This is a genomic window from Agarivorans sp. QJM3NY_33, from assembly GCF_050870865.2.
In the GTDB taxonomy this organism is placed as follows: domain Bacteria; phylum Pseudomonadota; class Gammaproteobacteria; order Enterobacterales; family Celerinatantimonadaceae; genus Agarivorans.
On sequence record NZ_CP194039.2, the window covers coordinates 4,699,017 to 4,814,359 of the forward strand.

Genomic DNA, 115,343 nt, shown 5'->3' on the forward strand with positions numbered 1-115,343 from the left:
GCAAACCGGAAAACTTGATAAAGACATCTACAATTTACTCCAGCAAAATGCTGAATTCTATTTTCAACTCTCGCAAAACAACCACCATGAGTCATTCAGTGAAATAAAAGCTAAGCACTTTTCTGCTTAAATATCACACACAGATAACAGCACCAACCCAGTAACTCTCATCCAGAATCTTTAAGGAGAAAATCATGCATGAAACCGCATATGAGACGAAGCAGGCTTGGAGTGAGGTTTTGGGAAAAAATCGACAAAACCGACAACAAACAATATTTATTCTAACGACAAAAACAATTCGTTTTCATATTCAACGAATACTCTCTACCTTGCCGCCAAGCTAACCGCAACCGCCGATTAGTCTTTTTCGCATCACCAGGAGTCGTTGCAATGAATACTGAGTTTCGCTTTGGAAAAAAACGTTTCTACGATGACCAAAAATTTAAACGTGGTTTTAGTAAATCAGGCAATTTCACTTTATTAGAAGCGGAGTTATTGAGCCTTTATGGCGAAACCATGAAAGCGATAAATAATGGCGAATTACTTCCCGAAAACAATCAAGAGCAGCGCTTTCTTTTAGTTTGTAGCCAACAACTCGAAGCCAGCACTAAACTAGAAAAAGTTTGGCTTAAATATAAGACTTTAACTAATGCTCGACGCCGTTTCCATACGCTCCATAGCAGCCACGGCAACACATTAAATCCGAGTGAAGATGAAATCTTCATTCATGACGAGTAGCCCAATAAAGCAAGCTCTCAGCACTTTTATTCTAGGAACATGACAATGCGTATAGCCATTTTATCTCGTGGAGAAAACCTCTACTCTACTCGTCGCTTAAAAGAAGCAGGTGAGGCTCACGGTCACGAGGTTGATATTATCGATACCCTGCACTGCTACATGGATATTACCAGCAGTAATCCAACCGTGCGTTACATGGGTAAAGTATTACCCAGTTATGATGCGGTTATCCCTCGGATCGGCTCCTCAATTACTTTTTATGGTACGGCGGTCGTGCGTCAATTTGAAATGATGGGCACCTTTTGTGTCAACGAGTCGGTCGCGATTAGTCGTTCACGCGATAAACTGCGTTCGCTACAACTATTATCGCGGAAAGGCATTGGCTTGCCACGTACAGGGTTTGCCAACAAACCGGATAAAATTCAAGATGTGATTAAAAACGTCGGTGGCGCACCTTTAGTCATTAAGTTATTAGAGGGGACACAAGGTATTGGGGTGGTTTTGGCCGAAACCAATAAGGCAGCAGAAAGCGTCATTGAAGCTTTTATGGGCTTAAAAGCGAACATTTTAGTACAGGAGTTCATCAAGGAAGCGGGGGGGGCCGATATCCGTTGTTTAGTGGTAGGCGGTAAAGTGGTCGCGGCAATGAAACGTCAGGCTGCGGAAGGTGAGTTTCGCTCTAATTTGCATCGCGGAGGGGCCGCACAGTTAGTACGTTTAACCAAGGAAGAGCGCGCGACCGCCGTCAATGCAGCTAAAATCATGGGGCTGAATTTGTGTGGCGTTGATATTCTACAATCACATAATGGCCCTGTTGTAATGGAAGTCAATTCTTCCCCGGGTCTAGAAGGCATCGAAAATGCCACGGGTAAAGATGTGGCTGGCATGGTGTTCGAATTCATCGAAAAAAATGCCAAACCCTTTGCAACCAAAACCCGTGGTAAAGGCTAAGTCCGAGTACAAGAACCAAGCAAAGGCGAACCATGAAGATAGGTGGAATAGAAATTAAAGCTGGCGAACAAAAGCAAATAAAAATACCGGTAGCAAAATTATACACCGATACTGAGATTTCGATCCCGGTGCATATCACTCGAGCCCGCAAGGCTGGGCCAACAGTATTCATTAGCGCTGCGGTACATGGTGATGAGTTAAATGGTATTGAAATAATTCGCCGAGTAACACGTTCACCAAGCTTTAAGCTCACTAAGGGCTGTTTAATTGCAGTGCCAATGGTAAACATTTATGGGGTACTCAACCAAAGCCGTTATATGCCAGATCGACGCGACTTAAATCGTTGCTTCCCCGGCTCCCCTAAAGGCTCGCTTGCCGGAAGACTGGCCTACACCTTTTTGAATCAAATTGTAGAACATTGCGATTATGGTATCGATTTACATACTGGAGCAATTCATCGCTCCAACCTACCGCAAATTAGAGCAAACTTAGAGGATCCTGAGACCAAACTCTTAGCCGAGGCCTTTGCGGTTCCGGTTCTCATCAATGCGAACCTACGAGATGGTTCATTACGCGAAGCTGCGGTGAATAAAGGGACCAAAATTTTGCTTTATGAAGCAGGTGAAGCGCTACGCTTTGATGAGCTTTCAATCCAGACCGGGGTACGCGGAATCCTCAAGGTACTGTCGCATTTAGGGATGATCAAGAAACGTCGTAGTAAGAAAAAATTTGAACCTTATGTTGCCTATAGCAGTGCTTGGCTACGGGCTTCGGCCAGCGGGATTGTGAATGAATATACAAGGTTAGGCGATCACGTAGAAGCGGGGGATTTATTGGCGGATATTAATAGTCCGTTTGGTGAGTTAATTAATCAAGTGAAGGCGCAACGCTCTGGTATCGTGATCGGTAAACAAAATATTCCCTTGGTTCAAGAGGGAGATGCGATGTATCACCTGGCGCATTTTGGTGCTGAACAAGAAGAAGTTGCGGAAAACATTGGGGCGATGCAAGAGTCGATAAAACTTATCGAACCTGCTGCAAACATTGCGGAGAATAGCCAAGGATGAAGTCCTCTTCGAGCATAAATTTATTGACGAGTGAGCGAAGCCTATGAGCAAAATGATTATTGGTAACTTGGAAACTTGCCATTTGCCAGATTTAGGGATCCATGATTTACCGATCCGAGTGGATACAGGTGCACAAACCTCTTCCTTGCATGTGGATAATGTCGAGCGAATTAAGGTGAATGGGAAACCCCACATCAGTTTCGACTTACACCCAGACATCTATAACCTAAAACAAGTATGCCGCTGTACCGCGCCAATATTCGATACTCGACGGATCAAATCATCCAATGGCGTGGTGGAACAGCGCTATGTTATCCAAACCAATTTTCAACTGGGTGACTTAACTTGGCCAATAGAAATCACCCTTACCAACCGTCAAGACATGAGTTATTTGATGTTATTTGGCCGCCAAGGAATGGCAGATAAGGTCTTAGTCGACCCTTCACAAAGTTTTTTGGTCAACTCCATTAGTTAAACCTAAGCGAGCGAAGCAATATGCTAAGCTCGCTGTTCACTGATAGCTAAATACGCAGCAGATAGCGCAATAAGTTCAAGTAAATCTAATGAATTAAATTGAAATCAATAGAGTATTCGACGCGCTAAATATTGACCCTAAAATTTAAAAGGAAAGTCATATGACATCTGAGCCAATATTAAGCTCCAACCAGCAAGTTTTTGATGGTCATCATGACGAAGTACTAAGCGCAGTATTGCTGGCCATTGCCGAAAATGCTGAACAGGCCGATTTAAGTTTTGTTAGCCAATATGATAATGCGGTACTTGCCAATCTCATCGAATCCTTACCCGATGCTTACCGCCAGCAAATATGGCCCCTGGTCGACAACGAGCGCTACTGGGACATCTTACATCTACTACAATATGAAACCGTTAAACATCTTTTCGGCTATTTCTCAGCCGAGCATTTAGCCGAGTTACAGCGCCATATTAGCGAAACAGACATTGTTGAATGGGCCGATATTCTGCCAGAGCAGATGGTCGATGCCTATTTAGATCAACAAGATGAACTGACCACCAGCCAAATCCAGCATGCCCTGAGTTACGAAGAAGAGCAAATAGGGCGCTACCTCACACCGCATATCCTGCGAGCGAGGCCTAGCGCTACCGTTCAACGAATTAAGCAACGACTCAACACCAAAAGCGAGAAGCAAGTAGCCATCTATTTAGTTGATGCCAACGGGCAATTTCAGGGTGCCTGCAGTATGACCGACATCATCAACGCCGATGACACGACTCGGCTCAGTGAATTCGCTCAGGCTATCGAAGTATTTGACCACCAGCAGCTACTCGCCGATATTGCGCTTTCATTTAATGTCGTGGCTGGACATGCTTGGCACCCGATCCAAAAAGACGGCAAAATTATTGGTGCGATCCCACTGGCGGTGATCATCGAGTGGTTACAAGAGAAGAGCCTTGAGGTGGTCATCAACGATGCCCCCTCTGATGAAGAAGACTTATTCACCCCAGTGCCCACAGCGGCAAAAATGCGGGCAATTTGGCTAACCACTAACTTAGCCACCGCATTTTTAGCCTCTTGGGTCATCGGTTTATTTGAGGGTGCCTTACAACAGTTGGTCGCCTTAGCGATCTTAATGCCAGTGGTCGCCAGTATGGGCGGTATTGCTGGCAGCCAAACCTTAGCGGTGGCGCTACGCGGTATTGCTCTAAATCACTTACAGCAGAGTAACCTTAAGTTACTACTCAACAAGGAGCTCAAGATCGCAGTCTTTAACGGACTGATGCTCGGCTTAGTAATCGCAGCGGTTGTGAGTTATTGGTTTAATTCTTGGTCCTTGGGTTTAGTGATCTGCATTGCCATAGTATTAAATAGCCTCGCTGCCGCTGCCTCGGCAACCATGATCCCATTTATGCTCAAGAAAATGAAAATCGACCCGGCGGTTGCAGGTTCAGTGATCTTAACCACCGTGACTGATATCGTCGGTTTTGTCGCATTTTTGGGCCTCGCCTCGCTATTCTTAATCAACTAGTCATAGACTTGCCAAAGGAATACTCAATGATTAGAACCTGGTTATCAAACAAACAACTCAGCGCACATCCTGGCGATGAGAGCCAAATAACCTGCTGGTCGGCTGATCCCGACAGCTATATTTGGATCGATATTGACCTTGCCCACAGCAAACAAGTCGAAGCAGCCATGTTACTGGAGCAGTTTCAATGTCACCCCTTAACTATTGTGGATGCATTTCGCGAGCGACACCCACCTAAAATAGAAGTCTTCGATGATCAGATATTTATGATTTACCGCGGGATTGAACAGATCCTTGGTGAGCTCAAATTTGCTCATATGCAACTGGTCATATTAGTAGGTAAAAACTATTTGATTACCCTACACAAAGGACGCTCCCAAGGCATCGAATCATTACTAAAGGATAGCTTTAGCAAGGACTTACTGGCACCACTGAACTTAGCCTGTCGGATCATGCATACCGCCTCTGGCTTATACCTCAACCAATTACTCGAATTCGAGACCCAACTCAGCGAAGTAGAAGAACAGATTAGCGTTCACGGTGATGACCAACTACTTGCCGATATCACCCGCAAAAAAGCCAATATTGTGCGCCTCAGCAGAGTGTTCAATTACCATCTCAGCCTCAGCAGTAAATTACTACATCTTTGCCAACAAAATGCATTTCAGCAAATTGCCGTCGATCCACCGGTGATCCAAGACTTACAGGACCGTTTTGAACGCTTGCACAGCTTAAATCAAATGTACTACAACATTTGCGGCGATCTGGTCGATGGCTACCTATCCATTAGCTCGCACAAACTCAACAATACCATGCGCATGCTCACTTTAATTACCGCGATATTTGTGCCCTTAAGTTTTTTAGCTGGGATCTACGGAATGAATTTTGAATTCATTCCGGAATTGCATTATCGCAATGCTTATTTCATCTTACTTGGCACGATGTTAAGCATCGCTTTGTCCTTAATCGCTATATTTAAATGGAAGAAGTGGTTCTAAAAACAAAAAGCAGAGTCCTTTCACTCTGCTTTTTTATCGATTGACTTTGTTTCTCATACGCTCAAGTTTGGCTCAACTCAGCTCGATGAACACTTTTTCTAACAGCGACATAGCCAAATTATTATCATAATAAGCGGCTTCGTTAATAAACGCGGGATAAACCGTGGTGTCGCCTTGATAGAAAATATCTTCACCATCGAAACTACGGAAGATCGGATCTCCAGGCTTGATTGGTTTGAAATCTTGATCCTGAACATGGCTGTGCACCATGGCGACTCGCTCACCTTGTTCATTCAAGGGTAAACTAATGGTATCCAAATATTGGAAGGCTTCCACTTGCTGAGGTAGCACTGGCAAGCACTGTTGATTATACAACTCGACAAAGTCCAAAATATGCCCAGTCATGCTTTCCATTTGTTCCAATACATCTTGTCGTAGTACTGATTGCGGCTGTGGCCCAACCTCGATCAATACACCATACTTTCCGCAGCTTGCCAAAAACATGTGCTCGGCCATATCTTCCTCAACTTCATCGAGAAAAATCACCGCCTCAGGCATTTTCATTTTTACGTAAGCCGCTAAGTGATTATAGAAAGCGTTCTGCTCCAAGAGGATCAGACAAGGCCCCATATTGGAAGTGGTATTGTGTAAATCAATCACTAAGTCAGTTTTTGGTGCCGACTTTGGACCCAGCTGTTGGTGTAATACTTTGGCTCGAGACTGCTCATAATTACTCAGCTGAAAATCGGCTAAGTCTTTACAGGCAAACTGACGGTTAAGATCGACGTCAATATAACGTTGGTTTTCTGCATGGGCCTTCGGATTGGCAAACACGGTGCTCACCTCGAGGCTAGGGCGAGCCACCAACTGTGGCTGTTGCTGCCACTTGTTCAGCAGATAAATACCGCTAAATTCATTTCCGTGAGTACCACCAACAATGGCGACTTTAGTGAGCTTTGACAACTGCATTCTCCTTAAGCGCAAACTAATATAAGCAGCTGCGAGCTTAAAAGGAAAGTAACTCAAACTCAAGCTTGGCGACAGTTGACCTTCTGCCGCTTCACTGTCGTTTAGCGCGAATGATATTGATCGTTAATCCGCGATATCTTGTTTGCTCAAGCGGTAAGCCTTTGGCGTTAATTCTAAATCCTTTTTAAATACCGCATACATGTATTGCAGCGAAGGATAACCGCACAATTCGGCAATATCGCTGGTCGAAAGCTCAGTATTTCTCAGTAAACTCATCGCTTGACCTAACTTAGCATGATGGATTTCTTGATGAACCGAATGGCCAATATCATCTTTAAAACGGGTTTCTAAATTCGAACGAGATACCTTCACGTAATCCAAAACTTGATCCACCTTGATGCCCTTACAAGCGTTATGCCGAATAAAGTGCATCGCCTGGATCACAAAGGGGTCTTTTAAGGCTTTAAAATCCGTTGATTGCCGTTCGACTACCTGTTCTGGCCCCACCAACTGGCGTGTATGACTCAACTCTTGTCCTTGGAGTTGGCGATGTAACAACTTGGCAGCCTGAAAACCCATTTTGCGACAGCCCTGGGCCACCGAACTCAAAGATACGCGGCTCAAATAGCGAGTTAAATCTTCATCATCGATGCCAATCACCGACACCTTATCCGGTACAATAATCCCCAAATGATCACATACCTGCAACAAATGGCGGGCTCGTGCATCTGAAACCGCTAAGATCCCCACCGGTTTAGGAACCGACTGCAACCAATCGGCCAAACGATTCATGGCATATTGCCAAGACTCTGGTTGGGTATGTAAACCGCGATATAAAGCGCACTCATAACCATCGGCAGCCACTAATTGCTGAAATATCTGCTCCCGCTCGCTGGCCCAACGATTACTCGGGTCGGGCGGCATGCCATAGCAAGCAAAGTATTCCAAACCTTTAGCTTTTAAGTGTTCGTAGGCAGCGCTAACCAAGGCACGATTATCAGTGGCCACGTAAGGACACGCTGGGTACTGTTGCGGGTTATCATAAGAACTCCCCACCGCCACCACTGGCACCTGAATACCGCTTAAAGCTTGTTCGATTTGCGGGTCATCAAAATCCGCAATGATGCCATCCCCAACCCAATGTTGAAGTTTATCGATTCGGCAACGAAAGTCTTCCTCAAGGAAGATATCCCAGTCGCATTGCGAAGCCTGCAAATAGTCCCCAATGCCCTTAATAATTTGTCGGTCATATACCTTATTCGCGTTAAACAATAGAGTAATTTTGAAGCGCTTATCAAACATTCCGGTTCCCATAGAGCAATCGCAAATACATTAAATTTACTATCTAAAAAAAGCGGCCTAAACGCCACCACTATAAATTGTAATGTGACTGCGATCATCCATGGCACCAAGCAAACTGTGAACTTAAGCACGCAGCAGAAAAACGCTACCCAGCAAGCAGTTTTCGTAATTGAGGCCCGCTTAAAAATAACGGCAGGATCGAGAAGATGATTTACCCAAATACCAAGGTCAATTGAACTTGGCTAGTTATTTTTACAAGCGCGAGTTGTTTATTAAAATGAGTCAGACCCAATGCAGTGACGTCATCGACATCAATCATCAGACAACAAACAATAAATCAACCAGCGTTAAGACCCGCAGCGTCGACTCAAAGGTGTTACGCCTGCAGCTTTATCTTAAGATTCAGGCGTATCGGCTTCGCGAACCAAACGGCAGACTGCTGACTGTAATTAAAAAGCGATTATTTTGAATAAACCGACCGTCAACGTTCCATCAGTTTTATTTAGCGGCAAAACGCATAAGGAAAAGCCATGTATATCGGAATTGATTTAGGTACCTCGGGAGTAAAGGTTGTTTTGCTTGGAGAACAAGGTGAGCTGTTAAGCCAAGCCAGCGCCAGTTTAGAAGTATCACGACCGCAAGCGCTTTGGTCTGAACAAGCCCCGCAAGACTGGTGGCAAGCGTGTCAGCAGGCTCTGGACAACTTAAGCCAGCAACACGATCTCGCAACCGTCAAAGCGATAGGCCTGAGTGGTCAAATGCATGGTGCCACCCTACTCGATAAAAACGCACAAGTATTACGACCAGCGATCCTATGGAACGATGGCCGTAGCGCTCGCCAATGTACTGCCATCGAACACAGCGTGGAAAATTCGCGAAGCATCGTTGGCAATCTAATGATGCCCGGCTTTACCGCACCTAAACTGCTTTGGGTGCGCCAACATGAACCGGAAATTTTTGCCCAAATCGATAAAGTTCTGCTACCCAAAGACTACCTCCGTTATTTACTCTCGGGCAACTTTGCCTCTGATATGTCCGATGCCGCAGGTACGATGTGGTTAGACGTGGCAAAACGAGATTGGAGTGATGTCATGCTGGCTGCAACTGGCTTAAACCGTAGCCAAATGCCAAAACTATTTGAAGGCTGTGAAATCACCGGCCAGTTAAAAGCTGAGTTGGCAGAACGCTGGGGCATGGGATCGGTCCCCTTAGTGGCTGGCGGGGGCGACAATGCCGCGGGAGCCATCGGAGTCGGGATCACTAAACCCGGCCAGGCCATGTTGTCGTTGGGCACCTCTGGAGTCTATTTCGCGGTGAGTGATGGTTATCTCAGTAATCCTGAGTCGGCGCTACATAGTTTCTGTCATGCTCTGCCCAATACTTGGCATAATATGTCGGTCATTTTAAGTGCCGCTTCCTGCCTTGATTGGGTTGTTAAACTCACCGGGCAAAGCGATGTCGCTAGTATGCTCGCCGCTGTAGAGGCAGCGCCACCCGTAGACAATAAGCTTATCTTCTTACCCTATCTCAGCGGCGAACGCACGCCTCACAACAACCCCGAGGCAAGCGGCGTATTCTTTGGGCTCACTCATAGTAGTGGCCCACTCGATCTTTGCCGCGCAGTCTTGGAAGGCGTAGCATTTGCCTTCGCCGACGGCTTAGACGCCCTGCATGCGACCGGATTAAAAGCCAATGACATCACCCTCATTGGTGGTGGTGCTCGCAGCCCTTATTGGCGGCAAATGCTGGCCGATATCCTCGGACAAAAACTTAGCTATCGCTTAGGGGGAGAGGTGGGGCCCGCCTTGGGTGCCGCTCGCTTGGCGCAATTGGGGGTGAGTCACAAGGCAGATTTAGATGTTATCTGCCCGGTTCCGGAATTAGTCGAAGTGCATCATGTAGATGCCAAACGACAAGCCTACTACGCCCAGCGACGCGAAACCTTTAAGGCCCTATACCAGCAGCTAAAACCCATATTTTAAAAGCTTGTAAATAACTGAGCACAAAATCTAAACCGAATGGCGAAAAACCATTTATCTGGCCCTTATTCGCCACGTGAACTAGCAACGATGATCGAATAGCTATGTACGACATGAAGCCATCGCCTGGTGATGGCTTCAGTTCCTGGTCATGCTAACCAGACCGAAAATAGCCAATAAAACTTGATATTGTCTTCGCTGCTTTAGCTATCGACCTTGAGAACAACATATAAGGTAAGCATAGATGGACATTTTCGCTGTTGTTTTCACTCCACGCGCTAAGCATATTTATTTCTTTAACAAATCGGCGCACCATGCTTAAGGAGTGTTTACCAAGACTTGATAGCCGACTTTTGTAGCAAAAAAAAATTCTGCAAATGTGAGCTGGGTCGAGGCAATGAAAATTCAGCATTTCTACGCGAAAAACAGTAATTGCACTCAACTGCCGATATGGCATTTTAATAAGGACAAAAGCTTCGCTTTGGTCTTCGAGCCTCAAGCAATCATGAGGAATCAAGGCCATTCTCAACTTAAGCTTGAATGACAAGGGTATATGCATCTTATGAGTTCTCTACTAAGCCAATTAAAACAATACACTACCGTTGTCGCCGATACCGGCGATTTAGAAACCATGCGTAAATTCTCCCCTGAAGACGCGACGACTAATCCTTCGCTGATTGTTAAAGCGCTTGGTTTAACAGAGTATTCGAGTTTACTAAAAGACGTTGCCACATGGGCAAAGACCCAAAGTGAACAGCTCAATGAGCAGGTCAATCTGGCTGCAGATAAATTAGTCGTCACCATTGGTTGCAAAGTTCTAGAATTAGTTCCTGGCCGCATTTCTACAGAGGTTGATGCACGTTTATCTTTTGACACCGAAGCGACGATTAACAAGGCTCGTCGACTCATCGAATTGTATCAAGCCGCCGGCATCGATAAGCAACGAGTACTGATCAAAGTCGCCGCCACTTGGCAAGGGATCCGCGCAGCCGAAGTATTAGAAAAAGAAGGCATCAACTGTAATTTAACCTTGTTGTTTTCCTTTGCCCAGGCCCGAGCTTGTGCCGAAGCGGGAGTATTTTTAATCTCTCCCTTTGTCGGCCGTATCTTGGACTGGTACAAAGCCAAACAACCGGAAGCGGACTTCAGCGGCGCAAGCGATCCTGGAGTGATCTCGGTCACCGAGATCTACAACTACTACAAACAGCACGGCTATTCGACCGTGGTGATGGGTGCCAGTTTTCGCAATACCAGTGAAATCCTTGAACTCGCGGGTTGTGACCGACTTACCATTGGCCCAGCCTTATTGGAAGAGTTGGCCCAGAGTGAAGCCAATCTCAGCCCTCGCTTAGTCGATAAAGGCGTCAGCGCCGTTCGCCCAGAGCCACTAAACGAAGCCGCGTTTTACTGGGGACATAACCAAGATGCAATGGCCACCGAGAAGCTTGCCGAAGGGATCCGTACCTTCGCTCTTGATCAAGAAAAACTCGACAAGATGCTGATTGAAGCGCTTCAGGCTTAAGCCTTTGCAAGCAAATTAAAACCACAGGGCAATCAAACTTAGTAAGTTTTATTGCCCTGCCTCTGTTCAATAAAAGCGAAGCATCGCGTCCTATTTACAGAAAACAGAATAAAAACACTCACATTCTGTCTCCAAAGCCCATTCCAAATATTGACTCACGGTCTATACTCGTAGGCATAACCATCTAAAAAGGAATGCTAAGTGAGAGATATTTGGAAGCTGATATTCTGGCTAAGCATCAGCAGTCTGAATAGTGTTCAAGCGCATGAGCTGCGCCTAATTTACCCCGACTTCCCTCCTTTTACTTATGCCAAGAGTGGAGAGCCAGCCGCGGGAAATTTTTTGCTCGATCAAATCATGAAAAAGCTCAAGCAACCTTATCAAAGTCGTCAAGTACCTAACTATAAACGAGCACTTAACGATATTGAGAGAAACTTAGCCGACGGTTTTTTCTTTGCTTCGCAAAACCAAAAACGCGATCAAGTTGCCCAATTCTCCAAACCGCTATTAGTCAATAACTGGAGTTGGTTTTTCCGCCAAGAAAATTTTCTAGACCCACACTCTAAAGACTTTAAAGCGAAGGCCAAAATAGCTTCCCTTGAAGGAACCAATACCTTAACCTGGCTAAAAAACAACCACTACAAAGTGGTCGGCAAACAAAACGATGTAGTCAAGTTAGCCCAGTTACTCTTTGATTTAAAAAGAATTGATGCGGCTTTCTTGTCTGCAGAGGTATTTAAATATAATGCCATTCACAGTAACATGCGCAATGGCCAGTACATCGAGGTCGTGCAGCGTTCCGCCCCCTTTGGGATCTATATTTCCAAAGCCTACATAGAGGAACACCCTCAATTTATGCCAATGCTCAATCAAGCGATTGACCAAGTACAAAAACAATATTTGCCCAAAACCCACACCCTGTCAGAACTAAAACGCTAAAACGATCGCCAACAAACACACCACATCACTCGCTTGGTGCTACCGTATTACGCCAAACTCGATTACAATCGAAGCAAGCTTTAAGCTTGCTAAAGCTACATACTCATGACAGTAAGCACTTATTCTAACTACAATTTATGCTCACTATTACTGACATAGCTCAGCAAGTATATTCAAATGGTAATAATAATTGATATCATGTGAGCAACACTGTCCAATCAAACCCCGTCGCGCTCACAACAAGGAGTTAAGTCGTTGAAAACCATCTCCGATATTGCGGAAATAGCCGGCGTATCGAAATCTACCGTTTCCCGGGTATTAAACAAACGACCAGGCGTTAATGCTGTGGTGAGGGCCAAAGTACAAGCTTTAATCGACGAAACCAATTTCACCGCCAATATCGCCGCCAAAAACTTAAAGGCCCGCAACTCTGATACGATTGGCGTGATCGTCCCCTTGCTTACCTCTAAGTCAGTCGCCGCGATGGTACAAGGTTTGAGCGAGGTGATTGAAACAGAAGGTATGCAAACCCTGTTAATGAATGCGGGCATGCAGATAGAGAAAACCAATAACCATATCAAAACCCTGAATTCAAAGGGGGTCGACGGTATTATTGTATTCATGGCTGGCTACAATCAGGAGTTACTCTCTACCCTAAAACAATCTGCAGCGCCGGTGGTGATCGTTGGCCAGGATCTTTCTTTACATGGTCTCACCAGTGTCTTTTTCGATGATTATCGCAGCGGATTTATTGCTGGCAGTCAATTACTCAAACTAGGCTGTAAACAGTTAATGTTTGTTGGCGTGCCTCAGAGTGATGTGGCGGTGGGTCGACAGCGTTTGCGAGGATTTGTCGATGCGCTCGATCTTGCAGATGTTGATTGCCGCTATCAAACCGATTGTGATTTTAACCTGGAGTCTGGTTACCAACAGGCCAAACTGGCACTCAGCACTGGATATCGACCCGATGGTGTGTTTGCAGTTACCGACCGCCTCGCTGCAGGTAGTATTAGAGCCTTACGCGAACAGGGCTTACTCATCGGTCAAGATGTGGCAGTAATTGGTGTCGGCGATGACGAGCTATGTACCGTCTTAGAGCCACCCTTGGCATCCCTGCATTATGACTACCAGCTGGTGGGCCAAGAAGCGGCCTCGGTATTAATCAAGCAATTGCGAGAGAAGCCCTTAACTGATGTAGCTTTTTCCTACCAGGGGCTTTTTACTGAAAGAGAATCCTACGCATTAAAAAAGCAGCCAAAGAAGCAGGCTGCTAAAAGCGAGTAAAACTTGAGGTAACGGCAACTCATCGCCGCTACCCTTACTATTCTGATACCAAGATCATTCAATAAAAACCAATGCCCTTGGTCTCCGATAACCTCACTGCTCACCCCAAGGTAGGGAATTATTTACCGGAACAGTGGCGCTCAATGAGGGGGCACACAGGAAATATAACCAAACTGATGGCGGCATGACCGCCATCTTCAATTAGGCATCGGCTTTTTCGGTGGTACTAAAGTAAGCACCCGCAAAGGCCACACCAAAGGCTAAGGCAAAGCCAATCATATAGTGAACCACAGAGCCCGTCTGAACAATTGCAATTCCTGGAATACCAGTTAAACCAACCGCAGTCATACCCACTTTAGCAAATACCACATAAGCACCACCCACCGCACCACCGGCTAAGCCAGCGAAAAATGGGGTCATGTAGCGTAAGTTAATCCCAAAGATTGCCGCTTCGGTTATCCCAAACAAAGCCGATACACCCGATGGCATCGCCAAAGCCTTGGTTTTAATATTTTTAAATTTCAGGCCAATTGCTAAACAAGCTGCGCCTTGGGCAACATTCGCCATCGACCAGATAGGGAGTAAGAAGTTAACCCCAATCTTAGGATCACCCAGTAAACCCGCTTCAATGGCATGGAAACTGTGGTGAATACCGGTAATCACAATGGCTGAATAAGTACCACCAAATAGTAAACCAGCTAAAATACCCACATTTTCATACAAGTAGAGTAGTAGAGTTGAGATCCCATCACCCAGCATCCGTCCGCCAGGGCCAATCGCGACCAAAGAAACAAAGCCAGTGACCACTAAGATGATAAACGGACTCAAAATCACATCTAAGGAGTTAGGCACCCATTGGCGAACCCGTTTTTCTACTTTACACATGAACCAAGTCGCAATCAGCATCGGGAAAACCGTTCCCTGATAGCCAACTAAACCCACTTCCATGCCGAATAGTTCGGTCGATTGAAAACCGCTGGCAACTGTCCATGCATTAGTTAAAGCTGGGTGGGTTAATACGCCACCAAGCGTCGCCCCCAGAATCGGCGTTCCGCCAAAAGTTTTGGCCGCAACAAAACCAATCAAAATCGGCAGAATAATGAATGCTGAACTGGATACCATGTCTAAGATTAAGTACCAGATACTGTCGGTGGCAATCATTTCATTGGTACGTAAGAAGCCAAGTAGCCCCATGCATAAACCACTGGCCACAATCGCCGGAATGATCGGTACGAATACATTGGATAAAGTACGCGCTAAAGCTTGGAAAGGGTTCTGCTTAGCACCCTGCGCGGCAACTTCAGCAGTTGACGCTTCACTAATGCCTGCCAATTCAGCCAAGGCACTAAAGACTCGGTTTACGATACCAGAGCCAATAATAATTTGGTATTGGCCACTGTTGGTGAACACACCTTTGACCAGATCGAGCTCTTTGATTGCAGCGGTATCTGCAAGCTCGGTATCATTGAGAACTAATCGTAGGCGAGTTGCACAATGCGCCGCACTTGCGATATTTGATTTGCCGCCAATCAGCTCTAAAATCTTCTTGGCTGTATCTTGTTCAGACATTTTGGATCCCTCTATTCCACTTCGTCATAAAACGGTTCCTCGCATTCAACGTAGCGCATGGAACCGTTTGCAGTTTAGTTCAAATTAAAACAAGTATTTAAAGCGTACTCGGCCACCGAAGTTATTATCATCTTCAGTTGTTTTCGGATTATCGAGTTTACTTATATAAGCGCCAAGATAAATCGAGAACTCTGGGACAACTACGTTATCAAACTGATACGAGCTATAGATAGTGCTAACTTTTTTCTTATAAGCGGTAACGCCTGAATTGTCAGTATCTTTAAGAGTAACGTTTGACACATCGTTGATACCATGGATATAACCTAGACCGAACTTATGCCAAAGCACATTCGCACCATAGGTGGTATCTGTTTCATCTAAGGCATCCATTCTGGCAACATTTAAGTTCACCGCCAGACCATCTTGATTATAGCCAGCGGTTAAGCCATAACCGGTACGCTCGGATACATCGTTACCATTGGCATCTAGAGTTGAGTCGCTAACCAAGTTGGTTTCCAGAGCTGCGGCCACTTTAAAGGCGCCCTGCTGGTAGGCCACCACTGGACGAACGATAAAGACATTTTTATTGTTCTTCTTCGTTAACTCAACGCCATGGTATTTATTACTCTCGAAGAAACCACTGTTATCACCAAAGAGAGTCGAAACTTCTACATAAACGTTACCAAATGTCTGGTTGTACATCGCTTGGCCAGCACTGCCAGAACGACCGCGAGCTTCTAACATCCGGTAAATATATACGCCATCATCTTTAAATTGACCGTCAGCAGTATCACCCGAGTGATTCACAAATACATCTTGACCCAGAGGGTTCATGTCATAAGCTTCATAACGACCGAGACGTAGGGTCCAACTGTCATTCTTAGCAACTTCAAACCAAACATCATCGGTGCTCACGCCACCATCAGTGCCGTAGGTTGGTTGTGCTAAGGCGCGGATCATATAATCGCCTTGCTGACGCTCGCCCAAAAATGAAATCAAGAAACGACCGTCCTGATCCCAAGATTTATCATCAGAGGTAGTATTCACATCATTGTCGACATAGTTGACGTTGAATTCGACGTCACCACCGATAGTCAGCTTGCCTTGCTCACCTTCGATAGTCACCGCAGCCTGTGCTTGGCTGGCGGCTGCGAGTGCAGTTGTAATAGTAAGTGCAGCGAATTTATTCATGGTTATTCCTTCCATTTTTATATTCCGTAGTTGAACCATTATATTTTTCGGAGTTAAACCAAACTGAAATCGGTTCCATCTGGTTCGAAATAAGAATAGATGCAAAACCGATACATACAAGTAACAATCTCGCTATATGTGAGCAAAATCTAACAAAAGTAGAGATTAATGGCCTATTTACGTGATTTCGATCACGTATAAAGCATAACAAACATGGAACCGTTTGCGGTTTTGCACTCTTCATTCATAGAATGAATATTATCGAGTCAGCATTATCAAATTACTTGGAGTAAGCATGCCAAAATCATGTGGATGGACGACGAAACAATTTACCGCAGATCCTTGGCGTCCTTACTACCATATCGCCGCCAAAACGGGCTTGATTAACGATCCCAATGGCTTTAGCTTCCATCAAGGACGCTTTCAACTGTTTTACCAATGGAACCCCTTTGGCTGCGAACATAAAAACAAACACTGGGGCCACTTCAGCAGCAGCGACCTGATACATTGGCAAGCACATCCAGCCGCTTTAGCCCCTACGGATTGGTTCGACAAAAATGGCTGCTATTCCGGTACAGCAGTGAGTGAGGGCGAGATCCTTAACCTTTATTACACTGGCAATGTCCGCCAAGGTGAGCAGCGCCTCAGTTACCAATGTAAAGCGGTGCTGCATCCTGATGGGCATGTTGAAAAACTGGGGCCGATGAATATCGAAGCACTCAGCAATTACACTGGCCACGTCCGCGACCCGAAGTATTTATCTTGGCAAGATCAATCTTGGCTCATTCTGGGAGCTCAAACGCTGGATCAACGGGGTGGAATCTGTCTACTACAACAGCAACAAGAGCAATGGCTTGAACGTCGCTTCATCAGCCAAGAAATTAATCTCGGTCGCCCACAGCAAGCCTATATGTGGGAATGTCCTGATCTATTTGAGCTCGACCAACAATGGTTATTATTGGCCTGCCCGCAGGGCATCGAACTTGATCAAGCCGAATACACCACCACCAACCTGAGTGGTTACTTCACCGTTGACATGAGCGCTGGCCCGGCAGAACTGACCATCAACAGTGAATTTAATTTACTCGATCATGGTTTCGAATTTTATGCGCCGCAAACCCTGCAACATCAAGGCACCACCCTGTTAATCGGTTGGCTTGGGCTACCCGATGATGGTGAGCACCCAAGCGTTCGCCACAATTGGACACAAATGCTCGGCTTACCTCGTAGCCTAAGTTGGGAAAACGGCTGCTTACGGCAGCGCCCCATCCCAGCGTTCAAGGCGCTCGCCCAAGCTCAACAAGGCGACTCTTATCGCAGTGGAGAGCATCAACTTAAGGGTTTCAGCAGAAGCTGTATGCTAGACATTGAATTCACCGAGTGCAGCGCTTTTCAACTCAGTCTACCCAGTGCGGACGATAGTTTCAGCCTCCATTGGAGCGAAGGAACACTCGTGGTTGAGCGAGGCGAACTCGGTCCGCTCAACAGTGATACCAAGCGAATTTATCAAAGTCGTAATGGCAACTTAAGGCAGCTACAATTATTTATCGACAGCTCCAGCTTTGAACTATTTGTCAATGATGGCGAAGCCGTGTTATCGGGCCGACTATTTCCTCAGCAAGCCTGGCACAAAGGGCAATTCAAGTTGGAAAGTGGGCAAGCCAAGCTTCAGCTGACTCAGCTGAGCAATAGCTGGATCGAGGAGGATCTAGATGCATAAAGTACAAGTATGGAATTTGGGCGATGCCGTTATCGACCTGCTCCCAGAAGACAATGGTCTACTCAAAATGTGCCCCGGTGGTGCGCCTGCCAATGTCGCTGTCGCCTTGGCACGCCTCGGCATCAATAGTGGTTTCATTGGCCGAGTGGGTAACGACCCCATGGGTAAGATGGTCAGCGCCACTCTGGCAGACGAAGGCGTTGATATCAGCAGTTTAAGCTTCGATCAACAGCAGCGAACCTCTACCGTATTAGTCTCTTTAGATGCCAGTGGAGAGCGTGAATTTACCTTTCTGGTACAACCCAGTGCCGATCAGTTTTTAAGCACTGAGCAGCTCCCCGCCTTCCAAGCCGAACAATGGTTGCAATTAAGTTCCATCGCCCTTGCCGCACCGCGCTGTCGCGAAACCGCCATCGAAGCGGCTAAACGCTGCCGCACTGCTGGTGGTTGGGTATTCTTCGACCTCAATTTACGAGCTATGTTATGGTCTAGCCCCGAGCAAATGCGTCAGCAGATTGAAGCATTTTTACCCTTGTGCGATTTAGTTAAATTTTCCGAAGAAGAAGCATTATGGCTTAGCAATTGTGAACAAATTGAGCAAGCGGTCGAGTATTTACAAGAGCAACTTCAGGTTCCTTTTATCTTATCGCTAGGCGAATTAGGGAGTGAATTAGTCTATGCGGGGAAAATCCAGCGAGTCGTTGCCGAGCCCGTAGCCAAGGTGGTGGATACCACCGGCGCTGGTGATGCCTTTGTAGGAGGGGTCTTGGCTTACTTGAGCCAGTTTAGCCAATGGCAAGACCAAGCCTTATTACTCGAGGCCTTGGCCCGTGGTAATAAAAGTGGCGGTTTGGCGGTTGGCGAAAAAGGGGCGATGTCGGCCCTACCCTATATACATCGTTAATCACAACGCAACCCAGAGCGCGCCGAGAGCTCTGGGTTGTGGATTTCTAAATTATCCAAAGCCTTGAGCCAAGCTTGGCCGAATGTTTCCCTCCACTTTTTATCTCACTTTACTCACATCAGCGTCTCAGCGTGGTCTTGAATGCCCAAGGAAATGGCAAACCGCTGTTATGAAATTTCTTATTGCTAGCCACTTATCGACTATTTTGTTAAAAAACCTAAAAAATACCTTTTTAAAACGAGATTTAGCGCACGAAAAGCAAATTGCTGAAAATCGTCCGCATTTTTCGTAATTGAGTCATCCCAGAAGCAGACTAACAATGAACTTAGGATCGGAAGATTGGCACTGTGACGCTTTGGCAATGCAACCCATTGACTCGCTCAAGCCCAACGGACACTAATTCTTCGATAAATATGCTTTCTTAAGGAGTAATGCCATGGCTCAGTATTTTGATCAAATTGAAAAAATCACTTTCCAAGGACCGGAATCTAATGACCCTTTAGCCTTTCGTCACTATGACGCCAATCAGCTGATCTTAGGTAAGACCATGGCAGAACATCTGCGCTTTGGTGCCTGCTATTGGCACAATCTCTGCTGGGATGGCTCTGACATATTTGGTTCAGGTACCTTTGATCGCCCTTGGCAGCAAGCAGGCAACGCCTTAGAAATGGCCAAAGTGAAAGCCGACGTCGCCTTCGAACTATTTACAAAATTAACCATTCCTTACTATTCCTTCCATGACATCGACGTTGCGCCGCAAGGCAACTCGCTCAAAGAATATAGCGAGAATATGAAGGTGATGATGGACGTGCTTGCCGAGAAGCAACAACAAACGGGGATGAAGTTACTCTGGGGTACCGCCAACGTATTCTCTCATCCACGTTTCATGTCAGGCGCAGCTTCAAATCCCAATCCCGAAGTATTTGCCTATGCGGCGACCCAAGTATTTAGCGCGATGAACGCCACCAAAATGCTGGGCGGTGAAAACTATGTATTGTGGGGAGGTCGAGAAGGTTACGAAACCTTACTCAATACCGATTTACGCCAAGAGCGTGAGCAATTGGGTCGTTTCTTCCAAATGGTGGTAGAACATAAACACAAAATCGGCTTTAACGGCACCTTATTGATCGAGCCTAAACCTGCTGAACCCACCAAACATCAGTACGACTACGACACCGCCACTGTCTATGGCTTTCTCAAGCAATTTGACTTAGAAAATGAAGTCAAAGTAAATATTGAAGTAAATCACGCAACTTTGGCGGGGCACTCCTTCCATCACGAAATCGCCACCGCGATCTCACTGGGCTTATTTGGTTCGATTGATGCGAACCGCGGTGACCCGCAACTGGGTTGGGATACCGACCAATTCCCCAATAGTGTGGAAGAATGGACACCGGTGATGCACGATATCTTAAAATCAGGAGGGTTCTCTACCGGAGGTTTGATGTTTGATACCAAATTGCGTCGTCAAAGCATCGCCAAGGCGGATTACTTCCACGGTCACATTGGAGCCATGGATACTTGCGCCCTCGCCCTGAAAAAAGCCGCCAGTTTACTGGAAAGCCAAGAACTCAACAAAATAGTGGCCGAACGTTACGCGGGTTGGAGTGGTGATCTTGGCAAAGCGATTATGACCGGAGACTACAGTCTTGAGTCCTTAGCCAAACAAGCGCTGAGTGACAACATCCAGCCAACTCATGTCTCGGGTCGCCAAGAACAATTGGAAAACATCATCAATAAACACATCTTCAGCAGATAAGGATAAAGTTTCAGCAAGCCATAAAACCGACGCTTGAGCGTCGGTTTTTGTAACTCAAACAGCCGTCGTGGATAACACCGTCAACCCAGACTCGCTATCATGATTTGCATCTGATTAAGACTCCAGCGATAGCGCTGCCCCATTCACAACTTGATATTCCATCGTCAAAGGATCAAGCCCCTCCAAACAACCAGCGTTTACCCGAGTCAATTCAGGCGCGCTTCGCGGACGATGGAAGGTATAAATACCACAATGTTTACAAAAATAATGCTTGGCCACATGACTGTTCCACTGATACAAGGTCAACGCATCCTGGCCAGTGAGTAGCTCAAAGCTATCATCTTCGGCGGTGACCATCATAATTCCCTTGCGCTGGCATAGGCTACAATTACAGCGCACCGCCGGCACTAGGCTGGACTTTAATGAAAATGTTACCGCGCCACAATGACAACTTCCCTGATGAACTTGACTCATTTGCACTCTCCTTGACGATTGATTCGACCTTGGGCCGATTTGCACTATCATTAATAATATTTATATCATTAATGGTGATTTATGAATGCCTCATTTAATAAGACCTTAAGCCTAAGTCTACTGTTATTCAATAGTGTTGAGCATGAGGTCTACGCCGCCCCGCCGCCGCCTTTGGTATTAGCCAGCGAATACCAGCAAGGCTTGCAACTCGAACGCTACTGGGTTTGTGAAAAATATGACGGCGTTCGGGCCTATTGGAACGGACAGCAATTACTGAGCCGCAGTGGCCGAACCATTTCCATCCCTCACGAGTTACAACAGCAACTCCCGGCCTTTGCACTAGATGGCGAACTATGGCTCGGTCGGGGCAAGTTTAGCGAATTGGTGGGCTTAATACATCGACAGCAGAGCAAGTTCGAGCAATGGCAAAAGGTACAGTTTATGGTCTTTGACCTTCCCCATCATCCGGGTAACTATCGAAGCCGCTATCAACAACTACAAGGCTTAGCCAAGCAGGCTAATTTTATTCGAATACCTGAATATCATAACTATCCCGGCCGAACTCAATTAGCGCAAGAGCTACAAAAAATCAGCGCCGAAGGCGGCGAAGGCTTAATGTTACGCGATCCAAACTCGTTTTATCTGGCGACCCGTAGTCACGCCTTAATCAAATATAAAGCTTACCAAGACGGAGAAGCCGAAGTTGTGGCTTATAGCGCTGGAAAAGGTAAGTATCAAGGTATGCTGGGTGCCTTAGTGGTACAAGATCGACAAGGACAACGATTCAAAATAGGCAGCGGCTTAACAGATCAGCTCCGAGTTTCACCACCGCCGCTTGGTAGTCTGATTGAATACCGCTACAACGGTTTGAGCAGTCATGGTAAGCCGCGTTTCGCACGCTTTATACGGCTTCATCAAACGCTCTAACAGCTAAGTATTGGTATCACTAAGCTGACTGCGGGATCCCGAGCTCAAACCTGAGCAGTAAGGGCAAACGGCTCTAGTATCCCAACTTAAGCTCTAGCCAAAGAGTTTAAGGCAGCTGTTTATTTCGCTCAACATCCACCAGATAATCACCTTCCAGCCAATCCCTGCCGATCAGCAACTTATAGTCCATTTTGCTGCGATCGCGTAAGTTAACATCAACTGTTTTCTGTTGGCCCTGCCATTCAATGGCCAGCGCCACTTTATAACGGATCTCTAAGCCTTGAGAATTACGTACCGCCACCACATCGCTGATCCGTGCCTTGCCCTGATGCTGCTCACCCTGCTCATTAATGGTGGTGAATTCCAGATACTTACCAATGTTGGCACGCATTTTAGGTTTCACCAGCGATTTTTGCTCGGCTTCTGAGTAATCCGCTGGCAGAATATTATTACCATCGATAACCCGTATATGGTCGGCATGCAATGAGGTGCTGGCCGCGCCGGTATCAATCCGGGTTAAATAACGAAGATCAGCTTCCACGACACGAATATATTCTAAGGCTCCCACCGTTGCTTTCTCGGCCCAACAGCTGCTGGCGGAAGCCAGCGTAAACACCATCGCGAACAATATCTTCTTCAACACCTAACTTTCTCCAACTTGGTCGCAGGGGAGCTCTACCATCAGCCTTGTCTGATCACGACAGACTCAGCTTCCCCATAAATTTACTGTAGTTTAGCTGATGCTCGCTCAGGTCGAAACCTGCTGCCATTCGATAATCCTCAAATTCGTTTAACCGAGCACCCGATCCCAATCCTTCCATACCACTTGATAACCAGCTTTTTGCACCGCTGCGGCAACTACTTCAGGTCGGCGCTCATCGCTAATTTCAAACTGCTCCAGCGCGGTCTGACTAGTTTTAGCATAACCGCCCGGCTGGGTGCTGGAAAAGGCACTCATGGTGGTGATCCCCAGGGGAATCGCATGATTACGAAAATGTTCTGACTCACGAGTTGATAACGACAACTCCACATCGGGATTAAACAAACGATAGGCGCAAATCAACTGAACTAACTGCTTGTCCGTCATCACCGATACCGGCTGAAAACCGCCTTCACAGGGCCGCAAGCGCGGAAAGGAAATAGAAAACTTACTCTGCCAATAGCGACGCTCTAAATACTGCAAATGCGCAGCCGCGTAAAAACAATCGTTACGCCATTGATCCAGACCAATTAAAGCCCCTATACCAATCTTACGAACCCCGGCGGCACCGAGACGTTCAGGGGTAGCTAAACGATAATCAAAATCACGCTTCCGTCCCTTGGGATGCACCTCGGCATAACGCTGCCGATTATAAGTTTCTTGATAAACCATCACCGCATCTAAACCGAGTGGAATCAGCTCTCGGTAGTCCGCTTCATCCAAGGGTTGAACTTCCATCGACACATGTGAGAACCGCGCCTTAATTAAGGGCATCACTTGACGAAAGTAGGCCATGCCGACCTTGCGTTCCGACTCACCAGTCACTAACAAGATGTGGTCAAAACCAAGGGCTTTAATGGCATCTAATTCTGCATCGATTTGTGCCATATCTAAGGTGAGGCGACGGATCTTATTACCCATCGAGAAACCGCAATATTGACAAACATTACTGCACATATTGCTCAGATATAAAGGTATGTAAAACTGCTGTGTCTTACCAAAACGCTGCTGAGTTAAACGCATGCTGCGCTGGGCCATCGGTTCCAAATAGGCTTCGGCTGCGGGCGAAATGAGCGCCTGAAAATCGTCCAAGTCTAACTTATCTTTGGCCAGTGCTCGCTCGACATCAACAGCGGTTTTACTGTAAATCGACAAATGTACTGCTGCGTGATCATAAGTCGCTAAGTGCTCGGCAAAACTCATTCGCTTGCCCTCCTATAAATTATCTAAAAACGCCGTTAAAGGACTCGATGCTTCCGCATGGCGTAATTCGCGACCTAAACCAGCAAGATAAGCATTGCGCCCCGCTTCAACGGCCATCGCAAAAGCTTGGGCCATCGCCACCGGATCTCTGGCCACGGCCATCGCAGTGTTGACCAATACCGCATCGGCGCCCAACTCCATCGCCAACGCCGCATCGGAGGGGGCTCCAATGCCCGCATCCACCACCACCGGCACGCTGGCTTGCTCAATAATAATTTCTAAGAAATCGCGACTGCGCAGGCCTTTATTAGTACCAATGGGAGCGCCCAGCGGCATCACCGCAGCACAACCCACATCTTCCAATCGTTTACACAACACCGGATCGGCATGCACATAAGGCAGCACCACAAAACCTTGTTGCACCAGGGTTTCGGCGGCGGCAAGCGTTTCGATAGGATCCGGCATGAGATATTTCGGATCGGGATGAATTTCCAGCTTCAACCAATTGGTTGCCAACGCCTCACGCGCCAGATGAGCAGCAAAAACTGCCTCCTCAGCGTTGCGCGCCCCAGAGGTATTGGGCAGCAGCTGCACCCCCGCTTTGAGTAAGGGGGCTAAAATATCATCCTGTTGATCGCTGGCATCAATCCGTTTCATCGCCATGGTCACCAGCTGACTAGCACTGGCTTGAATACTGGCAGTCATTAACTCCGCACTGGCAAATTTGCCGGTCCCGGTAAATAAACGACTGGTAAAACTCTTATCTGCAATCTGTAACACAGGAACTCCTTAATTTATCCACCGGCAATCGCCCGAAAAATTCGCACCTTCGTGCCATTCACCAGCTGGGTTACCGGCCAATGAGTTCGCGGCACAATCCGACCATCGACGACCACCGCAACCCCATTCAACGATTGCTGCTGTTGCTCTAGTAACTGAGTAATGTTCAAGGGCTCAACTAGCGCGGTACTCAAGCCATTCAACTCAATTGTTATGTACATTATTTTTCACCCTTCAGCGCATACCGGACAGGCCGGATCGGCCTGTATGCTTAAATGAAACCACTCGAGGCTGTGCGCATCGAAGCTGGAGAAGCGCCCAAGCTGAGCGGAAGCAAGGCCCACCAGCAACTTAATGGTTTCCAAGGCTTGCAGGCTACCGATGGTGCCCACCACTGGCCCAAGGACCCCGGCATTACTGCAATTAAGTTGCTGCTCACTGGCATTCGGAAATAAGCAGTGATAACAGCCCTGAGCTGAACGGCGAAAATCAAACACCATCAACTGCCCGTCAAAGGCGACTGCTGCACCACTCACCAAAGGCACTTTGGCTTTCACACAGGCCTGATTCACCGCATAACGGGTGCTGATGTTATCGCTGCAATCCAGCACCACATCGGCTTGCGCCACCTCCATCGCCAGTAACAAATCATCCATCTTGCGATTCACGGTTCGCACTTGGATCTGACTGTTAAGCTGCTGCAGGCGCTGTTTCGCGGCAGTGACTTTGGCACTGCCAATATCCGCTTCGGTGTATAGCACCTGGCGCTGTAAATTGCTGCTATCGAGCTGGTCAAAATCGGCTAAAACCAATTTCCCGACACCTGCCGCGGCTAAGTACATACTCGCCGGCGCGCCCAAGCCCCCCACCCCAATCAACAACACCTGAGCCTGCTTGAGCTTTAATTGCCCGACTTCCCCAAGCTCTTTGAGTAATAGGTGGCGACTATAGCGTTGGTATTCTTGGTCCGTTAATTGGTTGAAGTTCATGTTGACTCCTATCTGCTCATTTCAGTTGATTGACTGACAATCGCTTCGAGCTCGGCCAGCGCATTCGCGGGATCGGCTGCCTCGGTAATCGCTCGGACCACCGCCACACTGCCCACGCCACACTGCCACACCTGCTTGGCTCGCGACAAATCGATGCCACCAATCGCGACTAAGGGATAATCGCTCATTAAGCTCGCGTAACGACTTAATTTCGCCAAACCTTGCGGCTTGGACGGCATATCCTTAGTAGTCGTGGGAAAAATATGCCCCAGTGCAATATAACTAGGGCCTAGCTGACTGGCACGTAATAATTCGTAATAGCCATGGGTGCTAATGCCTAAACGCAAACCAGCAGCGGCAATTTGTGGTAAATCGGCCAAGGCCAGATCTTCTTGCCCCAAATGCACCCCATAGGCACCATGTTTTAGCGCCAATTGCCAGTAGTCATTAATAAACAAACGCGCCTGATATTGACGACCCAGTTGGATGGCTTGACGCACATCGCCTTCCACTTCCGCATTACTTTTATCTTTGATCCGCAGCTGTAGGGTTTTCACCCCCATCGCTAATAGACGCTCTATCCATGCCACGCTATCCACCACTGGGTAAACGCCAAGTTGATAGCTATCACAGCTCGCGAAGGACTGCTGCTCTGGCCAACTTTCGCTGAGGCCAAACAGCTTTCCTAGCGGCGTTTGTGCCGACTCAACCCGTGGAAAATATTGCCGCAGACTGGGCCAGCCCAAGTGCGCCAGATTGCCACAACCCTGCTGCTGAGAAAGTCCCTGATAGACATAAGCTTTGGCCAGCACTAGTGCATCTTCCATGGCAAAATCGAGCGCTAAACCAGCCGCCAGGGCGGAGGCCAGAGTACAACCAGTGCCGTGGGTATGCGAGGCTTCCAGTAACGGACTGGAGAGCAATATCTCGCGCTGCCCATCACAATAAAAATCCACCGCTTGTCCGGGCGTGAAATCTAAGTGTCCCCCCTTGGCCCACACGGCTTTGACGCCCTTGGCTAGCAACGCTGCGCAGGCTTGTTTCACGGCACCGGGACTGCTGAGCCCAATGCCCGTCAAGCTGGCTAACTCACTGGCATTGGGCGTGAGCACATCAACTTGAGCCAATAGCTTGGGTAAAGCCGCTAGCAGATCGTCAGCCGCCAGCTTCGCCCCAGAACTCGCGACCAGTACAGGGTCGTACACCACCAACGGTGGTTCCGACCAAGTCGCCTTATAGCGGGCTAACTTCTCTGCCACCAAAGTCACTAACTCGGCACAGCCTAACATGCCAATTTTTATCACCTTGGCCGGATTCGTTGCAGCCAAAGCATCCAACTGCGCGGCCAACATCGCGTCCGTGACCGTCTCCATGGCGCTCACCCCGCGAATATTTTGCGCAGTCAACGCGGTCACCGCAGTGGCACACTCAACGGCCAAATCATGGGCGCTCAGTAAATCGGCCTGCAAACCCGCTCCTGCACAGCTGTCGCTTCCCGCGATCGTCCAAATTTGTGGGCGTAAGGCCGCGTCAAGGCAAGCACTAGGCTTCATGGCTAGTCTCGGCAGTTAACGGGGAGTGGTAAATTTCGGCCCCCTTACGACGAAACTCAGCAGACTTTTCCGCCATCCCTTCAACCACTGCGGCGGGCTGATACCCAAGATCGGCAAGCGGTTCATCTAATAACTTAATCTCTAAGTCATTGGCATAATCGCGCACCTCTTGAGAGATCTTCATTGAACAAAATTTCGGGCCACACATCGAACAGAAGTGCGCCACCTTGGCAGATTCTTGAGGCAGCGCCTCATCATGGTAGGCACGGGCAGTATCGGGATCTAAAGCAAGATTGAATTGATCTTCCCAGCGGAATTCAAAACGCGCTCGACTCATGGCGTTATCTCGAATTTGCGCGCCAGCATGACCTTTTGCCAAATCGGCGGCGTGAGCGGCGATTTTATAGGTAATCATGCCCTGTTTTACGTCATCTTTGTTGGGTAGACCCAGATGCTCTTTGGGCGTCACATAACACAACATGGCGCAGCCAAACCAACCAATCATCGCCGCGCCAATGCCCGAAGAAAAGTGGTCGTACCCCGGAGAAATATCGGTAATTAGCGGTCCTAAAGTATAAAATGGGGCCTCGTCACAAACTTCGAGCTGCTTCTCCATATTCTCTTTGATCAGCTGCATCGGGACGTGGCCCGGGCCTTCGATAATCACCTGTACATCGTATTCCCAGGCAACTTTGGCCAACTCGCCAAGGGTTTCCAATTCGGCAAACTGCGCCTCGTCGTTGGCATCGGCAATCGAGCCCGGACGCATTCCATCCCCCAGGGACAACGACACATCATAGGCGGCACAAATTTCACAAATATCGCGAAAACGCTCGTAAAGGAAACTCTCCTGGTGGTGGGCCAAACACCACTTGGCCATGATCGAGCCGCCACGCGAAACGATGCCAGTAATCCGCTTGGCGGTCATTGGCACATAACGCAGCAATACGCCAGCATGAATAGTGAAGTAGTCCACGCCCTGTTCTGCCTGCTCGATCAAAGTGTCGCGAAAGACTTCCCAGTTGAGATCTTCAGCCACTCCATTTACCTTTTCCAGAGCTTGATAAATGGGCACGGTGCCGATCGGCACAGGCGAGTTACGGATCACCCATTCACGGGTCTCGTGAATATAACGGCCAGTCGACAAGTCCATCACCGTATCGGCACCCCAACGGGTCGCCCAAACTAACTTCTCAACTTCTTCTTCTATCGAAGAGGTCACCGCCGAATTCCCAATATTGGCGTTCACTTTGACCAAGAAATTACGACCAATGATCATCGGCTCGGTTTCGGCATGGTTAATATTGGCAGGAATAATCGCCCGACCTCGCGCGACCTCATCGCGAACGAACTCACCAGTAATATGCGCCGGCAAGGAAGCACCAAAGGAATGACCCGCTTGTTGTTCGGCCAGTAAATCTTCACGGATCTTGTCCCGTCCCATGTTTTCGCGGATCGCGATATATTCCATTTCCGGGGTGATAATACCTTGGCGAGCATAGTGTAATTGAGTCACTCGTTTACCAGGCTTGGCTTTTCGTGGTGTTGGCAGGCTGTCGAAACGAATATGATCGAGACCTTCATCGGCCAAACGTTGCTGAGAAAAGTTTGAGCTGTGTCCGGCTAAAGCCTCGGTATCGCCGCGCTCTTCGATCCAAGCCTGACGCTGTTGGGGCAAGCCCTTACGCACATCCAAATCGGCTTGTTGGTCACTATAAATTCCTGAGGTATCATAGACCCGAACCGGTTCATTGGCGGCAAACTTCGGATTTTCTTTACTACCGCCCACCAGGCTATCGGCTAAGTTAATTTGGCGCATCGCAACTTGAATATCGTCACGACTACCTTGAATATAAATTTTTTCTGAATTTGGAAAAGCTTGACCCTGCAGATTATTAATATATTGCTCTGCAGCAGCTCTGGTTTCGCGTCTTGACATGACTTGCCTCTCAATAAAGTTATTAACAATGAGGCTTGTCGGATGTAGGAGAAGTAAGCAAAGCTAAGGGCGCAATATACGCCGTCGCAACGGTCCATTGGCACTTTCACAAAAAACTTACTCATCTTGTTCCCTGCGCAGGCATTATCCTGATCAGGTCATACGGATCCCACACAACAGTAGCAATACTACCCGTGGTCTCAGCCTTTCGGCACTCCGACAAGAGAGCCGAGTATAGGGCTGATAATTACAAATCACAAGCGGCAGATCAAAAACCAAACTGAGCAACACCGATCAATACCCGCCAAGTAAGGTTGAGAAGGATGACAACCACAACTGATGGACTAAAGCTGAAATTGCAGACCGAGACTAAACAGGACACTCAACAAGAAACTCCATTTCGCCGTCGCTTGCAGTTGTTGATCTAAAACTTGGTGTTGGTACTGACAAAACACCGTAGCACTCACCTTGAGCAAGGCGAGCGCGGCCAACAGGTACAACCAAGCAAAACTGCTGGCAGCATTCAGCAATAGGTAGCTGGCGAACAGTCCCAAGGCGACCAAGATTAATAACAGATGATAATAGCGCGCTCGGCGCTCCCCAAGACGCACCGCCAGAGTCAGCTTTCCAGCCGACAAATCGGGTTTAAAATCGCGAATATTATTGATATTAAGCACCGCAGTCGCCAGTAAACCACTCCCGGCCCCTACCAACCATACTGCAGGATCGAGCTGCTGAGTATGTAAATAATGACTGCCCACCACCCCTAGCAGACCAAAGAACACAAACACACTGAGATCGCCCAAACCGCGATAACCGTAGGGTTTCTCTCCCATGGTGTAGGCAATAGCGGCAACAATCGCCAGAGCCCCCAGACCTATGAAGCCAAGCCAGGCCAGCCAATGATCGCCGATGCTCACCCACAACAGCAGCAAACCACTCGCCACCGATAACAAGGCCATTAGCACTATCGCCCGCAACATTTGCGGTGCGCTCAGCAAACCAGCCTGAATCGCCCGCGTCGGTCCCACCCGGGTCTCATCATCGAGGCCCTTCAGCGCATCACCATAGTCATTAGCTAAATTGGATAAAATTTGTAACAACACCGCCGTCAATAACGACAGTACAAATACTGGCCAACTAAACTGCTGCTGTTTCAGCGCCAGACAAGAACCTAAAAGAACCGACGAGCTCGCCAAAGGCAGCGTTCGCAAGCGGGCAGCATGCAACCAGGATTTCACAGTAATACTCAACATAAAAATAACAACTCGGCGCCTATTATTGCTCAGCATCAAAGCAGAACCAAATCTGACTATGATGTTATAAAAAAAACCGCTACATTGAGACGGTCGTCGATAGCAGGAATCGTAAAGGTGCAGCTCTCTTATAGTCAATTTAAACTGCTGATGCAGCAACTAAAAAAGGCGCCACAGCATGGTTTTCAGCAAGCCTGCATCCGCTTGCCTAAATTAGATTTATTAGCCTGGTTAAATCAACAGCAACAACATACTCGTGGCTACTGGCGGGATAAACATCAGCAACAAGTTGCTTTTGTCGGTGCCGCAAAATCACTGATTGGTCAGGAACAACTACAAGCTCAGTGTGAACAACTCAACGCCCAAAACAATCAACTGCGATTCTATGGTGGTATTGCCTTTGCGGAACAAGCCGCATCGTGGCCCAGTTTCCCACAACAGCGCTTTATTTTGCCGCGCTTTGAGATCCGAGGCAATGGCGAAGATTTTCAATTCCTCATTAATGCCAATTTTGAACAACAAATCGACTTAGAATATCAACGGATCGAACAAGCTTTTTCATCGCTCCAAGCCACTCAAACCATCGAACCAAACCAGCTCACAGTGCTAAGTCGTCACGACCAGCCCAGTCAAGCCCAATGGCAGCAACTGGTGACACAGGTCACCAGCAGTGAATTTCAGCAGCATACCGCAAAAGTGGTCTTATCCAGGCAGACAAGTCTGAGCTTAAGTGCTGATATTAATGCTTTTTCACTGTTGCAACAATGGCAACAAAAAGAGCCGCAGTGCTATAGCTTCTTATTTCAGTTTGATGGCTTTCACTGCTTCGTTGGCTGTAGCCCAGAGCGCCTGTATTCTCGGGAAGGAAGCCAACTAAGCAGTGAAGCCCTAGCGGGCACAGCCCCAAGAGGCGCAACTCCAGAACAAGATTTACAACTTGGGCAGGCCTTATTAGATGACGCAAAAAACCAACGAGAAAATCAATTGGTGGCCGATGACTTAAGCTGTCGTCTCGGCGAACTCAGCTTACATGTACAAACCTTGGCTGAGCCAGAGCTCGTCAAGCTAGCTCAGGTGCAACATCTAAAGCGACGGATCATTGCTCAAATCAGTCCCGATTTGGATGATAGTACTCTGTTACAGGCCTTGCATCCAACCCCCGCCGTCGGCGGTCTACCGCGCAGTTCGGCGATCCAATATATCTTAAAGCATGAAGGATACGCTCGCGGCTGGTATGCCGGTGCCGTCGGCTGGTTTAGTGGCGCGCAAAGTGAGTTTTCGGTCGCGATCCGTAGCGCCTTGGTCAGTGCTCAACAACTGACTATTTTTGCTGGCGCGGGGATCCTCGCCGGCTCAGATCCTGAGCTAGAATGGCAAGAACTCAACCACAAAATCGCCACCGTATTACAATTAGTCGATGAGGACGCCCTTGAACAAAAGTAACCCCAAAAATATTAATATCGCTTGGGCGGAACTGTTGATTGAAGACTGTCTGCGCCATGGTATTCGCCAGTTTTGTATCGCGCCGGGCTCTCGCTCTACCCCCTTAACCTTGGCCGTCGCTAATCATCCTGGCTGCCAAAGTCTGGTTCACTTTGACGAACGTGGTCTTGGCTTTTTCGCCCTCGGTCTAGCCAAGGCTAGCCGACAAACGGTGGCAATTATCACCACCTCTGGTACTGCCGTCGCAAACTTATATCCGGCGGTAATTGAAGCACGGCAAACTGGCGTGCCACTATTGATCCTCAGTGCCGACCGCCCCCAAGAGTTGCTTGCGGTGGGAGCCAATCAAGCCATTGATCAGCGTAGGATTTTTTCCGACTACCCGATTTACCAAGCAAGTTTAGCCGAACCCAACCTCGCCATGTCACCCAGTAGCATGCTCACGGAACTAGGTCAGGCCTTGGCCATGCAACAACAAACAGCCGGCCCGGTACATCTTAATTGCCCCTATCGAGAACCCTTTTACCCACAGCAGGCGCGACAAGACTTATCCAGCCACCTAGCTGACTTAGCCGTTTGGCACGACAGTGACCAACCCTATTACCAAGTGGTCATCAGCCCTCAGAGCCCCACTTGCTCGGCGGCTTGGTCAAGCTTGGATCGCAACAGCAAAGTGTTAGTGGTAATTGGTAAACAACTGCCCGAACAGACTCAGGCGATTATCGCTTGGGCTGAGCAACACCATTGGCCAGTGGTAGTCGATTGTCAGAGCCATTGGCAAGTAGTCGATAGCGAAGTCATCACTCAAGCAGACTTATTACTGGCCAACCAGCACTTTGCCACGGCGAATCAACCGGATTTAGTGATCCAGTTTGGCGCGCATCTGGTCGCCAAACGTCTCAGCCAATGGTTGGCCAAGATCTCGACACAGCAGTGGCTAATTGATCCCGCACAGCAGCGACTAAACCCCAAGCATCAACAACAAATTCGCTGGCAGTGCCAGCCCACTACTTGGCTCAAGAGCCATCTGGCGAAGCAGCCAAGTACTGGCGCCTACTTAGAGCGATGGCTCCAGGCACAGCAACAAATTCAGCCCATCGTGCAGCAGCATCTGCAAGACTATTCAGAGCTATCGATCAGTGCTCAAATCAGCGCCTTACAAGCACCTGGCTCAAGCCTCTTTATGGGCAATAGTATGGTGATACGGATCTTCGAACTCTTAGGTCAGAGCTGCGCTGCCACAAATTATTTTGCCAACCGCGGAGCCTCGGGCATCGACGGTCTGCTGGCAACCAGTGTCGGAATTAGTCAGGCTTTGGCTGGATCAACCAGCTTAGTGATTGGCGATACCTCGCTACTGCATGACTTGAATTCACTAGCGCTGGCGAGTCGCAATCAACATAAGCTAGTGATCATCTTATTGAATAATCAAGGCGGCGAGATCTTTAGTTTACTGCCTGAACTGGCTGAGCCCGAGCAGCACCAGCAACTGGCCGAGGACTATTACCAATTGCCCCAACAAACCAACTTCGCCGCAGCCGCACAGTTATTTAACTTGCCCTTCCACAGAGTCTCGAGCAAGCAGCAATTCGAGCAAGCCTTTAAGCAAGCACAGCAACATCAAGGCGCGAGTTTGATTGAGGTTTGTTTTTCCGCCGGTGATGCCAGTCGGCGTTATCAGGCCTTACTCAGCGAGGTCAGTCAACAGCATGCACTTTAGTGTTTATGGACAAAGTCAACATCCCTGCTTGGTGCTGTTACATGGTTTCTTGGGGAATGGCAGCGACTGGCAGGCAGTCATCGCCGAATTAAGCGCTGATTATTACTGCGTCGCCATCGACATTCCTGGTCATGGTTTGAGCGGGCAGCAACGGTTGAAACCGCGCGCAGCATTCAAAGACTTTAGTCATCGCTTGAGCGCCTGCCTCAAACGCCTGAAAGTACGCCAATACCGATTACTCGGTTACAGCCTCGGAGGCCGCTTAGCTTTACATCACGCACTAATCGCTCCCAAAGGCTTGCAGCAGCTGATTATTGAATCGGCTCACCCAGGTTTATGCGACGCTCAAGCTCGCCAACAACGTTTAGTACAGGATCACCGTTGGGCCGACCGTTGCTTAAACGAGCCGCTGGAAGAGCTATTAAACGATTGGTATCAACAGGCGGTGTTTAGCAATTTATCGAGCTTACAACGCCAGCAACTGATACGAAAACGCAGCCACCAAGATCGTCAAGGCCTAGCTGCAACCTTAACCGCCTGTAGTTTAGGTTTACAAGATGACCTCTCAAAGCAGCTAAGACGCTTAAAAATGCCGCTCGATTTTATCGGCGGAAGTTTAGACCATAACTACCAGCGCCTAGCCAAGCAGCTACAGCAAGATTATCCGCAACAGCATTGGCATCACATTGCCAATGCTGGGCACAATTGCCACTTTGAACAACCGGCGCTGTTTTCCCAACAACTCACTCAGTGTCTTAAAAATATATAAGAGAAAAACATGACTACAATTGAACGCACCCCAGTAAATTGGCAAAACGTCAACCATGACTACCAAGATATTTACTACCATAAATCGAAATGCGGTATCGCCAAAATCACCATTAATCGTCCGCAGGTTCGCAATGCTTTTCGACCGTTAACGGTGCAAGAGATGATGCATGCTTTGCACGATGCGCGAATTGATCCTGAAGTCGGGGTGATTATTTTAACTGGTGAAGGAGAGCTCGCCTTCTGCTCTGGTGGTGACCAATCGGTACGGGGGGATTATGGCGGTTATCAAGACGATCAGGGCACTCATCATCTGAATGTTCTCGATTTTCAACGACAAATTCGGACCTGTCCCAAGCCCGTGGTCGCGATGGTAGCTGGTTATGCTGTTGGTGGCGGTCATGTCTTACACATGATGTGCGACCTAACCATTGCCGCCGATAATGCTAAGTTTGGCCAAACTGGGCCTAAAGTTGGCTCCTTCGATGGTGGCTGGGGAGCCAGCTATATGGCACGCATCGTTGGTCAGAAAAAAGCCCGCGAGATTTGGTTTCTCTGTCGAATGTATGATGCCCAAGAGGCGCTCGACATGGGCTTGGTCAACACCGTGGTGCCCTACGCTCAATTGGAAGCCGAAACCGTACAGTGGTGTCGTGAAATGCTGCAAAACAGCCCAATGGCGCTACGTTGCCTGAAGGCCGCATTGAATGCCGACTGTGATGGACAAGCAGGCCTGCAAGAGCTCGCGGGTAATGCCACCATGCTATTTTATATGACCGAAGAAGGCCAAGAAGGACGCAACGCCTTTAACGAGAAGCGCCCTCCGGAATTCAATAAATTTAAAAGGAACCCTTAGGCAAATAACAAATTAATCATCTAATATTAGTAAGTTAACTTGCTGTGATTAATTTAAGGGATGAAAATGTCTTTCATCCCGCCTGCGAATAAGGAACTCGGTATGCTCTGTAATTGGCAAAGCGCAACGATCTCTCGCTATACTCTGCAACTTCGTCACCCAATTAACCTTGGTCCACAGCAAATCAGCCAACGGCAAGGTCTCTATCTGGACGTCTGTTTTAACGATGGACGAAGAGGTCGTGGGGAAGTTGCCCCGCTGCCGGGCTTTAGCGAAGAAACGCTCGACCAAGCAGAGCAACAACTACTGGATTATTTACAGGGCCATAGTATTCGCAAGTTCTATCCCAGTGTCGCCTTTGCCATCGACTGCTGTGTCGCGGGTATGCCCCCAGAAGTACCGATCAAGGTCGCGTACCCCCTATTAGACGGTGACTTCGCCCAGTGCCAGCAAACCTTAGACCGGAGTCATGCAACTTTAGCCAAACTCAAAGTGGCTCGTAACTCCCCTAAAAGTGATCTAGAGCTAATTACCCAATTGCAACAACATTATCCTCAACTGCGTTTACGTTTAGATGCCAATCAAAGTTGGCTCTGGAACCAAGCGATTTATGTATTAGAAAATATCGATTTAAATCGTATCGATTACATCGAAGAACCGCTTGTCAACAGCCAACAGTGCGCGATGCTCGCCAAGCGAACCCAAGTCGGAATAGCTCTAGACGAAACCCTACAAGATAGCAGTTATCGCTACCACTACTTCGACGGTTTACGCAGCTTAGTACTCAAGCCGAGTCTAATCGGAACATGGCATCGCTGTACCAGCTTAATTGATCAAGCGCATGCCGACCAGGTTAGCTGTGTACTCAGCTCAGCCTACGAAAGTGAAATAGGTTTACAATGGATCCAGAACATGGCGAAAGACTTTACTCCCGAGCAAGCGCCAGGACTGGACACACTTAAAGCATTTAGCGACCAAACCATTCAACTTGAGCTGATCCAACAACTTCAAAATAACCACTAATTCGCTCAGCGGTGACCCTAAATAAATCAATAACGGCACCGCCAGCTCAACTTTTGAGCAGCTAATTCATAGCATCTTGCCGCGTTTTCGATGAAACCACAGATCTCATTCAAGCATCGGTCATCACTTAAAAAGCGTTTTCTAGAGCCTTGTCACACTCTCACTACGTTTGTGAATAAACGTCATAAGCGTACAAAAAAGCGTCATTGGTTGTTTACCAATATCGACTTAGGCTGATTGCTGAGGAGTGCCTTATTGGGATGACCTCTACACCCTACAACTAGAGCAGATTGGCCGAACGATGTAATTCTCGCCAGGCACAATCGCCCTAAATAAAAACATAATAAAACAAGCTATCAAGCAAGGAGCCATATATGAAAAAGCTGATCATGTTAATCTGTACAGCCGTATTAGCCCTATCCACACCAGCCTTTGCCAAAACCGTAAAAATCGGTTTAGCCATCGATGATTTACGTCTAGAGCGCTGGCAGAAAGACCGCGATTTTTTTGTTGAGAAAGCTGAGGCGCTTGGTGCCAAAGTATTCGTACAGTCTTCAAATAGCAACGAGACTGCACAAATTTCTCAAATTGAAAACATGATTTCTCGCGGTGTCGATGTATTAGTAATTATCCCTTACAACGGCAAGGTTTTGTCGAATGTTATCGCTGAAGCAAAATCTGAGGGCATTAAAGTGCTCGCCTATGACCGCTTAATCAATAATGCAGACATCGATTTTTATCTATCTTTTGACAATGAAAAAGTAGGTGAATTACAGGCCAAAGCGTTGATCCAACATAAAGCCAATGGCAACTTCTTTTTGATGGGGGGCTCACCTGTCGACAACAACGCGAAATTATTCCGTCAAGGACAAATGAATATCCTGCAACCGCTGATCGACAAAGGCGATATTAAAGTGGTTGGCGATCAATGGGTCGATGGCTGGCTCGCTGAAAACGCATTAAAAATCATGGAAAATGCACTCACCGCCAATAACAACAATATCGATGTTGTTGTTGCCTCCAACGACTCCACCGCTGGTGGTGCAATTCAAGCGCTTGAAGCGCAAGGTTTAGCCGGGAAAGTCTTTATTTCCGGTCAAGATGCCGACTTAGCAGCAACTCGTCGGGTCCTTGCTGGCACGCAAACCATGACGATTTACAAACCCATAAAGCTATTAGCCACCACCGCAGCCGAATTAGCGGTTGAAATGGGCGAAGGCAAAATGCCCAAAGCCAACTCGAGCTTAAACAACGGCACTAAAGATGTGCCCGCTTACTTGTTAACTCCGATCCCCGTAGACAAAGACAACATCGACAGCACGATTATTGCCGATGGTTTCCACACCAAAGCAGACGTTTACCAATAACCTTCTGTTCATCCAGCGGTATTGAAAGGCGGGGCCTTCCCCGCCTTTTGAGGAGCACTTATGAGTCAAACCAGCTTATTAACAATGTCTAACATTGTTAAGAAATTTTCCGGCGTGGTGGCCTTAAATGGAGTCAATTTTAATCTTGAGCGCGGTGAGGTGGTATCACTTTGCGGCGAAAACGGTTCGGGTAAATCAACCTTAATGAAGGTGCTCACCGGGGTGCACCCCTACGGATCTTATCAAGGTCAAATCCATTACAAAGGCCAACCCTTAATTTCACACAATGTCAGAGATAGTGAGGAAAAAGGCATTGCGATTATTCACCAAGAACTCACCTTGGTGAAAGAACTATCGATCTTGGAGAACATTTTTCTGGGCGCCGAGCTCAGCCATTATGGCGTGCTGGATCACAGCGCAATGTTTCAGCAAACCAAAGCCCTGTTGCAACGGGTGAACTTAGATATTTCGCCGGATACACCGATCCGCGAGTTAGGCGTCGGCCAGCAACAACTGGTGGAAATAGCCAAGGCCTTATCCAAACAAGCCGAAGTATTGGTCTTAGATGAACCCAGCGCCCCACTCACCGAGTCGGAAACTCGGATACTGTTAGACATCGTCAAACAGCTGCGCAGTGAAGGCGTTAGCTGTGTGTATATTTCTCACAAGCTCACCGAAGTCAAAGAAATCTCTGACCGCATCTGCATTATTCGCGATGGTGAGCATATTGGGACTCAGTCTGCCAAACAAATGAGCACCGACGATATTATCAGCATGATGGTTGGCCGCGAACTCAAACAACTGTTCCCTCGGGAAGAACATCCGATCGGTGACGTGGTATTAAAAGTTGGGCCGGTGAATGCCCAGCTCACCAAAGGCTCGCCCTTAAAGCAAGTGGACCAAGTCAATTTTAGCCTACATAAGGGCGAAATATTAGCGGTCGCCGGTTTAGTGGGTTCGGGCCGCACCGAACTGATGCAATGCTTGTTTGGTTCCTATGAGGGCATTTATCAATGTCCGATCGAACTAGACGGTCAGCCAATTAAGATCCGTCATAATCGGGATGCTCTTAAATATGGCATTGCCATGGTACCTGAAGATCGCAAGCGTCACGGGATTGTTCCGATCATGGGCGTTGGCCATAACATTACCTTGGCAGGATTAAATATGTTTACTGGCCCCGCTCAAGCCTTAAACGAATCGGCGGAACAGGCCTCAATAGACCAATCCATCGCACGACTCAAAGTCAAAACCGCTTCTGCCGACTTGGCGATTAAAAGCCTTAGTGGCGGTAATCAGCAAAAAGCAATTTTGGCGAAGTTTCTGCTACTAAAACCGCGTATTTTAATTCTCGATGAACCAACACGAGGGATCGATGTGGGGGCTAAATATGAGATCTATAAACTTATTTTTCAGCTTGTTAAACAAGGAATTAGCATCATTATGGTGTCTTCAGAATTACCCGAAGTATTAGGGATCAGTGACCGAGTCTTGGTGATGCACGAAGGTAAATTAAAAGGCCTATTAGACAATCAAAACCTGAGCCAGGAAATGGTGATGGATTGTGCATTGGCCGAGGAGTAAAACATGTCTAGTCAAGAAACCACCATCACCCCCCCTGCAGTCAAGGGCAACTTGATGGATAAACTGAAAAAAATGCAGCTACAGGTATTAGTAATGTTTGCCGCTATTGCTTTGATCATGCTGTTTTTCTATTTTGCTACTGACGGTAGTTATCTCACCCCTCGTAATATTTCAAACCTGTTACGACAAACTGCAATTACAGGGATCCTCGCCATCGGTATGGTCTTTGTCATCATTTCTGCTGAGATTGATTTATCAGTAGGCTCTATGATGGGACTACTCGGCGGCGCTGCTGCAATTATGGATGTATGGTGGCAACTGCCCTTGCCTCTCACCATTGTTCTCACCTTATGTGCTGGCTTACTGCTCGGGCTTTGGAATGGCTGGTGGGTTGCCTATCGCAGAGTGCCTTCTTTCATCGTCACTCTCGCCGGTTTATTGGCCTTTCGAGGTATTCTGATCGGTATTACTGGTGGCAGTACCGTGGCGCCCACCAGCCCCAGTATGGCGATTATTGGCCAAAGCTATCTCCCCGATCTGTTTTCGCTAATGACCACTGTTGGAGCATTGATCGTATTCTTCGCCTGGCAAGGCAAACGACGTAAAAACCGTAGTGCCCACCAGCTAGATAACAGTCCAATTGCCGGGGATATACTGAAATTTGGTTTTATCGCAATTTTTGCCTTAGCGGCAATATTGTTGCTCAACGATTATCGCGGCGTCCCTACCCCGGTACTACTATTGGTAGTTTTGATGTTTATCGCCGCATTCATGGCCAAAAAAACCGCTTTTGGACGGCGTATTTATGCCATTGGCGGTAATCTCGAAGCCAGCCGCCTATCAGGGATCAATGTAGAAAAAACTAAACTCAGTGTATTTGCCATTAATGGTTTATTAGTTGGGGTCGCAGGTTTAATTTTGGCCTCCCGCTTAGGCGCGGGTTCCCCCTCGGCGGGTAATATCGCCGAACTGGATGCAATTGCCGCCTGTGTGATTGGCGGTACCAGCTTAGCAGGTGGGGTCGGTACCGTATTCGGAGCTGTTTTAGGCGCCTTTATCATGGCCAGTCTGGACAACGGAATGAGCATGATGGATGTACCGACCTATTGGCAATCGATCATTAAGGGCAGTATTTTGCTACTCGCAGTATGGATGGATGTTGCCAGTAAAAAACGCGCTTAAAACAGCACGCTGTGCAAGCCGACAATGATCGCACACCAGGCTGCTTAATTGTTGGACTGAGCAGATTTAAGGTCGTAAAAGCAAAAGCAATTACGACCTTTTTCCTTGGCTTTATACATCGCGGCATCAGCATTTCGGATCAACATTTCGGCATTAATGCCATCACCCGGATAAATACTGATGCCAACACTGGCGTACACCGGATGAACCTGAGTATCCAAATATATTTCTTCGGCTAAACGACTCAAAACCTTATTCACCACCGACGATGCATCCTGATGCTGGTCTATCGAAGTCAATGCGAGCATAAACTCATCTCCCGCAAAACGAGCCACCGAATCTTCCGCTCGAATGGTGTCTCGCACCACCTGCGCAACTTGCTGCAATAATTGATCACCCGCAGCATGACCAAAACTATCATTCACCTGTTTAAAATCATCTAAATCAATAAACACGACGGCCAATTGAGTCTCACTAAGTTGTGCTTGACGCATCGAGGCATTTAACTGCTCCAAGAACAGCGCTCGATTTGGCAGGCCAGTCAAACCGTCGTGACTGGCGAGATGACGTAGATTAGTCTCATTGTCTTTCAGAATTTTAATCTGCAGGTTAATTTGCTGCGACATGGCATAGAAGCTATTCGCAAGTAAACCAATCTCATCATTACGGTCGCTTGGTAATAAACGCTGATCCAACGACTGGCCCGCAGAAAAATCTTTCACTGCCGCCACCATATTACGGATCGGCATCGACAAAATCCGAGCAAACAACAGTGAGGTCAATAATCCCAATAGGCTCAAACCCAAACACACCTTAATCATTGAACCAGCTAAGACATCCATAATCGCACTCAAGCTTGGTAAAGGGCTAGCCAAACCCAATACCGCCATTTTTTGATTGGTGATAGAACCATAAAACAACGCAGTAAATGATACCGCCCGTTGGTAATTCACGCCAACAGAGGAGGGCAATACATAGGTCAGCGGTTGATGGTTACTAAATAACGCTTCCATTTCGGGAAAATCTTGTTGAATTAAATAGCGGTGGCCAAAATGAAAACCAAACTGCTTATCAGAATCTGGATTCACTAAATAATCACCGTGCTGATTACTCAGATAAATATCAACACCTTTCGGTAAATCCGCCTGTAATAAACTAAACAATTGGGTCAAACTTACATTAATCACCACCAAACCGAGCGTCTGACCATCAACATACACTGGCGAAGCAACCTTTAAAGTTGGATGATGCAAATCCACTTCCAAGCCCTGCTCGGTATGAATTTCAATATCCGATAGATAAACTTCATCCGGACTAAGCCGCAACGTTCGAAAAACATAAGGATAATGAGCTTTTTCTTCTAACTCAGAAGGGCTGCGAGAAACCACACCAGAACTTAAACGGTCCACCCGAATCAACTCTCGACCAAAGTCGGCGGCACCAATAAAACGGATCTGAAAATAAGAAGAGTTTAACTTCAGTTTTTGGGTAAATATTGAATTCAGTTGCTCGGCAAATTCAGCGGGTTGAAGCGTACTAAAATAACCGACGGTCTGTGGTATAGCACTCAAAAAACGCGCATCTTTGGCAATTTCATCGATGGTTCGACTAAACTCACGGGTTAATATTTGAGTGGTTGTGGCTAGTTCTCGTTCGGCGCTTTGGCTGAGCAAACCGCGGCTTTCGTGATAACTGATGGTCGCCGTCACGATCGAGGCTAAGATCCCAAACATTGAAAACCATAAGCCAAGACGAAGTGAGATGGAGTTACTCATGGTCATTCCATCGTGGCCATATTTTTGCCACTTAGAATAAGCTGCCAAACTTGACTACGACGTTGCTGATCCTCTACCGCTTGTAGCCAGATAACTTTATCTTCGGTAACACTTCGCGGATCTTGTACAATAGTATTTGCCAGCCCTTGGCGCTGAGTTAAACGCTCACTCACCCAAGGCTCTAAAGTGTAATTAATCCATTGATGGGCTAACTCTGAGTTTTTCATGCCTGCCGAAAGAACCCAACAATCAAGCCAGGCTAAGGCTCCTTCTCTTGGGATCACGTAACCAACCTGAGCGCCAGCATCGGTGAGCATTTTGACCTGCTGCGCGCCATAGTTAGCAAACATCAGCGCTATATTTTCCTGAGTAAAATAATCTAGCGCCTCCTCGGGGGAAGCATAAAAGGTCAATACATTCCGTCGCAAAGCCACTAAACGTTCGGTGGCTTGCCTGAATTGCGCCTCATCCAATTGAAACGGATTAGCAACCCCCTCGACCATCGCCGCCAAAGAGTAATTATGCGAACTGCCGTTATAAGCCAAAATTTGAGCACGATAACGGGGATCCCATAATACCTGCCAACTAGTAGGAGGCTGTTTAAACATTGCTAAATTATAAATAAGCCCCATTTCAGAGTAGGTATAAGGTACCGCATACACGGCATCGCCTCGAGTCGCTCCCGGGATCGATTGCAATGCCTTAAAGCGAGACCGTTGATGAAGCACATTCGGCAGTAGTTTTGGATTGAGCGGCTGAGTCAAATTAGCGTTGATGTAACGCTGCAATTCGGCAGTATTCACCGCAAATACATCAAAATCAGCCCCCTGCTGATGACCGATCCGTAGCCACATATCATCATCGTTAGTCACATAACTAACTTTAACTTTTACTTGATAGCGTTTCTCGAACACGGTCACAATATCGCTGTCAGCATAACCGGGCCAAGCCAGTACCCGCAAATCGACCTGCTCTGCAACCGCTGGCAAAATAGCTAACCAAGCAACCAGCAAACCTGCTGATATAACTCGCAACATTCCTTGTTCCTTGATGTTTACTTAGAGCTAAGCTATAAAACGTAAAATAACAATAGAGTGATTAAGTATACGAATAATGTCCATAATGTGAATTAAAAGTTAAGCGCATTCAACAAACCATCGCTATAAAGCTTAGCTTACTCTTCAGCGCTTATACAAAATCCATGTGTGAACGATTGATTGCTACAAGAAAAATGAATATTAGAGTTCAGTTTGGGTTAACGCTTGACCCAGTGATTCAAAATAAGCCAGTAGCGCAACGCCAATCCGCTGCAGATGTTCGGAATCTGGGTAAGCCCCTGCTTGAGCAAGCTCACTTTGCTTGGTTCCACTCACCAAATAGGCATTTTTGAGTTCCTCGCGACTTTGTACCCAAGCTTCGAAAGCACGAGCCATCATCTCCGTTGGCAGACTAAAATAACTTTGCTTAAACTGCCTATCTAAGGCCAGCGAACGTCGCACATAAGAGTTTAGATCTTGTCCATCTGAGCTTAATAGAGCCACAGCAAACAAGCGATTGAGGCGTTGATTCAATGGATGCTGGCGTTGCCGATCATCAGACAACCAGCGACTTGAAGCAAAATCATGGGTAGCCGCGGGCTCAACAAATAACTTATCGGCCATATAATGATCGAAGGCATGCCACCATTCATGGGCCAAAGCACCTGCCCCTGCATTTTTTGCTAAGGCAAGGGTTCGTGAATTGAGTGCGTAATGGGCTTGCGCTAAACGCTGCCCGCCATGCCCAAAGGCCAAGTTTAAATGACCGCGTAACCCCAAGGCCTGAGGCGGCAAATTTAATAGAAAAGCAAGATCGGCCAAAGCATCAAATAATAAGTTTGCGGCCAGCACCTTTTCTTGCGCAGTCACCCAAGCGCCAATGCTTAAGCCCGCAAAACCAAAAGTATTTTTAATGTCAGCAAAATCCACTTCATCACCATGACGGTAATCGGGCCCTCGCCGATAGTAATCACGATATAAACCTGATTGACCCGGTTCCGACTTATCCAAACTCAGATCCTAGCGAACGACTGATCTGAATTTTACCATCCACAAAGTCGATGAAATGGTGAATACTGGGTAATGCATCTTGCTGATGGTGCGTCACATACACCAGATGACTCAGTTGATATTTTGCGACTCGCTCAAGGGCATTCAGCACCAAACGACGCTGTAAAAAATCTAAGCCTTGGCATGGTTCATCAAGTAATAACAAAGCGGGGCCTTTCACTAAGGCTCGAGCAATCAGCAGTAGCCGTTGTTGTCCGTAGGATAAAGATTTAAAACCACAGTTAGCCAGCTCAGTTAAACCAAATAGTTCCAACCACAACTTGGCTTGTTGTCGTTCCAGCTCCGAAACTTGTTGATAGATACCGATGGAATCATAAAGACCTGACAACACCACTTCCAGAGCACTGCAGTTAACCCGATACTGCAAATGTAAACTCGAGGAAACCATGCCAATTTGCCGTTTAATTTCCCAAATGCTTTCGCCACTTCCCCGAGAATAACCCAAGACTTCAATTTGATTACTATAACACTGAGGATGGTCGCCAAAGATCAGGTTAAGTAAAGTGCTCTTTCCACAGCCATTCGGCCCCCGAATTTGCCAATGCTGACCCGCTTCAATACTCCAGGTTAGGCTCTCAAATAGCGTTTCACCGGCATAGGCCACTTGCCCATCGCGGATCGAAAACAAGGGACCCGATGGCGGCGATTGGCACTGTTGGCGTAAACCTTCAACAATCGCGAATGACTGCCGCTCAGCCTGTTGCTCTAACAAACGACGCTCTGGGTGCTCGCGCCATTGCTCGATGGAGAGTTGTTGACTCAAAGCCTGATCGTCGAGCACCGCAACATGACTGATCGCCGCCGGTAGCTCTTCGTCACGCGAACTAATCAGCATCAGTTGGCATTGCTGGGCAAGCGAGGCCAGTAAATCCAGTAACTGTTGTTGGTGCGCCAGATCTAAACCGGCAAAGGGTTCATCGAGCACCAATAACTGCGGCTGGCGAAGTAAGGCCAAGGCTAGCATCACTCGGCGAGTTTCTCCCGTAGAGAGCAGCTTAAAACCACGCGCCAACAAACCACTTAAATCACACTGTTCGATCACTGCTTGTCGTTGCGCTGGCTCATGGTTCACCCGCAGCAATAATTCAGCCACACTATGTCCGGGGTCGAATTGGTCACTAAAATCGCTGTCATCTTCGGCTAACTCGCGCTCTAACAATGCTTGTTGCTGCTCTAGGGAGACCAAAGCCACTCGCTCCGGCGCACCGCAACACTCGCCAGCTTGAGCAATTAATTCACCATTGAACCACGCCCCCAACAAAGATTTACCACTGCCACTGTGGCCTAAAATGGCCCAGTGCTCAGCTGGTGCTATCGACCAATGTTTGATTGCTAAACGCCGCTCACCGGCGAGCAGTACCAAGTCTTGTATGATCATCGAAATACTTCCTAGAGCCTTAGGGGATACTTGTTGGAGATGAAACACGATTCATCCCTGGCCGCAATAGCATAAATTAAACGTCCCTTATCTTCATCTAAATCCCTCATGACGATTGGTCAACACTAGCATTTCACTGCCCACTACGACCAATCTAGCCGAGACATAAAGTCAGCTTAAGAAGCCCTTTTATTTCCATATTCAGCATAATTTGAAAATCCTTACCCACTTGTCAGCGGACTAAATTTGAAGACCTTGAATTATTTATTGGGTTTCTCAGGTCTGATAGGGCAGAACAAATATAATTGGACGCCTCTATACCGTGACTCAAGCATCAAATCATAAACCCTCCACACCCTATGTCTCTCCCGGTATGCCCGCCTTAGATATGAGTGGCAAAACCACCTCATTCTTTGAGTTTTGGCCAACTTGGGCAGTCTACATTCCAGTCGTGGTACAGTGCTTACTGTTAAGCCTACGGCATCGCTCGCTCACTTTACCACTACTCGCCAACCCCAAGTTGCCGTTAGCGGGCATGGTTGGTGTTGGCAAGAGTGAATTACTCTGTCAAGCGCAAGGGCACTGCGAACAAGCCGTGCTGCGTTGGTTAAAAGTGACTCGCAGTGGCGCACCACTAGAACGCCAAGTTGAAGACTTAATATCCTTAATGGCGCAACGTGACTTGCAATTTCCCTTGGTTGGAAAACCCGATATCGGCTGTCGAGGTGCAGGAGTCAAGTTACTGCACAACACCAAACAATTACGCGAATGTTTAGCCAGCTACCCACTCAATGCCGTGATGTTGCTCCAAAAACTGGCCAGTTATGAAGCGGAAGCGGGCGTGTTTTTTGTTCGTCACCCTGAACAAGCCGAGGGGAAAATTATCTCATTGGCACTCAAGTACACCCCCTATGTACTCGGCGATGGAACCAGTACCTTAAAGCAACTCATTCAAGCTGATCCCCGCGCCAGCCAATTACAGCACCTATATCTATCTCGTCACCAAGACAAATTAGATGAAGTGCTCCGCCTCGACCAACCTTATAAGCTGGTATTCTCTGCCAGCCACTGTCGTGGCGCTATTTTCCGCGATGCTCAGCATCTGATCACGCCACAACTGAATGCTGCAATCAATCGGATCATGGCTGATCTACCAGAGTTTTATTACGGCCGCATGGATATAAAATTTGCCGATATAGAGCAGTTACAACAGGGCAAAAACTTAGAAATAGTGGAGATCAATAGCGCCAGTTCTGAATCACTACATATTTGGGATCGCAATACCTCTTTTCGAGAAGCAATCCGCTCATTACTGTTTCAATATAAAACCCTGTTCGAACTCGGCGCTGCAAATCGTAAACGAGGCTATCAACCACCAAAATTTAAAGAACTGCTGGTTCGCTGGAAACACGAGCGCGAACTAACCGCTAGCTACCCAGAAACAGACTAAGGAGCAGTCCATGCAAAAATTCGATAACCCATTTAAGCTAAAGCTGCGTCCCCAATGGCTGGCACGCATCCTTGAGCAGGTACTGGCTCTTTCGCCCTTGGCCAAGCACTATGCAAGTCGGCCACGGCACGCCGATAAGCAGCACATCGCCACTACGTTTTTACGTCATACTATGCGCAGCCTGGATTTCTCATTATTGGTCAACAATCCTGAAAACTTTCAAACTATCCCGCAACAAGGCCCACTATTGATTGTGGCGAATCATCCTTTAGGCGGTTTAGAAGGCGTCGCGATGAGTGAGCAACTGCTACAAGTGAGGCCAGACTTAAAGGTACTCACCAATCAACTATTGGCCAATATTCCCGAGTTTAACCAGCTATTCATTGGGGTGGATGTATTATCAAAAAATGCGACCAAAGCTAACGCCAAAGGGATCAGAGCGGCTTGCCAGCACCTCGCCAAGGGCGGCGCGCTGATGATTTATCCTGCGGGCATGGTCTCGGCCATCAATACCGACACCGGCAAAATTGGAGACCGTCAATGGCATACTTTGGTTGGTCGTTTGGCGCTGCGTTATCAGGCGACGGTACTACCCTGTTTTGTCTCAGGCCGCAACTCGAAGCTGTTTTATTTAGCCGGCCTCGTACATCGTCGACTCAGAACTCTATTGCTGCCCCGAGAACTGGTGAATAAACGTGGCCGTGAATTTACCCTGCAGCTAGGTCAAACGATTGCCCCTAAGGACTATCAAGACTTAGCCGATGAGCAAGCCGTGACCGATTATTTTCGAGTCGCCACCGACCTACTGAGTTTATCGCCACTCACCACTCCCAAGCTGGTGTCGAAATATCCCCCGCTACACTTGGTTGAAAGCCTGCCCCATGGCCGCCAACAATTACGTCAGCAATTACAAGCGCTCGAAGATTGCATGTTACTCGAACGACGCAACTTTGCAGTCTATTGTGCCCCATACTCACGATTAGGCCCGATGATGGATGAAATAGCTCTCGCCAGAGAAGTCACCTTCAGAGCCGCTGGCGAAGGCACCGGAAAACCACTCGATAGTGATCAGTTTGACCCTCACTACCTGCACCTGTTTGTTTGGGATAAACAAGCCAATTGCTTAGTTGGCGGTTATCGTTTAGGTCAAGCCAATGAGATTGTGAAACAACATGGCATTAAAGCCTTATATAGCCGCTCTCTGTATGATTTTGAACCACAATATCTGCAACGCATGGGTGACTGTCTGGAGATGGGGCGGTCGTTTGTGGTTCCTAAGTATCAACGCCATCCGCGGGCTCTCGACTTGCTTTGGCAGGGGATTGGTCACTATGTTGCCAAACATCCGCAATATCACACCTTATTTGGCTGTGTCAGTATCTCTCAAGAGCATTCTGAGCTCGCCCAAGCTTTTATATCTGACTCTATGATTTCTGCCTTTCGGGCTGAACAACGTTACTTAAATGACGTCAAGCCAATGGTGCCTCTCAAGGTTAAAGGCAAGGTATGGACTACCAAGGTACTCGCATCCTTAAGTAATATCACCATCTTAAACAAACTGATTGGGCAATGCGAGCCGGGGAAATCGATCCCAATTTTATTACGTCATTATTTAGCGCTAAACGGTCGTTTTGTTTGTTTCTCGGTGAACAACCGCTTCAATCAATCACTCGATGGGTTAATTATTGTTGATCTTAGAAAGACCCCTCAGAAATATTTACGGCGTTACCTCGGTCAAACCGGTAGTGAAATATTTTTAACTAAATGGAGACATAATGAAGCCGCTGCATAAGGCAACCATCGAGGCATTGCAACAAGTACAACACTTAGTCGAAGCCAGTGATAGACAACGCTACAATCAACCCTCACGACACAGTGAATCTGGGATAGGACGCCATGTGCGACATATTTTGGACCACTTTTTAGCACTACAACAAGGTATTAAACAAGGCTGTATCGACTACAATCAGCGTCATCGCGACAGTCAGTTAGAACAGGACCCAATGATTGCATTACAACTCATTCACCAACTGAACCATTGGTTTTCGGTAAGCGAGACTGCGCTCGCAGACGCGCCCATTCGAGTTGAATCTGAAATTTCCAGTGTGCAGCAGTGTAGCCAGCAATTTGACAGCAGCATCGACCGAGAGCTTTGTTATCTGATTAATCATACGGTGCACCATGTCGCCTACGCCAAGCTGGTAGCTAAAGAACTCGGGCTGCTGGTAAATGCCAAAATTGGGATAGCACCAAGTACCGCCAGTTATCTGCGTCAGCAGGCCAATTAAATGTGTACTTTAAGTCTGATACGCCTGCCACAGCAGCTAGTCATCACCATGAATCGTGATGAGGCAAGAACTCGTCATGAAGCCGGACTCATCCAGCAAAGCAAATGCAACACTCAGCTCTTATATCCACGCGATGCTCTAGCGGGTGGCAGCTGGTTTGGAGTGAACAATCATGGGGTAACGCTGGCCTTACTCAATCGTTATCAAGATCCACAGCACAGCGATGCGCCAAGCCGCGGAACAATCATTCCACAGGCGCTCAATGTTGGCGCAGCCGAAGCACTTGAAGAACATTTAACCAACCAAGATTACCGTGACTATAATCCCTTCGATTTATTGATGATGTCACCACACTTATGTCAACACTACCGCTGGAATGGCCAACAGCTCAGCACTAGTCCAGTCACTCAAAAAGCGCTGCTATTTAGTTCTTCGGCACTAGATACCAAGCGGATTATCGCCAAGCGCCAACAGTACTTTGCGCAATGGTGGCAAAGTCAGGAGGAAAATCTCAAACAGGATGCAGAACAGTTAGCCAACGGTGTACTGCAAGCCGTTCACCTCCAACAAGGCAAGCAGCCGAATGAATCCGTATTAATGGATCGCCAAGATGCTCACAGCAAAAGCATATGCCAAGTGGTCCTCGGTAGGAAAAATCTTAATTTTAACTACTACCCCGAAAACAGTTTAGCGCACTGGCGCAACCAAGCGGCAAATCCAAAAAGAGACTGGCAGTCATTGCATAGACAGCAGCGCCAGTTAACCCGTCTTACCCCCCACTCAATGAGAGAGGAACCATGATGAAAAAGCTCCTATTTAGTTTGCTACTACTATCTGGCACCAGCTACGCCGCCGATGCTATTTATACGCCTTGGTATAACAATTTAGCAATTAAAGGCTACGACAGCGTCGCCTACTTCACCGACAATGCGCCGATAGAAGGCAGCAAGCAATACCAATATCAGTGGCAGGGTGCGATCTGGCAATTTAGTAATGCTGAACATCTCGCCATGTTTAAGGCGCAACCGGAAAAATATGCCCCACAGTATGGCGGCTATTGCGCCTATGCCGTCGCCAACAATAGCACCGCCAGTATTGAGCCAGAGCAATTCACCGTGAATCAAGGTAAGCTCTATCTCAATTACGATGCCGAAATCCAAAAAAAATGGCTCGCGCAACGCGATAACTATATTGCAGACGCCGATAAAAACTGGCCCAGTGTACTGAAATGATACAGCGCTACAGCAAGTTAGTGAATGGCCTCAGCCCTTGGCAAATAGCCATCTTAGCGGCACTGGGATACGGCGCTTGGGCCGCTTTGGTTAATCGGGAATATGGGCCAGTTGTCAGCTTAAGAGCCGGACTGGTACAAGGCAGCTATGCGTTTGTTTCAACGGCCTTGATTAGTTATGTCGCTCGAGCAGTATTGCAACGCTGGGGGTATCACCAGCACATCCGTTACTTAGCAATGCTGCTAAGTTGGTTGGTAATGCTGAGCATTCCCAGCCTGTTACACCTGTGGCAACATACCCCAAATTGGCAGCAAGCGATGCTACCCGGCGTATTATTCGGAAGCCTCTATTTATGGAGCTACTGCCAACAGCTGCAACCAAGCAAATCATGACTCAAAGGGATTTTAATCCTCAGCGAAGTAATGTTTTAAAAGTATTTCACATCAAATAAATCACGGATTTCAGAAGTGAGGGGCATGAGGCTTGGCGAAGTCTCAAAGCGCCAGCCGAGCGCCATCAACCGCCACGGTTTAAGACATCAACGGAACATCTATCCGCTGATTTCGCCTACAATAGCCAGTGATCTATCACTGTCCTCTCAGCACCTCGTAGAAAATTGAAACACGCTCTACAACATGTCTTGGCAACACTATCGTTGTTTCACCATGAAGTACTGACAGCCCGTTTTGGGATAGCCTTCTTGCTCCCACTGCACTTGGTAGCCCTGCTGTTTATAAAAGGGCATGGCTTGAAAGTCTCGTGTTTCTAAGAAACACTTAAGACAACTCCGAGATTTCCCCACTTGCTCTACTTTATTTAAAATTTGACGACCAATATCTTGACCGGGTAATGCTTCACAAACCCCTAGCGTATCCAATAACAAGCAATCACCAAAAGAGCGAGCTGTCGCACCAGCAATCACCTCACCGGAATTACTTTTAAGTTGAATGACGAGCGGAATTCTTTCGGTAATTTCCCAATTGGCGAGTTAAAGTCCTTGATTTGTTTATCGAGATAATCAATCAACTGTTGAGTAGGATTGTCTAATACTTCAATGTTTATTTAAACTCCGTAATGCTCAGTAGGACTGACGACATGCCAAGCTTGGCTGCTTTCAGGCCTTTCATTGTTTGCTGAAGGTGCTGACATTTCTAGTGCTATCGTGAGTGACTCACGCTAAGCACGCTCATCTTCGATGATGACTCTGATGGTGAGAGCCGCTAGTTGCAGCTAATCCGGTCACTAAAAAAGAAGCCCTTAAGCAGGAGGGCTCTTGGCTTCCCAGCATTACTCAGGGCGATGTGGTTTGTGCTGTGACTCGTTTTGTGGCTTAGGCTGGAGCTCGGCTTGCGATTGGATGCTTTTACCTTTTACTTGCTGATGCTGGTATGCCTGCAAGCGTTTCACCTTATCAGCCAAAGTATTGGTCCAAGCGATATACAATAAAACAAACAAGGCAAGCATGCTCAGTACATCAAGCGAAGAGACCAACGAGGACTGTACCAAAGGATTGGTAAATATCATATTAAGCAAATCAATCAAGGCAAGGCCAGACAATAGCAAACGGCCGTGAATACTGCCGTAGCGTAAGGAGTAAGCAGCCAATAAACTGAACAATAATACAACTAAGGTCAATTCAAAATTGAGTGGAAAAATCCATAGCTTCGGGCCTGATTCAGCCTCCGTAAGTACCCCACTGAAAACCGCAACAAGCCACGCCAATAATGCGCAACCCACATAAGCGTTAATCGCCCATTTCATAATTCGAGTATGAGTCATATACAACCTCGCAAATGAGGTATCCAAAACAATGCACAGCGATAAGTTTACTATGGATATTTCTGACTAAAAAGCAAACAACATCGACTCAGTCACTCACTAAATCAAGTACCGCGCGATTACGCCCTTGGTGTTTGGCATCGTATAAACAATTGTCGGCCATCTGGAGTATCTCGTTGTTATCATCAACCGACATCGAGTTCAGCAATACCCCGCCTAAACTAATCGTCAACACTGGACTCACTTGCGAATCCTGATGCTCAACTTGAAGAGCCGCCACCTGTTCTACGATTCGCCTGGCCATCAAAGGTAGTTCATCTTGATTCACGTCGGTTAATAGCAACGCAAATTCCTCACCACCGACTCGCGCAACACAATCTTCGCTACGCTGAACCACCGAAGTTAAAGCCTTCGCCACCAGCTTTAAGGCTTCGTCCCCCTGTAAATGCCCATAGCGATCGTTATAAGCCTTGAAATAGTCGATGTCTGCCATCATTACGGCAAGCTTAGATTTGTGACGACGAGCACTCGCAATTGCTCGAGTGAGTTCACGCTTAAAGGGACGGCGATTCAATAAGCCGGTTAACTCATCGGTTTCGGCTAATACCAATAAGCGCTGATTTGCTTGTAGTAATTCAGACTGCAATCGCACCAGTGCCAGCTCTTTCTTTTCTTTGACCAGCAAACTAGTAATCGCGGTCGCAAATTGGCTCAACAGCGTTACCTGATGATCATGCCATATCGATCGATAATTCAGACTCGCACAGCTCAGCAAACCAAAAGTCTGCTTGCCATCGTGTAAAGGAAAACCAGCAAAAGACTTAATACCACGCTCGCGCAACAATTCATATTCAGGCTCCGCCTGTTGCTTAACCGTTTCAATATCATTCACGGTAAAGGGGGTCGCATCGCGCAAATATGCATTCAGCAATCTCAATGGCTCTAAATCAATCGGATCGAGTCGGACCTCTTGCTCAAAAAGCGTCCAAACATTTCGATAAACCGCCAACGGGCCTTCAAAAGTAAAGACACAGACCCGTTCCACCGCAAATAAACGACCAATGATAGCAAGCGCACGTTGTAATAACTCATCCGTGGAGCCTTGAGTAAGAAAGGACAGTGATATCTCGGATAACAGTTTATTGGCTTCGGTTTGCCAATTCAGCAAAGCCGTTCGCTGTTCAACGGTAGCTTCCAGCTCCTCTCGATGTTGATGTAACTGTAATTCGGCAGCTAAACGCGCATCCAACCCCCGCTGAAAACGATGTTGCAATTGCTGCATTGAACTCGCAACCAAGCCAATTTCATCGTTACGTTGCAATAGCTGATCTGGCAATTGCACGATTTGCTGCTGCTTGGTGAAAATTTGATCCGCCACCTTGGCTAAACGGTGTAGGTCGTGAGTGACCAGACGCGTCACCAATAGCAAAATAATAAGAGTCATCAACAACGTCTTAAAGCCGTTAGTCAGAAAGATAACCAAAGCTTGATTTACAATATCACGTTTCACCACCGATAAGTCTAAACCGACACTTAATTGACCAAGGTTTTGCTGTTGATAAACCAAGGGATAAACGTAAATTTTCTCACTCAGCTCAGCCACACCGATAGCAATATTCAGCTCATCGTTAACTTCTAACTTAAGCATTCCCACATATTGTTGTTTGAGCAAAGCCTGCAGCAAATCATCAACCAAGTTGTAGTCGATATACCATAAGGCTTGTTCAAGTGCGGTAATATTGGCCTGGTTATACTCATCAACGCTTTGTTCGATGTGTCTTACCGCACCAGTGAAATGAAACGCTAACTGCACCACAACCGAGACCAACGCAAACACCGTGCTAGCACCAACAATCAGCAACACCATTTTTTTAGCAATTGGAGATCGCGATTTCAACAAGGCTTTTAGCATGGCATCCTCAATGGACAAACTCGAGTGTTAGCTTATTATGCTCATCCAAAAATAGTCGTTCAAAGGCGATCCCAGACCAGTCTTGCGCTTTCAGCTGTTGATAAAATTCTGTATTTGGTTGTACTAGTCTGAACATCGGTAGCGTCACATTTGACGGCAGTGCGTAACCCAGATAGTGCAGATGAATTAGGCGTAAACCCCAACCTGCAGCCATAAAGTGTCCTCCCCCGAGCGCGCTGAGTTGTCCCTGCTCTCTTAATTTGAGTGCTTCTAGTGAAACATTCACGCTACTTAAAAAAATATCTTTTCCAGCGCTTTTACCAATGTCTTGTATCGCTTGCAAACTGCCAAAAGCCATATGATCATTGGCCGTCCAAATATATTTGAGTTGGGGATATCGACGCAGCAAAGATTTACTTTGTTGATAACTGCGAGCCTGTTCCCAATCACCATATATCACTGGTTTCACGCTTAAATTAGTTTGCTGATGAAAAAAGCTAAGAGCACCCGCTTCCCTTTCCTTGGAGGCCGGAGTGGCTCGATCACCGGATATCAGCACCACTCCGCCAGGCTGCCCGCCCGCTTGCTGATACATCGCTTTAGCCGTTTGTTCGCCAATCCAATAATTATTCGGCACCAAACGGCTAATAATATACTGTTGCCAATGCGTATTTAGCGCATATTTTGAGCGCTGCACTGCTTCTAAATCGTTAAGTAATATCAAGACATAAACTGGCTGGTCTTCCAACAAATGAAGCATTCGTGGCAAGCTTTGTTTCTCGTTAACCAACATCAAGTAATCGGGCAATTGCTGTTGCTGAATCATCTTCTCGAGATACTTAATCATTGAATACTGATCACGTTTCGCGTGGAAAATTGTCAATTTTAAATCTAAACGTTGTGCCGCCGCGAGGGCAAACAAATCGACGTGTGCCCAAAAATTCTCCGTCGGCTTACCTGGATTAAGAAACACCACCGAAGGTTGCGCAAATACGCAAGCACTCAAAAAAATAAAGATTAAAGCGATGACTTTAAGCAAAGTCTAAACCTAGGAAAATAATCACTATCTAAAACTATAAACCACCTGACAAATTTAGCTTCTTTAGTTAGCATTCAGCCCTGTATTTACAAAATGAAAGCCAACCTTAGCGAACAAAAACCACAGCTAGACCAGCGGCACCAATTCAGTGACTCATGATATGACAAACCATGAGTGATAAAGCCCCATGCTCAGGTCTATTTTTAGATCAAGCAAAACCCGGTTCGTCGAAACCAAAACAGCCATGATACTTTGACCAAGCAGGTGGTTCGATGAAGCACGGCGCTCTGGCCAGCAATCAACAAATCCACGAATAATTTACTCGGCTCACAAGATCTTCGCAACGAGACCATTAATTTGCTAATTATTCTTCAATTCTCGATAAAAATTGAGCACTTAGAGCAAAAGTATGCGATCTTAGAAGACTAGTTATTTACGGAGAAATATAATGGCGCAGTTGTCGTTTAAACTAAAATTACTAATCAGTATTACGGTACTATTTTGTTGTTTGTTAGTGACAATGCTGATTTTTGGGAACGCATCACTCAGTACCGAGCAGGCTGCTGCTGCCACCCAATTAAATGCCAATCAAATTCAGGCATTATTTGCCGAAACGACAGCTCAGGCAAAAGCTAAAATGTTGTTAATTTCAGCGCTTGGTGGCCTTGTGATATTAGTGGTGGTGACCATGATATTACAAAACTTCTTAGCCTCTTTAGCTCGAATGACCCGCCACATGGGTTATCTCGCAGGAAAAGATGGTGACTTAAGATTGAAACTGGAGGCTCAACAGAGCCAAGAGTTAACCGACATGGCGCTGCAATTTAATGCCTTTACCGAAAAACTTCGCCAAATAATGCTACAGCTACAACAGCAGGCCAATCAGCTCACTCAAAGTTCACAGCAACTGGCAAAAAATGCTCAAACCTCTGGTAGCTTAAGTCGCCGCCAACATAATGAAACGGACAATGTCGCCACCGCGGTCAATCAGATGTCATCCAGCGCCGGAGAAGTCGCCGAACTGGCCAATGGTACTGCCAGTAACGCCCAAAAAGCCGAGCAACAGCTCAGTCAAACTCAGCAAGAGTTTCAATATTCTGTGGAACAGATCCGCGACGTATCATCAAGTATGGAAGGAATTAGTGAGCGAATCACCAAGGTTGCCGGACGCAGCCAAGATATTAACAGTATTTTAGAAACCATTCGCGGTATCGCCGAGCAAACCAACTTATTAGCTTTAAATGCCGCCATTGAAGCCGCTCGAGCTGGTGAACAAGGACGCGGCTTTGCGGTTGTAGCCGATGAGGTTCGTAATCTTGCAGGAAGAACCCAAAGCTCCACCGAAGAAATTAACCAGTTGATTCAAGCCTTACAAAGCGATGTGAATGCAACCGTAGATTTAATATCCACCAGTCGAGAACAAGTCAACAAAACAGCTTTAGATACCGAAGGTAGCTACGAACAGTTGCATAGCGTGGTCGCTAGTATTTCGGCCATCAACGACAATGCCGCTCAAGTTGCGACCGCAGCGGAGGAGCAAAGCCATGTCAGCGGCGATATCAATAATAATATTAGCGGCATGGGTGAAGCGGCTGAGCAGCAAAATGCCTTAACTCATGATATTGAAAATCTCAGCACCGAATTATCTCAATTGGCCCTGTTACTCAATGACCAACTGGCGACTTTGAAGGCCTAAGTTATCGTTAATGAGTACCAGTTTACTTTTTGCCAGCTGGTACTCATCCTTCCGATGAGCGGTTTAATTCAGTTCCCGTTCTCAATCATCCATCCCTTCATCCCGTGAGCCAACTCGCGAGTAACTTCATTAAACTAGCCTATCCTTAGAAGAAACAAGTCATTGGAGTTGGTTTATGGACATGACACTCACCTTTTTAGGAGCCACCGAAGAAGTCACGGGATCTTGTCACTTACTCACCATCAATGATCGCCAGATCCTATTAGATTGCGGGTTGATCCAAGGCAGCAAAACTGATGCCCTACGCAATCATCAAGACTTCGATTTTGATCCGAGTCGCATCGATGCTGTCATTCTTAGTCATGCCCACATCGACCATTCTGGGCGGATCCCACAACTGGTGAAATCAGGTTTTAGCGGGCCGATCTACACTCATAAGGCCTCGGCAGAACTATCCGAAATCATGCTCAAAGATGCCGCCATGTTGCAGCAACGCGACACCGAACGAGTCAATAAGAAGCGATTGAAAAACAATCTTCCCACGATCGATATACTTTATGACGAACGCGATGTCGAACAAGCAATAAAGCAGTTCTTACCCATTACCTACGGACAAAGAGTCAGCATTTTCCCCGGTATTGAACTGCGCCTCTCCGATGCGGGGCACATCCTTGGCTCTGCTTTGGTCGAACTATGGTTAACCGACCCCACCGGTCAGAAAAAAATTGTCTTTAGTGGTGACCTAGGCCGAGAGGGCATGCCAATTCTTAACGATCCGGTTGCCATTGATGATGCCGATTTAGTATTAATGGAAAGCACCTACGGCGATCGTTTTCACCGCTCTTGGGAAGAAACCATCACCGAACTGGAACAAATATTTGCCGCTGCGATCAGCCATAGTCAAGGTAATATTTTACTCCCCGCTTTTTCGGTGGGCCGAGCCCAAGAATTGCTCTACCTATTTCATCTTTATGCCAAACAATGGGATTTATCTCGTTGGAAGGTTTGCTTAGATAGCCCAATGGCGATAGAAGCAACCAAGGTATACATTAATAATTATCCGGTAATGGATGATGACTTTAAGCGCTTTACTCGGCAACACCCTGGCGAGCATCCCTTATTGTCTAATGTTGAATTTATAGAAAGCACCGAAGAGTCGATGGCGCTCAACGATATCAATCACGGTTTGATCATCATCGCTGGCAGCGGCATGTGTAATGGCGGCCGGATCCGTTGCCACCTAGAGCATAATCTTTGGCGCAGCGAATGTGATGTCATTATATGCGGCTATCAAGCAATTAGCACTCCCGGAAGGCTACTGGTTGATGGGGCAGATTACCTCACCATTCATGGTAAACCAGTGAAAGTGGCGGCTAAACTACATACCGTGGGCGGTTTATCTGCCCATGCAGACCAAGCGGAACTCATCGCTTGGTATCACCAATTTAAAGCGAGCCCTCCCTTAATTTTAGTACATGGCGAACCACTAGCTCAACAAGGTTTAATCGCCGCTATCAATGAGCAACTCAGTCCACCCCCCAGAGCCTTAGTCGCCGCAAAACGCGGCGATAAACTAGACTTAAGCGCCTTGCCAAAGCTGGTTTGGCTGCCCTAAACAATATAATGATATATCGCCGCGAAATGGCAAGCGCAGCCCGCCACCACAAATACATGCCATATCGCATGGCTGTAGACTCGATGTTTAGCGACATAAAAAAGCGCGCCAATACTAAACAACAAACCGCCAACAGCTAACCAGACGAGACCTAGGGTGGCGATATTCAAGTACATAGGATAAGCGAGCACTAACGATAACCATCCCATAATGAGATAAGTGCTCAAGGAAATTTTAGGAAAGCGAGTGCCAGTGAGTAGCTTAAAAGCGACCCCAAAAATCGCGAGGCCCCATATGATCAACATCGATCCCCACGATAGCATCCCCTCAAAGCGAAGCAACAAAATAGGGGTATAAGTTCCGGCAATTAACAAGTAAATAGCAGAATGATCAAACAGTTTTAAGCCTGCCTTCCAAGTGACATTGCGACACCCGTGATACCAAGACGAAGCCAGGAATAATAGGATCAATGCGCTTCCATAGATTGTCACCGCGCTCACCGCCATCAAACCATTAGCCTTAATGATTAACATGACTAAACCGATGATCGCAATCAACAAAGCAATCCCATGAGAAGCAACATTCAGTTTCTCTTCACGCTCACTGTAGCCACTGGTCAATACGCTCATTTCGCAACCCATTTATCATCAACTGAATCAGCTTAAACTTTCAGCGTACAGTTGTACACTGAAAATAATATGAATTTTTATTGTCGTCGGACAGACATCATCACCGCATCTATAATGTGATTGATCATTAGTTTTTAAGTGCTTGAAATATTGAGTCTCACCGGCCGTTCAAGCGCTAAATCCTTTCCACCAAGAGTTCAAATTTCCGCCATAACGTATCGCAAAAAATTAACAAAGCGCCCTAGAGAGCCTGCATCATAAGCGTATTCAACTATAATTAAGGCACCAAACATCAATCACTTGCAGAGTTATGGAGAATGCGATGCGGCAACAACTTCCGCTTGCTTGGGCTCAATCGATAGCACTATGCCAAGACGTGAGCCAGCTAAACTTTGAACATCTGCTAAAGAACATTAGCAATGATCCTCAATTGCAAAAATTTGCGCCCGATGGGATCTGCCAAATCGACCCGCGCAACGGCAATTTAATTATCTATAATTCAGCGCGCGCCAAACGGATCCATACAACCAGCCCGCCGATAAACGTAAATACCAACCAAGCGTGCCCTATCTGTGAAGGTAAAAGCGCCGATATTTTAGATATTGCCGAACACAGTCAAGGTTTTACCTTTATCAATAAAAACCTGTACCCTATCTTTCATCCGATCAAGGAATTACCTCAAGAAGCCGCAGACTACTTTCAGCATCAAGATCCTTACCACAATGGTCGCGCCTCCTATGGCTTTCACCTCTTACAGTGGACCTCGTCGATCCACGAACTCGACTGGCATAACTTGCCCTATGCTGACGCCATGATTAGCTTTCAGCGATTGGCAGCTTTAGAGCAAAGCTTGCTGCATCAACCCACCGATTTTATGTCTCGTTCCGAAAGCAAAGTGGAACAACAAGTGGTCAGCGGATATGTCTCAATTATAAAAAACTATGGTGCCACCGCTGGGGCCTCGCTGAGCCATGGTCATCAACAGATCGCTTATAGCAATATTTTGCCACAGCATTTTTTTAATAACCTACGTTTTAGAAAACGTCACAACCGCCCCTTCAGTCAGTACATGATTGACGAAAATCCTAAAAAGCTATTAGTAAAAGACTATGGCGAGGTACAACTAATCGTGCCTTACTTCATGAAAAGACCACTAGACATGCTTTTGATCTTTAAAGACAACGAAAAACGCTACCTACACCAACTCAATCAACAACAGCAACAGCAATTAGTGCTGGGTATACAACAGGCGATTCGAGCAATCATGCACCTGATGGAACAGATGGGGATGAGCCCTGCCTATAATATGATTGTGAATAACGGGCCTGGCTGTGGTTTATACATCGAGTTTCTGCCCAAAACTCAGATGATGGGAGGCTATGAGCAAATCGGCTTATTTGTTTGCCAAGCCAACGCTTCTGATTCGGCCAAATTAATACGTCAACATATCGCAGCAGAATCCAACACCAAACAATTTTGCGCTGCAGACAGTGGCTAACGATAACGGTTTAAACCATAGTCTAAACACCACTCAAGCAAAATCCCCAGCAAACTGTGCGCAACGGAGAAATCATCCGTTCCGCAATATTTTATATCCCCGATGCTGCTACCTGAGCTTTTCAAGTGTTTGCGTAATTCTGGCAAAAAAAGAAAAGAAGTAATGCTGATATCCATCGCTATATTTCACGGCAAGGACTTAGTGACACTGCGCAGCTTAGGGCATGTGGTTTGACAAGGGGGCTCAATGCTTTGTCTAAGCTCGCCCTGGCGACACACTCATCGAGCATCATGCAGATCACCTCATCGTACGGCATCTGATTCGCAATTTCGCAAGCTCTTGGGAAATAACTAGTCCCATGATTCATTCCCGGAACTAAATTGGCTTCCATAAAATAACATAAGCCCTGTGCATCCATTTTGATATCTATTCGCCCAAAACCTCGCACACCTAAACCTACAAAAGCGGCAGCGGCCAAAGCCTTAACGGCACCAATATCATTCACTTCGATTTCCTGCAGCATTTCGCTATCAGATGCTTTTACTATCGCACCAAGGCCCCACAGTCACTCTTTGTCTGCTAAACACTTCTACCAACACAGGCTACTGGTATTGACCATATAAAGACATAAGTTTTAACTCAAATTTAGCAAAGTTTTACACTAAAAAATGATCATCAACCATAACCATCAACTATCAATTAAGACAAATCACTTATAGCTAGCTGCCATCACCAAGAGTAGTTAGACGCTCTTTGTAAAACCATGAAATAGACAGCGCTTTCGGTGCTGTCTATTTCACTTGATAAGGGAATCATGCCTTGCTTCAAGCTGCAACAAACAAGCTCGTAGCTTAGACTATTTGTGTCCAGTCAAATCTGTCGACTGAGAGCGGGTCCTGCTGGTGTTCTGCACCGAACTCTGTAAGTCCCGCTGAAAAGACGACTTATACATTTCGCGGTTATCCTGTTTTAAGCGACTAAAGGTATTCGGCGCCGAATGCTGTAAGTCCATGCTGTCTTTTATACTCTGCCCGACGCCTGTCAGCGCACCATAAGTCAACAAGGCTAAGGACAAACGAGGATTACCAACCACCCTTGAGAGAGGCTTGGTGAACATCATCCGGGTCGGTAGGAAGCGGGCCGTTTTACCCACGCGGGTTTGCCGAGGAAACATTCGGTCCATTGCCTGATTGGTATTTTGCCGCTGTTGGTAACGATGGTAGAGCGAGAATGCCAATAAACTGGAGCCTAACACCGGTGCAATTTTTTCCTGAGTATAATCGACAGCGGCTCGACCACCGTGGGCCAGCTTGTTTCCAGAGTCCAACTCCTGATACCGCTCATGCATATTCCAAAAAGTACGTTTAGCTTCCCCCATTTTCTGCTTACCAAACTGAGTTGGACTCTGGTACAGCTCCCACGGCTGCAACAGCTGGGCTTTGCGCTGCTGCAGATAGCGCATTGACTGATCCGGCTGAGTAAAGAGCCTTGCAATATTGCCAGGATGATAACGTTCCATTGTTTTAGAAGGCATTTTATCGCCCACACCACTGGCATAACCTTTCCCGTATCGAAGCAAACGTTCGCTATTATCTGCCAATACATCAACGCCCTTATTATACACCGCTTTTTGGATACGTTGAGGTAGCCAGTCATCCTGGCTGCTCTTAAACTTAAGCATTTCTCTGCCTTTATTGTTGGCGACTACGGCAGATTCCTGAACGCTTGAATCTAACTGTTGGTGAAAGGTGTTACGGCGTTGCTGGGTCCAGTCCTTCACGGAATCCAAGTGCTGACCGAAGGGCGAGGACTGAAAAGACGGTGGCTGATAAGAGGAAAATTGGCTCTGTAGCCGATTAACATTGCGGCTGAAAAACCGAGTGGTGTCGAATAAAGGTTTAAAAGGGGCTGAGCTTCCCTTTGCATGCTCGTCCATAACTCACTCCGTAGAAAACTCTTGTCTGATTCACTCAAACAATTTTCGGGCCACAAGGTAGTAAGTTATTTTTAATTTATAAATCAAATGATTACACTTTTACTTATTGTCAACTAAAACGCTCTGGGTAAATTATCACCCGGCCAATCTCGAAACACACCCGCTCGATACCGATAACAATGTCTATCGCTGCACAGGACAGTCACGCTCCCTAAATCAAAAGGGACGCAATGCGTCCCTTTAAACACACGATCACGGCTTACAATTTAAAAGTTTTAACATCGCTATTGAGTTCTTCGGCATGCGTTTGTAAGGCTTGTGATTGTTTTAAGCTATTATTCGCTCTCGAGATCAGGTTTTCAGTCACATCTTGAATCGCCACTACATTTTGTGAAATTTCATTTGAAACATGGGTTTGCTCTTCTGCGGCGGTCGCAATTTGAGTAGCCATGTCTCGAATTAACATCACCGAAGCGGTGATTTCTTCTAAGGCATCGCTCGCCTTATCGGCATCATCCACCGATCCGCTAGCTAGCTCAGAACTACTGGCCATCAACGAGACAGCACGCTCGCTAGTTTTTTGTAGCATATCGATGGTGGCTTTAATCTCTTCGGTAGATGTATGCGTGCGTTGCGATAATACTCGAACCTCGTCGGCAACCACCGCGAAACCACGCCCCTGTTCTCCAGCTCTAGCTGCCTCAATCGCCGCATTTAAAGCCAGTAAGTTGGTCTGCTCGGCAATCCCTTGGATTGTGGTTAACACAGTACTAATTTCCATGGCATGTTGGCTTAAATCGGCGATCACCGAACCTGCTTCCTGCACCTCGTTGGCCAGACGGTTGATCGAAGCCTTGCTATTCACCACCAACTCATGACCGTGGTTTGTACTACTCGCCGAATCGTGAGTGGCCTGTGCTGTTCTATCCGCATGCGAGGCGATCTCGACTGTGGCCGAGGCCATCTCGGTCACAGCAGTCGCAACCATAACAATTTCTTGCTGCTGGCCTTCAATTTCTGCAACCGTCTCATTGGCGCTGCGAATACCTAATTCCGATTGCTGTGTTAACTGGATCGACTGCTGCTGCACATGGCTGATCAGCTGCTGCAGACTTGAGACAAAAATATTAAAGTTATTGGCCAGCTCACCCACTTCATCTTGATTATCGATATCGATCCGCTGAGTTAAATCACCACTGCCTTGAGCAAACTCGGCTAAGGCACTCGACACTCGCCCCAATGGTTTGAATAAGATGTTACACAACAAATTGAATAAAATGACACACACAACCACAACCGCCAGAGTCGCCATCACTTGTCCCCAAACTGCTGCAAACAAGGGCTTAACCAACGAATCGTGATTCACCACAATCACCGTCGCCAAATTAGTACCGACGATAGCTTTAGCAAATAAAACAAACTGCTCACCCTGGATATTCACCGAGGCAGTTTTACCGACACGCAATGCATTTTGGATATCTGCGTAGTTTAAACCCCGCTCTGCCACCGATTTATTTAATAACTTAGTGTCTGAATACACGAAAAACTGGCCTTGCTGGTTCACGATGAACATGTCCCCCTGGCCCGGTAAAATCACTTTATCCAGAGTATTAATAATATCGGTAATTTCAACATCTGCGCCCAAGACTACTTGTTGACCATTCAGCCTTAAAGCTTTACCCAATGACACCACATTGGCCCCAGTGGCCGCGGCTACGGTTGGGTTATCCATAAAAACTTCACTCGGCTTGGCTTTCGCATTGATATACCACCCCCACTGACGCGGGTCATTGTTGCCCGCTGGCAATACCACGCCATTGGCATTTTTTTGCGAACCATCGGGATATGCGAGGAACACATTATCGAAGGCTCCCGAATCACGAATTTGTTGTAAATGCAGTACCAGTTGTTGCTCTTGAGCGGCTTCACTCAAAGATGTCAAAGCCCGTTCTTTGGATAACAACCAATTGCTTACGTATTGATTATAAGCAGTCGAAGAGCTAAGTAGTCGTTGCTCCACATCATAATCGAGGCGCGACAAAGATGCCCTAAATGATAGGGCTTCTACTAGTAATCCACCCAAAATAATCGCCAAGCTAGCAGAAATGGCGAGTTTATTTTTCAGGGATATTTTTTTAAACATTCATAACCTCTATTGGGAAAAGGAAACAGCTATGCCCGCCTAACGGCGGTCGACACTATGTCACGGTGGTCATTGAACAATATGATCATCGACAAAGTGAATAGATGAGAATTCTTGGCTTGATTCTCCATCACAGCCCAAGATATTGAGCATTATAACTTTAAATATTTAATAACGCAGGTTTATCATCTACCAGCGTGAGCAAGATTGAATTAAACGTGATCTTTGACTAAATCATACTTCTGACCCGCAGCCTCATGAAACGCAACGATCAAGCTCAAAGCGTAACGTTAGGCCAAACAATAGCGACAAAAAAACCACTCAAAAGAGCGGCTTGATCAGTGTCGCTTAAAGTGGCTAAAAACTTAAACACTCATCCAACGTTTTACATCAGCCTCATCGACGTCCTCTTTACGACCTTGCAAGACCACATTACCTCGATCGAGTACGGTGTAATGGTCGGCCAAAGCCACCGCAAAATCAAAGTACTGCTCTACCAATACAATCGCCATTTCACCGCGATCGCGCAGCAGCGCCAGTACTTTTTGAATATCTTTAATAATTGAAGGCTGAATGCCTTCAGTAGGTTCATCGAGCATCAACAACTTTGGCTGCATAATTAAGGCCCGGGCAATCGCCAGTTGTTGTTGCTGCCCGCCCGATAAATCACCGCCGCGACGGCTGAGCATTTGCTTCAATACTGGAAACAAACGAAAAATTTCATCGGGAATAAAACGTTCCGACTTCGGCAGCACCGAAAAACCAGTTTTCAAGTTTTCCAGAACCGTTAACTGACCAAATATTTCGCGCCCCTGCGGCACAATGGCAATGCCTTGCTTGGCACGCTGTGCGGCCGACAGTTTACTAATATCTTTACCGTTAAACATGATGCGACCGGCACTAATTGCTTGTTGGCCCGCCAGCGCCTTCAGCAAGGTGGTTTTGCCCACCCCATTACGACCCAGTACACAGCTGATCTTGCCCGCTTCAGCGTTCAAATCCACACTGTATAGCGCCTGACTAGCGCCATAGTGACTATTCACTTGAGAAAGTTCTAACATTTATCCACCTTACATAACGCTTGGCTGGCGGCACTGTGATGGCAGCCTGATTGACAAAATTCCAACATCAATTACGACCTCCTAGCGCCCTAAATAAACTTCAATCACTTGCTGGTTTTGCTGTACCTGCTCAAGGGTGCCTTGAGCTAATACCGAACCTTCATGTAATACCGTAACCGGACAATCGAGGGCTTTTACAAAATCCATGTCATGTTCAACCACCACCAGCGAGTGCTTCTTGGCCAGTTGTTTAAATAACTCGGCGGTTAAAGCGGTTTCTTCATCGGTCATCCCAGCAGCCGGTTCATCGATAAGTAACAACTGCGGTTCCTGCATAATTAACATGCCAATTTCCAACCACTGTTTTTGTCCATGCGACAGCGAGCCTGCCTGCCAATCTTGTTTATCGGCTAAGCGGATTAAGGCCAGCGTATCGTCAATGGTTTTATGAGCACGCCTGGAGAGTTTATGCAACAAGGATTCAAACACCCCTCGATGCCCAGCGAGGGCTAACTCAAGATTTTCAAAGACCGAGAGATTTTCAATCACCGACGGTTTTTGAAACTTACGACCAATGCCCAAATTAGCAATTTCAGCTTCATCATATTGAGTCAGGTCCACATCATTATTAAAAAATACCGAGCCTTCATCGGGACGCAACTTGCCAGTAATCACATCCATCATGGTGGTTTTACCCGCGCCATTGGGGCCAATAATCGCCCGCATTTGACCCGGCTCAAGGATCAACGACAAACTATTCAAGGCTTTAAAGCCGTCGAAGCTTTTGGTGACACCGTCCACATATAAGATTGTGTCTTGAGGAATATGTACGCTACGCATTCACCACTCCTTCACTTTTTTTGCCCGACTCCGCTGTTGGGCTAGCTTGTGCGTTTGTTTTACTATCGGAAGTTGTCATGGCAGGCTTTCGCGCAGAATGAGCGGCGAACTTAGCCTTAATACTGGCATATAATCCCACGACGCCCTTGGGAAGCCACAAAGTCGTCACCACAAATAAACCGCCTAAGAAAAATAACCACAGCTCGGGGAAAGCGCCCGTAAACCAAGACTTACCAAAGTTCACCAACAGTGCGCCAAAGATGGCACCAAATAAAGTGCCGCGACCACCTACTGCCACCCAAACAATGCTCTCAATCGAGTTGAGCGGTGCAAATTCACCAGGATTAATAATACCAACCTGTGGCACATACAGCGCCCCCGCAACCCCCGCTAACATCGCCGAAACCACAAATACAAACAACTTGAAACGTTCCACCCGGTAGCCGATAAAGCGCGTCCGGCTTTCACTATCGCGCACCGCAATTAATACTCGCCCCAGCTTGGAATTAACAATCCAGCGACAAAGCAGATAAGCCAGCGCTAATGCCAACGCACTCAAAGCAAACAATACCGCACGGGTACTCTCCGCCTGCAAACTAAAACCAAGAATATCTTTAAAATCGGTTAAGCCGTTGTTACCACCAAAACCCATGTCGTTGCGGAAAAATGCCAACATCAGGGCGTAGGTCAGGGCCTGAGTAATAATCGACAAATACACGCCGGTCACTCGGGAGCGAAAAGCCAGGTAACCAAAAATAAAGGCCAAAATACCCGGTGCTAAAAACACCATTAACATGGCAAAGGGAAACCAATCAAAACCAAACCAGTACCAAGGCAACGCCGACCAATCGAGAAATACCATAAAATCTGGTAGCTCTGGGTTGGCGTATACCCCACGGTCGCCAATTTGTCGCATCAAGTACATACCCATGGCGTAGCCACCCAAGGCAAAAAATGCACCGTGCCCCAAACTTAAGATGCCGCAATAGCCCCACACTAAATCCACCGCCAGCGCGAGCAAGGCATAACACAGATACTTGCCTAACAAGGTAACCCAATAAGAGCTAAGATGGAGTGGGTTTTCCGGGCTAAGTGCCAGGCTCATGAAGGGCACTAAAACCGCCGACAATAACAAGGCCAGCAACATGGCGTTGCCAACTTTGTCTTTCACTAAAAATCGAACGAATACTGACTTCGGCATGAACTAGTCCTCCACCGTACGACCTTTCAAGGCAAATAAACCTCGAGGACGCTTTTGAATAAACAGAATGATGAAAACCAGCACCAAAATCTTGGCTAAGACTGCGCCAGCAAAAGGTTCCATTAACTTGTTCGCAACCCCTAAGGTCAGAGCTCCAATCACCGTACCAAACAGGTTACCCACACCGCCAAATACCACCACCATAAAGGAATCGATAATGTAATTTTGCCCCAAATTCGGGCCAACATTGGTCAACTGACTTAAGGCCACTCCAGCAATACCAGCAATGCCCGAGCCCAAGCCAAAGGTCATGGCATCCACCCAACTCGAGCGGATCCCCATTGAATTGGCCATCGCTCGGTTTTGCGTCACCGCCCGCATTTGCAGACCGAAAAAGGTCTTGCGCAAAATGGTCCATAACAGGGCAACCACCATAAAACTGAAAATAATGATGTACAGGCGGTTATAAGTCAGCGACAACACGCCGTTAATTTCCAACGAACCGCTCATCCATTGTGGGGTAATCACCGCTTGGTTCAAAGGGCCAAAGATACTGCGCACCGCCTGCTGTAGAACCAAACTTAAACCAAAGGTCGCCAACAAAGTTTCTAGCGGACGACCATATAAGAAACGGATCACCCCGCGTTCGATCAAAATCCCCACCAGCCCCGAAACCACAAAAGCCGCTGGGATCGCCACCAACAGCGACCATTCGATATGATGAGGCATCAACTGTTGCACCACATAGGTGGTATAGGCGCCGAGCATGATCATTTCGCCATGGGCCATGTTAATCACGCCCATCACCCCAAAGGTAATCGCCAGGCCAACCGCAGCCAGCAATAACACCGCCCCCAAACTCAAGCCAAAATAGATATTTTCAGCGACGCTATTCAGTTGCAATAACTGCTGGTTGGTCGCTATCGACTCGTTAATCGCGGCCAGCACCTTGGCGTCTTTTTCAATTGTTTGTTGTTTTACCAGTACATTACGTGAGGCAGGGTCTAACTGACCAGACAATAGTTCCGCAGCCTCGGCACGCGCCGATAGGTCGGCAAATTGCAGGTTAATGATCGCCTGCATTTCTTTAAGTTTGGCGATCACCGCCGGATCTTGCTCCAGCACCATACGCTTTTCGATGAGCCCAGAATATGAGCTATCTGCGTCATTCATTAGCGAGCGGATCGCCGCAATGCGCTGCTCGCTGGTCTCTGCATTCAAGCCGACCAACGCCAAACCATTGCGCAGTTGACGGCGAATTTTGTTATTCACGGTAATTTTCTTAATTGCCGTTTTTTTCAGGGAGCCTAAATCACTGCCATCAATTACCGAAGTAATGGCATATTGCTTACCTTTCTGCTTAGCGATAACCACTTGTTTGCTTGATTTGATGTAGTACAAGTTAGCGTCTAACAGACTTTGAAAAATTAAACTATTCCGTGGATCGGTAGTTTCTATAAGCTGTTCAATCGCTTGCTGCTTCTGGGTGTTTTTTTTGGTGGTTAAAGTCTGCACGGTCTGTGACCAATCGCTGGCTGGTGCTGCAAACAAAGCACTACTGAATAAAAGAGCCAACAACAGTGCGGAGAAACGAGATATGTATATGCTCAAAACAATCCCTACTTTCTATGGATAACAATTAAAAAAGGCGCTACCGAAGCAATTCAGTCGCGCCTTTCATTTAAGCACCGGAGGCGCTTAGCTGTTCAGGCGAACCGACTTAATAGTTCTGGCCTGAACATTGGCCGGTCTTAATATTGAAGTTGCCACAGCTAATTGGCGCGGTCCAATCAGCAACTAACAGGGCACTTTCAGGAAGATGGTTCGTCCAGGCATCGCCAATCACACCACCCATGGTTTGCCATACGATATCGAACTGACCATCGGCTTGAATTTCACCAATTAGCACTGGTTTGGTCAGATGATGGTTGGTATTCATCACGGCATATCCACCAGTGAGATTCGGTACGGTAATACCATACATCGCTTCTCGGACTTCATCGGTATCGGTCGTGCCAGCTTTTTCAACCGCTTCTGCCCACATTTGGAAACCGATATAAGTCGCTTCCATAGGATCATTGGTCACGCGTTTGTCATCACCGGTATAGGCTTTCCACGCGGCAATAAACTCATCGTTGGCTTCACTCTCAGCACTTTGGAAGTAATTCCATGCCGCTAAGTGACCCACCAAAGGAGTGGTATCAAAACCAGACAGCTCTTCTTCACCCACCGAGAAAGCCACCACAGGGATATCTTCAGCCGATATCCCCTGGTTGGCTAACTCTTTATAGAATGGCACGTTGGCGTCACCATTAATGGTTGAAACCACCGCGGTTTTTTTACCTGCGCCACCAAATTTCTTAATATCAGAAACGATAGTTTGCCAATCGGAATGACCAAAAGGCGTGTAGTTAATCATGATGTCAGCAGGCGCGACCCCTTTAGACTTGAGGTAAGCTTCTAGAATTTTGTTGGTGGTGCGTGGGTAAACATAGTCGGTACCGGCCAATACCCAACGTTGAACTCCTTCTTCACTCATCAAGTAATCCACGGCAGGGATTGCTTGCTGGTTAGGCGCGGCCCCTGTATAAAATACGTTTTTAGAGCTTTCTTCGCCCTCATATTGTACCGGGTAGAATAACATGCCATTTAATTCTTCAATCACAGGCAACACCGACTTACGCGACACTGAAGTCCAGCAGCCAAAAATTACATCCACTTTATCCTTGTCCAGTAATTCGCGTGCTTTTTCGGCAAACAACGGCCAGTTAGATGCAGGGTCAACCACCACCGGTTCCAGTTTTTTGCCTAACAAGCCACCTTTTTTGTTTTGTTGGTCAATCATCATCAGCACGGTATCTTTCAGTGTGGTTTCACTGATCGCCATGGTGCCTGACAAGGAGTGCAAGACTCCGACCTTGATAGTATCTGCTGCCTGAGCTGCGCTCATTGAAAAAGCTAAAGCTACGCCACTGGCGACTGTGGCTATTTTCTTCCATGTATTGTGTTGTGTCATTGCTATATTCCCTATTTTTGTTGCTTTTAAAGCATGCGATACCTCATGCATTGCTAGTCGAACTGCAGCACTGACCATGCCAACCAACCAAAATCATTATAAAACAATCAGTTAATCCCAGAGACAAAGCGAAACACAAGATCCTAATGCACAAGAATCGAACATTTGCCTCAAAAACATGCACCAAAATATTTTAGTGACTAATAAGTATTCATCTATTGCACCAAAGCAAGGCACTCGCACCATAAAGATCCACAATCAGGATAAGAATTTGTGACCAATACGCATTCAAGCTAGTGCTGCTTAGTACAGGAAAAGCTGGTTTGGTTCTTGCTGTATTTATCTAAATAAATAAGGTCAAAAACAACTAGTTAGCTAAAAAGGAATGATGTGAGTCAGCTTACTCAAGTCAAGCACAGCAGTACTCCGGCGCCAATTAAGCAAGGCTGGCTAGCCAAACTCGAGCTAGGTTTTGCGCCAATTGCGGCCAAGACTCGCTTAACCTTAAACCAGAGTATTGGCCCATTACGGGTGCAACGACCGTTTCACCCTGAGCTGCAAGCAAACGATTGTTGCCACGTTTACTTATTGCACCCACCAGGGGGCTTAGTGGCTGGTGACCAGTTACATATGAACGTAGCATGTGCCGAAGGCAGTAAGGTCTTACTCACCACTCCCGCCTCTGGCAAACTGTATCGCTCCAATCTTGCTCGCCAGCAACAGAGTCAACAACAGTTGTTTCACCTACAAACCAATAGCAGTTTGGAATGGCTACCACCGGAAACCATCGTGTTTAATGGCGCTCAAGGCCGTTTAGACAGTCACTTTAAGCTACATGGCAATGCCCAATTAATTGCCTGGGAAATCACCTGTTTAGGTCGTAAAGCCAGCGATGAAGATTTTGATCATGGTGAATTATTGCAATCGATTAAGGTTTATCGCGAGCAGCGTCCACTATTAATCGAGAATACTCGTATTCATAACGCAGTGAGTGCCAACAATCCAGCGGCGCTGGCAAGCAAACATGTCTATGCTTGTATGCTAGCCACCGTTGACCAGCTCAGTGAGGCCAAGCAAACCGAACTATTAGAACTTTTACGGGAGCATCTTAGCTGTCCACAGCTGGGGATCACCCTCGTCAGAGGCCTAATTATCTTGCGTTATTTAGGCGATCAGGCCGAAACCGTGCGTCAGCAATTTGAAGCAGCATGGGCGCTGATCCGCCCATGTACCCTAGGCCGAGAAGCCATAGCACCACGCATTTGGAATACCTAATTACTCACAAATTACGAGGCAAATATGGAATTAACACCAAGAGAGAAAGACAAGCTACTGCTGTTCACCGCATTTTTGGTTGCCGAGCGACGCAAAGACAAAGGCCTAAAACTCAATTATCCAGAGACCGTTGCCTATCTTTCAGCGCAAATCGTCGAAGGTGCCCGCGAAGGCCGAACCGTCGCCGAATTAATGAGTTGGGGAAGAACCCTGCTCAGCCGCGATGAAGTGATGGATGGCATCGCAGAAATGGTCCCTGAAGTGCAGGTTGAGGCCACCTTTCCCGATGGCACCAAACTTGTCACTGTGCATAACCCGATCCCTTAGGCCTGGCCTCTAGCACCAACAACAAGGAACGACAGATGATACCTGGAGAACTAATTATTGAAGATGGTTGGATAGAGCTCAATCAAGGCTTAGCCACCACTAGCATCGATGTTGCCAATAGCGGCGATCGCCCGGTACAAGTGGGTTCACATTACCACTTCGCCGAGACCAATCCAGCCCTGCATTTTGACCGTAAGGCCGCCTTTGGCATGCGACTAAATATTGCAGCAGGCACCGCAGTCCGTTTTGAACCCGGACAAAGTCGCCAAGTAGAACTGGTTGCTTTAAGTGGTAAACGCGAAGTCTACGGTTTTCGTGGTGAAGTAATGGGTGCCTTAGACACCAAGGAGCAAGCATGAGCAAGATGGATAAACGCGCCTACGCCGAGATGTTTGGCCCAACGCTAGGTGACAAGGTGCGTCTAGGCGATACCGAACTCATCATTCAAGTCGAAAAAGATTACGCCCAATATGGTAGCGAAGTGAAATTTGGCGGCGGTAAGGTGATCCGCGACGGCATGGGGCAAAGCCAAGCCAGCTGTGCGATGGTACCCGATACGGTGATTACCAATGCCTTGATCCTTGATCATTGGGGCATTGTTAAAGCCGATATCGCGATTAAAGAAGGTCGCATTCAGGCCATTGGTAAAGCTGGCAATCCGGATATTCAAGATAATATTGATATCGAAATTGGTGCTGGTACCGAAGTGATCGCCGGTGAAGGACAAATTATAACTGCTGGCGGAGTCGACTCTCATATTCACTTTATTTGCCCGCAGCAAATCGAAGAAGCCTTAATGTCTGGCACCACCACCATGTTAGGTGGCGGCACCGGACCAGCCACAGGTACCAATGCCACTACCTGTACTCCGGGGCCTTTCCACTTAGGTAAAATGCTGCAAGCGGCTGACAGCTTTCCCATGAACCTAGGCTTTTTAGGTAAAGGTAACGCCAGTTTACCGCGCCCGCTAGAAGAACAACTGGTTGCCGGTGCCATGGGGCTCAAACTTCACGAAGACTGGGGCACCACCCCGATGTCTATCGACAACTGTTTAACCGTGGCCGAAAACTACGATGTGCAGGTGGCCATTCATACCGATACCCTAAACGAGTCGGGTTTTGTAGAGGATACCCTCGCCGCTTTTAAAGGCCGAGTGATCCATACCTACCACACCGAAGGCGCCGGTGGCGGTCACGCCCCCGATATCATTACCGCTTGTGGTTTAGACAATGTATTACCCTCGTCAACTAATCCAACTCGCCCCTACACGGTAAATACCGTGGATGAGCACCTGGACATGTTAATGGTATGCCATCACCTCGACCCGTCAATCCCAGAGGACGTGGCGTTTGCCGATTCACGGATCCGCAAAGAAACTATTGCTGCTGAAGATATTTTGCACGATTTAGGTGCCTTCTCGATGATTGCTTCCGATTCACAGGCCATGGGGCGGGTCGGCGAAGTGATTACCCGAACCTGGCAAACCGCGCATAAAATGAAGCAGCAACGCGGCTTACTCGAAGAAGATAAAGCTATAGGCTGCGACAACTTCCGCGCTAAACGCTACGTCGCCAAGTACACCATCAACCCAGCGATTACTCATGGTATTGCCCACGAAGTCGGCTCGGTGGAGGTGGGTAAGTTAGCCGACTTGGTGTTATGGAAACCAGCCTTCTTTGGCGCAAAGCCTTCACTCATCATCAAAGGTGGGGCAATTGCTGCGGCACCGATGGGCGATCCCAATGCTTCAATCCCCACTCCGCAACCGGTTCATTACCGGCCGATGTTTGGCGCCTATGGCAAGGCCATGAGCGAAACGAGGGTCACCTTTGTCAGTCAAGCGGCGCTGGACGCCAAGGTACAGGATACCCTCGGGTTACAGAGTCGCTTGGTAGCTTGCAAAAATACCCGCAACATCACCAAGAAAGACATGGTGCATAACCACTATCAACCCCATATGGAAGTAGATTCACAAACCTATGAAGTTCGTGCCGACGGCCAATTACTGGAATGTGAACCTGCAACCGAACTGCCACTGGCGCAGCGCTACTTTTTATTTTAAGGAGAGAATGAATGTTAAAGGTGTATCAAACCCTCCATCACTACCATGGTCCGGTCCATCACCGTGTGGTATTGAGCTACGAGTTACGCAAAAAGGCCCGGATCAAGGCGCAAACCGAGGCCCAGCAAGACATTGGCTTCTTCTTAGAACGCGGTCAGGTGCTACAAAATGGTCAACTGCTGGAAGCCGACAATGGTGAAGTGGTTGAAATTAGAAGTGCCGATGAACTGGTCACCACCGCTTATAGCGATGACCCATTGATGTTCGCCAAAGTCTGTTACCACCTAGGCAACCGCCATACCCCTCTGCAAATTGGCGAGGGTTGGGTTCGTTTTCAACCCGACCATGTATTGCAAGATTTAGTGGAATTGTACGGTTTGCGGGTGGAGCAACACCAAGGCCCCTTTGATCCCGAGACAGGAGCCTATCACAGCCACTTACCAGGACACAGTCACTAATGGCCAGTATGGCGCAACTGCAACTCATGCGACTGGTAAGCCCCAGCTTACCAGTGGGAGGGTTTGCCTACTCGCAAGGTTTGGAGTACGCCATCGAAAATGCTTGGGTGACTAACCCCGCCGCGCTAAAAGCTTGGGTCCAGGGCTGTTTGGAAGCAGGCCTTGCCTGCCTGGATATCCCAATGCTCGCGGCCTTATACCAAGCTTGGTCGATACAAGATTACCGCCGCTTTGAACAGCTTAATCTGGAACTCATCGCCAGCCGAGAGACTCGGGAATTAGAGTTAGAAGACGTTCAAATGGGCAATGCGCTGCGCGTTTTATTACAACAGCTCGACGCCGACATCATCGCGCCATTAAGTGATGAACCGATGAGCTGGACCAGTATGTTTGCGGTTGCTGGTGAACATTGGCAGATCCCACTCAACGACTTGGCAGATGGCTACCTATGGACATGGTTAGAAAACCAACTAGCGGTGGCGGGTAAAACGCTACCGCTCGGGCAAACCGCCTGCCAAAAGCTACTTAGCGAGTTGCTACCCTTGTTGCCGCCCGCACGCGCCTATGGCCTGGCTTTGCCCTTTGAACAAATTACCGGGTCGCTGCCCGCCTTAAGTTTGGCCAGCACCCTTCACGAAACCCAATACTGCCGCTTGTTCCGCTCTTAATCGGCGAAACTGAGCCAATCGAGGATATAAAATGACCATTAAACAAACTTTACGCGTCGGGGTCGGTGGCCCTGTCGGTTCGGGGAAGACCGCCTTACTGACCGCCCTTTGTCGTGAACTGAAAGACCGCTTTAACCTAGCGGTGGTAACCAACGACATTTACACCAAAGAAGATGCCCAGTTTCTGTTGCGTCACAACGCACTGGCCGAAGATCGGATCTTAGGGGTTGAAACTGGTGGCTGTCCCCATACCGCGATCCGTGAAGATGCCTCGATGAACCTTGCTGCAATCGCCGAGTTAAACCGTCGGCATCAAGGCCTAGATTTAGTGCTGGTAGAAAGTGGCGGCGATAATCTCAGTGCCACCTTTAGTCCAGAGCTGAGCGACTTAACCCTGTATGTGATTGACGTTAGCGCTGGCGATAAAATTCCCCGCAAGGGCGGCCCAGGGATCACCAAATCTGACCTACTGATCATCAACAAGACCGATCTGGCCCCTTATGTAGGTGCCTCGCTGGACGTGATGGATCGCGATGCAAAAAAAATGCGCGGCGAACGCCCCTTTGTTTTTAGCAATCTCAAAACCAACCAAGGTTTACAAGACATCATCAACTTTATTATCGAGCAAGGCATGTTAGAAGAAAGCTCTGCAAACCTCGCCAATTCAACCCTTTAACGGAGATCTCCCATGAAAAAATTACTTAGTATTGGTTTACTCGCCCTGGTCAGCTTCCCCAGCTTGGCCCATGAAGGCGTTCATAATGGCTTGAGCGCGGGGATCTTACATCCACTGACTGGTCTTGACCACCTGCTCGCCTTAAGCCTTATTGGTCTATTAGCCAGTCAAACGGGCAAACTCAAGCTCAGCTTAATGCAAAGCCTGTTCGCCTTAGTTTTAGCCGCCGTTGTCGCCAGCTTTGGTTTTGTGCCACCGATGCTGGAAACGGGTCTCGCCATTTCACTGTTAGTGATGGCGCTATTAGTGGCCAAGCTACTGCCCAGTTCGGCGAGTGCAGTGACCGCTGCGGTTTGTATTGTCGCCGCACTTCATGGTGCAGCGCATGGTAATGAGGTGCCAGCAAGCGCCGATGTGAAGCTATTTTTTGCCGGCTTTATTGCCAGCTCGATAGCCATCATTTGTGGGGGGTATCTGCTTGGAAACTTGGTTCAACGTTCACCCTATGGTCTAAAGTTGATGCGCGGCTATGCCAGCGTAGCGGCCTTCTTTGGCATCTCAGCCTTAATCGCTTAAACCTTACCCAGTGCAGCAAACCTGCTGCACTGGGTACTCGCCGCCAAGCATCGACTTAGCGGCGACAAAGCTCACCAAGTACGGCATAATGCCGCCATGAATTGCGATCCCCTACAGCAACATCCGCTGCATCAGACTTGCCAACAACACCCGAACCGGGTGGCCCTGAGTATTGGCGAACAGCACTATAGTTATCAACAGTTACAGGCAATGGTGGGCGTTACCGCAGCACAACTGCGTCGGCAAGGCCTTAGCCGAGGCGACCGACTCAGCTGTTTTGGTGATGACCAGCTACGCATGTTGCTACTACAGTTAGCCAGTTTAGAACTAGGCTATATTTTTTGCCCACTCAACCACCATCACCCAGTGAGTCAACTGCAAAGCCTTAGCGAGCGAATTGATGCCAAGTTCTATTGGACTGATAGCCAAGCAACACTGAGCGGTCGCCAAAGAGTTGAATTTAATCCTCAGCAAAGAGATTTAAAGGCAATTTCGCCAGACCAAATCCAAGCCAGCCAAGCGATAAGCATGGTGTTTACTTCAGGTAGCAGTGGCCCAGCAAAGGCGGTGGTGCACAGTTGGACAAATCATTACTTCAGTGCCTTGGGTTCGCACAGCATGCTCCCGCTGGTGCCCCAATCTCAATGGTTATTATCCTTGCCGCTTTATCACATTGGTGGACAGGCCATTGTATGGCGTTGCCTATTAGCGGGGGCCGGGATCGTCGTGGCACAGAACAAGGGCCAACTGTATGCCGACTTAGTGAGCAGCGCCACCAGCCATGTCTCCTTAGTACCAACGCAACTTTACCGGCTATTACAGCGCCCCGATTTTAACGCTGCCAATTTGCAGCTAAGCACGCTCTTAATTGGCGGCGCAGCCTGCAATGATAGACTCATCGATGCAGCGCTCGAGCGGGGATTTCAGGTCTATAGCTCCTATGGTAGTAGCGAAATGAGTTCACAGGTGGCCACCCGCAACCATCGATTAGGCCAGCGAGGCTATCAATTACTGCCCTACCGACAAGCCAAAATAGAGGCACAACAAATCCTGCTACGGGGCGAAACACTATTTCTCGGCTATTGGCAGAATGGTAGGATTTGCCCAGTCGTCGACCAAGAGGGCTGGTTTAACAGCGGTGATCATGGGCGAATGCAGCAAGATAATCTTTATCCCTTAGGTCGCAGTAATCATATGTTTATCTGTGCAGGTGAAAACATCCAGCCAGAAGAAATCGAACAGGCCTTGTTGCAGCACCCGCAAATTAGGCAGGCGATTGTGGTGGCACAAGATAGCGCCGAGTACGGCCAGCGACCAGTAGCGTTTATCGCCGGTCCAAACGGCTTGACAAGCCACCGCTTAAATCAATTCTTACGGCGGCAACTAGCGGCTATCAAACTGCCGATAGCCTATTATGCTTTGCCAGAAACCAATTCGCTGAAACCCTCGCGCAGCGAATTAACCAAGATAGCGAATCACAAATCCAGTTGTTGTGACCAGTGTTGATACTCAAAAATTGTAATCCAAGATTGTTGATAAGCATGTTGCAGCGCGCTGTGCTGCTGTTCTTTCAAGTTAATCTCACTGTCGGGAACAAAACAACAAGTCCCTTTCAAAAATTGCTCTCGTTCAGCTAAATAACGATTTAATAAACCGGTTTTTGCAAAATCGATTTCACTTTTCATAAGCACTCCTTACAACCAAATTAATCGCTAGCGCTTGGTGCCCGCGCCCGCCAAACAGCGGCGCTGCACTCGACTTAGATTTATCACGCTTGGCGATCCCCGACAAGCTTTATTCAACAGACAAGCGAGCAAATCAGCTTACCGGTCACGAATAACAGCTTCACCGCCTTCCAGATACAAACAAAAACCAGCGTTCAAAAATGATGAAAGCTTATCCTAACAGCTTACTCTGCAATCATTTTCTGCTAGCCTTATACAAGGCTTCCCAATCATAACGAGTAATGATGGCCCTTCCCAACATCCAATTACTGCGTCAGTTTGTACAATATTACGAACAAAGCCACCATTTTCCTGAACGAACCAGCGCAACTCAACGCAAGCAACTATTTATAGAACTTGAGCGCCAGCTTAACTGCCAGTTGTTTAATCACGATTACCAGAACCTAAATTCGCAAGGGCAGCTACTTTATCAACGAGCGAAACAACTACATTCTCAGCTAAACAACTTACTCAGTGACCAACAACACCCGATTCAGCCACAGCAAATCATCATTGGAATAGATGAGTTTGTACCTTGTCAAAGTCTATTGCACTACTATCCACGCTTTATTAGCGAACTATCGCTGCAACAGTTAAAACTAGTGCAACTTGGCTCACAACAGCTATCAGAACAATTAATCCAAGGGGAAATTGATATTGCCTTACGAGTTGCCCGTCAGCAAAAACCTGCAAAAACCCATTCGCGCCGTTACTGCAATCTTAGCTTAGCCCTGGCCTGCGCTGCACGGCATAGTTTGAGTAAACACCAACAACTTAGTGTCGAACAATTACAAGGCCATCGCCAGCTTTGCTTACCTCATCTTCCCATCGAACTACAACTCAACCGAGTCAATTGTTGGCAACTGGAACATCGCGAGATCCTTCATGATCTATTGGTATTAGGTATGGGATGGGCCTTTGCCCCACGGCATTGGTTAGAAGCGAGCTTTCGTAATGGCAGCTTAATTGAATTACACCTGAGTAATTATTTTTCACCAACCAAATTAGAGATAGAAATACTATGGTTAAGCAGCCAACGAGACAGCCAGGTCGCCCATTGCTTAAACCTGTTAGGACTGAGCGCTTATGATGGATGAACACGCCACCCTTGCCGCTTTACAAAGCTTTGTTTGTTTAGCCAAGCAAGCCGACCTCAATGCTTGTTCCGAGCAGCTAGCTTTGCCCGCAGAGCGGATCCTAGAGCAACTGGAACAACTGCAGCAGCAACTGGCCTGTAGTCTATTTGTACAAACCGGTCAGTTCTATCAATTAAGCCACGCAGGCCTAGCCTTAGTTGAACAAGCCGAACTAATTGTGGGTCGTTACGCCGAGCTCCAGCGACACTGTCAGCACTTGCAACAGGCCAAAAGTTTACAACTCAGTATCAGTTATCAAGCCTGGTTTCCCAGCCCTTGGTTAACTTTACTCGCACAGCAGTTACATCGTTATGATCCGCTATTGGAGCTCCGCTTTAGCGGTTCTCAACAACACTCGGTACACTTTAGTTTTTCAGCGAACAAGCAACATGCAGCAGCTGAAGTATTCCCCTGGAAACAAGCGCAGCTCGTAAAAGTGGCACATCCCAAACTAGTGAATCATCGCCAGCAGTTCGACGCACATTTAAAGCTTTTCGATATGAGGGAGCCACAGCAAAGCAATCTGTTCATGGGTGAAACCTTGCTACTCGATGCGCTACAAGCGGGCCTCGGGTGGGCAATATTGCCACAGATCAGTGTCGAATCACGCTTAGCCGAAGGAACCCTCAAAGCCTGGCCAAATCTGCTAGGCGAACAAGCAACATACATTCATCTATCGGCGCACTGTCCGAGCGACCTCCGTCACTTTTTGATGCAGCAGAAAGATGTCGCTTGAACGGGCCGTCACTAACGGACAATGCCAATTGAAGCCGAGATAGGTATAATTAACCATTTCCAACATTCATCAATCGAGATCATGAGTCGACCCCATTGCGCCCGCTGTTTACGCCCACAAAGTCACTGCTTATGCCCATACATTCAACACTGTCGGCATCGGCATCCGCTTATGATCTTACAGCACCCAAGTGAACAGAAGCAGGCCAAAGGTACTGCTCACTTAGCTTGTTTAGCCTTAGAGCAAGCGCAATTGATACCTGGTGAGCAGCCCGAGGATTTCGCCGCCTTACGCCAAGCAGTAGAGCAACAACCACAACAGTATTGGCTAATTTACCCCAGTGAGCACAGTCAAAGCCTCGAACAACAGGCGTGTCTGGCGCTCACTCAGCAGACCACTCTCCATACGCCTGCGCTTTATCCCACGTTGATATTTTTAGATGGCACCTGGCGTAAAGCGCAAAAACTCTGGCACCTCAACCCTTGGTTACATACTCTGCCCCAGTTTCACTTTACCAGCCCGCCTCAAGGCCAATATAAAATACGTAAAACCGCCATTGCACAGGGACTCTCCACTATCGAAGCAATCGGCTATGCCTTACAGCAAGTCGAAGCATTTAACCCTAGGCCACTCTCCGCAATATTGGAAGCGCTGGTGACTCAACAACTCAAGGCGATGCCTCAGCAAGTTCAAGCCCGTTACTAAATCCTGAGGAACGGATAGCCAAGCGACAAATAGTGACAAGCATCATCAAATTAACATATTCGCAACATTGGACTGGCGATTTAGCGGCTGTGATTTATAATTACATTAGTCGGTTGTCGCTTTTAGATGCTCAGGCTGTAATACTTGGTTTACCAAGCGTTATGCCTTCCCAATCTACTAGCGGTGCCGGCTCGCCTATATTAAGCCCACATTCGATCAACATTAAGCTAACATTCGATACAAATAACCATGACCTAGTGTGCAGAATGTGAAAAAATAACCATTCCTCTGTGCTTAGCGAAAGACCTTGTCGATATGGATGATAAAAAACGCCCACTTTACTTACCCTATGCCGGACCGGCACTGTTAGAAACCCCACTACTGAACAAAGGCAGCGCCTTCAGCCAAGAAGAGCGGATTTTCTTTAACTTAGAGGGACTACTGCCCGAAGCCATCGAAAGTATCGATGAACAAAGTGAACGAGCCTACAAACAATACCAAAGTTTCACCAATGATCTTGATCGACATATTTACCTACGCAATATTCAAGATACCAACGAGACTTTGTTTTACCGACTCGTCGAAGACCATATCAGCGAAATGATGCCAATTATCTACACTCCCACCGTAGGCGCGGCCTGTGAGCAATTCTCTAATATTTATCGTCGCTCTCGGGGGCTATTTATTTCTTACCCCAATCGCCACCGTATCGATGAACTACTGAACAATGCCACCCGTCACAACGTAAAGATTATCGTGGTGACCGATGGCGAACGGATCTTAGGCTTGGGCGATCAAGGCATCGGCGGCATGGGGATCCCAATTGGTAAATTGTCGCTGTACACTGCGTGTGGCGGGATCAGCCCAGCCTACACCTTACCCATCGTATTGGACGTGGGCACCGACAACCAGCAGCTATTGAATGACCCAATGTATATGGGATGGCGTCATCAACGGATCGGCGGCGAAGAATACGCTCAGTTCATTGAGTTATTTATGCAAGCCGTGATGGTTCGCTGGCCGGAGGCTCTGATCCAATTTGAAGACTTCGCCCAAAAAAATGCCATGCCACTCTTACAACGCTATAAAGATCAATTGTGCTGCTTCAACGACGATATTCAGGGAACTGCAGCAGTCGTCGTCGGTTCATTATTAGCCGCCTGTAAAGCCGCCGACTCGGCGTTAAGCGAACAAAGGATCACCTTTGTTGGCTCAGGGTCAGCCGGTTGTGGGATCGCCGAAGCGATTGTGCGCGCCATGGTCGAAGAAGGGATCAGTGAACAACAAGCCCGCAGCCAAGTTTTCATGGTCGATCGCTGGGGTTTACTGCAAAGCAACATGCCCAACCTGTTAGACTTTCAACAGCGCCTGGCACAACCCGCCGAGTTGCAGCAACTATGGGGCTTGAGCAGTGACAGTCTATCCTTACTCGATGTGGTCGAACACGCAAAACCGACCGTGCTGATCGGCGTCTCTGGCGCCCCGGGAGTATTCAATCAAGCGATCATAGAAACCATGCATCGGCACTGTGAAAAACCCATCGTATTACCCTTATCAAACCCTACCAGCCGAGTTGAAGCACTTCCCGAAGACATCCTTCGTTGGACCCAAGGGCAAGCGCTAGTGGCGACCGGAAGCCCCTTTTCTCCAGTAAAACTAGGAGAGCAGAGCTACCCCATCGCCCAATGTAACAATAGTTACATTTTCCCCGGCATTGGCCTTGGCGTCTTAGCGAGTCAAGCGACTCGAGTCAGTGATGAGATGTTAATTGCCAGCAGCCGAGCCTTAGCCGAATGCTCACCGTTGGCCAATGACGGCGAAGGGGCTTTGCTGCCTCCCCTCGAAGAAATTCGCATCGTTAGCAAACACATCGCTTATGCGGTCGCCAAAACGGCCATGCAACAGGGTTTAGCAATCCCCATCTCTGATGAAGTATTAAGTCAGACGATTGAAACCAGCTTTTGGCGCCCAGAATACCGTCACTACAAGCGCACTTCGTTCTAGGCTTTGCAAGCACTCAACAGTCTCTAAAGCTGTTGAGTGCTCGCACTTGGTTTGAGTTAAACTAAATCTTCCTGAGCCTTTCGGATGATTGATTCAGCATGTTTCAAGGATTGTTATCACTTTATTCCCAATAAAATACCACCAAAGATTAATCGCCACCCAATCATCTCAAACTCAGCTAAACCGAAAAACCATAAAACTCGGGGAATATAAGTAGCGATACCAACACTAAAATTTGTAGCGCGATAAACGGAATAACACCTTTGTAAATATCGGTGGTTTTAATCGCTGGGGGAGCCACACCTTTTAAATAAAACAAGCTAAAACCAAAGGGCGGGGTAAGAAAAGAAGTTTGTAAGTTCATGGCGATCAAAATCGCAAACCAAGTTAAGTTAATCCCCATCAGGTCGGCAACCGGATATAACATCGGCACCACGATAAACGATATTTCTACAAAATCGATAAAGAAACCCAGCACCAATATGACTAACATCGTTAAGATCAAGAATCCCCATTTATCTCCAGGAAGGCTGGTCATCACTTGCTCAATGACCTCTTCGCCACCAGTGTAGGAAAACACCATCGAGAAAGCCGTCGCACCAATGAAAATAGCGAACACCATCGCAGTAACGTTAACCGTTTCCAAGGCCGACTGATAAATAATTTTCCAAGAGAACTGACGATATAACAAAGACAACAAAACAGCGCCAACACCACCAATCGCCGAAGATTCAGTGGGCGTAGCAATGCCATAGAAGATAGAGCCCAATACCGCAATCATTAAGCTTAAGGGGGGAGCTATCGCCTTAAAGGCCTTCCAACAAGGCTTGAGACCATGCCCAGCAACTTGATCTTTAGGTAAAGCGGGGGCCATTTCAGGCTTGAGAAAGGCAATCAGCAACACATATAAAATGAATGCCCCAACGAGCACCCCTCCCGGCATTAATGCGGCCTTGAATAGGTCGCCAACCGGAACTCCCATCACATCCCCTAGAATAATCAAAATAATCGACGGCGGAATAATTTGACCAAGGGTGCCCGAGGCACAGATCACGCCAGTAGCAAGCCCCTTGTTATATTTATATTTCAGCATCACCGGCAAGGAAATAACCCCCATCGCCACCACCGAAGCGCCCACCACGCCTGTTGATGCAGCCAACAACGCGCCAACTAGAATGGTGGAGACCGCTAAACCACCGCGTACGCCTCCAAATAGCTGGCCCATCGCTTCCAATAGCTGTTCAGCAAGACGTGTTTTTTGCAACACGATCCCCATAAAGATGAACAACGGTACCGCCATTAATACTGAGTTTTGCATGATGCTCATGATACGAAAGGGCATAAATGCAAATAGCTCGAAGCCTTCGGAAAGAACCCCAAATACCAGCGCCACGCCGCCAAAAACAAAGGCCACCGGAAAACCAGTTAATAGCATGCATAAGGCTACGAAAAACATGACAATCCCAATCATGAAAACTTCCTTTTAGCGACGACGAGTTAGTGCTGATTTCGCAGCTGAATTAAATTCTTGAGTAACATGCCTAGGCCGCTTAACGCGACACATAGCGCTGAAATAGGGATCATCGCTTTAATTAGCCAGCGATAAGCCAAGCCACCTGGGTCACCACTAATTTCACCAAGATGATAAGACTCCAAGGCGAAGTCATATCCGTACCAAGCCATCAACCCACAGAATGGTAACAGCGATAGCAGCACCCCCAAGCTGTCTATCCAAGCCTTTTTACGACGAGATAACTTGTCATAGATAATGTCCACTCGCACGTGTCCTTCGGCCTGTAAGGTCGAGGCAATTCCCAATAAAAACATCGCCGAGAATAAGTGCCATTCCAGCTCCTGCATACCAATTGAACTGGAGCGAAAAAAGTAACGCATCACCACGTCATAAAAGATATTTACCAGCATCAACAGCATCAATACCGCAGTGAGAGACGCAATTCCTTTAGAAAAGCCATCAATAGCTCGTTGCCAACGCAACATCTTTCACCTCCCCTTTAATTTGTCGATGGAGGCGCTAGCCGCCACTGCCGCCAGCGCCTTAAGCCACTACAAATCTTGGGTACTATTTAAGTAACCTTGCTCAGAAATGGCAGTATAAGCTCGTATTTGCTGCATAAATTGCTGTTGCGATTGAATTATCTTAGCGGCCATCGGGTCGCTCGCAGCCTTCTCTTGGAGCAATGCATCATTGGCTTCCTTCAAGGCTTTAATCACCGTCACTGGGAAGGTCTTCACTTGAATATTTGGATACTCCTGCAACATGGTTTGCCAGTTCTTGGCACTTTCAGCATAGGAGTGAATAAACATGTCGTAAGCCGCCTTACGCATCGCGACCACAAGGATCGCTTGCAAATCTTTCGGTAGACTTTCAAGCTTTTTCTTATTCGCGATAAACATTAACTCAGTGGCTGGTTCATGCCATCCCATGTAGTAGTAGGGCGCGATTTTATGAAAGCCCATTCGCAGATCCAATGATGGCCCCACCCACTCCAGCGCATCGATAGTATTCCGCTCTAAGGCGGTATATAACTCACCGGGCGGAATATTCACTGGTGTTGCGCCAAGCTTAGCCAATACTTCACCTGCAAATCCGGGAATACGCATTTTAAGATTCTTTAAATCGTCTACCGAGTTAATTTCTTTGCGGAACCATCCCCCCATCTGTACTCCAGTATTCCCGCCAGGAAAGGGCAGCAAGTTATGCTCAGCGTAAACCTGATCCATCAAGGCTTGACCGCCACCATATTGCAACCAGGCATGTTGCTCAGGGGCATTCATACCAAAGGGCATCGTAGTGAAGTAGAGAGTATTCGGGACCTTACCTTTATAGTAATAAGAGGCGGAATGACCTAAATCGTATTGACCACTTTTCACCAAATCAAACACGCCAAACGGCGCTTTGTGTTTGTTGGCGGAGTCGACCCGAATTTTTAAACGCCCATTGGACATCTCGTCGGCCATTTTCACCATGTTTTTCACTGCGTCACCAAATACCGGAAAATTGGGCCCCCAGCTTTCGGCGAGTTTTAATTTATAAACTTTCTCTGCGGCCAAAGCCGTGGAACTAAAGGCAATAATGACCGAAGCCAATAATGTTTTACTGCAGAGGGACTTAAGCATGTGATTCACCCTTTCCTTATCATCCGTTGATTATTTTAGGTATGACCAGTATTCGCTGCTCACGAATCGAGCACCAACAATGTTATCACATTGTTAACGGGACGCTATCCGCTAAACTACGGTTTTCGATTACGTAAGATCACGTAGCCTTATACTTTGGTATAAGTTCGTACGATTTCACTATTTTAGCTCAGGCAACAGATTTAACATTAAATTAACAAGAAATAATGAGACGCTTCGGTCATGTGGTCGCTTAAAATTAAAATTATTCTACTGTCGGTGGTTCCCCTGATTTGCGTTACAGCCTTAATTGCTAGCTTGGTCTTTAAGCAATCATCAACGCTGGCAAAGCAACAGCTTAAGCTGATCAAAACCAATATCATGCACAGCAAAACCCTGGAACTGCAAAATCATATCGCGCAAGCCTTTGCGAGCATTCGCAATATTTATGAGCCAGCGTCTGCCAACGATCAATACGCGAAACAGCAAGTTCGAGACATCCTCACTCGACTACGCTTTAGTGAAAATGGTTATTTTTTTGCGTACACCTTAGATGGACTAAATTTAGTACACCCGATATTGCCCGAATTAGTCGGAGAAAACCTTTGGAATTACCAAGATGCGGAAGGCACCATGTTAATTCAGGATCTGATTACTCAGGCGAAAGCTGGCGGCGGTTTCAGCCATTACTTATGGGAAAAACCCAGTACCGGAAAACGGGTGAAAAAGCTGGCTTATGTGGTCCTGCTCGACAAGTGGCAATGGATGCTAGGCACTGGCGTCTATCTCGATGATGTGGATGCAGAACTGGCTCGAATCAAGCTGCAAACCGAGCAAAATATTGATCATAATTTTATATGGCTATTCATCGTCACCAGCATTTCAGGCATTGTGATCGCTTTACTAGGCACCTCTCTCAACATTTCCGAACACAAGCTGGCCGATAAAAAACTGAAAGCGCTCACCCAACGAATCATCGACTCCCAGGAACAAGAGCGACAACGCGTGAGTCGTGAATTACATGACGGTATTAATCAACTGCTTGTCTCTATTAAGTATCGCCTAGAAAGCGCAACCGAATGCAGCAACACCCCAACAACCATCAGCGTTAGCTTGCACCAAGGACTCCACACCATTAATCAAGCAATCGGTGAAATAAGACGTATTTCCAAAGATCTACACCCAAGTGTATTAGATGATCTTGGCCTCGGCGCGGCTTTAACCAGTCTCTGCCAAGAATTTGAACAACGCACCGCTATCGACGTATTTTTCGAATGCGACATCAATGCCATTCACATACCAGCAATGGTCCAAACCACCTTATATCGGATCACTCAGGAAGCTCTACAAAATATAGAAAAACATGCTGCTGCTGATACTGTCGATATTCTATTAACGCATCGTAAACAACAACTCCAGATGTCCATTCGCGACAATGGTTGTGGTTTTGAAATCGAAAACAAATCAACTCAAGCAAACTTCAAACAATTTAATCGAGGCCCCGAGTTCGCCAGTAGCGGCTTGGGTTTACGCAATATATTCGAACGAATTTCCCACATCGATGGCCAAGTGAGTATCCATAGCCAACTTGCGAAAGGGACTCAAATTACCATCAAACTCCCGCTACAAAAGTGCTCAACATTCAGCCAAATACCCTTGGAGCAAATTACATGACCTCAGTTTTACTCGTCGACGATCATCCCTTAGTACAAGATGGTTTGAAGATGCGATTAGAAACCACGGAAGAATTTGAAGTCGTAGGCACCGCTGCAGATGGGCAACAAGCCTTAGATTTAGTCATCCGCTTAAAACCCCAAATGGTGCTCACTGATATTAATATGCCTAAGCTCAATGGGATTCAGCTGCTAGAATTACTAGCAGTACAATCCCCCGAGACGAAGGTAATTATGTTAAGCATGCACAACAACAAAGCATACGTGCAAAATGCAATGCGTCATGGTGCCAAAGGCTACCTTTTAAAAGACATTACCTCTTGCGAGCTGGTCAACGCCTTACAAGCCGTAGCCAATGGCGGATGTTATATCAGTGCAGGGGTCTCTAACCAACTGTTCGAATCAGGCAAAACCAGCGCGGCCCTCAGTAAACGAGAGCAACAGGTATTGCAACTACTCGCTTCTGGCTGTAGTAACAAAAAAATTGCAGATAAATTATCGATTAGTATCCGTACCGTAGAAACCCATACCTTAAAGATCAGACGTAAACTGAAACTCGATAGTAGTGCGGCAATGATTAAATATGCGATAGATAACTATGGTTCTGGCATCGAATGTTGATTAAGATGTTTTATTCAACAATAACGAATCACTACTCGCAACTAGAGGCTGAATTTGAAGCGTTCTGACCTGAGTAAATCGAACAAACCGAGTAAACAAAAACGCCCAAAACCCCAAGTTCGCTTGGTGAGTGGCTCAATGCAAACAAATGCCAATCAGCATGAAGGTGATTTTATTGCGGCCTTCGAATATGCCCTAGAACTCTTAGAAAAACCTAAAAATAATTAGTCGGTTATAACAGTGCTGTTCGACGCATTTCTACCAGAAACATGGCTTAAACTAACAGCTTGTGTCACTGGTCGATTCACGCCACACTCGACACCTTAGTCATTCAACCTCGGTCTTACTTTTTACCCACTAGAGGCGTGAAGCTGATTTTACCCTCTTCATATTTGGTTTCGGTGGGGCCGTACTCCCGATTAGTAAATAATTTCTGACCCACAATATCTAAACGAACATTAGGGTGTAACTCTCGGCGCACCGTTAGCTTCGCCTTAGCAAAAAATTCTTGCTCTAGTTGCTGGTTATAATCGAGGGCAAAGTCAATTTGTACCAACTCCTGACGAGTATGATGTAAAGTTGCCGCAAGTTTATCGGCAGTATCGGGCTCCCGTTCTTCTTTTTTTACAGAACTCAACTTCATCTGGGCATCAAGCACCTTACCCAGCTTTTGGTGGAGAGTTTGCTTCACATTATTTAAGCTTCGACGCTCTTCTTGGATTTCATCAAAATCACCAGAGATAGTCAGCTGCGTTGCGGTGCCCGCAGTGGCGCCAAGTACTACAGTCGATATTTCATCACCAGCCTCGACAGTGCCACCAATTAAGGTTCCTCGCAAACCACCCGCATCACTCACCGTCACCTTTCCCTTACTCTCTATTTTACTATGCAGTAACTGGCTGGTCACGGTCACATCTTTTTCCGCTTGGACATGAGAGTACTGTATAAAAGTGGCATGCACTTCGCCTTGGGCTTGAATCGAACAGGAGTAGTTTTCGTCCCCTTCCTTGAGTCGGTGGCCTATCACCCCTTTACCAACCACTACATCACCACCCGCAACAATATTCGCCGATTCGACAAAACCATTAATATGTACATCGCCAGTCGCGGACACCTTCATACCTTCGGCAACGTTACCCGTGATTAATATGCTACCGCTAAAATCGACATGGCCATAGCTGACATCCACTTCTTTAATCGACAACACATCGTCAACTTTCATGCCATTTTCGATTTCCAAAGGCAGGCCGGTACAGGTCGCCAGTAACAGGTTTTGATCATCATTTGCTATACGCGAACCCTCGCCCACGGTAAAAGGAATCTCTCGGCCTTGCTTAAAAGGTAAGGAATCGCCACAAACACTCATCCCCTGACGACCGACAGTGAAGGGATGGCGGCGCATCAAGGGCTTATCTGGCTCAACCGTTTCGAGGCTACCAAGGTCACGCATATCAACCCTACCATCACTGGTTTCCTGAGGTTGTAACAAACGTTCTTTAGGAGTGGCGACTAAGCGCTCGAAACGACTATCTTGACCATCAACCGCTGCACGACCTAAGGCCACAACCTTCTCCAATTTCATCCCCGGATCGGCAGTTCTAGCGGCGTTAAGCAATGCTAAAGCGCGTTGTTTTTGTAGACCGAAGCTCACCCCCGCTTCTTGCATAGCATTTACCAGATCCCCCTGAGAGATTGGCCTACCGCCATAGGCGGCGGTAATAGTGGCTCGAGCCACCATCTTATCCTCTGAAATTCGAATACTAATCTCAGCATTGCGAATACTGGCAATTTTTATAAAAGTATCGCCCCACTTCTTAATCAGTTCAGGAGACTCCCTCAACTCGGCAAACTTAGCAACAGCGTCTTGAATCGCCTCCTCATCAAATAAGTAGTGGCTATATTCAGAACGATGCAACAGTGCTTGAACATCGGTGACGCTAACATGGCTGTCTTGCGGTGTGATTTCGATTAACGCAGCCAACTTATCTTGCGATAAACGTAAACAACTCAATTCCAGCATTTAGCCCCCTTTCTCGTTTGGCGTTCACCATAACAAAACATACTTAAGCGATATTTTTCTATTATGCCTGTTCACATCCTGTTAACCAATAGTCGAGCAAGCTCTAGTCACCAACTAATTGAACTAGATCTTCATTTAGTATGATGAATAATAAATTTATGTAACTTTACAAGATATTGATCAATAAAATCAGCAATCAAATATAAAATTCATCGCAAAACTAAGTGCCTTAATTTTGCCACAATACCGCTATTTTTAGTTGTACTTTCAACAACACATCACTACCTTGATAAGACGATGCGGGTCTGGCTCTCAAATCGCCTCACCACAATTCATTTTGAGGAAATGAGAACATTATGAAACTTTCCAAGCACAAGTTTAGCTATCTTCAACAAATCGCGATTGTACATATTATCGCTGGCCTCATCACCATGCTATTGGCCTATTATGTAGGGACCTTTAGTGCCATCGTTTTAGGCTTATCGATCATTGCTTATGCCGCTGTAGGCTTATGGTTCAACCAACGACTACGCAAACAACTCGTCAAGCCAATCGATCATAGTAGTTACTGGTTGTTTTTAGCCGTGGGACTATTACTAACGCTGTTTCCTGGAATCACTTTAGGTCTAGCCGCCCTGTGTTTAGGCGGCGGTTTGATCATCTACGGTATCCAAAGTTTCAAAGGCTCACGACTAAACGCGGGGCAGCTTATTTGGGCGAAGTGCCGAGCGCTGTTTAGCATCTTACTCGGTCTAGTGATTATCTTATCGGGTGCCGCTGGACTGGCGTGGTTAATCGGCATGTTGTTTGGATTACATATCTTCTTCTACGGCATCAACTTATGGATGCTCAGCAAAGCATAGGGTATTGGCTAAAAGCACTCTCCCACTTCAGCCAATACCCGACGTCATATCTCGCGATTATTCCTTTAAAATAGCGATATTTTGTGCGCTGCTAAACTGTGAGCTAATGGGTTCGATATCTAGGGTCAAGCCAATGATATTTCCATCAACGATGATGGAGGTAATATCATTGCGCACCGGGTAAGCACCACACAGCTCTCCTTCATCACAAATACTCTCGTCCCTGTCGAGATCAGAAGTCACATAAAGACGATATTCACCGGCCTTCACTTGCGCAAAACTAAACGGGAACACTCCCCCAGTCATTGTCACCTGCTGTTGATAAGCTAGATTTTCTGTCACGGGATCAACCAAAAACACATAAACTAAACCACTATCATCGGCTTGCTGTTTGCTCACCGTCATCGATAAGCTGACTGGATATTCTCGACCATCGGAAGCGCTTAGAGTGATGGTGGTACTATAAGTACCATCGCTCAAATCAGTACGACTCACTTCAACCACATAGCGACCTAAGCCGTTACTATCGGCTTCACTGGAGTCAATGGTTAACCACCCAGCGTCTTTGGCCACACTTTGTACCGACAGGCCGCTATTCCCCACTAATGTTACAGTGAATTCAGCAGAACTTTCTGAAGAACTGAGGCTAATCTGACGAGTGCTTAAACGGAGATAACTAGAGATATTACCACTGCTATCAATTTGACTTTGCACCGCCTTCTCGGCATTTAATAAGCCATAACCATATTTATCATCTCGACCCACAGCACCAATATCATCACTGAGGCTCTCGCTGGCCAGTAAGTTCAAAAAATCTGCCGTGTTAAGGTTGGGATTAAGTTGTTTCATCAGCGCAACAACCCCAGCAACATGCGGACTAGCCATGCTGGTGCCATTTAAGTATTGGTAACTTGCAGTGAGACTAGCGCCTCTTTGATTCACATAAGTACTGTAGACCCCATCACCATAACCATCCCCATCTAAATCAACGCTACTATTGCCGCCCGGCGCAGCAATATCAATGTAACTGCCATAATTAGAATAAGAGGTAATCGTTTGGCTCGCGTCCACCGCACTAACACCAATAACATTGGCTAAGGCCGCAGGATAGCTTGCTTGGGAAGAGCTCTCGTTACCCGCTGCTGCGACCACAATAACGCCCTGAGCCACCGCAGCTTGTACGGCATCGTTTAATACTGAAGAACTACTGGTTCCGCCTAGGCTCATATTAATGACACTGGCAGCTTGTTTCGGCAAAAGACCCGAGGCATTGCTCAGGCCCGCCGCATATAAAATCGCCTGAGAAATATCATACAGCGTTCCGCCACCATAACCCAAGGCCCGTAAATTCATAATTTTCACATTGGGAGCGACACCTGCAACACCTATCGCATTGTCGGTTTGTGCCGCGATGGTGCCTGCCACGTGGGTGCCATGCCAAGATGAGCTACCATTGGTACCGCTCTGGTCGCCGGGGTCTTCAGGGTTACTATCAATGCCATCGCCATCAAGAGACATATCGCTATCAAGAATAAAATCGACACCATCATCGCTCAGTTGAGCTTGCAAATCTGGATGACTTTGGAACATCCCGGTATCGATTACCGCCACCACAACATCGTTCATGGTTTGCCCTTGCATTGCTTGCCAAGCTGCCGCTAAATTAATTTGCTGATAATGCCATTGGCGAGCCACTAAGGGATCGTTAGATAATGCACTGGGCCGATAAAGATAATTAGGCGTCACCTTATCACTTCCCAGCCGATGGGCCATTTGCTTCACTTTCAGCAAACTGCGTTTCTTCGCGCTATATTCGGCGGAAGCGTTATCGGAAAATCCAGCCACCTCAGGCGCGCTGGTGCTAGTCCCCAATGAGCGGACCCGAGCACCACTCTGCTGCTGATACAAGCTCATGGTTGGGCCAGCGCTCAGTAGCGATAACTCATCATCGGTGGTAGTCATGGCACGCGCCAAAGTTTGTGCTTGCTTGACTACGATTTGATCGTTCACAAAATCCTGTTGGGTGCTCAAGTACTGCCCAGCCGCCGTACTTTGCTGGTTTTGTGCAATCAAACGTAGAGTATAATTACCACGAGAGAGAGTTTGATTGGCATCCGTATAAGTGGTCACGAGTACATAGTAGCTGTCGGCTGCATCGACACTGAGGTATTCAGTTTGATTCACGCCAATAGAGCTCGCCACCTCCGTGCTCAGATCACTAACTCGATACAAAGCCAGATCAAAATCACTATTCGCAGCGCTTCCCTGTTGCCAGTCGGCGATTTCTAAAAATATCGACTGGCCCTGCTCTAAATCTACTTTATAAACATCAATATCATCATTCTCGTCGGCAAACCGATCATCGGCCACCCCCGTCGCTTCACTCGTTAAATAGCCACTAACTACGGCAATCGGTGGGAGTTGTTGCGCGGTACTGCTGGTATTGTTGGTTACATAAGGAGCATTAAAATCATTTACATCACTATCAATGACAGTATTCGATAATACGTTTGCGGTCCCTGAAAGCAGATAGCTTGGGAGTTCTTCTGTGACATTACCGTCACTACTACCATTACTCTCCCCACCCCCACCACAGGCAAACAAGCTTAATGCAAGTAACCAAAGCACAATAATTTTCATATATTCCCTTACCTAAACCGACACATTCTTCATGCCATCATATTCAATCTTCATCAAAAGAACATGTGAAGATATAATATCACTTAGGTTTTTTACATTTATGCTATGTAAAACAAAGGGTATTAAATTGTAAAGAATTGTCATGAGTCCAATCTTACTGCGCGGTGATCTCACTTGAAAACGACTGACGCGCTTTCACTCAGCGATGTAATACGCAGCAACATTAGCGGGTATTGAAGAGAAGTGAAATACCAAGACTCCTCTCAATCAAAGAACAGCCAGCGATTAACTATTCTCTTCTATACCTTTTTGTTGATTAATTTTGGCTGCTTGAGCATCGAGAATGGCTTGAGGAATTGTCCCCTTGGTTTTAATTGCCCCGGTGAGGTTGGCTGCGGTTTTCGATTCAGTCGCTTCAGCCGATTCGGTCACTCCTGCAATTTTAGACCCGACCGCCTCTACTAAATCGCTGACACCTGAAATTTTGGACTCTGCACCAAGCGCCTGCTCTCCGATAGCTTTCACTTGGTCCAAGGCCGTTTGTTGGCCGACACTTTCCACGCTTGATGTCACTGCCGTGGCAATTGGGTTACCTGATAAACCAGCAACCAAAGCTGCCGCAAGCGTTTGCCCGAGTTGAGTAAATTGTGCTTCGATATCAGTTTTTAAGCCACTTTGTAATAAATCAGTTCCCGCTAAACCCGCAGCGATAGGATTTCCAGAGGCTAAACCTAAACCTAAATCCAAAGCTTTAGGCGCCAATTCTTCAAGACTTAGATCCTTCGGCTCAGCCTTTGCGGTTTGTTCCTCGGTGGTGAGCTTATCAGCCGCTTGCCCTAAGGACTCCGTAGCACTTGAATCACCTAACTGAAGCACTTGCTTTAGGGTTTCAGCAAAACCACCATTACTACTTTCTTCCGCGGTCTGTTGAGCGTTTACCTCGATAAGCTTAGGTTTATAAGCGATATCTTGGGTTGCGAGTGGCGTCGAGTTATAAGTGCTGCTCATTGTATCTTCCTTGCTAATTAATTGAGTCGTCTAGGGCAAAAGGGTCTTGATTAACCGCGACCAACACATCCCTAATTTGAATATTTGCCATTTCCGAGTAGCGCTGTGTGCTTAACACGGCTCGATCTGACTGTACCGATACAACCGTGAGTTGAGTATTGTCGGCATTAAAGATCGGGCCTTTTAAACCACCATCAAGATGCATCAGATATTGCTGACGAACCAGTTCAAATTTATCCCCTTTACGCACGCCGTTTACTCGTCCGATATTAATCACAACCTGACCATTATAGATACCAACAACTTTGGCGAGGCTTTGTCGGCAATACAACGAATCTTCAACATCTTGAACTGACTGCTCTATATAGGAATCAATCAGTTTGCCATAATCCGAAGACCAAAACGTTTCACCAGTTACATCAAACTTCATAGTGACATCAAACGGCCACTCTCGATTCGAGCCATAATTTTTACGTAAAACAGTCTCTCCATTGATTCCATCAATCACAAACAACTTCATCTGAAAGTTTCGTTGTTTCACCGTATCACTGATGCCCAGCAGATTGGTGGAAGTCTCGTTATAACTGGACATATCGACGATTTGACCAAACAGGATGTATTGCACATCGAATTTTTCCGATAACGAACGAGCGAACGTTAGCATTTGCGATTCTAAATCATGCGAGTAACGACCATCCAAAGCAATTTGCTGAGTCATTAAATGACGCGCATCCACCCGCTTGCTGTTTTGCTTGAAACGATGAAAAACTCTTCGTGATACCTCTTCCGGTGTACGATAAATTCCGCCCAACTGAGCATGCTCACGCTTTTGTAGCTGAAAAGGACCAACAAATAAGGTCTTCGCATAACTGTCCTTTTCACAGCTATTAAGGGGAAAGATATCAGCCGCGACTTTCACCACAATCTGGTCTTCCTTGATCGTCTCAACTAACAGCTTCATGTCATACACTTCGCCATTAGTGCGAACCGTTAGTTCATCGGTTTCCAGCACTCCAGATTTAACAACCTGCAAAGACTTAACGCTCGCCCCACCCCGATACATTAATGTGATCAACGCAGCTTGGATCGCTTGCTGGCGAGCAGTATCGACTTGACCATCAATAATCCGCGCCTGTCCTTCTCCCTCCAGCCACACGCCGTAACAAGGAACAACCAATAGCGCATACAAAAAAGCACTAGAGTAAATCAATCTCAATAGGTGCATCATCAACTTCCTATAAGGGCCACATACTTCCACCTAGGAACGAAGACAACCAACCTTGAGTTTGCACGTCGGCATGATCCCCTGTACCACTAAACTCGATCCGTGCATCGGCCACTTGATAAGAGCCGATCGTATTATTTTCCGCAACATCTAGAGGCCGAACAATACCGGTAAACCGCATATACTCTTTCCCGTTATTAATTACCAGCCACTTCTCTCCGCGTACCACCAGGTTGCCATTGTTAAGAATGTCGACCACCGATACCGTAATTCTCCCAGATAAACGATGTCGTTGATTGGCGTCTGAAGAACCATCAAAATCTTGCTTCTGATTCATTTCTAGTTGCACTTCTCGACCATTAATAGTCAAGGTGCCACCAGGTACCGAAATCGGATCCAACTTATAGCTATTTTCTTTCCCCAGAGTTGAACTAGCCGACTTAGTCGCAGTTGCTTCCTCATCAAGTAAAATGGTGATGGTATCGCCTAAAGCGAAAGGAGGTGTATAACTATATAAACTCCGCGAAGTGTTGCTGTTAAACATCGAGCCGGTCACAATCACTGGTGCCGCCGCAGGGCCGGGTTCAATAGGCGCATAGTAAGGGTCATCTGGAATTGGTGAACGATGATCGGTACTCACCGTGACTTGTCGCTGACTACTGTCTTCATGCTCTTGGACGCTTTCCACAACATCTTCTACGCCCTCTTTAATAGTCGAACATGCAGCTAACAAGGCTATACTGCACATCACCATCATCCTAGTTATCATTGATCTATTCCCACTTCCGCTAGTTCCGTTTATTACTCTTTCATATACTTTACTGAAGAGGACTGAACGCCCCTTTTAATTAGCTGCTTAAATAAAACATAAACAACTTATAGCAAAGCAAATGCCACTAACGTCATTAGAAACACATCCTTACGAAGATCTAATCGACACAAACGTGTAATCACCGACAACAATCCGTCGCTTAGGTCATTCACCAATGACTTAATGCAAATTAAATGCCACTAAATTCATATATTTCAGCATTTTATGTTAATTTTGAAATTTGATGTAAATTTTTATTTAGCGCTGCCGATAAACAATATGACTGTTGTTTATTAACTAAACAGTAAAATCCATGTAGAATCGGCAAATCTTGCCTGTGGACGGCAAAAAATTGTCATAAAAAAATGAAACTGCGGAAAAACATTTCCCATAAGCTTATGATTTATAAATAGGAATTGTTCAATCCAAGAGCATATAATGTAATATTCGAAGTAGTCCCCCTCCCACACATAACGGCTTCTTAACAGATGTTCTTCCAAAACTATTTTTACAGTGCTTGATTACTTCTTGATTCAGAGACTGTACTGCTAAACTCGATACCCCCCGCTAAAAGAGCCCGCTTATTAAACTCTTATCGATATGACTTAGGAATATTTTTGCAGCAGAAAATGCCAAGACCATCGACGCCATTTATTCAAGCTCATAGCGTTCACCAGCCAGTTTTAGATCTGAAGCAAATCAAAAGATAAACCAGCCCTTAAAGCACTCGATCAATATGCCGAGCAACTAATGTCAAAAGACCTTATAAATTAAATCGTCAAATAATTTGAAACTATTAATGCGGAAACTACTATTAAGTTGAGTTGCTTACTTTATAACCTTAAAAACCGAAGTTGATTTCTATGTCCCATAAATTGGTTTAGCTACTAAATTTTTCTAGGAAAGAAAGTACGTCTCGATTACGGTGAATTGCTTTTCATAGACTAACAAGATCAAATTTATCCAATGATGATAATTCAAGCATAGGGTAATAATTGATCGCATGACTGGTAACTAGACCCCAAGTAACACCGTTGCTGGGCCAAAATGGTAATAGACAAATGTTAAAACTTAAAGATATTAGAGTCAGTATTAAACTTAGCATCCTTATTAGTGTCGCAATCATAGGCTTTATAAGTCTGTCGCTAATTTCGGCAAACACCCTCAGCCGTAACTTAACCTTTGAACGAGAATCACGCCTCAAGGCAGTGGTTAATGCGGCTCTCAGCCAAATAGCCGACTTCAATCAACGATATTCTAAAGAAGAAGCTCAAGCTCGAACCAAGGAGTTGATCGAAGCAACTCGTTTTGATGGTAATAACTACCTATATATTATTGATACTTCACGCCGAATATTAGCTCATCCGATACGGGCCGATCTGATTGGTCAGCAAATGGGCGACGCAAGCAAAGGCTCCAAAGAACACTATTGGTACGACATGGTTAATGCTGGGCAGAGGCCAAATGGTGGCATCGTTACCTACCCTTGGACTAATGGCAACATGCAAGCCTCGAATAAAATAGCCTATCTTCGAAATTTTCAAGCTTGGGGGTGGATCGTCGGTGCAGGAATGCTAACCGACGACATTGCTCAAGAAGTGAACAATCAGGTGTTAAAAATGGCGGGAGCCACCTTGCTGATTATCGTTATTATGATCCTGTTGGGTTATATCATTAGCTCTTCCGTAGTGAAACCGCTTGAAGACATTAAGCAAGCGATGAAATCAGTCGCCGATGGCGATCTCACGGCCAAAATTCCAGTTCATGGCCAAGATGAAATTGGTATTGTTGCCATGCGAATTAACGAAAGTATTCGCTCGGTTCGTAAGGCTTTACTTGAGTCGGTGAACTCAGCGAAACAACTAGCAGATGCTGCAACACGCATCGCCTCTTCTGCAGAAGAAACAAGTCAAGCAGTGACCAATCAACGAGACCAACTAAACCAACTAGCCACAGCGATGAATCAAATGTCGGCAACCGTTGCCGAAGTGGCAGGTTATGCTGAATCTACTGCAACTGACACAATTAATGCCAGTAAAGAGGCAAAACTTGGTAATAACGACGTAAGTTTAAGTGTTGATAGCATTAAAACTTTATCCGTTGAACTAGAATCGGCCACCGATCAAGTGAATAAGTTAAAAGAAGGAGTGATGGAGATCAGTGATGTCACCTCAGTGATCAGTAGTATTTCTGAACAAACCAACTTGCTCGCATTAAACGCTGCCATTGAAGCCGCTCGAGCCGGAGAACAAGGTCGAGGATTTGCGGTCGTCGCCGATGAAGTTAGAAATTTAGCAGCAAGGACTAATCAATCAACCGAAGAGATCCAAAGCACAATTAATCGCCTACAAAAACTCGCCGTTGATACCGCCAGTGTGATGCAAAAAAGTAAAGACTTAGCGCATGTTAGCGTTCAATCCGCAGAAAGTTGCGGCAGCGATCTAGGAACCATTGTCAGTCATATTGAACATGTAAGTGACCAATCGACCCAAATCGCAACGGCTGCCGAAGAACAGAGTGCGGTTGCAGAAGATATGAATCGTAATGTGTCAGGAATTAATGACGCTGCCTTAGAAATGACTCAAGCATCCGGTTATCTTGCTTCAGAAAGCGAAACCTTAGCCAGTATGTCACAACAATTGGATGAGAGATTATCGCTTTTTAAACTTCAATGACAGGCTATACATGACAAACAAAGCTTTGTTGAATAAAAATAGAGCTTCACATTAAAACCTTAAACCGCAGCGCTTCCGACCTACGGAGGCGCTAGCAACGCGCAACAGGTCGTTTTTAGCGAAACATCGTATGTGTAAGGCATAAAAAAGCCTATCCGTGAGGATAGGCTTTCTCTCAATCGGTGTCTGGCAATATCCAGCCGACTTTCACATGGCTTGTTCATGAACATCGGTTCGCCTTGGCTGCCCTTGCTAAATCTCAAACATAAAAAAAGCCTATCCGTGAGGATAGGCTTTCTCTAAATAGGCGCCTAGCAATATCCAGCCCACTTTCACATGGCAATTTCAGACATAAAAAAACCCAGCACATAGCTGGGTTTTTAAAATAGGTGCCTGGCAGTGACCTACTTTCACATGGGGAGACCCCACACTATCATCGGCGCAGTTGCGTTTCACTTCTGAGTTCGGCATGGGTTCAGGTGGTTCCACAACGCTATTGCCACCAGGCAAAAACTTGTTGTCTTTAACATTCGAAAAAACTGATATATCCCACGAGTATAACAAGCACTCTTGGTTTCTAAAATAAAGTATCTATAAGCAACACCCTTTAGGTGTTGTATGGTTAAGCCTCACGGGTAATTAGTACAAGTTAGCTCAATGCCTCACAGCACTTACACACCTTGCCTATCAACGTTGTAGTCTCCAACGGCCCTTCAGAGGACTTAAAGTCCTAGTGAGAATTAATCTCAAGGCCTGCTTCCCGCTTAGATGCTTTCAGCGGTTATCAGTTCCGAACGTAGCTACTGGGCAATGCTATTGGCATAACAACCCAAACACCAGCGGTTCGTCCACTCCGGTCCTCTCGTACTAGGAGCAGCTCCCTTCAATTCTCAAACGCCCACGGCAGATAGGGACCGAACTGTCTCACGACGTTCTAAACCCAGCTCGCGTACCACTTTAAATGGCGAACAGCCATACCCTTGGGACCGACTTCAGCCCCAGGATGTGATGAGCCGACATCGAGGTGCCAAACACCGCCGTCGATATGAACTCTTGGGCGGTATCAGCCTGTTATCCCCGGAGTACCTTTTATCCGTTGAGCGATGGCCCTTCCATACAGAACCACCGGATCACTATGACCTACTTTCGTACCTGCTCGACGTGTCTGTCTCGCAGTTAAGCTGGCTTATGCCATTGCACTAACCGTACGATGTCCGACCGTACTTAGCCAACCTTCGTGCTCCTCCGTTACTCTTTGGGAGGAGACCGCCCCAGTCAAACTACCCACCAGACACTGTCCGCATCCCGGATAACGGGACAACGTTAGAACATCAACACTACAAGGGTGGTATTTCAAGGTCGGCTCCACATCATCTAGCGACAACGCTTCAAAGCCTCCCACCTATCCTACACATGTAGGGTCAATGTTCAGTGTCAAGCTGTAGTAAAGGTTCACGGGGTCTTTCCGTCTAGCCGCGGGTACACCGCATCTTCACGGCAATTTCAATTTCACTGAGTCTCGGGTGGAGACAGCTTGGCCATCATTACGCCATTCGTGCAGGTCGGAACTTACCCGACAAGGAATTTCGCTACCTTAGGACCGTTATAGTTACGGCCGCCGTTTACCGGGGCTTCGATCAATAGCTTCGCTTGCGCTAACCACATCAATTAACCTTCCGGCACCGGGCAGGCGTCACACCGTATACGTCATCTTTCGATTTAGCACAGTGCTGTGTTTTTAATAAACAGTTGCAGCCAACTGGTATCTGCGACTGCCGTCAGCTTAGGGAGCAAGTCCCATCACCAACAGCAGCGTACCTTCTCCCGAAGTTACGGTACCATTTTGCCTAGTTCCTTCACCCGAGTTCTCTCAAGCGCCTTGGTATTCTCTACCCAACCACCTGTGTCGGTTTGGGGTACGGTTTCGTATAATCTGAAGCTTAGAGACTTTTCCTGGAAGCAGGGCATCAACCACTTCATCACCTTAGTGACTCGTCATCAATCCTCAGCCTTAGACACCCGGATTTTCCTAAGTGTCCAGCCTACAACCTTAAACGCGGACAACCAAACGCCGCGCTGGCCTAGCCTTCTCCGTCCTCCCATCGCAATTATACGAAGTACAGGAATATTAACCTGTTTCCCATCGACTACACTTTTCAGTCTCGCCTTAGGGGCCGACTCACCCTGCTCTGATTAACATTGAACAGGAAACCTTGGTCTTTCGGCGAGGGGGCTTTTCACCCCCTTTATCGTTACTCATGTCAACATTCGCACTTCTGATACCTCCAGCAATCCTTACGAATCACCTTCAACGGCTTACAGAACGCTCCTCTACCGCACTTGCAAAGCAAGTACCCGTAGCTTCGGTGCATAGCTTAGCCCCGTTACATCTTCCGCGCAGGCCGACTCGACCAGTGAGCTATTACGCTTTCTTTAAATGATGGCTGCTTCTAAGCCAACATCCTGGCTGTCTAAGCCTTCCCACATCGTTTCCCACTTAGCTATGACTTTGGGACCTTAGCTGACGGTCTGGGTTGTTTCCCTTTTCACGACGGACGTTAGCACCCGCCGTGTGTCTCCCGGATAGTACTTAGTGGTATTCGGAGTTTGCAAAGGGTTGGTAAGTCGGGATGACCCCCTAGCCTTAACAGTGCTCTACCCCCACTAGTATTCGTCCGAGGCGCTACCTAAATAGCTTTCGAGGAGAACCAGCTATCTCCCGGTTTGATTGGCCTTTCACCCCCAGCCACAAGTCATCCGCTAATTTTTCAACATTAGTCGGTTCGGTCCTCCAATTGGTGTTACCCAATCTTCAACCTGCCCATGGCTAGATCACCGGGTTTCGGGTCTAATCCCAGCAACTATGCGCGCAGTTAACACTCGGTTTCCCTACGGCTCCGCTATTCGCTTAACCTTGCTACTGAAATTAAGTCGTTGACCCATTATACAAAAGGTACGCAGTCACCCCACAAAGAGGCTCCCACTGCTTGTACGTATACGGTTTCAGGTTCTATTTCACTCCCCTCACAGGGGTTCTTTTCGCCTTTCCCTCACGGTACTGGTTCACTATCGGTCAGTCAGGAGTATTTAGCCTTGGAGGATGGTCCCCCCATATTCAGACAACATATCACGTGTGCCGTCCTACTCGTTTTCACTTCAAATCACCTTTCGTGTACGGGGCTATCACCCGCTACGGCCAAACTTTCCAGCTTGTTCCACTAAATTATAAGAAGCTTAAGGGCTAATCCGGGTTCGCTCGCCGCTACTACCAGAATCTCGGTTGATTTCTTTTCCTCCGGGTACTTAGATGTTTCAGTTCCCCGGGTTCGCCTCGCAACGCTATGTATTCACGTTACGATACTGCATAAAATGCAGTGGGTTTCCCCATTCGGAAATCCATGTCTATTACGTCTTTTATCGACTCAACATGGCTTATCGCAGATTAACACGTCCTTCATCGCCTCTGACTGCCAAGGCATCCACCGTATACGCTTAGTCACTTAACCATACAACACCTAAATGTTGTCGCTTAAATCACTTGAATGGTCAGGCTGTATAAATCCTGCCACTCGAGTACGATCACCTTATTTTTTTGAATACCAAAAACACTTGTTATTTCACTCGTATTTTTGAGATATTTTTTATCAGCTTTTCCAAATTGTTAAAGAGCATTCGGCTTCTTAGAAACCAAAGCTAAGCACTGTATCAACATAATGCTTAGCTTTATTTTCTTAAACCAAGAGAGAAATGGTATCCCGTACGAGATTTGAACTCGTGTTACCGCCGTGAAAGGGCGGTGTCCTAGGCCTCTAGACGAACGGGACACTGCGTTAGCTGTTCTCGTTGGTTCTAAACCACACTAGAACTTCTCTCTTTATCTTCTATCAAGCAATCTGTGTGAACACGTCACAAAACATAAACGTTCATAATAAGGAGGTGATCCAGCCCCAGGTTCCCCTAGGGCTACCTTGTTACGACTTCACCCCAGTCATGAACCACAAAGTGGTGAGCGTCCTCCCGAAGGTTAAACTACCCACTTCTTTTGCAGCCCACTCCCATGGTGTGACGGGCGGTGTGTACAAGGCCCGGGAACGTATTCACCGTGGCATTCTGATCCACGATTACTAGCGATTCCGACTTCACGGAGTCGAGTTGCAGACTCCGATCCGGACTACGACATGCTTTCTGGGGTCCGCTTGCTCTCGCGAGTTCGCATCCCTCTGTACATGCCATTGTAGCACGTGTGTAGCCCTGCCCGTAAGGGCCATGATGACTTGACGTCGTCCCCACCTTCCTCCGGTTTATCACCGGCAGTCTCCCTAGAGTTCCCACCATCACGTGCTGGCAAATAAGGATAAGGGTTGCGCTCGTTGCGGGACTTAACCCAACATCTCACGACACGAGCTGACGACAGCCATGCAGCACCTGTATCTAAGTTCCCGAAGGCACCAATCCATCTCTGGAAAGTTCTTAGTATGTCAAGGGCAGGTAAGGTTCTTCGCGTTGCATCGAATTAAACCACATGCTCCACCGCTTGTGCGGGCCCCCGTCAATTCATTTGAGTTTTAACCTTGCGGCCGTACTCCCCAGGCGGTCTACTTAATGCGTTAGCTGCGTTACCCACGGGTTAAACCCACAGACAACTAGTAGACATCGTTTACGGCGTGGACTACCAGGGTATCTAATCCTGTTTGCTCCCCACGCTTTCGTACATGAGCGTCAGTTTTTGTCCAGGTGGCCGCCTTCGCCACTGGTATTCCTTCAGATCTCTACGCATTTCACCGCTACACCTGAAATTCTACCACCCTCTACAAAACTCTAGCTTCCCAGTTCCAAATGCCATTCCCAGGTTGAGCCCGGGGATTTCACATCTGGCTTAAAAAGCCGCCTGCGTACGCTTTACGCCCAGTAATTCCGATTAACGCTCGGACCCTCCGTATTACCGCGGCTGCTGGCACGGAGTTAGCCGGTCCTTCTTCTGTCGCTAACGTCAAACAATATACGTATTAAGCATATTGCCTTCCTCACAACTGAAAGTGCTTTACAACCCGAAGGCCTTCTTCACACACGCGGCATGGCTGCATCAGGCTTTCGCCCATTGTGCAATATTCCCCACTGCTGCCTCCCGTAGGAGTCTGGGCCGTGTCTCAGTCCCAGTGTGGCTGATCATCCTCTCAAACCAGCTAGGGATCGTCGCCTTGGTGAGCCATTACCCCACCAACTAGCTAATCCCACTTGGGCTAATCTCTACGCGAAAGGCTCCGAAGAGTCCCCTCCTTTGGTCCGAAGACATTATGCGGTATTAGCAGTCGTTTCCAACTGTTGTCCCCCACGTAAAGGCATATTCCCAAGCATTACTCACCCGTCCGCCGCTCGTCATCTTCTAGCAAGCTAGAAATGTTACCGCTCGACTTGCATGTGTTAAGCCTGCCGCCAGCGTTCAATCTGAGCCATGATCAAACTCTTCAATCAAAGTTTTTTCGCTCAAAGTAAATACTGAAATTATTACTGTTAAAACAGTGTGTCACTCCAGTCCACTTAAGCTAATTTTTTTCGCTTAGTGCTCTGTGAGTGCTCACACAGATTGCTTGATAAATTGTTAAAGAGCGTTGCTTCTTGCGAAGCGAGGTGCGCATTCTACGCCATCCTCGGTGACTGTCAACCGCTTTTTTCAATCTTTTCCGAAGAACTTTTCTAAGGAAAGTTTGAAGCGTTTAACCGCCGCTGATAAAGCCTCAGGCCTTACCAACCCTGACCGCTTGCTGCTGCGCTATTGCGTGCTGCCCGCCGTGTCAGTGGAGTCGCATTATAGGGATCCGAGTTTTTAGCGCAAGTGTTTTTTGAATAAAAACGTAAAAATGTGACTTTATGGCGAAAAAAGGCACGAAGAGCTTATTATTCATACTTTGAAGGCCGAAATGAGCTAATTTGGACACTACAATTAGATACTGTGATATCTGTTTATCTTAACTTCGACATCGGTATTCACTATTGGCTTTCTTGGCGACGCTCATCCATTAGTCTTAAATTTCCTTTCTGATACAGTGCAACACTTTGTATTCAACGAGGGATAACGTAAGCTGGGAGCCAATCGTAATGGCAACAATGAGTGGAGATTGCAATGACCATTAAATCCTTTTCAGGCTATAGCCCGATTCTCGGCAAAGAAGTCTGGGTCGATCCTAGCGCTGTCCTATATGGTGAGATCAAACTTGGTGATGACGTAAGTATCTGGCCCTTGGTCGCCGCTCGAGGTGATGTGAACCATATTCATATAGGTGCTCGCTCGAATATACAGGATGGCAGTGTTTTACATGTCACCCGAAAAACTGAGAACCCACCCGATGGTTTCCCTCTACTCATCGGAGAAGATGTCACAGTAGGCCATAAAGCAATGTTACATGGTTGTACTATTGGTAATCGAGTATTAGTTGGGATGGGTGCCATCGTATTAGATGGGGTCGTAGTAGAAGACGAGGTAATGATCGGTGCCGGCAGTTTAGTCCCGCCAAATAAACGTTTAAGCTCTGGTTATCTTTATATGGGAAGTCCAGCCAAACAAGCTCGCCCCCTGAGTGAAAAAGAGAAAGCTTTTTTAGGCGAATCCGCACAAAACTACGTACGCTTAAAACAGCAATATCTTGAGAGTTAAACTTAACGGATCCTAAGCTTGGGAGACGTTGCATGATTGTACACAGCGAACAATCCCGAGCTCAGGCTAAATAACAAGGTCGCCGTTGGGTTCGAAATCTTCTTGTTGTAATTTCTGCTCTAGCAGATCTTCAATATCAAACTGAACACTGTGATAAGCCTCCAACATTTTCGCATCATTATTCAAGGGTAAACCGACCAGGTGCTCTAAAGTACTTTTACGCACCGCGCACATTATCTTCGCCCCCATCACTTGAGCCGTAAACTCTACTCGCTGATTGACCGACTGCCAGTGCTGGTCATCACTAATAATAATTGCTTGATTCATAAATCGCTTACTCCTAGTAACACTTGTCTTGTTTTATCGATTTGTTTTAAAGTGTTGTCATTGTTAACACAAACTGCAAGTGAATATTAAATGATTAGATGGCAATGGCTGAGCTTCGAACAATTAACTAATCAGCAACTCTATCAGGTACTGGAGCTCAGAGAGTCGGTGTTTGTGGTCGAACAAAATTGTCCCTATCAAGACGCCGATGGCAAAGATCCGGAAGCTTGGCACCTATTGGGCAGCACCCCCCAGCAACAGTTACTTTGTTATGCTCGAGTATTTGAGCCTAGCCCATTAACGGCTAGTATTGGCCGAGTGGTCATCGCAGCCTCTGCCCGAGGGGACGGCCTAGGGCAGCAATTGATGCAACAAGCGATTGATTTTTGTCAGCAGCGTTGGCCACAAGCGCAGATTGCTATTTCGGCGCAACGCTATTTGGAAGATTTCTATCAAAAACTTGGTTTTGAAATCTGTAGCGAACCCTATCTAGAAGATGATATTCCTCACATCGGTATGCAATTTAGCGCAACCGCTTAGTGGTTTTTCTTCTTGGTTCTCACCTATCGTTGACTAACAACTTAAATTTCGTCTAAGTTCACGTAATACTTGGCGTGCTCCAGGTCGGATACCACGCCAAATAACAAAACTCTCGGCGGCTTGTCCCACTAGCATGCCTAAACCGTCCACCACCTTAGCTGCGCCATGGCGAATCGCCCAAGCATTAAATGCAGTCATTTGCGCAGAATAAGTCATGTCATAACACAACAGTTTGGAATGAATGAGCTCAGCGCTTACCGCTGGTAGCTCTCCAGCAAGACCCGCTGAGGTTGAATTAATGATAATATCAAACTTCCCACTGAGCTGCTCAAATGAGCAAGCCCGAACTTCACCAAACTCCGCAAAGCGCTGCGCCAAAGTTTCAGCCTTACTCAAAGTACGGTTAGCAATAAGCACTTCATTGGGTTGCTCTAACAGCAAGGGATGTAGCACGCCACGCGCCGCTCCACCTGCGCCTAACAATAAGATGCGTTTATATTTGAGCTCACCGAAGTTGGACAGTAAATCCGCCACCAAGCCCGCGCCATCGGTATTATCTCCCAAAATCACACCATCGTCGGTCCGTTTGAGGGTATTCACCGCGCCCGCTAATAAGGCTCGTTGGGAATATTGCTCAGCCGCTTGATAAGCTTGCTCCTTAAAAGGGGCCGTGATATTGCAACCTTTACCGCCATCTAACCAAAATTGCTGAAGCGCGACGGCAAAACCATCAAGGGCTGGTTCAATCGCCTTATAAACCAGAGCTTGCTGAGTTTGTTGAGCAAATAAAGTATGAATGAAGGGAGATTTTGACTGACGGATTGGATTGCCAAATACTGCGTATAAATCCATGTTGAACGCTACTTAAAGAAAACATAATTGCACCTTAACAAGGCTACACAGAAATGCCAAAGTGCAATGGTTTAAAATAACAAAAAAAGCAGCTTACGCTGCTTTATTTTAGTCTTCACCGTCTAGATCGGCAGTGCTAACATCCTCCACATCATCATCGCCATCGTCAACGTCACTATCTACCACTCTAGCCTGAGCTTTCGGTGGATTACTGACTAAACCATGAAAGGCTTTACGCCCAGTAAGCTTTTTATACTTCAACCATAGTTTTTGCTCTGCTGTTTCCGGCTCAGCTTCGCTACGACATACCGCGATAAAGGCTTGTTCAACTTCGTCTTGTGGTTCCCGAAGAGACTCATCCAACTCTTTGAAAGCGTAACCACAACGCTCTAACAACTCAGCTTCTTTAATGGTAAAAGCACCACTACGAGAAAAACCACGGCGAAAATGTTTATCATCTGAAAATCGACGTTTTGCTAAAAACGATCCATTCATAGCTTAAAATCCAACTAATAAAAAAATCATTAAAGTTAACTTGATGGGGACCACCCAACAGTTAAAATAATTAATCTAAAGTCGGCATTCTTGCAAGAATTTAAATCATTTTTTTAAGATAAATTATGCTTTTAGTCTGAGCCAATCTCTGGCAACCAAATAACGTTGGTATAATTGCTGTTCAGCACTCCCCGGCGAAGGCTGCCAGTTGTAACGCCATCGAACCAAAGGCGGTAAAGACATCAAAATGGATTCAGTACGGCCCCCCGATTGCAAGCCAAACAAAGTGCCACGATCATAGACTAAGTTAAACTCAACATAGCGTCCCCGTCGATACAGCTGGAAATCTCGTTGTTGTTCAGTAAATGGAAGCGCTTTACGACGCTCAACTATCGGCAAATAAGCCTTGAGAAATCCTTCGCCGACCGCTCGAGTAAAGGCAAAACTTTGCTCAAAGCTGGGAGTATTTAAGTCATCAAAAAACAAACCGCCAATTCCACGTGTTTCATTTCGATGTTTCAAAAAGAAATAACGATCACACCAAGCCTTATATTTCGGATAAACATCATCCCCAAAGGGTTGGCACAAATCCGCCGCTGTTTGGTGCCAGCTAATACAGTCTTCATCGAAACCATAGTAAGGCGTTAAATCAAAACCACCACCAAACCACCAGATCGGCGCCTCGCCCTCTTTTTCAGCAACAAAAAAGCGTACGTTGGCATGAGAAGTGGGCAACATGGGGTTGTTCGGGTGAATGACTAACGAAACCCCCATCGCCTCAAAGTGTCGACCCGCCAGTTCTGGCCGCTGGGCAGTGGCCGAAGCTGGCATTTGTTGCCCACAAACATGAGAAAAGTTAACGCCTGCTTGCTCAAACACCGCACCGTCACTCAATACGCGAGTTCGACCCTCCCCCGTTAAGCCTTGATGTTCAGCTGGATCGCGTTGCCAATCATCGTGAAGGAAAACAGCCTCACCATCTTGCAACTCTAATTGTTGACATATAGTTTGTTGTAGTTGCAGCAGAAACTGACGTACCGCTTCAATATTCACATCTTGCATCGTACTTCCTTACACGAGTCCTAAGGGCGTAACAGCGCACCAGTTTTAATGTCTAAAATTTGGCTCGTTTGTTCAGCACCGCCTAAGGCACCATCTAAGACCAAATCAACACCTTGTAAATGAGCCGCATTAACCGCTGTTAAGGCAGGAGGTTCACCACTATAGTTGGCTGAAGTTGAGACCAGAGGCTTGCCCCATTGCTGGCATAAGCTTTCAACCACTGGATGACGAGTTATCCGCACCGCGACCGTATTAAATTGTCCACAGATCCAAGCAGGTGTCTTGTCCGATACCGGGACCAACCAAGTCGTAGGGCGAGCCTGTCGGCTTAACAACTTCTGCCGCTGTGACGAGCTTAGCCCTGCGTAGTCAATATAGGGTAACAAAGGCGCTAAGCTAGCAGCCAACAAAATAAGGCCCTTCTCAACAGGTCGACACTTAATCTCTAAAATTTTCTGTACTGCGACTTGATTATCGGGATCGCACCCCAAACCAAACACCGCTTCGGTAGGATAAGCAATCACAGCGCCTTGCTGTAGGGCGAGCACAGCTTGGTTGACATCGAAACTGATGGCTGCTGGAAGTAGGGGTTCTGTTGTCATTACTCTTTTACTTTCACTAGGCTATGAATTAATAAAAATTGTAAGGCGGCGCAAACCACCACCGAAGGCCCTGCTGGGGTATCTTGATACCAAGATAAACATAAGCCAAACAGCACTGAAATCGCCCCAAACAAGATAGCTAAGAGCGCCATTTTCTCGGGAGAGCGACTTAAACGTCTTGCCGTAGCAGCCGGAATCAACAACAAAGAGCTAATAATTAGAGCACCAACGATCTTCATCGCAATGGCAATGACCAACGCTAACAACAGCAATAATAAAGCCCGCATTAATCCGATATTAACACCTTCTACTTCAGCTATTTGCTCATTCACCGTCGCCGACAATAAGTTGTTCCACTGACTGAGTAACAGCGCAAGAACTAACGCGCCGCCACCCCAAATCCATAATAAATCTTGGTGGGTGACCGCAAGCAAATCACCGAACAAATAGGCCATTAAATCGACTCGCACATTATCCATCAAAGCCACCACGACTAAGCCCAAAGATAATGCCGAATGCGCCATAATACCCAGCAAAGTATCACTGGCGAGTTGCTTGTAGCGCTGCAAGGATAATAAGATAATCGCCAATGTCACTCCGCTAATCACCACCGCGAAGACCGGATTAATCTGCAACCATAGACCTAAAGCCAAACCCAACAGAGAAGCATGCGCTAAAGTATCACCAAAATAAGCAAGTCTGCGCCACACCATAAACGAGCCTAAAGGGCCTGCTAATACCGCAATACCTAAGCCTGCGAGCAGGGCATTAATTAAAAAATCGTCCATGGTTTAACTATTCTCTTCGGTCGATGCGTGGTGCTGATGATCTTGTTCATCACACACATGATGATGAGTATAAACGGCCAATTGCTGGCGTTCATTGTGGGCAAATAAGCGGGCAAACTCGGGATGTTGAGCGACACTTTCCGGCTCTCCATGACAACAAACATGGTGATTTAAGCAAATCACATGGTCAGTTCCGGCCATCACTAAATGTAGATCATGCGACACCAGCAATACACCACAGTTAATTTGTTGTGCGATATCAGCAATCAACTGATAGAGTTCAATTTGCCCACTAATATCAACCCCTTGTACGGGTTCATCCAATACCAACAATTGTGGTTTGCCTAACAGCGCGCGCGCCAACAATACCCGTTGTAACTCACCGCCCGACAAACGAACAATTTGTCGGGTCAACAAACCATCAATACCCAACTGTCGAATGACTCGACTCAAATCTTGTTTAGAATAATGTCGAGCCAATTTTAAAAAGCGCTCAACCGTTAACGGAAAGGATTCATCAAGATTAATCTTTTGCGGTACATACCCAATGCGCAACTTAGTCGCTTTAGTTATATTGCCAGAATCGGCCCGCAACAAACCTAAAATCACTTTCACCAGCGTACTTTTACCGGCGCCATTTGGACCAATCAGCGTCGTAATCTGGCCGCGATTGAGCTCCAGCGAGACATGATCTAATACCAGCCGCTGATCAAAACTAACGCATACATTGCTTAATGAAAGTAAGGTGGTCAATACCAAAATCCTATGATTAAATCTAACGTAAAACCCCAATGGGGTTTCATCAAGGGCGCGCTATTCTACACTAGATGTTACACTATCGTATTATTTTACTAAATCATCTCGAATAGCCTACATGCGTAAACTGATCTTTGCTTTATTGTTAATCGCCACGCCCACATGGGCAACCAACGCGAATATTTTAGTCAGTATTAAACCCTTGCAACTATTGATTAGTAGCCTGACCGAAGGCGAACAGACAGTAGAGTATTTAATTAGCCCTAACGTGTCACCACATGACTACGCATTACGTCCCTCGGATGTAAGACGGATCCGTCAAGCCGACTTAGTGATATGGGTGGGCGACGAACTGGAACCTTTCTTAAGTAAACCGCTAAGCCAGACCCAACGTGCTCAACTGGCATTACTTGAACTAAAGGATTTACAACTAATTAGTGGTGAAAAGGCCCACCAACAGCATCAACACGCGGAACATCACCATGAGGTTGACCCACATATTTGGCTTGGCCCCGCCGAAAGTCGCGTCATAGCAAAAGCAATAACTGAACAACTGATCAAATTCAATCCTGAGCAACGTATCCATCTACAGCAGCAATTACAGCGCTTTAACCAACGCTTAGATCAGCTCAACAAGAAAATTGACCAGCAGCTAAGGCCCGTCAAGCAACAGGGTTACTTTGTGTTTCACGATGGCTACAGTTACTTCGAGCGACAGTTTAAATTAAACCGTTTAGGAGAGTTCACCATTAACCCACAACGTAGACCCGGTGCCAAAACGCTACAATACATACGCCAAAATCTAGAGCAAGGTTCAGCTCAGTGTATTTTTGCCGAGCCGCAATTTGATGGTGCGCTACTGCATACTATTAGCGAAGATAGCGGTGCAAAGATCGGCCTGTTGGATCCCTTAGGCATCGCCGTTGTACCAAACGCTCAGAGCTACTTTCAATTACTGCAAAATATGGCCGATGCATACCGCAATTGCTTAAGCAGCGAACAAGCGTAATTTACCAGCATCAAAAAGGAGTCTCGGCTCCTTTTTGATTCAAATCGTTATTTATATCACTCGAGAAAACTGCTGGCGCCGTGCCTGACTGCGGAAGTAGACATCAAAACACATACAAATATTTCGAATTAATAAGCGCCCCTTATCGGTAACGACTAAGATTTGTCCATTTAGCTGTACTAAATCATCATCCAAAAATCCCTGCAATAACTTCAAGTCTTCTGCAAAATACTGCTCAAACTTCAAATCAAACAGTCGCTCAATCTCAGCAAAATCCAATTTAAAATTACAAATCAGTTTTTTAATCAACTCGCGACGGATCAAATCATCTTGCGTCAAAGCAATACCTTTCCACTGAGCATGGCCTAAACGATCCATTTGAGCGTAGTAAGTCTTCAACTCTTTTTGATTTTGGCTGTAAGCATCCCCTAACATTGAAATCGAAGAAACGCCTAAACCCAATAAATCAGCTTCGCCTTGGGTCGTATAACCTTGAAAGTTACGATGTAAATTACCTTTGCTCTGAGCGATTGCCAGCTCATCATCAGGCTTGGCAAAATGATCCATTCCAATAAATTGATAACCATGCTTTACAAGAAACTCAATACTGTCACGTAAAATGCCTAAACGCTCATCACTACTCGGAAGTGCCGTTTCATCGATCTTTCTTTGGGCCGCAAAACGACTCGGCAGATGCGCATAGTTAAATACCGATAAACGGTCGGGATCTAACTCGATCACCCGCGCTAAAGTCTGATTAAAACTGTGGCGAGTCTGATGGGGTAAGCCATAAATTAAATCAATATTAACCGAACGAAAACCAAGCTGTTTAGCACGCGCCACTAAGGCAAAAATAAAACGCTCATCTTGCTCTCGATTCACCGCTTGCTGTACCTGCTTATTGAAGTCTTGCACGCCTAAGCTAATCCGGTTAAAACCTAGTTCAGCGAGTAAATCAATGGTCGACAGTTCGATTTCCCGAGGATCAACTTCAATGCTAATTTCAGCGTCTTCAGCAAATTGAAACTGTTTATGTAAGATGGCCGTCAAGCGTTTCAGTTGTTCAGCTTGAAGATAGGTCGGCGTACCTCCTCCCCAATGCATTTGACTCACCAAACGCTGTTGGAAACGTGGTGCGCGTAGCAAAATCTCTTGCTCTAAATAATCGAGATAAATATCAGCCTTATGCTGGTGGCGAGTAATCAGCTTATTACAACCACAGTAATAACAAAGCTTATGGCAGAACGGGATATGTAAATAGAGTGATAAATTTCGATTTGGAAACTTTTCGCAGGCAATATTAAACTGTGCCTCTGCGAAGTCTTCACTAAACTCTAAGGCCGTAGGATAAGAGGTATAACGCGGCCCAGAATAATTATACTTTTCAATGAGTGACTGATCCCAGTCAACACCTAATATGGCCATCCGATCTTCTCCTAGAGCGTATCTATGTTAAGTTGGGCGATTACTTTAGCTTCTTGTAAGATCTGTTGCTCTAAAGCTTGTTCGTGAGCTTCGCGATGCTGATCTTGACGTTTGCGCTGCGGCAAAGGTAAGCGATTTCGAGCCTCATGAGTGGGTAACTCATTGATCGCATCATACAATTGAAACACCGCAGGAAAGCGCTGCGACCAATCGATCAGCTTAGGCGTTTGCAGCGCCACTAACAGATTACACAGACGAATTACGCCTTCCGATAAGCCACAGCGTTGCTGCTGCATCGCGATTGCAATATAACTAATATCGCTCAATAAGCGTTGGTTGCGTTTAACAACGGCTTGTTTAATCACTTTATTTTGACCAAATAAACGTCCAACCAACAAAGCGGCATACACCGCCAAGGCCACAATAATAAGCGCCGCAATCAGCAACAGCCAAAACATCGTTGTTAATCCTTATATTGATCCAAGGACGCGCTATTTAGCGAACGCCATAACTGCTCATCTTCGTCTAAAGCGTCCGCCTCTTCGGCATCTTCAAC

The 115,343-nt window shown here is 46.9% G+C and carries 103 protein-coding genes, 1 tRNA gene, 3 rRNA genes and 1 riboswitch (2 of these 108 cut by a window edge); of the genes, 54 read left to right on the forward strand and 53 right to left on the reverse strand.

Annotated elements, in window-relative coordinates; translation table 11 throughout:
* The 8 genes from ACRRSY_RS21255 to ACRRSY_RS21290 form a co-directional block, all read left to right on the forward strand.
* Positions 1–130, forward strand: partial view of an HD domain-containing phosphohydrolase gene (locus tag ACRRSY_RS21255; protein WP_432460373.1) — the end only. The gene continues 1,175 nt to the left of window position 1, outside the view; only the last 130 of its 1,305 coding nucleotides appear in the window; its start codon lies beyond the left edge, outside the window; its stop codon occupies positions 128–130.
* 64 nt (positions 131–194) lie between these two features.
* Positions 195–344, forward strand: coding sequence for a hypothetical protein (locus ACRRSY_RS21260; protein WP_432460374.1), 150 nt, complete (start codon positions 195–197; stop codon positions 342–344).
* Positions 345–390: 46 nt separating this feature from the next.
* Positions 391–738 (forward strand): DUF413 domain-containing protein, encoded by a 348-nt coding sequence (gene maoP, locus ACRRSY_RS21265; RefSeq protein ID WP_432460375.1) that lies wholly within the window; start codon positions 391–393, stop codon positions 736–738.
* A gap of 45 nt (positions 739–783) precedes the next feature.
* Positions 784–1,689, forward strand: a complete 906-nt coding sequence (rimK, locus tag ACRRSY_RS21270; protein WP_432460376.1) for a 30S ribosomal protein S6--L-glutamate ligase — start codon at positions 784–786, stop codon at positions 1,687–1,689.
* A 32-nt stretch (positions 1,690–1,721) separates the two neighbouring features.
* Positions 1,722–2,756, forward strand: coding sequence for a succinylglutamate desuccinylase/aspartoacylase family protein (locus tag ACRRSY_RS21275; RefSeq protein ID WP_432463979.1), 1,035 nt, complete (start codon positions 1,722–1,724; stop codon positions 2,754–2,756).
* 43 nt (positions 2,757–2,799) lie between these two features.
* A complete protein-coding gene (locus ACRRSY_RS21280; RefSeq protein WP_432455571.1) occupies positions 2,800–3,231 on the forward strand; it encodes an ATP-dependent zinc protease family protein in 432 nt (143 codons plus the stop codon).
* Between the two features lie 160 nt (positions 3,232–3,391).
* Entirely contained in the window at positions 3,392–4,762 is a 1,371-nt protein-coding gene (locus ACRRSY_RS21285) for a magnesium transporter (protein ID WP_432455570.1), read from the forward strand.
* 26 nt (positions 4,763–4,788) lie between these two features.
* Positions 4,789–5,760, forward strand: coding sequence for a magnesium transporter CorA family protein (locus tag ACRRSY_RS21290; RefSeq protein WP_432460378.1), 972 nt, complete (start codon positions 4,789–4,791; stop codon positions 5,758–5,760).
* Positions 5,761–5,832: 72 nt separating this feature from the next.
* Here ACRRSY_RS21290 and ACRRSY_RS21295 read toward each other — a convergent pair whose 3' ends face one another.
* The gene (locus ACRRSY_RS21295) at positions 5,833–6,723 is read right to left on the reverse strand and encodes an aspartoacylase (protein WP_432460379.1); all 891 of its coding nucleotides are present in this window, start codon (positions 6,721–6,723) and stop codon (positions 5,833–5,835) included.
* A gap of 129 nt (positions 6,724–6,852) precedes the next feature.
* On the reverse strand, positions 6,853–8,031 hold the full coding sequence (locus ACRRSY_RS21300; protein WP_432455567.1) for a XylR family transcriptional regulator: 1,179 nt from the start codon (positions 8,029–8,031) through the stop codon (positions 6,853–6,855).
* 530 nt (positions 8,032–8,561) lie between these two features.
* Between ACRRSY_RS21300 and xylB the strand changes: the two genes are divergently transcribed.
* From xylB to ACRRSY_RS21320, 4 genes are all read left to right on the forward strand, one after another.
* Positions 8,562–10,013 carry a xylulokinase gene (gene xylB, locus ACRRSY_RS21305; RefSeq protein ID WP_432463980.1) on the forward strand — a complete coding sequence of 484 codons (1,452 nt, stop codon included), beginning with the start codon at positions 8,562–8,564 and terminating at the stop codon, positions 10,011–10,013.
* Positions 10,014–10,572: 559 nt separating this feature from the next.
* Positions 10,573–11,532, forward strand: a complete 960-nt coding sequence (gene tal / locus ACRRSY_RS21310) for a transaldolase (protein WP_432460381.1) — start codon at positions 10,573–10,575, stop codon at positions 11,530–11,532.
* A 201-nt stretch (positions 11,533–11,733) separates the two neighbouring features.
* Positions 11,734–12,471 carry a substrate-binding periplasmic protein gene (locus tag ACRRSY_RS21315; protein WP_432460382.1) on the forward strand — a complete coding sequence of 246 codons (738 nt, stop codon included), beginning with the start codon at positions 11,734–11,736 and terminating at the stop codon, positions 12,469–12,471.
* A 255-nt stretch (positions 12,472–12,726) separates the two neighbouring features.
* Positions 12,727–13,755 (forward strand): LacI family DNA-binding transcriptional regulator, encoded by a 1,029-nt coding sequence (locus ACRRSY_RS21320; protein ID WP_432460383.1) that lies wholly within the window; start codon positions 12,727–12,729, stop codon positions 13,753–13,755.
* 201 nt (positions 13,756–13,956) lie between these two features.
* Here ACRRSY_RS21320 and ACRRSY_RS21325 read toward each other — a convergent pair whose 3' ends face one another.
* Positions 13,957–15,324: a sucrose-specific PTS transporter subunit IIBC gene (locus ACRRSY_RS21325; protein WP_432460384.1), complete on the reverse strand. Its 1,368-nt coding sequence runs from the start codon at positions 15,322–15,324 to the stop codon at positions 13,957–13,959.
* Between the two features lie 84 nt (positions 15,325–15,408).
* A complete protein-coding gene (locus tag ACRRSY_RS21330; protein ID WP_432463981.1) occupies positions 15,409–16,515 on the reverse strand; it encodes a carbohydrate porin in 1,107 nt (368 codons plus the stop codon).
* A 295-nt stretch (positions 16,516–16,810) separates the two neighbouring features.
* Between ACRRSY_RS21330 and ACRRSY_RS21335 the strand changes: the two genes are divergently transcribed.
* The 3 genes from ACRRSY_RS21335 (at position 16,811) to xylA (ending at position 20,898) form a co-directional block, all read left to right on the forward strand.
* Positions 16,811–18,235 (forward strand): sucrose-6-phosphate hydrolase, encoded by a 1,425-nt coding sequence (locus ACRRSY_RS21335; RefSeq protein WP_432463982.1) that lies wholly within the window; start codon positions 16,811–16,813, stop codon positions 18,233–18,235.
* Entirely contained in the window at positions 18,228–19,139 is a 912-nt protein-coding gene (locus ACRRSY_RS21340; protein WP_432460387.1) for an aminoimidazole riboside kinase, read from the forward strand. The genes ACRRSY_RS21335 and ACRRSY_RS21340 overlap by 8 nt, the downstream gene beginning before the upstream one ends.
* Before the next feature lie 436 nt (positions 19,140–19,575).
* Positions 19,576–20,898 (forward strand): xylose isomerase, encoded by a 1,323-nt coding sequence (gene xylA, locus ACRRSY_RS21345; RefSeq protein WP_432463983.1) that lies wholly within the window; start codon positions 19,576–19,578, stop codon positions 20,896–20,898.
* A gap of 114 nt (positions 20,899–21,012) precedes the next feature.
* Here xylA and ACRRSY_RS21350 read toward each other — a convergent pair whose 3' ends face one another.
* Positions 21,013–21,372, reverse strand: coding sequence for a GFA family protein (locus ACRRSY_RS21350; RefSeq protein WP_432455555.1), 360 nt, complete (start codon positions 21,370–21,372; stop codon positions 21,013–21,015).
* Between the two features lie 81 nt (positions 21,373–21,453).
* Here ACRRSY_RS21350 and ACRRSY_RS21355 point away from each other — a divergent pair, with 81 nt between their 5' ends.
* Positions 21,454–22,299: a DNA ligase gene (locus ACRRSY_RS21355; RefSeq protein ID WP_432455554.1), complete on the forward strand. Its 846-nt coding sequence runs from the start codon at positions 21,454–21,456 to the stop codon at positions 22,297–22,299.
* Between the two features lie 106 nt (positions 22,300–22,405).
* Here ACRRSY_RS21355 and ACRRSY_RS21360 read toward each other — a convergent pair whose 3' ends face one another.
* The 8 genes from ACRRSY_RS21360 to ACRRSY_RS21395 form a co-directional block, all read right to left on the reverse strand.
* Complete coding sequence (locus ACRRSY_RS21360) at positions 22,406–22,942, reverse strand: ATP-dependent zinc protease family protein (RefSeq protein WP_432455553.1); 537 nt, start codon at positions 22,940–22,942, stop codon at positions 22,406–22,408.
* Positions 22,943–23,089: 147 nt separating this feature from the next.
* A complete protein-coding gene (gene thiH / locus ACRRSY_RS21365) occupies positions 23,090–24,202 on the reverse strand; it encodes a 2-iminoacetate synthase ThiH (RefSeq protein ID WP_432460389.1) in 1,113 nt (370 codons plus the stop codon).
* A gap of 12 nt (positions 24,203–24,214) precedes the next feature.
* Positions 24,215–24,982, reverse strand: a complete 768-nt coding sequence (locus ACRRSY_RS21370) for a thiazole synthase (protein WP_432455551.1) — start codon at positions 24,980–24,982, stop codon at positions 24,215–24,217.
* A 14-nt stretch (positions 24,983–24,996) separates the two neighbouring features.
* Complete coding sequence (thiS, locus tag ACRRSY_RS21375; protein WP_432455550.1) at positions 24,997–25,203, reverse strand: sulfur carrier protein ThiS; 207 nt, start codon at positions 25,201–25,203, stop codon at positions 24,997–24,999.
* Between the two features lie 6 nt (positions 25,204–25,209).
* On the reverse strand, positions 25,210–25,971 hold the full coding sequence (locus ACRRSY_RS21380; RefSeq protein ID WP_432463984.1) for a HesA/MoeB/ThiF family protein: 762 nt from the start codon (positions 25,969–25,971) through the stop codon (positions 25,210–25,212).
* A gap of 8 nt (positions 25,972–25,979) precedes the next feature.
* Positions 25,980–27,524 (reverse strand): thiamine phosphate synthase, encoded by a 1,545-nt coding sequence (thiE, locus tag ACRRSY_RS21385; protein WP_432463985.1) that lies wholly within the window; start codon positions 27,522–27,524, stop codon positions 25,980–25,982.
* Positions 27,514–29,463 (reverse strand): phosphomethylpyrimidine synthase ThiC, encoded by a 1,950-nt coding sequence (thiC, locus tag ACRRSY_RS21390; protein WP_432463986.1) that lies wholly within the window; start codon positions 29,461–29,463, stop codon positions 27,514–27,516. The genes thiE and thiC overlap by 11 nt, the downstream gene beginning before the upstream one ends.
* 113 nt (positions 29,464–29,576) lie before the next feature.
* Positions 29,577–29,692: riboswitch (TPP riboswitch) on the reverse strand.
* A 115-nt stretch (positions 29,693–29,807) separates the two neighbouring features.
* The gene (locus ACRRSY_RS21395) at positions 29,808–30,719 is read right to left on the reverse strand and encodes a 1,4-dihydroxy-2-naphthoate polyprenyltransferase (protein WP_432463987.1); all 912 of its coding nucleotides are present in this window, start codon (positions 30,717–30,719) and stop codon (positions 29,808–29,810) included.
* A gap of 117 nt (positions 30,720–30,836) precedes the next feature.
* Here ACRRSY_RS21395 and ACRRSY_RS21400 point away from each other — a divergent pair, with 117 nt between their 5' ends.
* The 8 genes from ACRRSY_RS21400 (at position 30,837) to ACRRSY_RS21435 (ending at position 40,662) form a co-directional block, all read left to right on the forward strand.
* Entirely contained in the window at positions 30,837–32,162 is a 1,326-nt protein-coding gene (locus tag ACRRSY_RS21400; RefSeq protein WP_432463988.1) for an isochorismate synthase, read from the forward strand.
* Positions 32,149–33,882: a 2-succinyl-5-enolpyruvyl-6-hydroxy-3-cyclohexene-1-carboxylic-acid synthase gene (menD, locus tag ACRRSY_RS21405; RefSeq protein ID WP_432463989.1), complete on the forward strand. Its 1,734-nt coding sequence runs from the start codon at positions 32,149–32,151 to the stop codon at positions 33,880–33,882. The genes ACRRSY_RS21400 and menD overlap by 14 nt, the downstream gene beginning before the upstream one ends.
* Positions 33,872–34,651: a 2-succinyl-6-hydroxy-2,4-cyclohexadiene-1-carboxylate synthase gene (gene menH / locus ACRRSY_RS21410; protein ID WP_432463990.1), complete on the forward strand. Its 780-nt coding sequence runs from the start codon at positions 33,872–33,874 to the stop codon at positions 34,649–34,651. Before menD ends, menH begins: the two co-directional genes overlap by 11 nt.
* Before the next feature lie 9 nt (positions 34,652–34,660).
* Complete coding sequence (gene menB, locus ACRRSY_RS21415) at positions 34,661–35,506, forward strand: 1,4-dihydroxy-2-naphthoyl-CoA synthase (RefSeq protein WP_432460395.1); 846 nt, start codon at positions 34,661–34,663, stop codon at positions 35,504–35,506.
* Positions 35,507–35,572: 66 nt separating this feature from the next.
* Positions 35,573–36,529 (forward strand): o-succinylbenzoate synthase, encoded by a 957-nt coding sequence (menC, locus tag ACRRSY_RS21420; protein WP_432463991.1) that lies wholly within the window; start codon positions 35,573–35,575, stop codon positions 36,527–36,529.
* A 374-nt stretch (positions 36,530–36,903) separates the two neighbouring features.
* Positions 36,904–37,896: a D-xylose ABC transporter substrate-binding protein gene (gene xylF, locus ACRRSY_RS21425; RefSeq protein ID WP_432460397.1), complete on the forward strand. Its 993-nt coding sequence runs from the start codon at positions 36,904–36,906 to the stop codon at positions 37,894–37,896.
* A gap of 60 nt (positions 37,897–37,956) precedes the next feature.
* The gene (locus ACRRSY_RS21430; protein ID WP_432460398.1) at positions 37,957–39,480 is read left to right on the forward strand and encodes a xylose ABC transporter ATP-binding protein; all 1,524 of its coding nucleotides are present in this window, start codon (positions 37,957–37,959) and stop codon (positions 39,478–39,480) included.
* Between the two features lie 3 nt (positions 39,481–39,483).
* Positions 39,484–40,662 carry a sugar ABC transporter permease gene (locus tag ACRRSY_RS21435; protein ID WP_432455538.1) on the forward strand — a complete coding sequence of 393 codons (1,179 nt, stop codon included), beginning with the start codon at positions 39,484–39,486 and terminating at the stop codon, positions 40,660–40,662.
* A gap of 44 nt (positions 40,663–40,706) precedes the next feature.
* Here the strand turns inward: ACRRSY_RS21435 and ACRRSY_RS21440 are convergent, their stop codons facing one another.
* The 4 genes from ACRRSY_RS21440 to modF form a co-directional block, all read right to left on the reverse strand.
* Positions 40,707–42,437: a diguanylate cyclase domain-containing protein gene (locus tag ACRRSY_RS21440; protein ID WP_432455537.1), complete on the reverse strand. Its 1,731-nt coding sequence runs from the start codon at positions 42,435–42,437 to the stop codon at positions 40,707–40,709.
* A 2-nt stretch (positions 42,438–42,439) separates the two neighbouring features.
* A complete protein-coding gene (locus ACRRSY_RS21445; protein WP_432463992.1) occupies positions 42,440–43,474 on the reverse strand; it encodes an extracellular solute-binding protein in 1,035 nt (344 codons plus the stop codon).
* A gap of 201 nt (positions 43,475–43,675) precedes the next feature.
* Positions 43,676–44,485, reverse strand: a complete 810-nt coding sequence (locus ACRRSY_RS21450) for a CLCA_X family protein (protein WP_432463993.1) — start codon at positions 44,483–44,485, stop codon at positions 43,676–43,678.
* Positions 44,478–45,923: a molybdate ABC transporter ATP-binding protein ModF gene (gene modF, locus ACRRSY_RS21455; protein ID WP_432463994.1), complete on the reverse strand. Its 1,446-nt coding sequence runs from the start codon at positions 45,921–45,923 to the stop codon at positions 44,478–44,480. Before modF ends, ACRRSY_RS21450 begins: the two co-directional genes overlap by 8 nt.
* Before the next feature lie 322 nt (positions 45,924–46,245).
* Between modF and ACRRSY_RS21460 the strand changes: the two genes are divergently transcribed.
* Genes ACRRSY_RS21460 through ACRRSY_RS21485 form a run of 6 tightly spaced genes read left to right on the forward strand, consistent with a single transcriptional unit; the run spans position 46,246 to position 51,285 of the window.
* The gene (locus tag ACRRSY_RS21460; RefSeq protein WP_432463995.1) at positions 46,246–47,373 is read left to right on the forward strand and encodes a D-alanine--D-alanine ligase; all 1,128 of its coding nucleotides are present in this window, start codon (positions 46,246–46,248) and stop codon (positions 47,371–47,373) included.
* A gap of 10 nt (positions 47,374–47,383) precedes the next feature.
* A complete protein-coding gene (locus ACRRSY_RS21465; protein WP_432463996.1) occupies positions 47,384–49,165 on the forward strand; it encodes a lysophospholipid acyltransferase family protein in 1,782 nt (593 codons plus the stop codon).
* Positions 49,149–49,661, forward strand: a complete 513-nt coding sequence (locus ACRRSY_RS21470; RefSeq protein ID WP_432463997.1) for a DinB family protein — start codon at positions 49,149–49,151, stop codon at positions 49,659–49,661. The genes ACRRSY_RS21465 and ACRRSY_RS21470 overlap by 17 nt, the downstream gene beginning before the upstream one ends.
* Complete coding sequence (locus ACRRSY_RS21475) at positions 49,662–50,462, forward strand: NRDE family protein (RefSeq protein WP_432463998.1); 801 nt, start codon at positions 49,662–49,664, stop codon at positions 50,460–50,462.
* The gene (locus ACRRSY_RS21480; protein ID WP_432455529.1) at positions 50,459–50,893 is read left to right on the forward strand and encodes a YHS domain-containing (seleno)protein; all 435 of its coding nucleotides are present in this window, start codon (positions 50,459–50,461) and stop codon (positions 50,891–50,893) included. The genes ACRRSY_RS21475 and ACRRSY_RS21480 overlap by 4 nt, the downstream gene beginning before the upstream one ends.
* Positions 50,890–51,285 carry a hypothetical protein gene (locus ACRRSY_RS21485; protein ID WP_432455528.1) on the forward strand — a complete coding sequence of 132 codons (396 nt, stop codon included), beginning with the start codon at positions 50,890–50,892 and terminating at the stop codon, positions 51,283–51,285. The genes ACRRSY_RS21480 and ACRRSY_RS21485 overlap by 4 nt, the downstream gene beginning before the upstream one ends.
* Positions 51,286–51,542: 257 nt before the next feature.
* Here the strand turns inward: ACRRSY_RS21485 and ACRRSY_RS21490 are convergent, their stop codons facing one another.
* The 4 genes from ACRRSY_RS21490 to ACRRSY_RS21505 all read right to left on the reverse strand — a co-directional run bounded on the left by ACRRSY_RS21490 (position 51,543) and on the right by ACRRSY_RS21505 (position 55,623).
* On the reverse strand, positions 51,543–51,776 hold the full coding sequence (locus ACRRSY_RS21490) for a GNAT family N-acetyltransferase (RefSeq protein ID WP_432463999.1): 234 nt from the start codon (positions 51,774–51,776) through the stop codon (positions 51,543–51,545).
* 404 nt (positions 51,777–52,180) lie between these two features.
* Positions 52,181–52,672, reverse strand: coding sequence for a hypothetical protein (locus ACRRSY_RS21495; protein WP_432464000.1), 492 nt, complete (start codon positions 52,670–52,672; stop codon positions 52,181–52,183).
* Between the two features lie 88 nt (positions 52,673–52,760).
* Positions 52,761–54,584 (reverse strand): diguanylate cyclase domain-containing protein, encoded by a 1,824-nt coding sequence (locus ACRRSY_RS21500; protein ID WP_432464001.1) that lies wholly within the window; start codon positions 54,582–54,584, stop codon positions 52,761–52,763.
* Between the two features lie 7 nt (positions 54,585–54,591).
* Positions 54,592–55,623, reverse strand: a complete 1,032-nt coding sequence (locus tag ACRRSY_RS21505; protein WP_432464002.1) for an ABC transporter substrate-binding protein — start codon at positions 55,621–55,623, stop codon at positions 54,592–54,594.
* Positions 55,624–56,071: 448 nt separating this feature from the next.
* On the opposite strand from ACRRSY_RS21505, the gene ACRRSY_RS21510 reads away from it, so the two are divergent.
* Together ACRRSY_RS21510 and ACRRSY_RS21515 are read left to right on the forward strand one after the other, a co-directional pair.
* Positions 56,072–57,319, forward strand: coding sequence for a methyl-accepting chemotaxis protein (locus tag ACRRSY_RS21510; RefSeq protein WP_432455523.1), 1,248 nt, complete (start codon positions 56,072–56,074; stop codon positions 57,317–57,319).
* Between the two features lie 175 nt (positions 57,320–57,494).
* Complete coding sequence (locus tag ACRRSY_RS21515) at positions 57,495–58,934, forward strand: MBL fold metallo-hydrolase RNA specificity domain-containing protein (RefSeq protein WP_432464003.1); 1,440 nt, start codon at positions 57,495–57,497, stop codon at positions 58,932–58,934.
* On the opposite strand, the gene trhA is transcribed toward ACRRSY_RS21515, so the two are convergent.
* The gene (trhA, locus tag ACRRSY_RS21520) at positions 58,931–59,563 is read right to left on the reverse strand and encodes a PAQR family membrane homeostasis protein TrhA (protein ID WP_432455521.1); all 633 of its coding nucleotides are present in this window, start codon (positions 59,561–59,563) and stop codon (positions 58,931–58,933) included. The genes ACRRSY_RS21515 and trhA overlap by 4 nt on opposite strands.
* Before the next feature lie 322 nt (positions 59,564–59,885).
* Between trhA and ACRRSY_RS21525 the strand changes: the two genes are divergently transcribed.
* Positions 59,886–61,061 carry a hypothetical protein gene (locus tag ACRRSY_RS21525; protein ID WP_432455520.1) on the forward strand — a complete coding sequence of 392 codons (1,176 nt, stop codon included), beginning with the start codon at positions 59,886–59,888 and terminating at the stop codon, positions 61,059–61,061.
* A gap of 178 nt (positions 61,062–61,239) precedes the next feature.
* Here ACRRSY_RS21525 and ACRRSY_RS21530 read toward each other — a convergent pair whose 3' ends face one another.
* From ACRRSY_RS21530 to urtA, 8 genes are all read right to left on the reverse strand, one after another.
* Complete coding sequence (locus ACRRSY_RS21530) at positions 61,240–61,584, reverse strand: hypothetical protein (RefSeq protein ID WP_432464004.1); 345 nt, start codon at positions 61,582–61,584, stop codon at positions 61,240–61,242.
* Positions 61,585–61,917: 333 nt separating this feature from the next.
* Entirely contained in the window at positions 61,918–62,997 is a 1,080-nt protein-coding gene (locus tag ACRRSY_RS21535) for a hypothetical protein (protein ID WP_432460407.1), read from the reverse strand.
* Between the two features lie 259 nt (positions 62,998–63,256).
* Positions 63,257–65,140, reverse strand: coding sequence for a methyl-accepting chemotaxis protein (locus ACRRSY_RS21540; protein ID WP_432464005.1), 1,884 nt, complete (start codon positions 65,138–65,140; stop codon positions 63,257–63,259).
* A gap of 365 nt (positions 65,141–65,505) precedes the next feature.
* Positions 65,506–66,201 (reverse strand): urea ABC transporter ATP-binding subunit UrtE, encoded by a 696-nt coding sequence (urtE, locus tag ACRRSY_RS21545; RefSeq protein ID WP_432455517.1) that lies wholly within the window; start codon positions 66,199–66,201, stop codon positions 65,506–65,508.
* 81 nt (positions 66,202–66,282) lie between these two features.
* Positions 66,283–67,041, reverse strand: coding sequence for an urea ABC transporter ATP-binding protein UrtD (gene urtD, locus ACRRSY_RS21550; protein WP_432464006.1), 759 nt, complete (start codon positions 67,039–67,041; stop codon positions 66,283–66,285).
* Entirely contained in the window at positions 67,034–68,242 is a 1,209-nt protein-coding gene (urtC, locus tag ACRRSY_RS21555; RefSeq protein ID WP_432460410.1) for an urea ABC transporter permease subunit UrtC, read from the reverse strand. The genes urtD and urtC overlap by 8 nt, the downstream gene beginning before the upstream one ends.
* Before the next feature lie 3 nt (positions 68,243–68,245).
* Positions 68,246–69,853 carry an urea ABC transporter permease subunit UrtB gene (gene urtB, locus ACRRSY_RS21560; protein ID WP_432460411.1) on the reverse strand — a complete coding sequence of 536 codons (1,608 nt, stop codon included), beginning with the start codon at positions 69,851–69,853 and terminating at the stop codon, positions 68,246–68,248.
* A 109-nt stretch (positions 69,854–69,962) separates the two neighbouring features.
* A complete protein-coding gene (gene urtA / locus ACRRSY_RS21565) occupies positions 69,963–71,258 on the reverse strand; it encodes an urea ABC transporter substrate-binding protein (protein ID WP_432460412.1) in 1,296 nt (431 codons plus the stop codon).
* Between the two features lie 390 nt (positions 71,259–71,648).
* On the opposite strand from urtA, the gene ACRRSY_RS21570 reads away from it, so the two are divergent.
* The 9 genes from ACRRSY_RS21570 (at position 71,649) to menE (ending at position 78,806) form a co-directional block, all read left to right on the forward strand.
* Positions 71,649–72,533 (forward strand): urease accessory protein UreD, encoded by an 885-nt coding sequence (locus ACRRSY_RS21570; RefSeq protein WP_432464007.1) that lies wholly within the window; start codon positions 71,649–71,651, stop codon positions 72,531–72,533.
* Between the two features lie 24 nt (positions 72,534–72,557).
* Positions 72,558–72,860: an urease subunit gamma gene (gene ureA, locus ACRRSY_RS21575; protein WP_432455511.1), complete on the forward strand. Its 303-nt coding sequence runs from the start codon at positions 72,558–72,560 to the stop codon at positions 72,858–72,860.
* Between the two features lie 35 nt (positions 72,861–72,895).
* Positions 72,896–73,219, forward strand: a complete 324-nt coding sequence (locus tag ACRRSY_RS21580) for an urease subunit beta (protein ID WP_432455510.1) — start codon at positions 72,896–72,898, stop codon at positions 73,217–73,219.
* Complete coding sequence (gene ureC, locus ACRRSY_RS21585; RefSeq protein WP_432455509.1) at positions 73,216–74,922, forward strand: urease subunit alpha; 1,707 nt, start codon at positions 73,216–73,218, stop codon at positions 74,920–74,922. The genes ACRRSY_RS21580 and ureC overlap by 4 nt, the downstream gene beginning before the upstream one ends.
* A gap of 11 nt (positions 74,923–74,933) precedes the next feature.
* Entirely contained in the window at positions 74,934–75,380 is a 447-nt protein-coding gene (gene ureE, locus ACRRSY_RS21590; RefSeq protein ID WP_432464008.1) for an urease accessory protein UreE, read from the forward strand.
* On the forward strand, positions 75,380–76,048 hold the full coding sequence (locus tag ACRRSY_RS21595; RefSeq protein WP_432460416.1) for an urease accessory protein UreF: 669 nt from the start codon (positions 75,380–75,382) through the stop codon (positions 76,046–76,048). The genes ureE and ACRRSY_RS21595 overlap by 1 nt, the downstream gene beginning before the upstream one ends.
* Before the next feature lie 31 nt (positions 76,049–76,079).
* On the forward strand, positions 76,080–76,724 hold the full coding sequence (gene ureG, locus ACRRSY_RS21600; RefSeq protein WP_432455506.1) for an urease accessory protein UreG: 645 nt from the start codon (positions 76,080–76,082) through the stop codon (positions 76,722–76,724).
* A gap of 12 nt (positions 76,725–76,736) precedes the next feature.
* Positions 76,737–77,300: a HupE/UreJ family protein gene (locus tag ACRRSY_RS21605; protein ID WP_432455505.1), complete on the forward strand. Its 564-nt coding sequence runs from the start codon at positions 76,737–76,739 to the stop codon at positions 77,298–77,300.
* Positions 77,301–77,396: 96 nt separating this feature from the next.
* Positions 77,397–78,806 carry an o-succinylbenzoate--CoA ligase gene (menE, locus tag ACRRSY_RS21610; RefSeq protein ID WP_432464009.1) on the forward strand — a complete coding sequence of 470 codons (1,410 nt, stop codon included), beginning with the start codon at positions 77,397–77,399 and terminating at the stop codon, positions 78,804–78,806.
* On the opposite strand, the gene ACRRSY_RS21615 is transcribed toward menE, so the two are convergent.
* Positions 78,776–78,985, reverse strand: a complete 210-nt coding sequence (locus ACRRSY_RS21615) for a hypothetical protein (protein ID WP_432455503.1) — start codon at positions 78,983–78,985, stop codon at positions 78,776–78,778. The genes menE and ACRRSY_RS21615 overlap by 31 nt on opposite strands.
* A 281-nt stretch (positions 78,986–79,266) precedes the next feature.
* Between ACRRSY_RS21615 and ACRRSY_RS21620 the strand changes: the two genes are divergently transcribed.
* The 4 genes from ACRRSY_RS21620 to ACRRSY_RS21635 all read left to right on the forward strand — a co-directional run bounded on the left by ACRRSY_RS21620 (position 79,267) and on the right by ACRRSY_RS21635 (position 83,605).
* Complete coding sequence (locus tag ACRRSY_RS21620; RefSeq protein WP_439033337.1) at positions 79,267–80,121, forward strand: substrate-binding domain-containing protein; 855 nt, start codon at positions 79,267–79,269, stop codon at positions 80,119–80,121.
* Positions 80,111–80,896 (forward strand): hypothetical protein, encoded by a 786-nt coding sequence (locus tag ACRRSY_RS21625; protein ID WP_432460419.1) that lies wholly within the window; start codon positions 80,111–80,113, stop codon positions 80,894–80,896. The genes ACRRSY_RS21620 and ACRRSY_RS21625 overlap by 11 nt, the downstream gene beginning before the upstream one ends.
* Positions 80,897–80,977: 81 nt before the next feature.
* Positions 80,978–81,601, forward strand: a complete 624-nt coding sequence (locus tag ACRRSY_RS21630) for a tRNA-uridine aminocarboxypropyltransferase (protein ID WP_432464011.1) — start codon at positions 80,978–80,980, stop codon at positions 81,599–81,601.
* A gap of 315 nt (positions 81,602–81,916) precedes the next feature.
* Positions 81,917–83,605: an NAD-dependent malic enzyme gene (locus tag ACRRSY_RS21635; RefSeq protein ID WP_432460421.1), complete on the forward strand. Its 1,689-nt coding sequence runs from the start codon at positions 81,917–81,919 to the stop codon at positions 83,603–83,605.
* 178 nt (positions 83,606–83,783) lie between these two features.
* Here the strand turns inward: ACRRSY_RS21635 and ACRRSY_RS21640 are convergent, their stop codons facing one another.
* From ACRRSY_RS21640 to ACRRSY_RS21650, 3 genes are all read right to left on the reverse strand, one after another.
* Complete coding sequence (locus ACRRSY_RS21640) at positions 83,784–85,076, reverse strand: TRAP transporter large permease (protein ID WP_432455498.1); 1,293 nt, start codon at positions 85,074–85,076, stop codon at positions 83,784–83,786.
* Positions 85,077–85,102: 26 nt separating this feature from the next.
* The gene (locus ACRRSY_RS21645) at positions 85,103–85,603 is read right to left on the reverse strand and encodes a TRAP transporter small permease subunit (protein ID WP_432460422.1); all 501 of its coding nucleotides are present in this window, start codon (positions 85,601–85,603) and stop codon (positions 85,103–85,105) included.
* 66 nt (positions 85,604–85,669) lie between these two features.
* A complete protein-coding gene (locus ACRRSY_RS21650; RefSeq protein WP_432455496.1) occupies positions 85,670–86,743 on the reverse strand; it encodes a TRAP transporter substrate-binding protein in 1,074 nt (357 codons plus the stop codon).
* A 243-nt stretch (positions 86,744–86,986) separates the two neighbouring features.
* On the opposite strand from ACRRSY_RS21650, the gene ACRRSY_RS21655 reads away from it, so the two are divergent.
* The 3 genes from ACRRSY_RS21655 to ACRRSY_RS21665 are packed head-to-tail and all read left to right on the forward strand — an operon-like array spanning position 86,987 to position 89,265.
* Positions 86,987–88,417: a cache domain-containing protein gene (locus ACRRSY_RS21655; protein WP_432464012.1), complete on the forward strand. Its 1,431-nt coding sequence runs from the start codon at positions 86,987–86,989 to the stop codon at positions 88,415–88,417.
* Positions 88,414–89,037: a response regulator gene (locus tag ACRRSY_RS21660; protein WP_432464013.1), complete on the forward strand. Its 624-nt coding sequence runs from the start codon at positions 88,414–88,416 to the stop codon at positions 89,035–89,037. The genes ACRRSY_RS21655 and ACRRSY_RS21660 overlap by 4 nt, the downstream gene beginning before the upstream one ends.
* A gap of 54 nt (positions 89,038–89,091) precedes the next feature.
* Positions 89,092–89,265, forward strand: a complete 174-nt coding sequence (locus tag ACRRSY_RS21665) for a hypothetical protein (RefSeq protein WP_432464014.1) — start codon at positions 89,092–89,094, stop codon at positions 89,263–89,265.
* Positions 89,266–89,380: 115 nt separating this feature from the next.
* On the opposite strand, the gene ACRRSY_RS21670 is transcribed toward ACRRSY_RS21665, so the two are convergent.
* Complete coding sequence (locus tag ACRRSY_RS21670; protein ID WP_432464015.1) at positions 89,381–91,057, reverse strand: DUF342 domain-containing protein; 1,677 nt, start codon at positions 91,055–91,057, stop codon at positions 89,381–89,383.
* A gap of 356 nt (positions 91,058–91,413) precedes the next feature.
* Here ACRRSY_RS21670 and ACRRSY_RS21675 point away from each other — a divergent pair, with 356 nt between their 5' ends.
* Entirely contained in the window at positions 91,414–91,920 is a 507-nt protein-coding gene (locus tag ACRRSY_RS21675) for a hypothetical protein (protein WP_432464016.1), read from the forward strand.
* Positions 91,921–91,977: 57 nt separating this feature from the next.
* Here ACRRSY_RS21675 and ACRRSY_RS21680 read toward each other — a convergent pair whose 3' ends face one another.
* The 4 genes from ACRRSY_RS21680 to ACRRSY_RS21695 all read right to left on the reverse strand — a co-directional run bounded on the left by ACRRSY_RS21680 (position 91,978) and on the right by ACRRSY_RS21695 (position 97,562).
* On the reverse strand, positions 91,978–94,560 hold the full coding sequence (locus ACRRSY_RS21680; protein WP_432464017.1) for a S8 family peptidase: 2,583 nt from the start codon (positions 94,558–94,560) through the stop codon (positions 91,978–91,980).
* A gap of 285 nt (positions 94,561–94,845) precedes the next feature.
* Positions 94,846–95,568, reverse strand: a complete 723-nt coding sequence (locus ACRRSY_RS21685; protein WP_432460429.1) for a hypothetical protein — start codon at positions 95,566–95,568, stop codon at positions 94,846–94,848.
* Positions 95,569–95,581: 13 nt separating this feature from the next.
* Entirely contained in the window at positions 95,582–96,796 is a 1,215-nt protein-coding gene (locus ACRRSY_RS21690) for a flagellar assembly protein T N-terminal domain-containing protein (RefSeq protein WP_432464018.1), read from the reverse strand.
* Positions 96,797–96,803: 7 nt separating this feature from the next.
* Positions 96,804–97,562, reverse strand: coding sequence for a flagellar basal body L-ring protein FlgH (locus ACRRSY_RS21695; protein WP_432455486.1), 759 nt, complete (start codon positions 97,560–97,562; stop codon positions 96,804–96,806).
* 1,103 nt (positions 97,563–98,665) lie between these two features.
* On the opposite strand from ACRRSY_RS21695, the gene ACRRSY_RS21700 reads away from it, so the two are divergent.
* Entirely contained in the window at positions 98,666–100,279 is a 1,614-nt protein-coding gene (locus ACRRSY_RS21700; RefSeq protein ID WP_432455485.1) for a methyl-accepting chemotaxis protein, read from the forward strand.
* Positions 100,280–100,670: 391 nt separating this feature from the next.
* Here the strand turns inward: ACRRSY_RS21700 and rrf are convergent.
* The 4 genes from rrf to ACRRSY_RS21720 form a co-directional block, all read right to left on the reverse strand.
* A 5S ribosomal RNA gene (rrf, locus tag ACRRSY_RS21705) occupies positions 100,671–100,786 on the reverse strand.
* Between the two features lie 111 nt (positions 100,787–100,897).
* Positions 100,898–103,785: ribosomal RNA gene (locus ACRRSY_RS21710) — 23S ribosomal RNA — on the reverse strand.
* Positions 103,786–104,027: 242 nt separating this feature from the next.
* Positions 104,028–104,103: transfer RNA gene (locus ACRRSY_RS21715), tRNA-Glu, on the reverse strand.
* Positions 104,104–104,208: 105 nt separating this feature from the next.
* Positions 104,209–105,751 (reverse strand): 16S ribosomal RNA (locus ACRRSY_RS21720).
* Together the 16S, 23S and 5S rRNA genes with 1 tRNA gene alongside form the textbook arrangement of a ribosomal RNA operon.
* Positions 105,752–106,400: 649 nt before the next feature.
* On the opposite strand from ACRRSY_RS21720, the gene ACRRSY_RS21725 reads away from it, so the two are divergent.
* Complete coding sequence (locus ACRRSY_RS21725) at positions 106,401–106,931, forward strand: gamma carbonic anhydrase family protein (RefSeq protein WP_432460431.1); 531 nt, start codon at positions 106,401–106,403, stop codon at positions 106,929–106,931.
* A 66-nt stretch (positions 106,932–106,997) separates the two neighbouring features.
* Here the strand turns inward: ACRRSY_RS21725 and ACRRSY_RS21730 are convergent, their stop codons facing one another.
* The gene (locus ACRRSY_RS21730) at positions 106,998–107,258 is read right to left on the reverse strand and encodes a DUF1488 domain-containing protein (RefSeq protein WP_432460432.1); all 261 of its coding nucleotides are present in this window, start codon (positions 107,256–107,258) and stop codon (positions 106,998–107,000) included.
* Positions 107,259–107,348: 90 nt separating this feature from the next.
* On the opposite strand from ACRRSY_RS21730, the gene ACRRSY_RS21735 reads away from it, so the two are divergent.
* Positions 107,349–107,798: a GNAT family N-acetyltransferase gene (locus ACRRSY_RS21735; protein WP_432460433.1), complete on the forward strand. Its 450-nt coding sequence runs from the start codon at positions 107,349–107,351 to the stop codon at positions 107,796–107,798.
* A gap of 33 nt (positions 107,799–107,831) precedes the next feature.
* Here ACRRSY_RS21735 and aroE read toward each other — a convergent pair whose 3' ends face one another.
* The 6 genes from aroE to znuC all read right to left on the reverse strand — a co-directional run bounded on the left by aroE (position 107,832) and on the right by znuC (position 112,350).
* A complete protein-coding gene (gene aroE, locus ACRRSY_RS21740) occupies positions 107,832–108,650 on the reverse strand; it encodes a shikimate dehydrogenase (RefSeq protein WP_432455481.1) in 819 nt (272 codons plus the stop codon).
* 108 nt (positions 108,651–108,758) lie between these two features.
* Positions 108,759–109,145 carry a DUF413 domain-containing protein gene (gene maoP / locus ACRRSY_RS21745; protein WP_432460434.1) on the reverse strand — a complete coding sequence of 129 codons (387 nt, stop codon included), beginning with the start codon at positions 109,143–109,145 and terminating at the stop codon, positions 108,759–108,761.
* Between the two features lie 123 nt (positions 109,146–109,268).
* Positions 109,269–110,207, reverse strand: a complete 939-nt coding sequence (gene hemF / locus ACRRSY_RS21750; protein ID WP_432455479.1) for an oxygen-dependent coproporphyrinogen oxidase — start codon at positions 110,205–110,207, stop codon at positions 109,269–109,271.
* Positions 110,208–110,227: 20 nt separating this feature from the next.
* Positions 110,228–110,809, reverse strand: coding sequence for a Sua5/YciO/YrdC/YwlC family protein (locus ACRRSY_RS21755; protein ID WP_432455478.1), 582 nt, complete (start codon positions 110,807–110,809; stop codon positions 110,228–110,230).
* Positions 110,809–111,597, reverse strand: a complete 789-nt coding sequence (gene znuB / locus ACRRSY_RS21760; protein WP_432464019.1) for a zinc ABC transporter permease subunit ZnuB — start codon at positions 111,595–111,597, stop codon at positions 110,809–110,811. The genes ACRRSY_RS21755 and znuB overlap by 1 nt, the downstream gene beginning before the upstream one ends.
* A gap of 3 nt (positions 111,598–111,600) precedes the next feature.
* On the reverse strand, positions 111,601–112,350 hold the full coding sequence (znuC, locus tag ACRRSY_RS21765; RefSeq protein WP_432464020.1) for a zinc ABC transporter ATP-binding protein ZnuC: 750 nt from the start codon (positions 112,348–112,350) through the stop codon (positions 111,601–111,603).
* A gap of 121 nt (positions 112,351–112,471) precedes the next feature.
* On the opposite strand from znuC, the gene znuA reads away from it, so the two are divergent.
* Positions 112,472–113,362 (forward strand): zinc ABC transporter substrate-binding protein ZnuA, encoded by an 891-nt coding sequence (gene znuA, locus ACRRSY_RS21770; protein ID WP_432455475.1) that lies wholly within the window; start codon positions 112,472–112,474, stop codon positions 113,360–113,362.
* A 51-nt stretch (positions 113,363–113,413) separates the two neighbouring features.
* Here the strand turns inward: znuA and hemN are convergent, their stop codons facing one another.
* The 3 genes in view from hemN to yihI are tightly spaced (at most 11 nt apart) and all read right to left on the reverse strand, a layout consistent with a single transcriptional unit that may run on beyond the window.
* Positions 113,414–114,787, reverse strand: coding sequence for an oxygen-independent coproporphyrinogen III oxidase (gene hemN / locus ACRRSY_RS21775; protein WP_432455474.1), 1,374 nt, complete (start codon positions 114,785–114,787; stop codon positions 113,414–113,416).
* An 11-nt stretch (positions 114,788–114,798) separates the two neighbouring features.
* Positions 114,799–115,245, reverse strand: a complete 447-nt coding sequence (locus tag ACRRSY_RS21780) for a DUF2489 domain-containing protein (protein WP_432455473.1) — start codon at positions 115,243–115,245, stop codon at positions 114,799–114,801.
* Positions 115,246–115,250: 5 nt separating this feature from the next.
* Positions 115,251–115,343 carry the 3' end of a Der GTPase-activating protein YihI gene (gene yihI, locus ACRRSY_RS21785; protein ID WP_432455472.1) on the reverse strand. 435 nt of this gene lie beyond the right edge of the window, so only the last 93 of its 528 coding nucleotides appear in the window; its start codon lies beyond the right edge, outside the window — the gene reads right to left on this strand; it ends in the stop codon at positions 115,251–115,253.

Bases quoted from the DNA above. Each gene is read 5' to 3' on its own strand.
- ACRRSY_RS21480 (WP_432455529.1), top strand. From the start codon at position 50,459: ATGATGAAAAAGCTCCTATTTAGTTTGCTACTACTATCTGGCACCAGC.
- ACRRSY_RS21540 (WP_432464005.1), bottom strand. From the start codon at position 65,140: ATGTTTAAAAAAATATCCCTGAAAAATAAACTCGCCATTTCTGCTAGC.
- ACRRSY_RS21675 (WP_432464016.1), top strand. From the start codon at position 91,414: ATGAAACTTTCCAAGCACAAGTTTAGCTATCTTCAACAAATCGCGATT.
- ureG (WP_432455506.1), top strand. From the start codon at position 76,080: ATGACCATTAAACAAACTTTACGCGTCGGGGTCGGTGGCCCTGTCGGT.
- ACRRSY_RS21535 (WP_432460407.1), bottom strand. From the start codon at position 62,997: ATGGACGAGCATGCAAAGGGAAGCTCAGCCCCTTTTAAACCTTTATTC.
- urtC (WP_432460410.1), bottom strand. From the start codon at position 68,242: ATGCCGAAGTCAGTATTCGTTCGATTTTTAGTGAAAGACAAAGTTGGC.
- ACRRSY_RS21500 (WP_432464001.1), bottom strand. From the start codon at position 54,584: ATGCTAAAAGCCTTGTTGAAATCGCGATCTCCAATTGCTAAAAAAATG.
- ACRRSY_RS21580 (WP_432455510.1), top strand. From the start codon at position 72,896: ATGATACCTGGAGAACTAATTATTGAAGATGGTTGGATAGAGCTCAAT.
- ACRRSY_RS21525 (WP_432455520.1), top strand. From the start codon at position 59,886: ATGCGGCAACAACTTCCGCTTGCTTGGGCTCAATCGATAGCACTATGC.
- ACRRSY_RS21695 (WP_432455486.1), bottom strand. From the start codon at position 97,562: ATGATAACTAGGATGATGGTGATGTGCAGTATAGCCTTGTTAGCTGCA.
- ACRRSY_RS21340 (WP_432460387.1), top strand. From the start codon at position 18,228: ATGCATAAAGTACAAGTATGGAATTTGGGCGATGCCGTTATCGACCTG.
- ACRRSY_RS21445 (WP_432463992.1), bottom strand. From the start codon at position 43,474: ATGTTGCGAGTTATATCAGCAGGTTTGCTGGTTGCTTGGTTAGCTATT.
- ACRRSY_RS21660 (WP_432464013.1), top strand. From the start codon at position 88,414: ATGACCTCAGTTTTACTCGTCGACGATCATCCCTTAGTACAAGATGGT.
- xylB (WP_432463980.1), top strand. From the start codon at position 8,562: ATGTATATCGGAATTGATTTAGGTACCTCGGGAGTAAAGGTTGTTTTG.
- ACRRSY_RS21530 (WP_432464004.1), bottom strand. From the start codon at position 61,584: ATGCTGCAGGAAATCGAAGTGAATGATATTGGTGCCGTTAAGGCTTTG.
- ureE (WP_432464008.1), top strand. From the start codon at position 74,934: ATGTTAAAGGTGTATCAAACCCTCCATCACTACCATGGTCCGGTCCAT.
- ACRRSY_RS21725 (WP_432460431.1), top strand. From the start codon at position 106,401: ATGACCATTAAATCCTTTTCAGGCTATAGCCCGATTCTCGGCAAAGAA.
- hemN (WP_432455474.1), bottom strand. From the start codon at position 114,787: ATGGCCATATTAGGTGTTGACTGGGATCAGTCACTCATTGAAAAGTAT.
- aroE (WP_432455481.1), bottom strand. From the start codon at position 108,650: ATGGATTTATACGCAGTATTTGGCAATCCAATCCGTCAGTCAAAATCT.
- ACRRSY_RS21690 (WP_432464018.1), bottom strand. From the start codon at position 96,796: ATGATGCACCTATTGAGATTGATTTACTCTAGTGCTTTTTTGTATGCG.
- ACRRSY_RS21680 (WP_432464017.1), bottom strand. From the start codon at position 94,560: ATGAAAATTATTGTGCTTTGGTTACTTGCATTAAGCTTGTTTGCCTGT.
- ACRRSY_RS21635 (WP_432460421.1), top strand. From the start codon at position 81,917: ATGGATGATAAAAAACGCCCACTTTACTTACCCTATGCCGGACCGGCA.
- ACRRSY_RS21735 (WP_432460433.1), top strand. From the start codon at position 107,349: ATGATTAGATGGCAATGGCTGAGCTTCGAACAATTAACTAATCAGCAA.
- tal (WP_432460381.1), top strand. From the start codon at position 10,573: ATGAGTTCTCTACTAAGCCAATTAAAACAATACACTACCGTTGTCGCC.
- ACRRSY_RS21685 (WP_432460429.1), bottom strand. From the start codon at position 95,568: ATGAGCAGCACTTATAACTCGACGCCACTCGCAACCCAAGATATCGCT.
- ACRRSY_RS21655 (WP_432464012.1), top strand. From the start codon at position 86,987: ATGTGGTCGCTTAAAATTAAAATTATTCTACTGTCGGTGGTTCCCCTG.
- ACRRSY_RS21755 (WP_432455478.1), bottom strand. From the start codon at position 110,809: ATGACAACAGAACCCCTACTTCCAGCAGCCATCAGTTTCGATGTCAAC.
- ureA (WP_432455511.1), top strand. From the start codon at position 72,558: ATGGAATTAACACCAAGAGAGAAAGACAAGCTACTGCTGTTCACCGCA.
- ACRRSY_RS21335 (WP_432463982.1), top strand. From the start codon at position 16,811: ATGCCAAAATCATGTGGATGGACGACGAAACAATTTACCGCAGATCCT.
- ACRRSY_RS21280 (WP_432455571.1), top strand. From the start codon at position 2,800: ATGAGCAAAATGATTATTGGTAACTTGGAAACTTGCCATTTGCCAGAT.
- maoP (WP_432460434.1), bottom strand. From the start codon at position 109,145: ATGAATGGATCGTTTTTAGCAAAACGTCGATTTTCAGATGATAAACAT.
- ACRRSY_RS21510 (WP_432455523.1), top strand. From the start codon at position 56,072: ATGGCGCAGTTGTCGTTTAAACTAAAATTACTAATCAGTATTACGGTA.
- ACRRSY_RS21285 (WP_432455570.1), top strand. From the start codon at position 3,392: ATGACATCTGAGCCAATATTAAGCTCCAACCAGCAAGTTTTTGATGGT.
- znuA (WP_432455475.1), top strand. From the start codon at position 112,472: ATGCGTAAACTGATCTTTGCTTTATTGTTAATCGCCACGCCCACATGG.
- znuB (WP_432464019.1), bottom strand. From the start codon at position 111,597: ATGGACGATTTTTTAATTAATGCCCTGCTCGCAGGCTTAGGTATTGCG.
- modF (WP_432463994.1), bottom strand. From the start codon at position 45,923: ATGATCATACAAGACTTGGTACTGCTCGCCGGTGAGCGGCGTTTAGCA.
- ACRRSY_RS21625 (WP_432460419.1), top strand. From the start codon at position 80,111: ATGATGGATGAACACGCCACCCTTGCCGCTTTACAAAGCTTTGTTTGT.
- ACRRSY_RS21485 (WP_432455528.1), top strand. From the start codon at position 50,890: ATGATACAGCGCTACAGCAAGTTAGTGAATGGCCTCAGCCCTTGGCAA.
- ACRRSY_RS21630 (WP_432464011.1), top strand. From the start codon at position 80,978: ATGAGTCGACCCCATTGCGCCCGCTGTTTACGCCCACAAAGTCACTGC.
- ACRRSY_RS21645 (WP_432460422.1), bottom strand. From the start codon at position 85,603: ATGTTGCGTTGGCAACGAGCTATTGATGGCTTTTCTAAAGGAATTGCG.
- ACRRSY_RS21620 (WP_439033337.1), top strand. From the start codon at position 79,267: ATGATGGCCCTTCCCAACATCCAATTACTGCGTCAGTTTGTACAATAT.
- ACRRSY_RS21355 (WP_432455554.1), top strand. From the start codon at position 21,454: ATGAATGCCTCATTTAATAAGACCTTAAGCCTAAGTCTACTGTTATTC.
- xylA (WP_432463983.1), top strand. From the start codon at position 19,576: ATGGCTCAGTATTTTGATCAAATTGAAAAAATCACTTTCCAAGGACCG.
- trhA (WP_432455521.1), bottom strand. From the start codon at position 59,563: ATGAGCGTATTGACCAGTGGCTACAGTGAGCGTGAAGAGAAACTGAAT.
- ACRRSY_RS21260 (WP_432460374.1), top strand. From the start codon at position 195: ATGCATGAAACCGCATATGAGACGAAGCAGGCTTGGAGTGAGGTTTTG.
- ACRRSY_RS21395 (WP_432463987.1), bottom strand. From the start codon at position 30,719: ATGTTGAGTATTACTGTGAAATCCTGGTTGCATGCTGCCCGCTTGCGA.
- urtA (WP_432460412.1), bottom strand. From the start codon at position 71,258: ATGACACAACACAATACATGGAAGAAAATAGCCACAGTCGCCAGTGGC.
- ACRRSY_RS21325 (WP_432460384.1), bottom strand. From the start codon at position 15,324: ATGTCTGAACAAGATACAGCCAAGAAGATTTTAGAGCTGATTGGCGGC.
- ACRRSY_RS21615 (WP_432455503.1), bottom strand. From the start codon at position 78,985: ATGAAAAGTGAAATCGATTTTGCAAAAACCGGTTTATTAAATCGTTAT.
- thiE (WP_432463985.1), bottom strand. From the start codon at position 27,524: ATGAAGCCTAGTGCTTGCCTTGACGCGGCCTTACGCCCACAAATTTGG.
- menE (WP_432464009.1), top strand. From the start codon at position 77,397: ATGAATTGCGATCCCCTACAGCAACATCCGCTGCATCAGACTTGCCAA.
- ACRRSY_RS21650 (WP_432455496.1), bottom strand. From the start codon at position 86,743: ATGCTTAAGTCCCTCTGCAGTAAAACATTATTGGCTTCGGTCATTATT.
- ACRRSY_RS21435 (WP_432455538.1), top strand. From the start codon at position 39,484: ATGTCTAGTCAAGAAACCACCATCACCCCCCCTGCAGTCAAGGGCAAC.
- ACRRSY_RS21470 (WP_432463997.1), top strand. From the start codon at position 49,149: ATGAAGCCGCTGCATAAGGCAACCATCGAGGCATTGCAACAAGTACAA.
- ACRRSY_RS21275 (WP_432463979.1), top strand. From the start codon at position 1,722: ATGAAGATAGGTGGAATAGAAATTAAAGCTGGCGAACAAAAGCAAATA.
- ACRRSY_RS21430 (WP_432460398.1), top strand. From the start codon at position 37,957: ATGAGTCAAACCAGCTTATTAACAATGTCTAACATTGTTAAGAAATTT.
- ACRRSY_RS21670 (WP_432464015.1), bottom strand. From the start codon at position 91,057: ATGCTGGAATTGAGTTGTTTACGTTTATCGCAAGATAAGTTGGCTGCG.
- menB (WP_432460395.1), top strand. From the start codon at position 34,661: ATGACTACAATTGAACGCACCCCAGTAAATTGGCAAAACGTCAACCAT.
- ACRRSY_RS21595 (WP_432460416.1), top strand. From the start codon at position 75,380: ATGGCCAGTATGGCGCAACTGCAACTCATGCGACTGGTAAGCCCCAGC.
- xylF (WP_432460397.1), top strand. From the start codon at position 36,904: ATGAAAAAGCTGATCATGTTAATCTGTACAGCCGTATTAGCCCTATCC.
- ureC (WP_432455509.1), top strand. From the start codon at position 73,216: ATGAGCAAGATGGATAAACGCGCCTACGCCGAGATGTTTGGCCCAACG.
- thiS (WP_432455550.1), bottom strand. From the start codon at position 25,203: ATGTACATAACAATTGAGTTGAATGGCTTGAGTACCGCGCTAGTTGAG.
- ACRRSY_RS21380 (WP_432463984.1), bottom strand. From the start codon at position 25,971: ATGAACTTCAACCAATTAACGGACCAAGAATACCAACGCTATAGTCGC.
- urtE (WP_432455517.1), bottom strand. From the start codon at position 66,201: ATGTTAGAACTTTCTCAAGTGAATAGTCACTATGGCGCTAGTCAGGCG.
- ACRRSY_RS21300 (WP_432455567.1), bottom strand. From the start codon at position 8,031: ATGTTTGATAAGCGCTTCAAAATTACTCTATTGTTTAACGCGAATAAG.
- ACRRSY_RS21350 (WP_432455555.1), bottom strand. From the start codon at position 21,372: ATGAGTCAAGTTCATCAGGGAAGTTGTCATTGTGGCGCGGTAACATTT.
- rimK (WP_432460376.1), top strand. From the start codon at position 784: ATGCGTATAGCCATTTTATCTCGTGGAGAAAACCTCTACTCTACTCGT.
- urtD (WP_432464006.1), bottom strand. From the start codon at position 67,041: ATGCGTAGCGTACATATTCCTCAAGACACAATCTTATATGTGGACGGT.
- menC (WP_432463991.1), top strand. From the start codon at position 35,573: ATGTCTTTCATCCCGCCTGCGAATAAGGAACTCGGTATGCTCTGTAAT.
- ACRRSY_RS21330 (WP_432463981.1), bottom strand. From the start codon at position 16,515: ATGAATAAATTCGCTGCACTTACTATTACAACTGCACTCGCAGCCGCC.
- ACRRSY_RS21640 (WP_432455498.1), bottom strand. From the start codon at position 85,076: ATGATTGGGATTGTCATGTTTTTCGTAGCCTTATGCATGCTATTAACT.
- thiC (WP_432463986.1), bottom strand. From the start codon at position 29,463: ATGTCAAGACGCGAAACCAGAGCTGCTGCAGAGCAATATATTAATAAT.
- ACRRSY_RS21495 (WP_432464000.1), bottom strand. From the start codon at position 52,672: ATGACTCATACTCGAATTATGAAATGGGCGATTAACGCTTATGTGGGT.
- menH (WP_432463990.1), top strand. From the start codon at position 33,872: ATGCACTTTAGTGTTTATGGACAAAGTCAACATCCCTGCTTGGTGCTG.
- ACRRSY_RS21515 (WP_432464003.1), top strand. From the start codon at position 57,495: ATGGACATGACACTCACCTTTTTAGGAGCCACCGAAGAAGTCACGGGA.
- hemF (WP_432455479.1), bottom strand. From the start codon at position 110,207: ATGCAAGATGTGAATATTGAAGCGGTACGTCAGTTTCTGCTGCAACTA.
- ACRRSY_RS21290 (WP_432460378.1), top strand. From the start codon at position 4,789: ATGATTAGAACCTGGTTATCAAACAAACAACTCAGCGCACATCCTGGC.
- ACRRSY_RS21730 (WP_432460432.1), bottom strand. From the start codon at position 107,258: ATGAATCAAGCAATTATTATTAGTGATGACCAGCACTGGCAGTCGGTC.
- thiH (WP_432460389.1), bottom strand. From the start codon at position 24,202: ATGAGTTTTGCCGAGCACTTAGCGACTTATGATCACGCAGCAGTACAT.
- ACRRSY_RS21465 (WP_432463996.1), top strand. From the start codon at position 47,384: ATGCAAAAATTCGATAACCCATTTAAGCTAAAGCTGCGTCCCCAATGG.
- ACRRSY_RS21780 (WP_432455473.1), bottom strand. From the start codon at position 115,245: ATGTTTTGGCTGTTGCTGATTGCGGCGCTTATTATTGTGGCCTTGGCG.
- ACRRSY_RS21440 (WP_432455537.1), bottom strand. From the start codon at position 42,437: ATGAGTAACTCCATCTCACTTCGTCTTGGCTTATGGTTTTCAATGTTT.
- ACRRSY_RS21475 (WP_432463998.1), top strand. From the start codon at position 49,662: ATGTGTACTTTAAGTCTGATACGCCTGCCACAGCAGCTAGTCATCACC.
- ACRRSY_RS21605 (WP_432455505.1), top strand. From the start codon at position 76,737: ATGAAAAAATTACTTAGTATTGGTTTACTCGCCCTGGTCAGCTTCCCC.
- ACRRSY_RS21700 (WP_432455485.1), top strand. From the start codon at position 98,666: ATGTTAAAACTTAAAGATATTAGAGTCAGTATTAAACTTAGCATCCTT.
- maoP (WP_432460375.1), top strand. From the start codon at position 391: ATGAATACTGAGTTTCGCTTTGGAAAAAAACGTTTCTACGATGACCAA.